This is a genomic window from Actinocorallia herbida (assembly GCF_003751225.1).
GTDB classification, from domain to species: domain Bacteria; phylum Actinomycetota; class Actinomycetes; order Streptosporangiales; family Streptosporangiaceae; genus Actinocorallia; species Actinocorallia herbida.
In genome coordinates this window covers 1,634,011-1,747,704 of the sequence record NZ_RJKE01000001.1, presented here as the reverse complement: position 1 = coordinate 1,747,704, position 113,694 = coordinate 1,634,011, and the positions used below count along the sequence as shown (strand labels likewise).

103 protein-coding genes, 2 tRNA genes and 3 rRNA genes (1 of these 108 only partly in view) are annotated in these 113,694 nt (G+C 71.5%); 38 read left to right on the top strand and 70 right to left on the bottom strand.

Annotated elements, in window-relative coordinates; genetic code table 11:
* From EDD29_RS08270 to EDD29_RS08235, 8 genes are all read right to left on the bottom strand, one after another.
* Nucleotides 1–592: the 5' portion of a universal stress protein gene (locus EDD29_RS08270; protein ID WP_123663820.1), read on the bottom strand. Its footprint begins 317 nt before the window's first position; 592 of the gene's 909 nt are visible here — the first part of the coding sequence; it begins with the start codon at nt 590–592; its stop codon lies beyond the left edge, outside the window.
* Nucleotides 592–2,022, bottom strand: a complete 1,431-nt coding sequence (locus tag EDD29_RS08265; protein WP_246052601.1) for an amino acid permease — start codon at nt 2,020–2,022, stop codon at nt 592–594. Before EDD29_RS08265 ends, EDD29_RS08270 begins: the two co-directional genes overlap by 1 nt.
* A gap of 85 nt (nt 2,023–2,107) precedes the next feature.
* Nucleotides 2,108–3,043 carry a carbamate kinase gene (gene arcC / locus EDD29_RS08260; RefSeq protein ID WP_123670347.1) on the bottom strand — a complete coding sequence of 312 codons (936 nt, stop codon included), beginning with the start codon at nt 3,041–3,043 and terminating at the stop codon, nt 2,108–2,110.
* A 2-nt stretch (nt 3,044–3,045) separates the two neighbouring features.
* Nucleotides 3,046–4,050, bottom strand: coding sequence for an ornithine carbamoyltransferase (gene argF, locus EDD29_RS08255; RefSeq protein WP_123663819.1), 1,005 nt, complete (start codon nt 4,048–4,050; stop codon nt 3,046–3,048).
* Between the two features lie 43 nt (nt 4,051–4,093).
* Entirely contained in the window at nt 4,094–5,338 is a 1,245-nt protein-coding gene (locus EDD29_RS08250) for an arginine deiminase (RefSeq protein ID WP_123663818.1), read from the bottom strand.
* Nucleotides 5,339–5,351: 13 nt separating this feature from the next.
* Complete coding sequence (locus EDD29_RS08245; RefSeq protein ID WP_123663817.1) at nt 5,352–6,785, bottom strand: amino acid permease; 1,434 nt, start codon at nt 6,783–6,785, stop codon at nt 5,352–5,354.
* A 219-nt stretch (nt 6,786–7,004) separates the two neighbouring features.
* Nucleotides 7,005–7,301, bottom strand: a complete 297-nt coding sequence (locus EDD29_RS08240; protein WP_123663816.1) for a hypothetical protein — start codon at nt 7,299–7,301, stop codon at nt 7,005–7,007.
* Between the two features lie 171 nt (nt 7,302–7,472).
* A complete protein-coding gene (locus tag EDD29_RS08235) occupies nt 7,473–8,381 on the bottom strand; it encodes a F0F1 ATP synthase subunit gamma (protein ID WP_123663815.1) in 909 nt (302 codons plus the stop codon).
* Between the two features lie 137 nt (nt 8,382–8,518).
* Between EDD29_RS08235 and EDD29_RS08230 the strand changes: the two genes are divergently transcribed.
* From EDD29_RS08230 to EDD29_RS08215, 4 genes are read left to right on the top strand one after another with little or no spacing between them, the layout of a single operon-like run.
* Nucleotides 8,519–9,433: an ABC transporter ATP-binding protein gene (locus tag EDD29_RS08230; protein ID WP_123663814.1), complete on the top strand. Its 915-nt coding sequence runs from the start codon at nt 8,519–8,521 to the stop codon at nt 9,431–9,433.
* Nucleotides 9,430–10,197, top strand: coding sequence for an ABC transporter permease (locus tag EDD29_RS08225; RefSeq protein ID WP_123663813.1), 768 nt, complete (start codon nt 9,430–9,432; stop codon nt 10,195–10,197). Before EDD29_RS08230 ends, EDD29_RS08225 begins: the two co-directional genes overlap by 4 nt.
* Entirely contained in the window at nt 10,194–11,093 is a 900-nt protein-coding gene (locus EDD29_RS08220; protein ID WP_246052599.1) for an EamA family transporter, read from the top strand. Before EDD29_RS08225 ends, EDD29_RS08220 begins: the two co-directional genes overlap by 4 nt.
* Before the next feature lie 41 nt (nt 11,094–11,134).
* Nucleotides 11,135–12,151, top strand: coding sequence for a COX15/CtaA family protein (locus EDD29_RS08215; RefSeq protein WP_246052596.1), 1,017 nt, complete (start codon nt 11,135–11,137; stop codon nt 12,149–12,151).
* A gap of 9 nt (nt 12,152–12,160) precedes the next feature.
* Here EDD29_RS08215 and EDD29_RS08210 read toward each other — a convergent pair whose 3' ends face one another.
* The gene (locus EDD29_RS08210) at nt 12,161–13,372 is read right to left on the bottom strand and encodes a PrsW family intramembrane metalloprotease (protein WP_123663811.1); all 1,212 of its coding nucleotides are present in this window, start codon (nt 13,370–13,372) and stop codon (nt 12,161–12,163) included.
* 64 nt (nt 13,373–13,436) lie between these two features.
* The gene (locus EDD29_RS08205) at nt 13,437–14,441 is read right to left on the bottom strand and encodes a heme o synthase (RefSeq protein ID WP_281280864.1); all 1,005 of its coding nucleotides are present in this window, start codon (nt 14,439–14,441) and stop codon (nt 13,437–13,439) included.
* A 406-nt stretch (nt 14,442–14,847) separates the two neighbouring features.
* On the opposite strand from EDD29_RS08205, the gene tkt reads away from it, so the two are divergent.
* From tkt to pgl, 6 genes are all read left to right on the top strand, one after another.
* A complete protein-coding gene (gene tkt, locus EDD29_RS08200; protein WP_246053382.1) occupies nt 14,848–16,863 on the top strand; it encodes a transketolase in 2,016 nt (671 codons plus the stop codon).
* Between the two features lie 4 nt (nt 16,864–16,867).
* The gene (gene tal, locus EDD29_RS08195) at nt 16,868–17,965 is read left to right on the top strand and encodes a transaldolase (RefSeq protein ID WP_123663809.1); all 1,098 of its coding nucleotides are present in this window, start codon (nt 16,868–16,870) and stop codon (nt 17,963–17,965) included.
* On the top strand, nt 17,962–19,623 hold the full coding sequence (locus EDD29_RS08190) for a glucose-6-phosphate isomerase (RefSeq protein ID WP_123663808.1): 1,662 nt from the start codon (nt 17,962–17,964) through the stop codon (nt 19,621–19,623). Before tal ends, EDD29_RS08190 begins: the two co-directional genes overlap by 4 nt.
* A 121-nt stretch (nt 19,624–19,744) precedes the next feature.
* A complete protein-coding gene (zwf, locus tag EDD29_RS08185; RefSeq protein WP_123663807.1) occupies nt 19,745–21,295 on the top strand; it encodes a glucose-6-phosphate dehydrogenase in 1,551 nt (516 codons plus the stop codon).
* Nucleotide 21,296: 1 nt separating this feature from the next.
* Nucleotides 21,297–22,328 (top strand): glucose-6-phosphate dehydrogenase assembly protein OpcA, encoded by a 1,032-nt coding sequence (locus EDD29_RS08180; protein WP_123663806.1) that lies wholly within the window; start codon nt 21,297–21,299, stop codon nt 22,326–22,328.
* Nucleotides 22,325–23,086 (top strand): 6-phosphogluconolactonase, encoded by a 762-nt coding sequence (gene pgl, locus EDD29_RS08175; protein WP_123663805.1) that lies wholly within the window; start codon nt 22,325–22,327, stop codon nt 23,084–23,086. Before EDD29_RS08180 ends, pgl begins: the two co-directional genes overlap by 4 nt.
* A 28-nt stretch (nt 23,087–23,114) precedes the next feature.
* On the opposite strand, the gene EDD29_RS08170 is transcribed toward pgl, so the two are convergent.
* Genes EDD29_RS08170 through EDD29_RS08160 form a run of 3 tightly spaced genes read right to left on the bottom strand, consistent with a single transcriptional unit; the run spans nt 23,115 to nt 24,778 of the window.
* Nucleotides 23,115–23,384, bottom strand: a complete 270-nt coding sequence (locus EDD29_RS08170) for a hypothetical protein (protein ID WP_148085901.1) — start codon at nt 23,382–23,384, stop codon at nt 23,115–23,117.
* Between the two features lie 41 nt (nt 23,385–23,425).
* On the bottom strand, nt 23,426–24,220 hold the full coding sequence (locus EDD29_RS08165) for a class I SAM-dependent methyltransferase (RefSeq protein WP_123663803.1): 795 nt from the start codon (nt 24,218–24,220) through the stop codon (nt 23,426–23,428).
* Nucleotides 24,221–24,250: 30 nt separating this feature from the next.
* The gene (locus EDD29_RS08160) at nt 24,251–24,778 is read right to left on the bottom strand and encodes a GNAT family N-acetyltransferase (protein ID WP_123663802.1); all 528 of its coding nucleotides are present in this window, start codon (nt 24,776–24,778) and stop codon (nt 24,251–24,253) included.
* A 197-nt stretch (nt 24,779–24,975) separates the two neighbouring features.
* Between EDD29_RS08160 and EDD29_RS08155 the strand changes: the two genes are divergently transcribed.
* Both EDD29_RS08155 and EDD29_RS08150 read left to right on the top strand, forming a co-directional pair.
* Nucleotides 24,976–26,361, top strand: a complete 1,386-nt coding sequence (locus tag EDD29_RS08155) for an NAD(P)/FAD-dependent oxidoreductase (RefSeq protein WP_123663801.1) — start codon at nt 24,976–24,978, stop codon at nt 26,359–26,361.
* A gap of 55 nt (nt 26,362–26,416) precedes the next feature.
* Nucleotides 26,417–27,055 (top strand): histidine phosphatase family protein, encoded by a 639-nt coding sequence (locus tag EDD29_RS08150; RefSeq protein WP_123663800.1) that lies wholly within the window; start codon nt 26,417–26,419, stop codon nt 27,053–27,055.
* 7 nt (nt 27,056–27,062) lie between these two features.
* Here EDD29_RS08150 and EDD29_RS08145 read toward each other — a convergent pair whose 3' ends face one another.
* Both EDD29_RS08145 and EDD29_RS08140 read right to left on the bottom strand, forming a co-directional pair.
* The gene (locus EDD29_RS08145; RefSeq protein ID WP_123663799.1) at nt 27,063–27,341 is read right to left on the bottom strand and encodes a DUF6295 family protein; all 279 of its coding nucleotides are present in this window, start codon (nt 27,339–27,341) and stop codon (nt 27,063–27,065) included.
* A 67-nt stretch (nt 27,342–27,408) separates the two neighbouring features.
* A complete protein-coding gene (locus EDD29_RS08140; protein ID WP_123663798.1) occupies nt 27,409–28,173 on the bottom strand; it encodes a dienelactone hydrolase family protein in 765 nt (254 codons plus the stop codon).
* Nucleotides 28,174–28,299: 126 nt separating this feature from the next.
* On the opposite strand from EDD29_RS08140, the gene EDD29_RS08135 reads away from it, so the two are divergent.
* A complete protein-coding gene (locus EDD29_RS08135) occupies nt 28,300–28,758 on the top strand; it encodes a MaoC family dehydratase (RefSeq protein WP_123663797.1) in 459 nt (152 codons plus the stop codon).
* Here EDD29_RS08135 and EDD29_RS08130 read toward each other — a convergent pair.
* From EDD29_RS08130 to EDD29_RS08055, 16 genes are all read right to left on the bottom strand, one after another.
* Nucleotides 28,755–29,561: a hypothetical protein gene (locus EDD29_RS08130; RefSeq protein WP_148085900.1), complete on the bottom strand. Its 807-nt coding sequence runs from the start codon at nt 29,559–29,561 to the stop codon at nt 28,755–28,757. The two genes, EDD29_RS08135 and EDD29_RS08130, sit on opposite strands and share 4 nt — an antisense overlap.
* A 10-nt stretch (nt 29,562–29,571) precedes the next feature.
* Nucleotides 29,572–30,546: a GlxA family transcriptional regulator gene (locus EDD29_RS08125; RefSeq protein ID WP_123663795.1), complete on the bottom strand. Its 975-nt coding sequence runs from the start codon at nt 30,544–30,546 to the stop codon at nt 29,572–29,574.
* Between the two features lie 7 nt (nt 30,547–30,553).
* Nucleotides 30,554–31,135, bottom strand: coding sequence for a cysteine hydrolase family protein (locus EDD29_RS08120; protein WP_123663794.1), 582 nt, complete (start codon nt 31,133–31,135; stop codon nt 30,554–30,556).
* Nucleotides 31,136–31,205: 70 nt separating this feature from the next.
* Entirely contained in the window at nt 31,206–32,546 is a 1,341-nt protein-coding gene (locus EDD29_RS08115) for a dihydrolipoyl dehydrogenase family protein (protein WP_123663793.1), read from the bottom strand.
* Nucleotides 32,547–32,653: 107 nt separating this feature from the next.
* A complete protein-coding gene (locus EDD29_RS08110; protein WP_123663792.1) occupies nt 32,654–33,004 on the bottom strand; it encodes a VOC family protein in 351 nt (116 codons plus the stop codon).
* A 107-nt stretch (nt 33,005–33,111) separates the two neighbouring features.
* Complete coding sequence (locus EDD29_RS08105) at nt 33,112–33,486, bottom strand: RNA polymerase-binding protein RbpA (RefSeq protein WP_123663791.1); 375 nt, start codon at nt 33,484–33,486, stop codon at nt 33,112–33,114.
* A gap of 88 nt (nt 33,487–33,574) precedes the next feature.
* Nucleotides 33,575–33,814, bottom strand: a complete 240-nt coding sequence (secG, locus tag EDD29_RS08100) for a preprotein translocase subunit SecG (RefSeq protein ID WP_123663790.1) — start codon at nt 33,812–33,814, stop codon at nt 33,575–33,577.
* A gap of 154 nt (nt 33,815–33,968) precedes the next feature.
* The gene (gene tpiA / locus EDD29_RS08095; RefSeq protein ID WP_123663789.1) at nt 33,969–34,754 is read right to left on the bottom strand and encodes a triose-phosphate isomerase; all 786 of its coding nucleotides are present in this window, start codon (nt 34,752–34,754) and stop codon (nt 33,969–33,971) included.
* 5 nt (nt 34,755–34,759) lie between these two features.
* A complete protein-coding gene (locus EDD29_RS08090) occupies nt 34,760–35,947 on the bottom strand; it encodes a phosphoglycerate kinase (protein ID WP_123663788.1) in 1,188 nt (395 codons plus the stop codon).
* Nucleotides 35,948–36,035: 88 nt separating this feature from the next.
* Nucleotides 36,036–37,040, bottom strand: a complete 1,005-nt coding sequence (gene gap / locus EDD29_RS08085) for a type I glyceraldehyde-3-phosphate dehydrogenase (RefSeq protein ID WP_123663787.1) — start codon at nt 37,038–37,040, stop codon at nt 36,036–36,038.
* 265 nt (nt 37,041–37,305) lie between these two features.
* Nucleotides 37,306–38,286: a DNA-binding protein WhiA gene (gene whiA / locus EDD29_RS08080; protein ID WP_123663786.1), complete on the bottom strand. Its 981-nt coding sequence runs from the start codon at nt 38,284–38,286 to the stop codon at nt 37,306–37,308.
* Nucleotides 38,287–38,372: 86 nt separating this feature from the next.
* Nucleotides 38,373–39,305, bottom strand: coding sequence for a gluconeogenesis factor YvcK family protein (locus EDD29_RS08075; RefSeq protein WP_123670344.1), 933 nt, complete (start codon nt 39,303–39,305; stop codon nt 38,373–38,375).
* 15 nt (nt 39,306–39,320) lie between these two features.
* Nucleotides 39,321–40,193, bottom strand: coding sequence for an RNase adapter RapZ (gene rapZ, locus EDD29_RS08070; RefSeq protein WP_123663785.1), 873 nt, complete (start codon nt 40,191–40,193; stop codon nt 39,321–39,323).
* Nucleotides 40,190–42,166: an excinuclease ABC subunit UvrC gene (gene uvrC, locus EDD29_RS08065; protein ID WP_123663784.1), complete on the bottom strand. Its 1,977-nt coding sequence runs from the start codon at nt 42,164–42,166 to the stop codon at nt 40,190–40,192. The genes rapZ and uvrC overlap by 4 nt, the downstream gene beginning before the upstream one ends.
* A gap of 159 nt (nt 42,167–42,325) precedes the next feature.
* A complete protein-coding gene (locus tag EDD29_RS08060; protein ID WP_211359600.1) occupies nt 42,326–42,730 on the bottom strand; it encodes a Rieske (2Fe-2S) protein in 405 nt (134 codons plus the stop codon).
* 67 nt (nt 42,731–42,797) lie between these two features.
* On the bottom strand, nt 42,798–43,367 hold the full coding sequence (locus EDD29_RS08055; RefSeq protein WP_123663782.1) for a hypothetical protein: 570 nt from the start codon (nt 43,365–43,367) through the stop codon (nt 42,798–42,800).
* A gap of 70 nt (nt 43,368–43,437) precedes the next feature.
* On the opposite strand from EDD29_RS08055, the gene EDD29_RS08050 reads away from it, so the two are divergent.
* Nucleotides 43,438–44,004: a TetR/AcrR family transcriptional regulator gene (locus EDD29_RS08050; protein WP_123663781.1), complete on the top strand. Its 567-nt coding sequence runs from the start codon at nt 43,438–43,440 to the stop codon at nt 44,002–44,004.
* A gap of 37 nt (nt 44,005–44,041) precedes the next feature.
* On the opposite strand, the gene EDD29_RS08045 is transcribed toward EDD29_RS08050, so the two are convergent.
* Nucleotides 44,042–45,628, bottom strand: a complete 1,587-nt coding sequence (locus EDD29_RS08045; protein WP_211359599.1) for a cation:proton antiporter — start codon at nt 45,626–45,628, stop codon at nt 44,042–44,044.
* Nucleotides 45,629–45,823: 195 nt separating this feature from the next.
* Here EDD29_RS08045 and uvrA point away from each other — a divergent pair, with 195 nt between their 5' ends.
* Nucleotides 45,824–48,661 carry an excinuclease ABC subunit UvrA gene (gene uvrA / locus EDD29_RS08040; protein WP_123663779.1) on the top strand — a complete coding sequence of 946 codons (2,838 nt, stop codon included), beginning with the start codon at nt 45,824–45,826 and terminating at the stop codon, nt 48,659–48,661.
* Nucleotides 48,662–48,773: 112 nt separating this feature from the next.
* A complete protein-coding gene (locus EDD29_RS08035) occupies nt 48,774–50,288 on the top strand; it encodes a M28 family peptidase (protein ID WP_123663778.1) in 1,515 nt (504 codons plus the stop codon).
* Nucleotides 50,289–50,304: 16 nt separating this feature from the next.
* Here the strand turns inward: EDD29_RS08035 and EDD29_RS08030 are convergent, their stop codons facing one another.
* Nucleotides 50,305–50,817 carry a methylated-DNA--[protein]-cysteine S-methyltransferase gene (locus tag EDD29_RS08030; RefSeq protein WP_123663777.1) on the bottom strand — a complete coding sequence of 171 codons (513 nt, stop codon included), beginning with the start codon at nt 50,815–50,817 and terminating at the stop codon, nt 50,305–50,307.
* 171 nt (nt 50,818–50,988) lie between these two features.
* Between EDD29_RS08030 and EDD29_RS08025 the strand changes: the two genes are divergently transcribed.
* The 10 genes from EDD29_RS08025 (at nt 50,989) to EDD29_RS07980 (ending at nt 57,764) form a co-directional block, all read left to right on the top strand.
* Nucleotides 50,989–51,696, top strand: a complete 708-nt coding sequence (locus EDD29_RS08025; protein ID WP_170201319.1) for a maleylpyruvate isomerase family mycothiol-dependent enzyme — start codon at nt 50,989–50,991, stop codon at nt 51,694–51,696.
* Nucleotides 51,693–52,349 (top strand): MBL fold metallo-hydrolase, encoded by a 657-nt coding sequence (locus tag EDD29_RS08020; RefSeq protein WP_123663775.1) that lies wholly within the window; start codon nt 51,693–51,695, stop codon nt 52,347–52,349. The genes EDD29_RS08025 and EDD29_RS08020 overlap by 4 nt, the downstream gene beginning before the upstream one ends.
* Nucleotides 52,350–52,466: 117 nt before the next feature.
* On the top strand, nt 52,467–53,042 hold the full coding sequence (locus EDD29_RS08015; protein WP_123663774.1) for an AAA family ATPase: 576 nt from the start codon (nt 52,467–52,469) through the stop codon (nt 53,040–53,042).
* A 21-nt stretch (nt 53,043–53,063) separates the two neighbouring features.
* Nucleotides 53,064–53,573, top strand: coding sequence for a GNAT family N-acetyltransferase (locus EDD29_RS08010; RefSeq protein WP_170201318.1), 510 nt, complete (start codon nt 53,064–53,066; stop codon nt 53,571–53,573).
* 221 nt (nt 53,574–53,794) lie between these two features.
* Nucleotides 53,795–54,388, top strand: a complete 594-nt coding sequence (locus tag EDD29_RS08005) for a hypothetical protein (protein ID WP_123663772.1) — start codon at nt 53,795–53,797, stop codon at nt 54,386–54,388.
* Between the two features lie 323 nt (nt 54,389–54,711).
* The gene (locus EDD29_RS08000; RefSeq protein ID WP_148085899.1) at nt 54,712–55,191 is read left to right on the top strand and encodes a hypothetical protein; all 480 of its coding nucleotides are present in this window, start codon (nt 54,712–54,714) and stop codon (nt 55,189–55,191) included.
* A 221-nt stretch (nt 55,192–55,412) separates the two neighbouring features.
* Entirely contained in the window at nt 55,413–55,748 is a 336-nt protein-coding gene (locus EDD29_RS07995; RefSeq protein WP_123663770.1) for a PadR family transcriptional regulator, read from the top strand.
* A gap of 40 nt (nt 55,749–55,788) precedes the next feature.
* Nucleotides 55,789–56,652 (top strand): hypothetical protein, encoded by an 864-nt coding sequence (locus tag EDD29_RS07990; protein WP_123663769.1) that lies wholly within the window; start codon nt 55,789–55,791, stop codon nt 56,650–56,652.
* Nucleotides 56,653–56,819: 167 nt separating this feature from the next.
* On the top strand, nt 56,820–57,158 hold the full coding sequence (locus tag EDD29_RS07985) for an SPW repeat protein (RefSeq protein ID WP_123663768.1): 339 nt from the start codon (nt 56,820–56,822) through the stop codon (nt 57,156–57,158).
* Nucleotides 57,159–57,224: 66 nt separating this feature from the next.
* Nucleotides 57,225–57,764, top strand: coding sequence for a TetR/AcrR family transcriptional regulator (locus EDD29_RS07980; RefSeq protein WP_246052593.1), 540 nt, complete (start codon nt 57,225–57,227; stop codon nt 57,762–57,764).
* Between the two features lie 19 nt (nt 57,765–57,783).
* On the opposite strand, the gene EDD29_RS07975 is transcribed toward EDD29_RS07980, so the two are convergent.
* The 14 genes from EDD29_RS07975 to EDD29_RS07910 form a co-directional block, all read right to left on the bottom strand.
* The gene (locus tag EDD29_RS07975) at nt 57,784–58,239 is read right to left on the bottom strand and encodes a hypothetical protein (protein WP_123663766.1); all 456 of its coding nucleotides are present in this window, start codon (nt 58,237–58,239) and stop codon (nt 57,784–57,786) included.
* 98 nt (nt 58,240–58,337) lie between these two features.
* A complete protein-coding gene (locus EDD29_RS07970) occupies nt 58,338–59,705 on the bottom strand; it encodes a vWA domain-containing protein (RefSeq protein ID WP_123663765.1) in 1,368 nt (455 codons plus the stop codon).
* Nucleotides 59,702–60,559, bottom strand: a complete 858-nt coding sequence (locus EDD29_RS07965; protein WP_123663764.1) for an AAA family ATPase — start codon at nt 60,557–60,559, stop codon at nt 59,702–59,704. Before EDD29_RS07965 ends, EDD29_RS07970 begins: the two co-directional genes overlap by 4 nt.
* Nucleotides 60,556–61,077 (bottom strand): hypothetical protein, encoded by a 522-nt coding sequence (locus EDD29_RS07960; RefSeq protein ID WP_246052591.1) that lies wholly within the window; start codon nt 61,075–61,077, stop codon nt 60,556–60,558. The genes EDD29_RS07965 and EDD29_RS07960 overlap by 4 nt, the downstream gene beginning before the upstream one ends.
* 112 nt (nt 61,078–61,189) lie before the next feature.
* Entirely contained in the window at nt 61,190–63,370 is a 2,181-nt protein-coding gene (locus EDD29_RS07955) for an acyl-CoA dehydrogenase family protein (RefSeq protein WP_123663762.1), read from the bottom strand.
* Between the two features lie 118 nt (nt 63,371–63,488).
* On the bottom strand, nt 63,489–64,619 hold the full coding sequence (locus EDD29_RS07950; protein ID WP_246052589.1) for a glycosyltransferase: 1,131 nt from the start codon (nt 64,617–64,619) through the stop codon (nt 63,489–63,491).
* Nucleotides 64,620–64,828: 209 nt separating this feature from the next.
* Nucleotides 64,829–66,406, bottom strand: a complete 1,578-nt coding sequence (gene murJ, locus EDD29_RS07945) for a murein biosynthesis integral membrane protein MurJ (protein WP_123663758.1) — start codon at nt 66,404–66,406, stop codon at nt 64,829–64,831.
* A complete protein-coding gene (locus EDD29_RS48065) occupies nt 66,403–67,746 on the bottom strand; it encodes a ribosomal eL19 family protein (RefSeq protein ID WP_425454955.1) in 1,344 nt (447 codons plus the stop codon). The genes murJ and EDD29_RS48065 overlap by 4 nt, the downstream gene beginning before the upstream one ends.
* Nucleotides 67,743–68,714: a copper transporter gene (locus EDD29_RS07935; protein ID WP_123663756.1), complete on the bottom strand. Its 972-nt coding sequence runs from the start codon at nt 68,712–68,714 to the stop codon at nt 67,743–67,745. The genes EDD29_RS48065 and EDD29_RS07935 overlap by 4 nt, the downstream gene beginning before the upstream one ends.
* Nucleotides 68,711–69,952: a putative cytokinetic ring protein SteA gene (gene steA, locus EDD29_RS07930; RefSeq protein WP_123663754.1), complete on the bottom strand. Its 1,242-nt coding sequence runs from the start codon at nt 69,950–69,952 to the stop codon at nt 68,711–68,713. The genes EDD29_RS07935 and steA overlap by 4 nt, the downstream gene beginning before the upstream one ends.
* Before the next feature lie 53 nt (nt 69,953–70,005).
* On the bottom strand, nt 70,006–71,742 hold the full coding sequence (gene recN, locus EDD29_RS07925; RefSeq protein WP_246052588.1) for a DNA repair protein RecN: 1,737 nt from the start codon (nt 71,740–71,742) through the stop codon (nt 70,006–70,008).
* 45 nt (nt 71,743–71,787) lie between these two features.
* Entirely contained in the window at nt 71,788–72,684 is an 897-nt protein-coding gene (locus tag EDD29_RS07920; protein WP_123663752.1) for an NAD kinase, read from the bottom strand.
* The gene (locus EDD29_RS07915; RefSeq protein ID WP_281281020.1) at nt 72,681–73,478 is read right to left on the bottom strand and encodes a TlyA family RNA methyltransferase; all 798 of its coding nucleotides are present in this window, start codon (nt 73,476–73,478) and stop codon (nt 72,681–72,683) included. Before EDD29_RS07915 ends, EDD29_RS07920 begins: the two co-directional genes overlap by 4 nt.
* A gap of 5 nt (nt 73,479–73,483) precedes the next feature.
* Nucleotides 73,484–73,684: a hypothetical protein gene (locus EDD29_RS07910; RefSeq protein ID WP_148085898.1), complete on the bottom strand. Its 201-nt coding sequence runs from the start codon at nt 73,682–73,684 to the stop codon at nt 73,484–73,486.
* A gap of 133 nt (nt 73,685–73,817) precedes the next feature.
* On the opposite strand from EDD29_RS07910, the gene EDD29_RS07905 reads away from it, so the two are divergent.
* Nucleotides 73,818–74,159: an SCP2 sterol-binding domain-containing protein gene (locus EDD29_RS07905; RefSeq protein ID WP_123663746.1), complete on the top strand. Its 342-nt coding sequence runs from the start codon at nt 73,818–73,820 to the stop codon at nt 74,157–74,159.
* Between the two features lie 19 nt (nt 74,160–74,178).
* Here EDD29_RS07905 and EDD29_RS07900 read toward each other — a convergent pair whose 3' ends face one another.
* Nucleotides 74,179–75,165, bottom strand: coding sequence for an HAD-IIA family hydrolase (locus EDD29_RS07900; RefSeq protein ID WP_123663744.1), 987 nt, complete (start codon nt 75,163–75,165; stop codon nt 74,179–74,181).
* Between the two features lie 7 nt (nt 75,166–75,172).
* On the bottom strand, nt 75,173–75,598 hold the full coding sequence (locus EDD29_RS07895) for a tetratricopeptide repeat protein (RefSeq protein ID WP_246052586.1): 426 nt from the start codon (nt 75,596–75,598) through the stop codon (nt 75,173–75,175).
* 43 nt (nt 75,599–75,641) lie between these two features.
* Here EDD29_RS07895 and EDD29_RS07890 point away from each other — a divergent pair, with 43 nt between their 5' ends.
* Nucleotides 75,642–76,889 carry a DUF1015 domain-containing protein gene (locus EDD29_RS07890; protein ID WP_123663740.1) on the top strand — a complete coding sequence of 416 codons (1,248 nt, stop codon included), beginning with the start codon at nt 75,642–75,644 and terminating at the stop codon, nt 76,887–76,889.
* Nucleotides 76,890–76,939: 50 nt separating this feature from the next.
* Nucleotides 76,940–77,857 carry an MBL fold metallo-hydrolase gene (locus tag EDD29_RS07885; protein WP_123663738.1) on the top strand — a complete coding sequence of 306 codons (918 nt, stop codon included), beginning with the start codon at nt 76,940–76,942 and terminating at the stop codon, nt 77,855–77,857.
* On the opposite strand, the gene EDD29_RS07880 is transcribed toward EDD29_RS07885, so the two are convergent.
* Both EDD29_RS07880 and EDD29_RS46725 read right to left on the bottom strand, forming a co-directional pair.
* Nucleotides 77,847–79,016: an alkaline phosphatase PhoX gene (locus EDD29_RS07880; protein WP_211359598.1), complete on the bottom strand. Its 1,170-nt coding sequence runs from the start codon at nt 79,014–79,016 to the stop codon at nt 77,847–77,849. The genes EDD29_RS07885 and EDD29_RS07880 overlap by 11 nt on opposite strands.
* A gap of 1,584 nt (nt 79,017–80,600) precedes the next feature.
* Nucleotides 80,601–81,545, bottom strand: a complete 945-nt coding sequence (locus tag EDD29_RS46725) for a hypothetical protein (RefSeq protein ID WP_246053755.1) — start codon at nt 81,543–81,545, stop codon at nt 80,601–80,603.
* On the opposite strand from EDD29_RS46725, the gene EDD29_RS45305 reads away from it, so the two are divergent.
* Nucleotides 81,534–83,717: a hypothetical protein gene (locus EDD29_RS45305; protein ID WP_170201218.1), complete on the top strand. Its 2,184-nt coding sequence runs from the start codon at nt 81,534–81,536 to the stop codon at nt 83,715–83,717. The two genes, EDD29_RS46725 and EDD29_RS45305, sit on opposite strands and share 12 nt — an antisense overlap.
* Here the strand turns inward: EDD29_RS45305 and EDD29_RS07870 are convergent.
* The 6 genes from EDD29_RS07870 to EDD29_RS07845 form a co-directional block, all read right to left on the bottom strand.
* Entirely contained in the window at nt 83,684–84,439 is a 756-nt protein-coding gene (locus tag EDD29_RS07870) for an MBL fold metallo-hydrolase (protein ID WP_123663736.1), read from the bottom strand. The two genes, EDD29_RS45305 and EDD29_RS07870, sit on opposite strands and share 34 nt — an antisense overlap.
* Before the next feature lie 148 nt (nt 84,440–84,587).
* A 5S ribosomal RNA gene (gene rrf, locus EDD29_RS07865) occupies nt 84,588–84,704 on the bottom strand.
* A 130-nt stretch (nt 84,705–84,834) separates the two neighbouring features.
* Nucleotides 84,835–87,943, bottom strand: a 23S ribosomal RNA gene (locus EDD29_RS07860).
* Between the two features lie 405 nt (nt 87,944–88,348).
* Nucleotides 88,349–89,859, bottom strand: a 16S ribosomal RNA gene (locus EDD29_RS07855).
* Together the 16S, 23S and 5S rRNA genes form the textbook arrangement of a ribosomal RNA operon.
* Before the next feature lie 568 nt (nt 89,860–90,427).
* Nucleotides 90,428–91,690: a tyrosine--tRNA ligase gene (tyrS, locus tag EDD29_RS07850; RefSeq protein WP_123663734.1), complete on the bottom strand. Its 1,263-nt coding sequence runs from the start codon at nt 91,688–91,690 to the stop codon at nt 90,428–90,430.
* 78 nt (nt 91,691–91,768) lie between these two features.
* Complete coding sequence (locus EDD29_RS07845) at nt 91,769–92,398, bottom strand: DNA-3-methyladenine glycosylase (RefSeq protein WP_123663732.1); 630 nt, start codon at nt 92,396–92,398, stop codon at nt 91,769–91,771.
* 247 nt (nt 92,399–92,645) lie between these two features.
* Between EDD29_RS07845 and EDD29_RS07840 the strand changes: the two genes are divergently transcribed.
* From EDD29_RS07840 to EDD29_RS07820, 5 genes are all read left to right on the top strand, one after another.
* A tRNA-Leu gene (locus EDD29_RS07840) sits at nt 92,646–92,719 on the top strand.
* A gap of 22 nt (nt 92,720–92,741) precedes the next feature.
* Nucleotides 92,742–92,817, top strand: a tRNA-Leu gene (locus EDD29_RS07835).
* Nucleotides 92,818–93,138: 321 nt separating this feature from the next.
* The gene (locus EDD29_RS07830) at nt 93,139–94,368 is read left to right on the top strand and encodes a PP2C family protein-serine/threonine phosphatase (RefSeq protein WP_123663730.1); all 1,230 of its coding nucleotides are present in this window, start codon (nt 93,139–93,141) and stop codon (nt 94,366–94,368) included.
* A complete protein-coding gene (locus EDD29_RS07825; RefSeq protein ID WP_123663728.1) occupies nt 94,365–95,996 on the top strand; it encodes a sensor histidine kinase in 1,632 nt (543 codons plus the stop codon). The genes EDD29_RS07830 and EDD29_RS07825 overlap by 4 nt, the downstream gene beginning before the upstream one ends.
* Entirely contained in the window at nt 95,993–96,454 is a 462-nt protein-coding gene (locus EDD29_RS07820; protein WP_123663726.1) for a response regulator, read from the top strand. Before EDD29_RS07825 ends, EDD29_RS07820 begins: the two co-directional genes overlap by 4 nt.
* 45 nt (nt 96,455–96,499) lie before the next feature.
* Here the strand turns inward: EDD29_RS07820 and EDD29_RS07815 are convergent, their stop codons facing one another.
* Complete coding sequence (locus tag EDD29_RS07815; RefSeq protein WP_123663724.1) at nt 96,500–97,102, bottom strand: hypothetical protein; 603 nt, start codon at nt 97,100–97,102, stop codon at nt 96,500–96,502.
* A gap of 147 nt (nt 97,103–97,249) precedes the next feature.
* On the opposite strand from EDD29_RS07815, the gene EDD29_RS07810 reads away from it, so the two are divergent.
* Entirely contained in the window at nt 97,250–97,972 is a 723-nt protein-coding gene (locus tag EDD29_RS07810; RefSeq protein WP_123663722.1) for a DedA family protein, read from the top strand.
* Here EDD29_RS07810 and EDD29_RS07805 read toward each other — a convergent pair.
* The 9 genes from EDD29_RS07805 to argC all read right to left on the bottom strand — a co-directional run bounded on the left by EDD29_RS07805 (nt 97,929) and on the right by argC (nt 106,908).
* Nucleotides 97,929–98,219, bottom strand: a complete 291-nt coding sequence (locus tag EDD29_RS07805) for a hypothetical protein (protein ID WP_123663720.1) — start codon at nt 98,217–98,219, stop codon at nt 97,929–97,931. The two genes, EDD29_RS07810 and EDD29_RS07805, sit on opposite strands and share 44 nt — an antisense overlap.
* 187 nt (nt 98,220–98,406) lie before the next feature.
* Nucleotides 98,407–99,819, bottom strand: coding sequence for an argininosuccinate lyase (argH, locus tag EDD29_RS07800; RefSeq protein ID WP_123663718.1), 1,413 nt, complete (start codon nt 99,817–99,819; stop codon nt 98,407–98,409).
* 156 nt (nt 99,820–99,975) lie between these two features.
* A complete protein-coding gene (locus EDD29_RS07795) occupies nt 99,976–101,175 on the bottom strand; it encodes an argininosuccinate synthase (RefSeq protein ID WP_123663716.1) in 1,200 nt (399 codons plus the stop codon).
* A 21-nt stretch (nt 101,176–101,196) separates the two neighbouring features.
* Nucleotides 101,197–101,742 carry an arginine repressor gene (locus tag EDD29_RS07790; RefSeq protein WP_281280861.1) on the bottom strand — a complete coding sequence of 182 codons (546 nt, stop codon included), beginning with the start codon at nt 101,740–101,742 and terminating at the stop codon, nt 101,197–101,199.
* Between the two features lie 2 nt (nt 101,743–101,744).
* Nucleotides 101,745–102,656 (bottom strand): ornithine carbamoyltransferase, encoded by a 912-nt coding sequence (argF, locus tag EDD29_RS07785; protein ID WP_123663714.1) that lies wholly within the window; start codon nt 102,654–102,656, stop codon nt 101,745–101,747.
* Entirely contained in the window at nt 102,653–103,825 is a 1,173-nt protein-coding gene (locus EDD29_RS07780) for an acetylornithine transaminase (RefSeq protein WP_123663712.1), read from the bottom strand. The genes argF (EDD29_RS07785) and EDD29_RS07780 overlap by 4 nt, the downstream gene beginning before the upstream one ends.
* Nucleotides 103,822–104,697 (bottom strand): acetylglutamate kinase, encoded by an 876-nt coding sequence (gene argB, locus EDD29_RS07775; RefSeq protein ID WP_123663711.1) that lies wholly within the window; start codon nt 104,695–104,697, stop codon nt 103,822–103,824. Before argB ends, EDD29_RS07780 begins: the two co-directional genes overlap by 4 nt.
* The gene (gene argJ, locus EDD29_RS07770; RefSeq protein ID WP_123663709.1) at nt 104,694–105,848 is read right to left on the bottom strand and encodes a bifunctional glutamate N-acetyltransferase/amino-acid acetyltransferase ArgJ; all 1,155 of its coding nucleotides are present in this window, start codon (nt 105,846–105,848) and stop codon (nt 104,694–104,696) included. The genes argB and argJ overlap by 4 nt, the downstream gene beginning before the upstream one ends.
* A gap of 31 nt (nt 105,849–105,879) precedes the next feature.
* Nucleotides 105,880–106,908, bottom strand: coding sequence for an N-acetyl-gamma-glutamyl-phosphate reductase (argC, locus tag EDD29_RS07765; RefSeq protein ID WP_123663707.1), 1,029 nt, complete (start codon nt 106,906–106,908; stop codon nt 105,880–105,882).
* 171 nt (nt 106,909–107,079) lie between these two features.
* Here argC and EDD29_RS07760 point away from each other — a divergent pair, with 171 nt between their 5' ends.
* Both EDD29_RS07760 and EDD29_RS07755 read left to right on the top strand, forming a co-directional pair.
* A complete protein-coding gene (locus EDD29_RS07760) occupies nt 107,080–107,610 on the top strand; it encodes a SigE family RNA polymerase sigma factor (RefSeq protein WP_123663706.1) in 531 nt (176 codons plus the stop codon).
* On the top strand, nt 107,597–108,802 hold the full coding sequence (locus EDD29_RS07755) for a hypothetical protein (protein WP_123663704.1): 1,206 nt from the start codon (nt 107,597–107,599) through the stop codon (nt 108,800–108,802). Before EDD29_RS07760 ends, EDD29_RS07755 begins: the two co-directional genes overlap by 14 nt.
* Before the next feature lie 82 nt (nt 108,803–108,884).
* On the opposite strand, the gene pheT is transcribed toward EDD29_RS07755, so the two are convergent.
* The 3 genes from pheT to EDD29_RS07740 all read right to left on the bottom strand — a co-directional run bounded on the left by pheT (nt 108,885) and on the right by EDD29_RS07740 (nt 113,694).
* A complete protein-coding gene (pheT, locus tag EDD29_RS07750; protein WP_123663702.1) occupies nt 108,885–111,332 on the bottom strand; it encodes a phenylalanine--tRNA ligase subunit beta in 2,448 nt (815 codons plus the stop codon).
* The gene (gene pheS, locus EDD29_RS07745; protein WP_123663699.1) at nt 111,332–112,441 is read right to left on the bottom strand and encodes a phenylalanine--tRNA ligase subunit alpha; all 1,110 of its coding nucleotides are present in this window, start codon (nt 112,439–112,441) and stop codon (nt 111,332–111,334) included. Before pheS ends, pheT begins: the two co-directional genes overlap by 1 nt.
* 209 nt (nt 112,442–112,650) lie before the next feature.
* Nucleotides 112,651–113,694: a sensor histidine kinase gene (locus tag EDD29_RS07740; protein WP_246052582.1), complete on the bottom strand. Its 1,044-nt coding sequence runs from the start codon at nt 113,692–113,694 to the stop codon at nt 112,651–112,653.

The following is a 113,694-nucleotide window of genomic DNA, read 5'->3' as shown; positions in this document are numbered from 1 at the left end:
GCACCGGCGAGTCGACGGCGAAGGTGAGCAGCCGCAGCGGGATCTTGCGCCGCGCGGCGATCGCGGCGGCCGCGGCGACGGCCGGGGTCGATTCGGGGACCCGCAGGTAGGCGCAGGTGACGCGGTCGAAGGTCCGGACGCCCCGGTCGGCGAACCCCTTCGGCGCGATCATCACCGGCACGGACGAACCGTGCAGGAGCTGGTCGGCGGTGCTGCCGAGGGAGATGCCCGTGCGCGGCCCGCCCGGCGCGGAGCCGATGACGACGACCCGGGCCTTCACCTTCCCGGCGAGGGCGGCGAGGCCCCGTCCGCTGCCGCGCCGGGTGAAGACGCGCTGCTCGGCGGGTTCGACCCCGCACTCCTCGGCGCGCCGGGCGCCGTGCGCGAGGACCTCCCGGGCCTGGTCGTCGAGGAACCGCTCCCATTCGGCGTCGACGTTCCCGGGTCCGGGCACGTCCGGCCACGCGTCGATCCGGATGTGCCCGAGCACGAGTTCGGTGCCGGGTTCGCTCGCCGCGCAGGCGGCGAGGGCGACGGCGTCGGCGCCCCGCCGGTCGTCGACGTAGCCGACGAGGACTCTTTCAGCGGGCATCAGCGCATCTCCCTCTGGGCGCGGAGCAGGCGCGAGTGCCTGCGGCTGTAGCCGAAGTAGAAGACGAGCCCTGCGAGGGTCCACAGGGCGAAGACGAGCCAGGTGACGGGGCGGAGCCCCTGCATGACGTACAGGCAGAAGAAGACGCCGAGGAGCGGGGTGAGCGGGTAGAGCGGTGTCTTGAAGCTGCGCGGCAGGTGCGGCTTGGTCCGCCGGAGCACGATGACGCCGAGGTTGACCAGCGCGAACGCGAAGAGCGTGCCGATGCTCGTCGCGTCGGTGAGATGGTCGAGCGGGACGAGCGCGGCGAGGAGCGAGACGAACCCGCCGACGACGAGGGTGTTGGCGACCGGGACCGAGGTCCGCCGGTTGATCTTCTGGAACAGCGGCGGCACGAGCCCGTCGCGGGACATCGCGAACAGGATGCGGGTCTGCCCGTACAGCACGGTCAGGACGACGCTGGTGATGGCGATGACGGCGCCCGCCGACAGCAGCAGCGCGGGCCAGGTGGCGCCGGTGACGTCGGTGAGGATCGCGGACAGGGACGCCTCGGTGTCGCTGTCGAGCTCGGTCCAGGGCAGCGCGCCGACGGCGACGAGCGCGACGAGCACGTAGACGATCGTGACGATCGCGAGCGACAGGATGATGGCCAGCGGCAGGTCCCGTTTGGGGTTCTTGGCCTCCTCGCCCGCGGTGGAGGCGGCGTCGAAGCCGATGTAGGAGAAGAACACCTGGGACGCCGCGGCGCTGACCCCGGCGAACCCGAGCGGCATGAACGGGCTGAGGTTGCCGGAGTTGAAGCCGGTGAACCCGACGACGATGAAGAAGATGAGCAGGCCGAGCTTGAAGAACACCATCGCGGTGTTGACCTTGGCGCTCTCGGAGGCGCCCCGCATGAGCAGGAACGTCATCGCGGCGACGATGAGGACCGCGGTGATGTTGATGACGCCGCCCTTGTCGGGCGCCTGCGACCACGCGTCGGGGATCTTGACGCCGAAGGCCTTGTCGAGGAAGTCGTTGAGGTACTGCGCCCACCCGACGGCGACGGCCGACACCGACACGCCGTATTCGAGGATCAGGCACCAGCCGCAGACCCAGGCGACGAGCTCGCCCATGGTGGCGTACGTGTAGGAGTACGACGATCCGGACACCGGGATGGTCCCGGCGAGTTCCGCGTAGGACAGCGCGGAGAACAGCGCGGTGATCGCCGAGAGCAGGAACGCCAGGACTACCGCGGGCCCGGCCAGCGGGGTCGCCTCGCCCATGACGACGAAGATCCCGGTGCCGAGGGTGGCGCCGACGCTGAAGAACGTCAGCTGGATGAGCGTCATCGAGCGCTTGAGCTCGCCGCCCTCGCCGCCGCCGCCCTCGCGCACGATCTCGTCGACGGGTTTGGTGCGCCACAGGCTGCGCCAGAAGGACGTCTCCACGCGGTCTCCCAGGGAAGAGAGGGAAGGGATGTGGCCGATGGGAGCGCGCGCAGAGCACGTCGCGCCCCCACCGGCGGCTCCGGCGTCAAAGCGTGCTGGCGAGCGGCCAGGTGGCGTTGGGCGTGATGATCGTGCCCCGGGCGCCGGCCAGGATCTCCATGCACTGGTCGAGGCTGCCGATCGCGGCCATGTCGCCGGTGCGCTCGACGAACCCGCACGCGGCCTCGACCTTGGGCCCCATCGAGCCCGCGGGGAACTCCTCGGCCCGCAGCTCGTGCGGGGTGGTGTGCCGGATCGCCTCCTGGCCGGGCGTGCCGTAGTGCCGCAGCACCTCGGGCACGTCGGTGAGGATGAGGAAGGCGTCGGCTTCCAGCGCCTCGGCGAGCAGGGAGCCGGTGAGGTCCTTGTCGATGACCGCCTCGACTCCCTCGAGCTGGCCCTTCTCGTTGCGGACGACGGGCACGCCGCCGCCTCCGGCGCAGATGACGATGACGCCCTGGCGCACGAGCCCTCGGATGAGCCTGGTCTCCACGACGCGCTGCGGCACCGGTGACGGGACGACCCGCCGGTAGTGCTCGCCGTCGGGTTTGACGGTCCACCCGTTGGCCTGCGCCAGTTTCTCCGCCTCGTCCCTGGTGTAGACCTCGCCGACGAACTTCGTCGGGTTCTGGAACGCCGGATCGGTGACCGACACGAGCGTCTGGTTGACCATCGAGACGATCTGCCGGCCGGGCAGCGCGTTCTGGAGCGCCTGGAGCATCCAGTAGCCGATCATGCCCTCGGTCATCGCGCCGAGCGTGTCGAACGGGTACGGCCTGGTGAGGTTGGGGTCGCTGGCGCTCTCCAGCGCCAGGACGCCGACCTGGGGGCCGTTGCCGTGGGTGATGATCAGCTCGTGCTCGGCGGCCAGCGGCGAGAGCGACCGGACGGCCGTCATCACGTTGTCCCGCTGGATGTCGGCGTCGGGTTTCTGGCCCCGCTTCAGCAGGGCGTTGCCTCCGAGGGCGACGACGACGCGCATCGTCACTGCCCCAGGGTGGCGACCATGACGGCCTTGATCGTGTGCATCCGGTTCTCCGCCTCGTCGAAGACGATCGAGGCGTCGGACTCGAAGACCTCCTCGGTGACTTCGAGGCCGTCCATCCCGGTCTTGGCGAAGATGTCCTCGCCGACCGTGGTCTCCCGGTTGTGGAAGGCCGGGAGGCAGTGCATGAACTTCACCATCGGGTTCCCGGTCTTCTTCATCACCGCGGCGTTGACCTGGTAGGGCCGCAGCATCTTCACGCGGTCCTTCCAGACCTCCTTGGGCTCGCCCATGGAGACCCACACGTCGGTGATGACGAAGTCGGCGCCCTTGACGCCCTCGTCCACCTTCTCGGTGATCTTGATGTCGGCGCCGGTCTTCGCGGCGACCTCCTTGGCCGGTTTGACCACGAAGTCCTTGTCGGGCCACAGCTCCTTGGGCGCGACGATCCGGCAGTTCATCCCGGTGACCGCCGCCGCCGCGATGTAGGAGTTCGCCATGTTGAACCTGGCGTCGCCGAGGTAGGCGAAGGTGATCTCGCGGAGCGGCTTGTCGCAGTGCTCCATCATGGTGAGCTGGTCGGCGAGCATCTGGGTCGGGTGCCACTCGTCGGTGAGCCCGTTGTAGACGGGCACCCCCGCGTACTCGGCGAGCTCCTCCACCAGCATCTGCTTGCTGCCGCGATACTCGATCGCGTCGAACATCCGGCCGAGGACGCGCGCGGTGTCCTTCATCGACTCCTTGTGCCCGATCTGCGAGCCCGTCGGGTCGAGGTAGGTGGTGTGCGCGCCCTCGTCGTGCGCGGCGACCTCGAACGCGCAGCGGGTGCGGGTCGAGGTCTTCTCGAAGATCAGGGCGATGTTCTTGCCCCGGAGCCTGCGCTGCTCGGACCCGCTGTACTTGGCGGCCTTCAGATCGGCCGACAGGTCGAGCAGGAACCGCCATTCCTTCGGCGTGAAGTCCAGCTCCCGCAGGAAGGAGCGGCCTTTCAGGTTGAACCCCATGGTGTGTCTCCCCCGAGATCTCGTACGGCGAGCTCCCCTCGCCCTAGTTCGCTTCGCGCTCCATCGGGCAGGACATGCACCGCGGGCCGCCCCGGCCGCGGCCCAGCTCGCTGCCCTTGATGGTGAGGACCTCCACGCCGTTACGGCGCAGGAAGTTGTTGGTGGTGGTGTTGCGCTCGTAGGCGACGACCACGCCGGGCTCCAGGGTGAGCACGTTGCACCCGTCGTCCCACTGCTCGCGCTCGGCCGCCATGACGTCCTGGGTGGCGGTGAGCATCTTGACCTCGTCCATGCCGATGGCCCGGCCGATGGCCTTGTGCATGTCCTCCGGAGCGTGGTCGGTGACCTTGAGCTCCTTGTCGGTGTCGCCCGGCTCGATCGTGTAGGACGCGAGCATCCCCATGCCCGCGTACTTGGTGAACACGCCGGGGCTGACGTTCGTCATCACCGTGTCCAGGTGCATGAACGCGCGGGCCTTCGGCATGTTCAGCGCGACGATCTTCTTGGCGGACCCGTGCTTGAACAGGTTCCTGGCGAGCATCTCCACCGACTGCGGCTGGGATCGCTCGCTCATCCCGATGAGCACCGCGCCCTCGCCGATGACGAGCACGTCGCCGCCCTCCAGGGTGGCGGGCGCGGACACCGAGCCGTGGTTCCAGATGTGGTACCCGTCGGCCTCGGGACGGTCGTACCCGGCGGCGAACATCGGGTGGAAGCGGTAGATGGCCTCCATGTTCGTGGTCTCGCGCATGCGCGCCTTCTTGCGCATCGCGTTGATGGACACGCCGTCGTACACCCAGCACGAGGTGTCGCGGGTGAACAGGTGGTTGGGCAGCGGCGGGAGCACGAACCCGTCCATGTCCATCGAGTGGAACGCGATGGACTTCGGCTCCGACATCCGCTGGAGCATCTCGCGCTTGGTGATGCCGCCCGTCAGGGTCCGGCCGAGGAACACGTCGTCCATCGCGTCGAGGGTGTTGCGGATCCCGTCGGTGGCCAGCGGGCCGAAGAAGCGGTCGTCGATGATGTGGTCGAGGATGTACTTCTTGGCCTCGGGGATGCCGATGGTCTCGCGCAGCAGGTCGGCGAGCATGTGGACCCGGATGCCGCGGCTCTCCAGGAGGCCGCGGAACTCGTCGTGCTCCTCCTTGGCGCGCTCCACCCAGAGCACGTCGTCGAAGAGCAGCTCGTCCTTGTTGGACGGGGTCAGCCGCTGGAGCGCCAGCTCGGGCTTGTGCAGCAGGACCTGCTTGAGCCGGCCGACCTCGGAATCGACGTGGAAAGTCATGGGGTTCCCTCCCTTAGACGGTCTCGTTGCGGGCGGCGACGCCGCGGCGCTCGTTCGGCCCGTACTCGCCGCGCTTGGCCTTGACCCAGATGTAGACGGGGACGCCGACCAGCATCATGAGCATCCCCAGGAGGGCGGCGTCCGCGCCCGCGCCGTAGACGATCCACGCGCCGAACAGCAGGGCGAGGCAGGTGATGGCGAGGTCGCGCACGAGCCTGCCCCGGTTGACGTCGCGGCCTCCGGTGACCAGCCAGTACAGCTGGGCCGCCGCGGAGAAGAAGTACGGCAGCGCGGTGGTGAACGACGCGAGCAGCAGGATCGTGTCGAAGCCCTGCTCGGAGCCCAGGTAGGCGTACACCAGCATGATCGAGGTGAGGATCGTGCCGAGGAGGATGCCGAACACCGGGGCGCCGCGCCGCGAGAGCCGGGCGAACGGGGTCGGGAACATCCGGTCCTGGGCGGCGGCCATCGGCATCTCGGCGACCAGCATCGTCCAGCCGTTCAGGGCGCCGATGCCGGAGACGACGGCGCACGCGGCCATCACCTTGCCCCAGATGCCGCCGCCGAACATGTTGTTGATGGCGTCGGCGAACGGGGCGGTGGAGTTCGTCAGCTGGCCCGCGGGCACGGTGCCGAAGATGGCGATGGTGGCGAGCAGGTACATCGCGGCGCAGGCGAGCACGCCGTAGATGCTGGCCTTGCCGATGTTGCGGACCGGGTCCTTGAGCCGCTCGGCGACGATCGTCACGCTCTCCATGCCGGAGTAGGCGAAGAGGATGAGGCCCGCGGCGAGCGCGATGGCCGCCCACAGGGAGCCGCCGCTGGCGTTCCAGGCGGGGAAGTTGGCGCCGTTGACGAAGAACAGGCCGACGAGGCCGACGAAGAGCAGCGGCGCGAACTTCAGGATCGTGGTGACCATCTGGAACAGGCCGATGTTCTTCACGCCGCTGAGGTTGACGAACGCCGGGATCCACAGGCCGACGAGGCCGATGGCGATGTTCTGGAGCGGGTTGTCGGCGCGCCAGCCGAAGAGGGAGTTGACGTAGCCGACCCAGGCGAACGCGATGCCGGCGTTGCCGATCCAGGCCGTCAGCCAGAACGACCAGGCGACCCAGAAGCCCGCGAACTCGCCGAACGCGTCGCGGGCGTAGGCGTAGGGGCCACCGCCTGCCGGGATCCGGCTGCCGAGCCTGCCGAAGACGATCGCCAGGGCGATCGCGCCGATCGTGACCAGCAGCAGGACGAGGATGCTCACCGACCCGATGGCCGCCAGCGAGGTCGGCAGCAGGAAGATCCCGGTGCCGACGATGTTTCCGATGACCAGCGCGATCGCGCCCGGCAGTCCGAGTCTCCCGCCCGCGGAGACGTCTCCGCCGACGGTGTCCTCGGGACCCAGCGCCGTCGCTCCGGACGTGGGCGCTCCCGTGTGACCACGCGGGTCCCCCATGTCGCCCCCCGAACTACCAGAGCCCCTATCAAGTCCCCCGAAAACGGGTTCCGGTGGACAAGATTCCCGACAAGACTCTGCCTCCCCGGAGGGTTCGGAACCGAAACTCTTTCCGAAATCCGACAAAGAGGATGAAGATCTGGGAGTAATACCCGAATTGCTGGTCTTTTTATGCTGCCGGGGAGCCCCGTTGACCCGGGGCCGCGCCCTGGCGACCCGCTACTTCAGATGAAGGGAGTTCATCGTCCCCGGCACGGGGGTCTCGTCGGCCGAGACCGTCATGCCGAAGAGCGCGCCGATCGCGATCAGCGCCGCGACCAGGGCCGCGGGCACCGCGGTCCAGCGCGACGGCAGGCCGAGCGGGCTGGTCTCGTAGCCGCCGAGGGTGTCGAGCCGCCGGGCGAGCTCGGGGTCGTCGGACGCGAACCGGCGCGCCAGCGCGGCCGCCGCCGCGCTCTCCGCAGCGCTGAGGGACGTCTCCTCGTGCGCCTTCTCCGGCGCGCGCTCCTGGTCCATCGCTGTTCCCCCGCATAGTCCCGAACGGCTCGCGCCGCACCGCGAACCGGGAGACGCCCGACCGGTTTACCCGAAGCTGGGGAACTTTTCCAAACGCTTGAAGGCTCCTCCGGCAAAGCGGTGACCGGGCGTTTCCAGTCCCGGCGCCTCCGCGCGGAAGGCCGTGCCCGGTCAGTCTTCGGCCCGCTGGTCGGTGAGGGCGTTGGCGCCGCTGACGATGTCGATCAGCTCATTGGTGACCTCGGCCTGACGGGCCTCGTTGGCACGGCGGGTCAGCTTGAAGATCAGGTCGTTGGCGTTGTCGGTGGCCGACATCATCGCCTGGCGGCGGGCGGCGTGCTCGGACGCCGCGGACTCCAGGAGCATGTTCCACATCCTGCCGCGCACGTACTGCTGGATGACGACGTCGAGGACGTCCCCGACCGTCGGCTCGAAGTCGTAGGTGGCGGACGGGCCCTCGCCGGGCTCCCCCTCGACGTCCTCGACCGCCAGCGGCAGGATGCGCCGGACCGTCATCTCCTGGTTGATCATCGAGACGAACCGGGTGTAGATGACGTGCACCTCGCCCACGCCGCCCTCGACCGTCGGGGTGTCGAACCGTTCGACGAGGGTCCGCCCGATGTCGGCCGCGGTGGCGTAGGACGGCTCGCCGGACTGCCCCAGCCAGGACTTCTCGATCGGCCGGTGGTTGTACCGGAAGTTGTCGACGCCCTTGGTGCCGCAGAGGTAGAACACGACCTCCTTGCCCTGGCCGCGCAGCAGCTTCTCCAGGGCGTTGCCGTGCCGCAGGACGTTGGCGTTGTAGGCGCCGCAGAACCCCCGGTCCCCGGTGATCATGAGGATCGCGACCCGGGAGGTGTCCGGCGCGCGGTTCAGCAGCGCGTGGTCCTCGGTCACGTTGTGCGTCAGCAGCGCGCTGACCGCCCGTGTGATCTGTCTCGCGTAGGGCCGTGACGCCGCCTGCCGGGCCTGCGCCCGCGAGATGCGCGACGCCGCGATCAGCTCCTGCGCGCGAGTGATCTTCGCGGTCGCGCTGATCGACCGGATCCGCCCCCGCAGCTTCCTCAGTTCAGCCCCCATACTCCGACCGTGCCAGACCGGACGTCCCCCGGAACCGCCCCCACCGCGGAATTGGCCGTGTCCAGCACCCCTCCGACGTTCTTCTTTACCCGTGGCCCGTGCCGGAGCCCGCAAAGCCCGCATCTAGACTTCCCTGCATGGCAGCACCCCCCGCACTGGAGATCACCGGCCTGGTCAAGCGCTATGGGCGGGCCACCGCGGTGGCGGACCTGTCGTTCACGGCCCGCCGCGGTGAGGTGACCGCGCTGCTCGGACCCAACGGGGCGGGCAAGACGAGCACCTTGGAGATCTGCGAGGGGTACCGGGCGCACGACGGCGGGACCGTCCGCGTCCTCGGCCTCGAGCCCGGCGACCGGGCGCTGCGCGCCCGGGTCGGGGTGATGCCGCAGACGGGCGGGGTGCCGGGCACGGCCAAGGCCGGGGAGTTCCTGCGCCTCATGGCCTCCTTCCACACCCACCCGCTCGATCCCGCCGCGCTGATGGACCGGCTCGGCCTCACCGAGCACGCCCGCACGCCCTACCGGCGGCTGTCCGGCGGCCAGCAGCAGCGGCTTTCGCTGGCCGCGGCGATCGTCGGCAGGCCCGAGCTGGTGTTCCTCGACGAGCCGACCGCGGGCCTCGACCCTCAGGCGCGCCGCGCCACCTGGGAGCTCATCGCCGACCTGCGCGCCGCCGGGGTCTCGGTGCTGCTCACCACCCACTTCATGGACGAGGCCGAGCAGCTGTCCGACCAGATCGTCATCATCGACCGGGGCAGGGTCGTCGCCGAGGGCGCGCCCGCCGCGCTGACCGGCGCCGAGCACCAGCTCAGGTTCCGCGCCCGCGCCGGACTCGGCCTCGACGAACTGCTCAACGCGCTCCCCGCGGGCAGCGCCGCCAAGGAGTCCCCCGCCGGCCACTACCTCATCGAGGGCGAGGTCGGCCCCGAACTCCTGGCCACCGTCACCGCCTGGTGCGCCTCCCACGGCGTCCTCGCCGAAGACCTGCGGATCGAACGCCGCACCCTGGAAGACGTCTTCCTGGAACTGACCGGCAGGGAGCTTCGCGGATGACCGTTCTGGATTTCAGTCCTCGGCCGGTGGCCGCGTCGTTGCCCCGGATGGTGGGGGCGCAGGCCGCGTACGAGTTGAAGGCGGTGCTGCGGAACGGCGAGCAGCTGCTGCTGACGCTGATCATTCCGGTGCTGCTGCTCGTGGTGTTCAGCCTCACTTCGCTGCTCGACCTCGGGGAGGGCGAGCGGGTGGACTTCCTCACGCCCGGCGTGCTGGCCCTGGCCGTCATGTCGACGGCGTTCACCGGGCAGGCGATCGGGACGGGCTTCGAGCGCCGGTACGGGGTGCTCAAGCGGCTCGGCGCGACGCCGCTGCCGCGTTCCGGGCTGATCCTCGCCAAGACGCTGACGGTCGTGCTGGTCGAGCTGATCCAGGCCGTCGTGATCATCGCGGTGGCGCTGGCGCTCGGCTGGAGCCCCGCGGGCAACCCCGCCGCGGCGGTCCTGGCCGTCCTGCTGGGCACCGCGGCGTTCAGCGGGTTCGGCCTGCTCATGGCCGGGACCCTGCGGGCCGAGGCCACCCTCGCCGCGGCCAACCTCGTCTACCTGCTGCTGCTCGTTCTCGGCGGCGTGGTCTTCCCGCTGGACAAGTTCCCCGCGGGCTTCGCCTCCGTGCTGGAGCTGCTGCCGATCTCGGCGCTGTCCGGCGCCCTGCGCGCGATCCTCGCCGACGGCACCGCCCTGCCTGGCGCCCAGCTGCTGATCCTCGCCGGCTGGGCGGTCGCCGGCCTCGCGCTCGCCGCCCGCTTCTTCCGTTGGGAGTGAGCGCGGCGCAGGCCGACGAGGCCAGGGCCGGGGGGATTCCCGGGCTCGGGTCCGTGCCGCCGTCGGTCCTCGTGCTGTTCGGGATCCTGTCGGTGCAGCTCGGGGCGGGCCTGGCCAAGGGGATGTTCGACCGGCTGCCGCCGTCGTGGATCGTGGTGCTGCGGCTGGTGACCTCGGCGGTCGTGGTCGGGTTCATGGTGCGCAAGCGGCTGTGGCGGGTGCTGCGCGGGGCGTCCCGGCGGGACCTGGGCGCGGCGGCCGCGCTCGGCGGGTCACTCGCGCTGATGAACTTCTCGATCTACCAGTCGCTCCAGCACATCCCGCTCGGCATCGCGGTGACCATCGAGTTCCTCGGGCCGCTGTGCGTGGCGGTCCTGGCGTCGCGGCGGCCGCTGGACCTGCTGTGGGCCGCGCTGGCCTTCGGCGGGGTCGTCGCCCTCGCCAGGGACGGCGGCGACGTCAACGTGCCCGGCGTCCTGTGGGCGCTGCTGGCGGGCCTCGGCTGGGCCCTGTACATCTTCGCCGCGGCGGCCGCGGGACGGCGCCTTCCGGGCGCCACGGGCCTCGCGCTGGCCAGTGTGGTGGCGACGGTCCTCGTCCTCCCGCCCGGGATGGCCGCCCTGGCCGACGCCGGCTGGTCGGTGCTCACCCCCGAACTGGTCGCGCTGGGCGTCGGGGTCGGGCTGCTGTCGTCCGTGGTGCCCTACACGCTGGAGCTCGAGGCGCTGCGGCGCATCCCCCAGGGCGTCTTCGGCATCCTCATGAGCCTGGAGCCCGCCGTCGCCGCGCTCGTCGGGGTGCTGCTGCTCGGCGAGCACCTGTCGCCGGTCCAGTGGGCGGCGATCCTCGCGGTCATGCTGGCCTGCGCCGGAGCGACCCGGAACGCCAGAACCTGACCCGGGTCGGGCCACTGCGGAGGCCGTCCTACGATGAGGCCGTGGCTGTGACGACCGTTGACAAGAGCAAGAATCCGCTGGCCAGGGCGCGCGACGCGGTCTGGAACCCCTCCACCGCATCGCTGCGCCTGCTGGCGCTCGCGGCCGTCGTGGTGAACGCCGGGATCATCCTCACCGGCGGGGTGGTCCGGCTCACCTCCTCCGGCCTCGGCTGCCCGACCTGGCCGAAGTGCACCGGAGAGAGCCTCGTGCCCTCCGCGCACCCCTCGCACTCGCTGTTCAACATGCTCATCGAGTTCGGCAACCGGATGCTCACCTTCCTGGTGCTCGCGGTCGCGGTCTCCGTCTTCGTCGCGGCCCGGCGGCTGCGCCCGCAGCGCCGCGAGCTCGTCGTACTGGCCCTGCTCCAGCCGCTCGGGGTGCTGCTCCAGGCCGGGATCGGCGGCATCACCGTGCTCACGAAGCTGAACCCGTCGACGGTCTCCATCCACTACCTGTGCTCCTCGGCCCTGATCTTCGCCGCGTTCCTGCTGTACGTCCGGGTCGGCGAGGGCGACGGCCCCGTCCGCGTCCTCGTCGCGCCGCCCGTCAGGGGGGCGACCCGGCTGCTGACCGCGACCGTGGTGGCCGTGCTGATCGTCGGCACCCTCGTCACCGGCACCGGGCCGCACGCGGGCGACTCCGCGGCCGACCGCCTCACCTTCATGCACCTGCACGACATCACCCGGATCCACTCGTTCCTGGCCTGGGCGACGGTCGTGCTGGCCGTCGTGCTGCTGGTGCTGATGGCCAGGACCGGGGCTCCGGCGCGCACCCGCAGGGCCGTCCATCTCTTCCTCGGCGCGGTGCTGCTGCAGGGCGTGATCGGCTACGCCCAGTTCTTCCTGCTGGAGAGCTTCGACGGGAACACCGACCTGTCGACCACCGCCGTCGACGTCCAGACCGCCCTGGTCGGCGTCCATCTGTTCGGCTCCGCGATCCTGTGGATCGCCGCCCTGCACGTCCTGTTCAGCCAGCGGGTGCGGGCCGAGGTGCCGGCCGCGCCCGTCGCGGGCTGATCCGCGCCGCTAGGGCCGCTGCCGCGGAGGCTGCGGCGGCGGCCCTGCCAGACCTGATGGTCCCCAGGGTGGGGTGACGGGTTGCCGGCCGGGTCTGCTGAGGAGTAGTGCTTGGCGGGCGACGGCCATGAGGTTGAGCAGTTGGGTGCGGCGGGTGGTGAAGAAGTCGGTTTCGATGACTCCGGCGTCCAGGCGTTTGTGGAGCAGGACGAGTTCGGTGGCGCCCAGTTGGTAGTCCGACATGGCGCGGGCTGCGCCTTTGCCGCCGACTTTTCTGGCCCAGCGGCGGGCGTCGCGGCGGCGCTGGATGTGGCCGAGCATGACGATGTCCTGTGGTGAGACCAGGCCGGTCGGGACGTAGGCGGGCAGGTGCCTGCCGATCTGGTGCACCAGCGCGCGGCGTTCGAAGAAGACCAGTGTCAGCAGTACCAGCAGCAGGCAGAAGTCCAGCACGTACACGACCGCGAGGCCCCTGACCCCGTAGGCCGCCGCGCCGTTCCACAGCGCGTGCAGCAGGATCGCTCCCGCCAGCCCCGCCATGACGGCCGGGATCCGCCCGCGCCGGTGGTTGGCCGCCCACGCCACGCCCAGGCCCGTCATCGCGGTGAACAGGGGGTGGCCGAGGGGGGAGATCAGCCCCCGGAGGATGAACACGGCCTCCAGACGGCCCTGGCCCCCGGCGTCGATGGCCTGCATGTAGTAGGAGATGTTCTCCATCATCGCGAAGCCGAGCGCGACCATCGCGGCGTAGACGATCCCGTCGGTGATCCCATCGATCTCGTTGCGCCGGAACCACAGCAGCACGAACAGGACCGCGCCCTTCAACGACTCCTCGATGACCGGAGCGCCCACCGTCGCGGTCCACACCAGGCCCTTGTCGTCGCCGAAGAACGGCGCGGTGACATACTTGTAGCCCAGGGTGTTGAGGATCAGCGCCCCGACGACGGCCACGCCCGCGCCCCACAGGAACGCGAACACCAGGTCCCTGACGGGTTCGGGCTCCAGCCTGTCGAGCAGCAGGACCGCCGACAGCAGGATCGGCACCGGCAGCAGGGCCAGCGCGAGCCCGACGAAGAAGGTGCCTCCATCACCGAGGAAGGCGAAGACCGCGAGGGTGGCCAGGGCGCAGGTCGAGGTGACGACCATCCCGACGATCAATTTCAGCGAAGGACGGCCGGGGGTCCGGCCGTCCAGGATCGCCTGGGGATCGAGCGTCGTCATGTCGCGAGAGTAGTCGACCGTCGGCCTGCCCGTTAAGGGGCGGAACCCCGGGCAGACCTGCGGGTCACTGGAAGAGGAAGTCGATCGCGACGGCGGTGAACAGCAGCGCGAGGTAGGTGTTCGACAGGTGGAAGAACCGCATCGGCCGCAGCAGCGCGCCGGTGAGGCCCCGGTTCACCCGGATCAGCAGCCGGTGCGCCTCGATGATGAAGATCGCGCCGAGCACGAGCGCCACGACGCCGTAGACCGGGGTGAGGTCGGCCGCGGGCCACAGGGCCAGCGAGCAGGCCACCGTCGCCCAGGTGTAGATCACGCACTCGGTGACCACGCGCTTGGGGGTGGCGACGACCGGGAGCATCGGCACGCCCGCCAGCGCGTAGTCCTCCTTGTAGCGCATCGCCAGCGTCCAGGTGTGCGGCGGGGTCCACAGGAAGACGACGCCGAACAGGATGAACGGGGTGGCCGCGAGCGACCCGGTGACCGCGGCCCAGCCGATGAGGACGGGCATGCACCCGGCGATGCCGCCCCACACGATGTTCTGCTTCGTGCGGCGCTTCAGCACCATCGAGTAGACGAAGACGTAGTAGAGGATCGCGAAGACCGACAGCGCGGCGGCCAGGGCGTTCACCGTCAGCAGGAAGCCGACGGTGGAGATCACGCCGAGGGAGGCGCCGAAGATCAGCGCGCCGACGGGGCTCACCTGGTGGCGGGCCAGCGGGCGGCGGCGGGTCCTGCGCATCTTGGCGTCGATGTCGCGGTCGATGTAGCAGTTGATCGAGTTGGCGCTGCCCGCCGACATGAAGCCCCAGACCAGGGTGGCCAGGACGAGGCCGAGGTCGGGCAGCCCCTTGGCGGCCAGGAACATCACGGGTAGCGTGGTGATCAGCAGAAGTTCGATGACCCGCGGCTTGGTGAGCGCGACATAGGCGCCCACCTTCGCGCCGAGCGTGAGCGGCGCCTCCTGGGCGACCGCCTGCGCGGAGGCGGCCTCGACCGCCTCGACCTCTACCGTCTCGACATCGCTGCGGGCGCCGGAGACGCGGTCGGCCCGGTTACTGAGCACCGTCACAACTGGAAAGCCTTCTGCTCAACTAGCCACTCGACTGGATCACGGTCGCCCCTAGCGGCCGCGTGCTCACTGTAGTGCCGCCCTCCGCGGGGTCCATCATCGGGTGCGGTGTTTCACCTCCGCTCTCCCCCGCACCGGTGACCCGTGCCGGGTGTCGGACACGGAATGATCGGGCATGTGCTCGGTGTTCCCGACTTATGGGGTCGATTGGTTTAGACCAATCACTGCGACGGCCATAATGAGTAGGCTCGTAGAGATCAGCGCCTCGGGCACGGGCGTGGTCGACCCGATCAAATTCCAGTAGAACTTGTGGAAGGACCGACGTTCTCCGGTGACTACCGACAATCTCACTCTTGACTGGTCCGAGCTTGACGACCGAGCCGTGGACACCGTCCGGGCGCTGGCCATGGACGCCGTCGAGAAGGTGGGCTCAGGGCACCCGGGCACCGCGATGAGCCTGGCTCCGGCCGCCTACCTGCTGTTCAACAAGGTGCTCAAGCACGACCCGTCCGACCCGAACTGGGCCGGGCGCGACCGCTTCGTGCTGTCCTGCGGCCACTCCAGCCTGACGCTGTACATCCAGCTCTACCTGTCCGGCTACGGCCTGGAGCTCGATGACCTCAAGGCGCTGCGCACCTGGAACAGCCTGACGCCCGCCCACCCCGAGCACGGCCACACCGCCGGCGTGGAGACCACCACCGGCCCGCTCGGCCAGGGCATCGCCAACGCGGTCGGCATGGCGATGGCCGCCCGCCGCGAGCGCGGCCTGTTCGACCCGGACGCCCCCGCGGGCGAGTCCCCCTTCGACCACAACATCTGGGCGTTCTGCTCCGACGGCGACGTCCAGGAGGGCATCAGCCACGAGGCCAGCGCGATCGCGGGCCACCAGCGGCTGGGCAACCTCACGGTCGTCTGGGACGACAACCGGATCTCGATCGAGGACGACACCCAGATCGCGATGTCCGAGGACGTCCTGGCCCGCTACGCCGCCTACGGCTGGGAGACCGTCCGGGTCGACTGGCTGAAGACCGGCGAGTACGTCGAGGACGTGCGGCGCCTGTACGAGGTGCTGGAGGCCGCCAAGCTCGACTCCAACCGGCCCACCTTCGTCGCGCTGCGGACCGTCATCGGCTGGCCCGCGCCGAACAAGAAGGACACCGGCAAGATCCACGGCTCGGCGCTCGGCGCCGCCGAGGTCGCCGCCACCAAGGAGATCCTCGGGTTCGACCCGGCCAAGGACTTCTATGTGGCGCCCGAGGTGCTGGAGCACGCGCGCAAGGTCGCCGACCGCGGCCTCGCCGAGCGCAAGGCCTGGGACGAGAAGTACCAGGCGTGGCGCGCGGCGAACCCGCAGCGCGCGGCCGAGTACGACCGGATCGCCGAGCGCCGCCTGCCCGAGGGCTGGACCGCCAAGCTCCCGACGTTCCCCGCGGGCAAGGACCTCGCCACCCGCGCCGCGTCCGGCGAGGTGCTGTCGGCGATCGGCCCGGTGCTGCCGGAGCTGTGGGGCGGGTCGGCCGACCTCGCGGAGTCCAACAACACCACGATGAAGGGCGAGCCGTCCTTCATCCCCGCCGAGTTCCAGACCGACGAGTGGCAGGGCGGCCCCTACGGCCGCACCCTGCACTTCGGCATCCGTGAGCACGCCATGGGCGCGATCCTCAACGGCATCGCCCTGCACGGCGGCACCCGCCCCTACGGCGGCACGTTCCTGGTCTTCTCCGACTACATGCGCCCGTCGGTCCGCCTCGCGGCGCTGATGAAGCTGCCGGTCACCTACGTGTGGACGCACGACTCCATCGGCCTCGGCGAGGACGGCCCGACCCACCAGCCCGTCGAGCACCTGTGGTCGCTCCGCGCGATCCCCGGCCTCGACGTGGTCCGCCCGGCCGACGCCAACGAGACCGCCGTCGTCTGGCGCACCATCCTCGAGCACACCGACCGCCCGGCCGGCCTCGCGCTGACCCGCCAGAAGGTGCCGGTCTTCGACCGCGACGTCCTGGCCTCCGCCGAGGGCGCGGCCAAGGGCGGCTACGTCCTGGCCGAGGCCGACGGCGGCACGCCCGAGGTGATCATCATCGCGACGGGCTCCGAGGTCGAGCTCGCCCTCGCCGCCCGCGAGTCCCTCCAGGCCGAAGGCACCGCCACCCGCGTGGTGTCGATGCCGTGCGTGGAGTGGTTCGACGCGCAGGACGCCGCCTACCGCGCCGAGGTGCTGCCGCCCGCGGTGCGCGCCCGGGTCTCGGTCGAGGCCGGGATCGCGCTCGGCTGGCACCGCTACGTCGGCGAGGACGGCGCCTCGATCAGCCTGGAGCACTTCGGCGGATCGGCCGACTACAAGACCCTCTACCAGCAGTTCGGCATCACCCCCGAAGCGGTGGTGGCCGCCGCCCGCGAAAGCCTCACCAAGGCCAAGGGATAAGCAGATGAGTGACAACCTGAAGAACCTCTCCGCCGCAGGCGTGTCGATCTGGCTCGACGACGTGAGCCGTGAGCGCCTGCGCTCGGGCAACCTCGCCGACCTGGTCAAGAACTCCAGCGTCGTCGGCGTGACCTCGAACCCGACCATCTTCGCCAACGCCCTGTCCAAGGGCGACGCCTACGACGCCCAGCTCCGCGAGCTGGCCGTGCGCGGCGTGAGCGTCGAGGAGGCCTCCCGGGCCATCCCCGCCTACGACATCCGCTGGGCCTGCGACGTGCTGCGGCCGGTCTTCGACCGGACCGACGGCGTCGACGGCCGGGTGTCGATCGAGGTGGACCCGCGGCTGGCCCGCGCGACCGAGCCGACCATCGCCGAGGCCAAGGCCCTGTGGTGGCAGGTCGACCGGCCCAACCTGATGATCAAGATCCCGGCGACCCGCGAGGGCCTGCCCGCGATCACCGCGGTGCTGGCCGAGGGCATCAGCGTCAACGTCACGCTGATCTTCTCGCTGGAGCGCTACGGCGAGGTCATCGACGCCTACTTCGCCGGTCTCGAGCAGGCCCGCGCGAACGGCCACGACATCAACGGGATCGAGTCGGTCGCGTCGTTCTTCGTGTCCCGGGTGGACACCGAGATCGACAAGCGGCTGGAGAAGCTCGGCAAGCCGGAGCTCAAGAGCAAGGCGGGCGTCGCCAACGCCCAGCTCGCCTACGAGCTCTACGAGCAGAAGTTCTCCTCCGACCGCTGGCAGGCCCTGGCCGACGCCGGGGCGCGGCCGCAGCGTCCGCTGTGGGCGTCCACCGGCGTCAAGGACCCGGCGCTGCCGCCGACCCTGTACGTGACCGAGCTGGTCGCGCCCGGCGTCGTCAACACGATGCCGGAGGCGACCCTCAAGGCGACGGCGGAGCAGGCGCAGATCACCGGCGACACCGTCACCGGCTCCTACGCCGCGGCCCACGCGGTGTTCGCCGAGCTCAAGGACGCCGGCGTCGATTACGACGACGTCGTCCGCGTCCTCGAGGACGAGGGCGTCGACAAGTTCGAGGTCTCCTGGAACCAGTTGCTGGACATCCTGAAGACCGAGCTGGAGGCCAAGGCGTGACCTCTGTCGTCACGGCGGCGGCGGGTGTCTCGGTCACCGTGCGCGGTGACGCCGTGGAGGAGACCGAGAGCATTCTCGATCGGCTCGCCTCCGACGGCGTCCCCGCGGCGCTCGCCGCGCGGAGCCCCCAGTTGTGGGGGCCCGACGCGGTGGCCGAGGCGGGCCGGCGGCTCGGGTGGCTCGATCTGCCCGAGACGTCGCGCGCGCTGGTCGAGCCGCTCACGCGGCTCGCCGAGGAGTACCGGGCCGAGGGCCTGGACCGCTTCGTGCTCGCGGGCATGGGCGGCTCCTCGCTGGCCGCGGAGGTGATCACCCGGACCGCCGGAGTGGAGTTGACCGTCCTGGACGGCACCGACCCCCTCCAGGTCGCCCGGGTGATCGCCGACCGGCCGGAGCGCACCGTCGTCGTCGTGGCGTCCAAGAGCGGCGGCACCCTGGAGACCGACGGCCACCGGCGGGTCTTCGAGGCGGCCTTCGCCGAGGCGGGGATCACCTGCGACGCGCTGCGCCGCAGGTTCCTCGTGATCACCGACCCGGGGTCGCCGCTGGAGCACAGCGCGCGCCGGGCCGGGTACCACGTGGTCCTCTCCGACCCGGACGTCGGCGGCCGCTTCAGCGCGCTGTCGGCGTTCGGGCTCGTGCCCGCCGCGCTGGCCGGGGCCGACATCGGGGCGCTGCTGGACGAGGCGGCGGCGCTCGCGCCGACGCTGCGCCAGCCGTACGACAACCCGGCGCTCGCGCTCGGCGCGGCGCTCGGCGTCGCGGCCGCCGCGGGCCGCGACAAACTGCTCATCGCCGACAACGGCTCGGGCCTCACCGGGTTCGGCGCGTGGGCCGAGCAGCTCCTCGCCGAGTCCACCGGCAAGGACGGCAAGGGCGTCCTGCCCGTCCTCGTCGAGGGCGTCGGCGCCCCGGGCTTCGCGCCCTCGCCGGACGTCCGCGGCCTGGTCCTCGGCGACTTCGAGTCCGCGGCCCTCACCGTGAAGGGCCCGCTCGGCGCGCAGTTCCTGCTGTGGGAGTACGCGACCGCGATCGCCGGGCGGGTGCTCGGGATCAACCCGTTCGACCAGCCGAACGTGCAGGAGTCCAAGGACAACACCGCGGCGCTCCTCGACGCGTTCGCGACCGAGGGCGAGGCCGCGCTGGACGACGGCGCGCCCTACCTGGTCGACGGCGCCGTCGAGGTGCACACCGGGGGCACCCTGGGCGGGCACTCCCTGGAGGGGGGCCTCACCGAGGCGCTGGACGCCCTGCTGGAGTCCGTTCCCGCCCGCGGGTACCTCGCCGTCATGGCCTACCTCGACCGCACCGGCGACGACGCCGAGGCGGCCGGGCTGCGGGCGCTGCTCACGCTGCGCGCCGAACGGCTGGGGCTGGCTCCCGCGCCCGTCACCTTCGGGTGGGGGCCGCGGTTCCTGCACTCCACCGGCCAGTACCACAAGGGCGGCCCGCAGAACGGGGTCTTCCTCCAGATCACCGGCGCCGCTCCCCTGGACGTCCCGGTGCCGGGGCTCCCGTACACCTTCGGAACGCTCCAGTTCGCCCAGGCCATCGGCGATCTGCGCGCGCTGCGCTCGCGCGGCCGCCCGGTCGTGCGACTGCACCTCCGTGATCGCGCCGAGGGACTGGCGCAACTGCTCGACGCACTGAAAAACTGAACTCCGGCGGACGAGGACGGACCCGGGCGGCAGCCCGGAACGGTCCCGCGGCCGCCGTGGCAAGACCGGTCGATCCCCTCCTTGACCGCCATCTCTGATCGAACGCAGGAAAGGGACGGGCATGCCTTCGCCCGCAGAACTGATCGGGATCGACGGGAATCCGCTCCGCGATCCCCGCGACAAGAGACTTCCCCGCGTCGCCGGGCCCAGCGTGCTGGTGCTGTTCGGCGTCACCGGCGACCTCTCGCGCAAGAAGCTGCTCCCGGCCATCTACGACCTGGCCAACCGCGGACTGCTGCCCCCGGGCTTCTCCCTCGTGGGGTTCGCCCGGCGCGACTGGGAGAACCAGGACTTCCGGCAGGTCGCCTACGAGGCGGTCAAGCAGCACGCGCGCACGCCGTTCCGGGAGGACGTCTGGCGGCACCTGTCGGAGGGCATGCACTTCGTCCCCGGCGAGTTCAACGACCCCGGCGCGTTCGACACGCTGGCCCTCGCCGTCAAGGAGCTCGACGAGACGCGCGGGACGGGCGGGAACTACGCCTTCTACCTGTCGATACCCCCGAAGTTCTTCGACGTCGTGGTGGAGCAGCTCCAGCGCAGCGGCCTTGCGGAACGTTCCGAGGACAGCTTCCGCCGCGTCGTCATCGAGAAGCCCTTCGGGCACGACCTCAAGAGCGCCCGCGAGCTGAACAACATCGTGCACCGGGTCTTCCCCGAGGAGTCGATCTTCCGGATCGACCACTACCTCGGCAAGGAGACCGTCCAGAACATCCTGGCGCTGCGCTTCGCCAACACCATGTTCGAGCCGATCTGGAACCGGTCGTACGTCGACCACGTGCAGATCACCATGGCCGAGGACATCGGGATCGGCGGCCGGGCCGGGTACTACGACGGGATCGGCGCGGCCCGGGACGTCATCCAGAACCACCTGCTCCAGCTGCTCGCGCTGACCGCGATGGAGGAGCCGACCTCGTTCAGCGCCGAGGCGGTGCGGGCCGAGAAGGCCAAGGTGCTGTCCTCGGTGCGGCTGCCCGACGGCGACCTCGGCCGCTCCAGCGCGCGCGGCCAGTACGCCGCGGGCTGGCAGGGCGGCGTGGACGTCAAGGGCTACCTGGACGAGGACGGCATCCCGTCCGACTCCACCACCGAGACCTACGCCGCGATCAAGCTGGAGATCGACTCGCGCCGCTGGGCGGGCGTCCCGTGGTACCTGCGCACGGGCAAGCGCCTGTCGCGCCGCGCCACCGAGGTCGCGATGATGTTCCAGCGGGCGCCGCACCTGCCGTTCTCGCACACCGAGACCGAGGAGCTCGGCCAGAACTCCCTGGTCTTCCGGATCCAGCCCGACGAGGGCATCACCATGCGGTTCGGCTCCAAGGTGCCCGGCACCGCGATGGAGGTCCGGGACGTCAACATGGACTTCGCCTACGGGGAGTCCTTCACCGAGTCCTCGCCCGAGGCGTACGAGCGGCTGATCCTGGACGTTCTCATCGGCGACCCGCCGCTGTTCCCCCGCCAGGAGGAGGTCGAGCTGTCCTGGCAGATCCTCGACCCGGTCGAGGAGTACTGGTCCGCGCACGGCCGCCCCGACCAGTACAAGTCCGGCGGATACGGTCCGAAGTCGTCGGACCTGATGATGAAGCGCGACGGCCGCGCGTGGCGGAGGATCTGACGTGAACATCGACCTCACCGCGACCACGACCCGGCGGATCCAGGAGGCGCTCACCCAGGCCAGGCACCAGATGGGCGGCCCGGCCGTCGGCATGGTGCTGACCCTGGTGATCGTCACCGACGAGTCCGCGCAGTACGACTCGCTGCGCGCGGCCACCGAGGCGGCGCGCGAGCACCCCTGCCGGGTCCTCACGGTCATCTCGCGGGACGCCCGCGGGAACTCCTCCCGGCTGGACGCCGAGATCAGGATCGGCGAGACCGGCCCCGGCGAGACCGTCCTGCTGCGCATGTACGGGCCGCTCGCCGAGCACGCCGACTCGGTCGTGCTGCCGCTGGTGGTGCCGGACGCGCCCGTCGTCACCTGGTGGCCGGGGCAGGCGCCCGCGCACCCGTCGGACGACCCGCTGGGCGCGCTCGCGCAGCGCCGCGTCACCGACTCCTACGCCGGCATGGACCGGCTCGGCACGCTCATCCAGCTCGACAAGTCCTACGTGCCGGGAGACACCGACTTCTCCTGGACCCGGCTCACCCCGTGGCGCACGCTGCTGGCGTCGGCGCTGGACCAGAAGACTCCGCCGATCATCGCGGCGGAGGTGCAGGCCGAACCCGACAGCCCGAGCGCGGAGCTGCTGGCGTCCTGGCTGGGCGGGCGGCTCGACGTGCCCGCGACCCGGACCACGTCCAACGGTCCCGGCATCACCGCGGTCGTCCTCCAGACCGAGGAGGGGCCGATCTCGGTGACCAGGCCCGACGGCCGCGTCGCCACGCTGGCCCGGCCCGGCCAGCCCGACCGACAGGTCGCGCTGCACCGCAGGCCGATGTCGGAGCTGCTGGCCGAGGAGCTGCGGCGGCTCGACCCGGACGAGGTCTACCACGACGCCGTCTCGCGGTTCGACCGCACCTACACCTCCCCGGCGCCCGCGCCCGAGCCCGCGGCCGCCGCCAAGGACGACGCCGGGGCCGAGGCCGCCGGGGACGCCCCTGCGGGCGGACCCGCCAAGCCGCGCGCCACCCGCAGGAAGGCCGGATCATGAGCGCACCGAAGATCATCGTCCACGCGGACGCGGACCTGCTCGCGCGGGCCGTCGCGGCCCGGCTGATCACCCGGATCGTCGACGTCCAGGCCGAACGGGGCGAGGCCTCGATCGTGCTGACGGGCGGGACCGTCGGGATCGCGCTGCTCGCCGAGGTCGCCGCCTCGCCCGCGCGCGACGCCGTCGACTGGGCCAAGGTCGACGTGTGGTGGGGCGACGAGCGGTTCGTGCCCGAGGGCGACGCCGACCGCAACGCCCTCCAGGCCAGGGAGGCGCTGCTCGACGCGGTGCCGCTGGACCCCGCCCGGGTCCACCCGATGCCCGCCTCCGACGGCCCGGACGGCGACGACGTGGAGGCCGCGGCCGTCCGGCACGCCGCCGAACTGCGGGCCGCCGCCAAGCCGGAGGACCCGGTGGAGGCGCCGTCGTTCGACGTGCTCATGCTCGGGGTCGGCCCGGACGCGCACATCGCGTCGCTGTTCCCCGGCCTGCCCGGCGTGCTGGAGGACAAGCGGACCGTCATCGGGGTGCACGACTCCCCCAAGCCGCCGCCGACCCGGGTGTCCCTGACCGTCCCGGTGATCCAGGCGGCCCGTGAGGTCTGGGTCGTCGCCGCGGGCGAGGGCAAGGCGGAGGCCATCCGCCTCGGCCTGGCAACCGGCACGTCCCCTTCGGAGGCCCCCGTGTCCACGGCGCGGGGCCGCACGGAGACGCTCTACCTGCTCGACCGCGCCGCCGCGTCCCGCCTTCCGGGCTGACCTCGGCGCGCGCTACGGCGCCCCTCGCTCAAGGAGTGAGGGGCGCCGCCGCGTTCACGTCCACCTCGTCCGCCGCGTCCGACGGCACGATCCAGAACTCGCGGCCGTTCGTGTACCCCATCAGCGGCCGCCCGAGCGCCGCCGACGTCCGGCCGGTGATCTCACGGAACACCGCCTGGAGCTCCTCGGTCCACGCGCTGATCCGGAACCGCCCGCTCTCGGCGAGGTGCTGCGCCACGACGGGCACCATGGTCACGATGAAGCGTTCGGCCTCCGCCGCGGTCATGGGTTCAGACATATCGAGCAAGATACCCGCACGGGCCCGGCAGCCGTGCCCGTCTACAGCCTGCGCAAGACGCTGATCAGGCGCCAGGCCGCCGGGTCGGCGGGCGGGACGTCGGTGAAGTCGCCGTACTGAGCGACGATCTCCAGGGCCGTCTCCGGGTGTTCCAGGGCGGCGACGCGGACGGCGGCCTGGAGCTCGGTGGCGGTCCAGAAGCGGAAGGGGACGACGCCCTCGGCGGTGCGGACGCGGGTGGGGCCGCCCGGCCGGGCGGGCGGCTCGGTGACGCGGATGACGACGTGGTCGTCGACCATCTGGGTGAGGGGGTCGAGGGGGTCGTCGAGGGAGCCCCAGGTGACGTCGGCGGTGGTCCCGTCGCGCTCGGCGGTCCAGGAGGTGGTGGTGGAGGAGTCGCGGCCGAGCCGGTCGGCCGGGTGGCTCATCTCCAGGATGTAGACGCCGCCGGTGGCGAGGTGGGCGGCGGCGCGGTCGAAGTGGGCGGCGAACGCGTCGAGGGTGTGCAGGTGCGCGGTGCTGTCCAGCATCGTGATCACCAGATCGAACCGCTCGGCGAGGGCGAAGTCCGTCATGTCGGCCTGGACGACGGTGAGCCGGGGCTCCTTGGCCTTGGCGTAGGCGCACATCGCGGCGTTCAGGTCGAGCGCGGTGCACGCGAGGCCCCGGCGGGCCAGCTCCCTGACGTGCTCGGCGGGGCCCGCCGCCAGCTCCAGGACGGTCCGGGGCTCCCTGCCGTGCCGGGCCGCCCAGGTCAGCAGCGCGTCGGCCTCGGCGGGGACGTCGCGGAAGGCGCAGGCGAGTTCATAGGCTTCGGGATCGTCGTAGATGGCCACCCGGCCATCGTCTCAAGAGTGGAGCGTTCCTTACGCAGCGGCGGCTTCGGCCCCGCGCAGGTCCAGCACGATCTCCAGGACCGCGGGGTCCTCGGTCCGCCGGGTCCGGCCGCCGAGCGCGGTGAGGAGCTTGCGCATCCTGGCGTTCTCGCTGAACACGCTCGCGCGCAGCTCCGCGAGCCCCTCGGCGCGGCCCAGTTCGACCAGCAGCTCGGTCAGCCGGCGGCCGATCCCCCGGTTCTGCCACGCGTCCTCGACGAGGAAGGCCAGCTCCGCCGCCCCCGAGGCGCCGTCGTACATCATGTGGCCGAGCGCGATGACCCGCCCCGACTCGTCGTCGACGGCCAGGGACAGCCCCCGGGACCTGTCGCAGAACACGTCGAACAGGCGCTGCGGCAGCTTCGGCTTCGCGCTGAAGTAGCGAAGCCGGCGGCTCGCCATGGAGCACCGCTCGTGCATCGCCACCACCTCGGCCTGGTCCCCCGGACCCAGCGGACGTGTGGTGAGCCCGGACGCCCCGGGCCGGATCACGGCGGGCGCCGCGGCTGTGGAAATCATCGGAATCCCCCTTCTTTCTCGATTCAGTAAGACTCTCCGATCAGTGTTACGAGTTCGTGTGAACTCGGTTTCCCGGGCCGGAAAACCGGCGTGACGTTGGTCTCCCCCGTCCACCCGTCGAGACCCGGGGCCGGGGCGCCCGATCACCCGGGCGGCGCAGGAGCGACAAAGGAGCGGAGATCAAGCACTATGTCGGCATGGCTTTCGTGAACGGCGCGGTGTCCCACTGGTTCAGCGAGACGGGACTGCCCTCCCCCGCGCCACGGCTGCCCGGCTCGATCCAGGCCGATGTCTGCCTGGTCGGCGCGGGGTACACGGGCCTGTGGACCGCCTACTACCTCAAGAAGGCGCGGCCGGATCTGCGGATCGTCGTCCTGGAGAAGGAGTTCGCGGGGTTCGGGGCGTCCGGGCGCAACGGCGGCTGGGTCGTCGGCGAGCTGGCCGGGTCGGGCGCCGCGTACGCCGAGCGGTTCGGGCGGGACTCCGTCATCCGGCTCCAGCACGCGATGTTCGACGCGGTCGCCGAGGTCGTGCGGGTCGCGGCGAAGGAGGGCGTCGACGCCGACCTCGTCCAGGACGGCCTGGTGACGGTCGCGCGCAACCGGGCGCAGCGCTGGCGGATGCGGCAGGAGATCGCGCACGCGCGGGCCTGGGGCTGGGGCGGGGACGACCTCCGCCTGATCGAGCCGGGCGAGCGGATCCGGGTCGCCGGGGCCGTCGACGCCATGTACACCCCGCACTGCGCCCGGGTGCAGCCCGCCAAGCTGGTGCGCGGGCTCGCCAGGATCGTCCAGAACCTCGGCGTGGAGCTGTACGAGGGCACCGAGGTCACCGCGCTGCGGCCCAGGACCATCACCTCCTCGGCCGCCGCGCTCACCCCGTACGGACGGGTGACCGCCGAGTACGTCATCCGGGCCACCGAGGGGTTCACCGCGGCGTTCCGGCCGCTGCACCGCGACTGGCTGCCGATGAACAGCTCGATGATCGTCACCGAGCCGCTGCCCCCGGACGTCCTGGCCGAGACGGGGTGGCGGGGCGCGGAACTGCTCGGCGACATGGCGCACTACTACATGTACGCGCAGCGCACGGCGGACGGCAGGATCGCCTTCGGCGGCCGCGGCAAGCCCTACCGGTACGGCTCGCGCATCGACGACGCGGGCCGCACCCACGAGCGCACGATCCGCCAGCTGCACGCCATGCTCGCCGACTTCTTCCCCGCGGCCGCGCGCGTGCCCGTCGCACACGCCTGGTCGGGGGTGCTCGCGGTGCCGCGCGACTGGTGCTCGACCGCCGCGCTGGACCGGCGCAGCGGCCTCGGCCACGCCGGCGGGTACACCGGCCACGGCGTCGCCACCACCAACCTCGCCGGCCGCACCCTGCGCGACCTCGTGCTGGACGAGCGGACCGAGCTCACCGACCTGCCCTGGGTCGGCTGGCACGTGCGGCCCTGGGAGCCGGAGCCGCTCCGCTGGCTCGGCGTCCACCTCATGTACGGCCTCTACAAGCGCGCCGACGCGCGCGAGCGCGGCCTGCGCAGGACGTCGAAGATCGCCAAGGTCGCCGACCTGATCTCCGGCCGCTGACGGACCCGGCGCGCGGTCCCGCTCGATCGGGCCGGGGACTGGGTAGGAGGGCGGCATGGAGCTGACGCTGATCCGGCACGGGCAGAGCACGGGCAACGTCGCACGCGAGGCGGCGATCCTCGCGGGCGCCGACGCCCTGGGCCTCGGCGAGCGCGACTCCGACATCCCGCTCACCCCGCTGGGCGAGCGGCAGGCCGCCGCGGTCGGCGGGTACCTCGCCGGGCGCCCGCCGCCGACGCTCGTGCTGTCCTCGCCGTACGTGCGCGCCCTGGAGACCGCGCGGATCGCGCTCGCCACCGCGGGGTTCCCCCCGGACCTGCGGATCGACGAGCGGCTGCGCGACCGCGACCTCGGCGCGTTCGCCGGGCTCACCCCCTCGGGGATCCGGCTCGGCCACCCCGAGGAGCACGCCAGGCAGGCGTTCCTCGGCAAGTTCTACCACCGGCCGCCCGGCGGGGAGTCCTGGACCGACGTGGCCCTGCGGCTGCGCTCGCTGCTCGCCGAGCTCCCCTCCGACGGCAGGGTCCTCATCGCCACGCACGACGCGGTGATCGTGCTCTTCCGGTACATCGTCGAGGGCCTGACGGAGGCCGAGGTGATGGAGATCGAGAAGGAGACGATCGGCAACGCCTCGGTCTCGCACTGGCGCGAAGGGACCCGCGTCCTCTACAACGACGCGTCCTTTCTCGACTGAGGCGCGCTCAGGACTTCGCGGGGCTCGCCGCGAGGCCGGGGGGCGCGGCGGCGAGCGCCGCCTCGATCGCCGCGACGAGGGCGCGCGCGGACTCCTCGGTCAGCTCCACCGCCACCCGGGCGGCCGGCCCGAGCTCGGGCGCGGTGAAGTCGATGTTCACCGAGTGGTCCAGCGGCGCGTGGTACGGGTGGTCGACGTAGACGGCGGCGCGGGTGACGGAGAACCATCCGTCCTTGCCCTTGGCGCTGCCCTCCAGTTCGGCGAACTCGGTGTGATAGGTGCACATGGCGTCCTAGCCTGCCATGGCGCCGGACGGCGGCGGCCGCGCGCCGCCCGTCCGGGCCGCGGGGCGGCTACCGGGTGTGCAGGTGCCGCCCGTAGAAGTCGAACACGCGCGCCCAGCCCGACACCGCGGCCTCCGGGCGGTAGGCCGGACGGTTCACCGAGAAGAACGCGTGGCCCGCGCCCTCGTAGGTGTGGAACTCGAACTCCTTGCCCAGCTCGGTGAGGACCGCGGACAGCTCGGCGGTCTCGCTCGGCGCGGGGAACTTGTCGTCGGCGCCGAACAGGCCGAGCAGCGGGCACGCCAGGTCCTTCGCCAGCCCCACGACGGGCGGGACGACGACGGGGTAGCCGTCGGGCGAGTGGGCGGTGACGAACGCGCCGTAGCAGTCCACCGCGGCGTCCAGATCGAGGGAGCAGGCCGCGAGGAACGCCTGGCGGCCGCCCGAGCAGTAGCCGATGACGCCGACCCTGCCGTTGGCGTTCGGCAGGCCCCGCAGGCGGGCGGCGGCGCCCGCGGCGTCCCCGACGAGCCGCTCGTCCGGGACGCCCCCGTTCGCCCGGCTGGCCGCCGCGGCGTCGTCCGGGTCGGCGCCCGGCGCGTCCCGGTAGTGCAGGTTCGGCATGATCGCGTTGTAGCCGCGCGCGGCGAACCTGCGCACGATCTCCTTGCTTCCCTCGTCGTACCCGGGCATGTGGTGCAGCACGATCACGCCGCCGCGCGGCGCGGCCGCCAGGGGACGGGCCAGGTAGGCCTCGATCTCGTCGCCCTGATGGCCGGGGATCGGGATCGTGCCCGAGGTGAACGCGTCTGCGGAGTCGATGGTCTGGTTCATCGGGTCCGGATATCAGAGATCACCGGGGCCCGTCCAACCGGCCCGCCGACCAGGGGGCCGGTTCGCACTGACCGGCGGGTCGTGCTGGAATATCCCAATCCGACCGACCCCCGAGGAGTTGCCCCCATGCGCACGTTCACCGATCTTGCGGAGTTCGCCGCGGCCGTCGGCGAGGAACTCGGCCACAGCGAGTGGCAGGAGATCACCCAGGAGCAGGTGAACACCTTCGCCGACGCCACGGGTGACCACCAGTGGATCCACATCGACCCCGAGCGGGCCGCGACCGAGAGCCCGTTCGGCACCACCATCGCGCACGGCTACCTGACCCTGAGCCTCGTCACCTCCCACGTCGCGCAGACCTTCGCCGTCGAGTCCCTGACGATGGTGGTGAACTTCGGCCTGAACAAGGTCCGCTTCCACACCCCCGTCCCCGTCGGCGCCAAGGTCCGCGCCAGGGCCGTCCTCATGGACCTCAAGAACTCCCCCGCCGGCAAGCTCGGCACCCTCAAGGTCACCATGGAGATCGACGGCCAGCGCCGCCCCGCCTGCGTCGCCGAAGTTCTGGCCCTCTACCGCGACAACTAGCGCTCCGGGCCGCGCTCCGGGTCCGCGTCCGCCGTGCCTTCGGCGCCGGAGCGGGCCCCCTCGTCCCGGGGCTCCGCCGCTGCCGCACGGGGGCCTTCCACCGGCCCGTCGGAGGCGTTCCGGGAGGCGCGGGCGGCGGCCTCTCGGGCGGCGAACTTGCGGCGGTTCTTGCGGATCTCGCGAACGGCGATGGCGACGGCCAGGAGGATCGGGCCGAGGAGCTTGCCCGCGTCGAGAAGCGGCTGGAGCCATTGCGGGGGCGTGAGGTCCGGGAGGTCGAGGTCCGGGCGCAGGTCGGGGAGGTCCGGCCAGGGGACGGACGGCAGGTCGAGGTGCGGCAGGTCGGGCCAGTCGACGCGGGGGACGAGCAGGCGGAGCAGGGCGCTGAGGCCCAGCAGGGGGATCAGGACCTGGGCGGTGGCGATGAGGACGTGGCGGGAGGCGTAGCGGAGCGGGCGTTCGCGTTCCCAGCGCTCCAGCTTGGCGAGGTGTGAGCCCTCGGGCGGGATGAAGTGCACCTCACGGCCCGCGAACCTGGCCTTGATCTTCTTCGGGCGGCGACGGAAGTCGACTTTGACCTCGATCGCCAGGTCGCCGTCGGCGAGCTTGAGCGACTCCAGCTCCTTGACCGTCTCGGCCCGCTCCTCGCCGTCCACCAGCAGCCGCGCCCGGACGCCCAGCGCCCCCGACTTCGCGCACACCAGCTCGTAGCGGCGCCCGTCGAGCGCCAGCGTGTACACCTCGACCCGGGTGTCCAGTTCACCGGGTTCTGCCAATCGCCGTCCGGTATCGCCCGCTGTCATGCACTTCAGACTAGGGAACGGGGAATCCCGTTCCCCTCCTCCGGAATGCCGATCCTGACGCGCCCGGCTCCTCCTCCAGACGGGTGTCCGCCCCGCCCCCGCGGGCGCGCAGCCGGCGGAGCATGCGGGCGTCCTGGAAGCCCACGGCATGGGCCGCCGCCTCGACCGTGCCGCCCCGGGCGATCAGCCGCTCGGCGTGCTCGGCGCGCAGGAGCTGCTGGTAGCGCAGCGGGGTGAGGCCGGTCGCGGCGGTGAAGCGGCGGGTCAGGGTGCGCGGGCTGACCCCGGCGTGCGCGGCGAGGCCGGCGAGCGTCAGCGGCTCGGCGAAGCGTGCGTCGATGAGGTCCTGCACCCGGTGGACGGCGTCGGACAGGTGCGCGCGGTGCGCGAGCATGACGCTGGCCTGCGGCTCGTCACCGTTGCGGCGCACGTAGACGACCATCGATCGGGCCACCCGCGCCGCCGCGGCGGGCCCGTGCCTCTCGGCCAGGAGGTGCAGCGCGAGGTCGGTGCCGCTGGCGATCCCCGCCGACGTCACCACCCGGTCGTCGGCGACGTAGAGGATGTCCCGGACGACCGTGGCCTTCGGATACCGCCGGGCCAGGGCGTCCTGGAGCGCGTGGTGGGTGGTGCAGCGGCGGCCGTCGAGCAGGCCCGCCCTGCCCAGCGCGTCGGCCCCGGCGCAGACGCTCGCGACGGTCCCGCCGCCCGCGTGGTGCGCCGCGAGACGGCGGGCCGCGTCCGCCCCGACGGGGCTCGTGCCGTGCCAGCCGGGGACCAGCACCAGGTCGTCGGGACCGAGATCGGGCCAGCTGGTCCCGGCGGCCAGCGGGAGCCCCTGGTGCGAGGGCACCCGCGGCCGCTCGGCGACGTAGTGCAGGTCGTAGCCGAAGCCGAGTTCGGACGCCGAGGAGAAGACCTGCGCGGGTCCCGCGAGGTCCAGCAGATGGATGCCCGGCAGCAGCAGGAACACGACCTTCGACATGATCTGGTCAGCCTATGGCGTCCGCGATGGTGGCGATCCGCGCGAACCTTCCGGACAGGGCGTACTCGGTCCTGCGGATGACCTCCGCGGCCGGGAGCGTCCGGGGGTCGGCCAGCAGGTCGGCCGCGGAGGCGTCGGGCGGGGTGCCGGGGGCGCCCAGCGGATGGGTGGCGGTCGCCTCGGTGACGAACAGCACGGCGAAGCCGAGGTCGGACGCGACCCGCGCGGTGGTCTCCACGCACTGCTCGGTGCGGATGCCGCTGACCGAGACCTCGGTGATCCCCCGCTCGGTGAGCAGCTTGTGCAGGCCGGTGGTGGTGAAGGCGTTGTGCGCGGTCTTGGTGAGGACGGGCTCGTCCGGCAGCGGCGCCAGCTCGTCCAGCGGGCGGACGAGGCCGAGGGCCGGGTCGAAGGCGGTGCCCGAGCCGGCCGCGGCGTGCAGGATCCAGACGACGAGGTCGCCCCTCTCCCTGGCGCCCGCGACGAGTTCGCCGACCCGGTCGGCGATCTTGGGCTCGGAGATCACCTCCCAGGACGGCAGCGCGCGGAAGGACTCCTGGACGTCGATGACGAGGTGTGCTCGGGTCATGCCCCCGATACTGCCCGGCCCCGGCCGCCCCCGGACAGACACGGCCTGGCCCGGGGGCGGAACGATCCGGTCAGAGCTCGGCGACCGTCGCCTCGATCGCCCGGTGGAACGTCGGGTAGGCGTAGATCATGTGCTTGAGGGTCTCCACCGGGACCCGGGCCTGGACGGCGAGGGCCAGGAAGCCCAGGATCTCGCCGCCGTACGGGCCGGCGACGGCGGCGCCGACGAGGTGGTCGCCGTCGGCCACGAGCTTGACGAACCCCTCGGCCTCGTGGATCCAGCCCCGGGTGGACGCGCCGATGTCGGTGGTCGCGGTGCGCACCTCGATCCCCGCCTCCCGCGCCCTGGCCTCGGTCAGCCCGACCCCGCCGATCTCCGGATCGGTGAAGGTGACGTGCGGGAGCGCGTGGTAGTCGGCCTCGGGGCCGTCCTGGCCGAGGATGTCGCGGACCGCGATCGCCGACTGGTACATCGACACGTGCGTGAACGCGCCCTTGCCCGTGGCGTCGCCGATGGCCCACAGGCCGTCTCCGGCCCTCATCCGGCCGTCGACGGGGATGGAGCGCGCTTTGGGATCGAGCCCCACGGCGGCGACCCCGAGGCGCTCCAGGTCGGTCTTACGGCCCGTGGCGACCAGCAGGCGCTCGGCCCGGACGGTCCGGCCGCCGAGCTCCAGGGTGAACTCCGCGCCGTCGTGGCCCACCCGCGACGCCCGGGCGCCGGTGTGCACGGTGATCCCCTCGGCCTCGAAGACCTTGCGCAGCAGGTCCCCCGCCTCCGGCTCCAAGGGGGCGACGAGCCTTTCCGAGCCTTCGACGACGGTCACCTTCGTGCCGAACCTCGCGAAGACCTGCGCCAGCTCGACGCCGATCGCGCCGCCGCCCAGCACGATCAGCGACACCGGGGCCTCGGTGGCCTTGACGGCGTCGCGGTTGGTCCAGAAGGGGGTGCCAGCGAGCCCGTCGATGGGCGGGACGAGCGGCGCCGTGCCCGGGTTCACCAGGACGCCCTTGCGGCCCCGGATCACCCGGTCGCCGACGGTGACCTCGCGAGGCCCCGTCAGCACGCCGTACCCGCGCACCAGGGTGACGCCCTTTCCGGTGAGGCGGTCGGCCGCGACCTTGTCGTTCCAGTCGTCGGTGGCCTGCTCCCTGACCCGCTTCGCGGCGACCCCGAAGTCGGCGGTGACCTCGGCCCGTCCGGCGAAGTGCGGGACCCGGCGCGCCTCGCCCAGCGCGTCCGCGGCCCGGACCATCATCTTCGTCGGCACGCACCCGTAGTACGGGCACTCGCCGCCGACCAGCCCGGCCTCCACCGCCGTCACCGAGAGCCCCGCCTCCGCGAGCAGCCCCGCCGCGTTCTCCCCACCGGGCCCCAGCCCGACGACCACGACATCCGCCTCTTCAGCCATGTCCCCGCTCCTCCGCCATCGTCCCCGATGATCGATATCGCCGTTGATGATCAGTCATCTTTCACCGTAGATCCCAGCGTGCCCGACGGCATCACACGAACACGGGATCATCCGCCGGAAGACTCCTCCGAGACACAGAACCGGTTGCCGTCGGGATCGGCCAGGACCGTCCAGGTGAGGTCCCCGAAGGTGTGCGTGCCGACCTCGACGGCGCCGAGCGCGATGAGCCGGGCTACCTCCGCCGTCCGGTCGGCGGCCCCGAAGTCCACATGGATCCGGTTCTTGCCCGGTGTCGGCGCCGGGACCTTCTGGAAGCTGAGCACTCCCCCGGCCCCGGCCACCGCCACGTAGACCTCGTAGTCCGCGACGATCTCCCCGCCCAGCGCGTCGGCCCACCACCGCGCCAGGCTCCTCGGCTCCGCGCAGTCCACGGTCACCGCCGCCAGCTTCAGTCCCATGCGCCCACGGTAGCCCGGCGATCACCCGGAGATCACCCCGGGCGCGCAGAAGGCCCGGTTCCCCCGCGCGGGGGAACCGGGCCTTCTGCGCGCTTGTGCCGGGAGCCCTAGTTGCGGGCCGCGGCCGCCATGGCGGCCTGGACGAGACGGCGGCGCTCACGGAGCTTGCCGAGGGCCTCGTCGAGGATGGCCTGGCCGTCGGCGTCGGAGCGGCGCTCCTTCACGTAGGCGAGGTGGGTCTTGTAGGGCTCGTTCTTGGGGGCCGCGGGCGGGTTCGCGGAGTCCGTGCCGGCGGGCAGGCCGCACCGCGGGCAGTCCCAGGTCTCGGGGACCTGGCAGTCGCTGGCGAAGCTGGGCCGGGTCTCGTGCTTGTTGGCACAGTAGAAGCTGATGATGACGCGAGGGGCGGCCTCGCCGCGCTCCGCCTCGCCCATCGGGCCGGCGCCTACCCTGCTGCCGCGAATGGCACTGCCACTAGCCACGGACACTCCTCAAAGTGAATCATGCGCGCCGGGAGCCAGGCTCCCGGCGCGTTCGAAAGGTTTGTTGCAGCCGCTGCTGCGCTCAGATCTACAGGCCCTTGGCCTTGTACAGAAAGCCGAGTACCACGATGGCGGCGAACCAGATCACTCCGGTGGCGATCGTGAGACGGTCCAGGTTGCGCTCGACGACCGATGATCCGCCGAGCGAGGAGGAGATGCCGCCGCCGAACATGTCCGACAGGCCTCCGCCCTTGCCCTTGTGCAGCAGCACGAGCACGATCAAGAGCAGGCTCGTGATGATCAGCACGATCGAGGTTGCAAGAATCACGGTTAGCGCCTTCTGAGCCGCCCCGCGGCTGCGGGGCTCGTTTGAATGTATAGGACGTCCGGCACGGACGAACGGTTTACCCAACGCTATGAAGGGTACGACGAACGAGCCGGTGGTTCAGCTGAACCTACCCCACGGGCGTTGAAGTTTGGCGTCAGCTCACTGCCGAATGGTCCCGGTATCGGCAGATCTTGACGAATTCATCCGCGTCGAGCGCCGCGCCGCCGATGAGGCCTCCGTCCACGTCCGGCTTGGCCATGATGCCCGCCACGTTCGAGGACTTCATCGAGCCGCCGTACAGGACGCGCACGGACTCGGCCACGTCGGTGTCGTAGAGCTTGGCCAGCCGGCCCCGGATCGCGCCGCAGACCTCCTGGGCGTCCTCGGGGGTCGCGACCTCGCCGGTGCCGATCGCCCAGACGGGCTCGTAGGCGATGACGACGGTCTTGGCCTGCTCGGCGGTCAGGCCCTCCAGGGCCCCGTCGACCTGCGCGAGGGTGTAGGGCACCTGCTCGCCCGCCTTGCGGACGTCCAGGCCCTCGCCGACGCAGACGATCGGGGTCAGCCCGTTCTTCAGCGCGGCCTTGGTCTTGGCGTTGACCAGGGCGTCGTCCTCACCGTGGTACTGGCGGCGCTCGGAGTGCCCGATGGTGGCGAAGGTGCAGCCGAGCTTGGCCAGCATCGAGCCGGAGATCTCGCCGGTGTAGGCGCCCTTGTCGTGCGCCGAGATGTCCTGCGAGCCGTAGACCAGCTTGAGCTTGTCGGCGTCGACGACGGTCTGCACCGAGCGGATGTCGGTGAACGGGGGCAGGACGGCGACCTCGACCGCCTCGTGGTCCTTGTCCTTGAGCCCGAAGGAGATCTTCTGCACGAGCAGGATCGCCTCGAGGTGGTTGTTGTGCATCTTCCAGTTGCCGGCCATGAGGGGCTTGCGGGCCATAAGGATCAGTCCTCCAGAGCTTCGAGACCGGGCAGGGTCTTGCCTTCGAGGTACTCGAGGCTGGCGCCGCCGCCGGTGGAGATGTGGGAGAAGGCGTTCTCGTCGAACCCGAGGGTGCGCACCGCGGCCGCGGAGTCGCCGCCGCCGACGACGGTGAAGGCGGCCGAGTCCAGCAGGCCCTGCGCGACCGCGCGGGTGCCGTGGGAGTACGGCTCCATCTCGAACACGCCCATCGGGCCGTTCCAGAAGACCGTCTTGGCGTCGGCGAGCCGGGAGGCGAACAGCTTGCCCGACTCGGGGCCGATGTCCAGGCCGAGCCGGTCGGCGGGGATCGCGTCCGCGGCGACGACGGCGTGGTCGGCGTCCGCGGCGAAGGCGGTCGCGGCGACGATGTCGACGGGCAGGACGAACTCGACGCCCTTGGCCTCGGCGCGCGCGAGGTAGTCGAGGACGACCGGGATCTGGTCCTCTTCGAGGAGGGACTTGCCGACCTCGTGGCCCTGGGCCTTGAGGAAGGTGAAGACCATGCCGCCGCCGATGAGGATGCGGTCGGCGGTCTCCAGCAGGTTGTCGATGACGCCGAGCTTGTCGGAGACCTTGGAGCCGCCGAGCACGACCGCATAAGGCCGGGCGACGTCCTTGGTGAGCTTCTTCAGCACGCCGACCTCGGTGGCGATGAGGCCGCCGGCCGCGTGCGGGAGGCGGCGGGGCACGTCGTAGACCGAGGCGTGCTTGCGGTGCACCGCGCCGAAGCCGTCGCCGACGTAGACGTCCGCGAGAGCGGCGAGCCTGTCGGCGAACGCGCCGCGCTCGGCGTCGTCCTTGCTGGTCTCGCCCGCGTTGAACCGCAGGTTCTCCAGCAGCGCGACCTCGCCGTCGCCCAGCGCCGCCACGACGGCCTTGGCCGACTCTCCGACGGTGTCGGAGGCGAACGCCACGCCCTGGCCGAGCAGCTCGGCGAGGCGCCCGGCGACCGGGCCGAGGGAGAACTCGGGCTTCGGCTCGCCCTTGGGGCGGCCCAGGTGCGCCACGACGACGACCCGCGCGCCCTTCTCCACGAGCTGCCGGATCGTGGGCAGGCTCGCCCGGATCCGCCCGTCATCGGTGATCTTCGCGCCGTCGAGCGGCACGTTCAGGTCCGTCCGGACCAGCACCTTCTTACCGCGCACGTCGAGCTCGTCGACAGTCTTCATGGAACCCCTCACACCCGGAGTGAAAAGCGGACGGCAACGGAAGCGGGGCCTTTCACCCAGGTGAAAAGCCCCGTTCCGTGCGCACTACTTACAGGCTCGAACCGACGAGCTTGACGAGGTCGACGAGGCGGTTGGAGTAGCCCCACTCGTTGTCGTACCAGCCGACGACCTTCACCTGGTTGCCGATGACCTTGGTCAGGCCGGCGTCGAAGATGCAGGAGGAGGGGTCGGTCACGATGTCGGAGGAGACGATCGGGTCCTCGGTGTAGGTGAGGAAGCCCTTGAAGGGGCCCTCGGCGGCGGCCTTGAACGCGGCGTTGACCTCGTCCACGGTGGTCTCGCGCGCCAGCTCGACGGTGAGGTCGGTGGCCGAGCCCGTGGGGATCGGGACGCGCAGCGCGTAGCCGTCGAGCTTGCCCTTGAGCTCGGGCAGGACCAGGCCGATCGCCTTGGCGGCGCCGGTGGAGGTGGGGACGATGTTCAGCGCGGCGGCGCGGGCGCGGCGCAGGTCGCTGTGCGGCGCGTCCTGGAGGTTCTGGTCCTGGGTGTAGGCGTGGATCGTGGTCATCAGGCCCTTCTCGACCCCGAAGGTGTCGTTGAGGACCTTGGCCAGCGGCGCCAGGCAGTTGGTGGTGCAGGACGCGTTGGAGATGACGGTGTGCTGCGCCGGGTCGTACAGCTCGTGGTTGGCGCCCATCACGATCGTGATGTCCTCGTTCTTGGCGGGCGCGGAGATGATGACCTTCTTGGCGCCGTTGTCGGCGTGCACCTTGGCCTTGGTGGCGTCGGTGAAGAAGCCGGTCGACTCCACCACGATGTCGACGCCGACCTCGCCCCAGGGCAGGTTGGCCGGGTCGCGGTCCGCGAAGACCTTGATCGCCTTGCCGCCGACGATGATCTCGCCCGCGCCCGCCTTCACTTCCTCGGGGAAGCGGCCGAGGATGCTGTCGTACTTGAGCAGGTGGGCAAGGGTCGCGGTGTCGGTCAGGTCGTTGACGGCGACGATCTCGATGTCGGCGCCGCCGGCCTTGACGGCGCGGTAGAAGTTGCGGCCGATCCGGCCAAAGCCGTTGATGCCTACTCGGATGGTCACGACTCTCCTCATGCGTTGCTTCTTCAACCAGGACCGGGGTACATCCGCCCTGTTTCCACGCCGACCCTACCGAACGGGTCGCGCAAGATCGGTACTGGTACGGGCTGAACGGCGGGGTGAACGCACCTCCCCGGACCTGGGGTGACGCCTTCACCCTGACCGCGTTCCCGGAGGTCTAGACCGAATTGGTATAGATGTCTGGTTTAGACCAGGGGCGTGAGCAGCGTGCCTGTGCCCCGGTGCCGTCCGGGCCCGGCGGAGCGGGTCAGGGGACCAGCATGTCCGGCGTGAGATTCGCCTCGGTCCCCGGAAGTCCGAGATCGGACGCCCGCTTGTCGGCCATCGCCAGCAGCCGCCGGATCCGTCCCGCGATGGCGTCCTTGGTCAGCGGCGGCGAGGCGAGCTGGCCCAGCTCCTCCAGGGAAGCCTGCTTGTGCTCCAACCGGAGCCTACCGGCGGCGATCAGGTGGTCCGGAGCCTCTTCGCCGAGTATCTCCATCGCCCTGGCGACCCTTGCCCCGGCCGCCACCGCGGCCCGCGCCGACCGGCGCAGGTTGGCGTCGTCGAAGTTGGCCAGCCGGTTGGCGGTCGCCCGCACCTCGCGGCGCATCCGCCGTTCCTCCCAGGCCAGCACGCTGTCGTGCGCGCCGAGCCGGGTCAGCAGCGCCGAGATCGCGTCGCCGTCGCGGACCACGACCCGGTCCACCCCGCGCACCTCGCGGGTCTTGGCGTTGATCTTCAGCCGCCGGGCCGCGCCGACGAGCGCGAGCGCCGCCTCCGGGCCCGGACAGGTGATCTCCATCGACATCGAGCGGCCCGGCTCCGTCAGCGAGCCGTGCGCGAGGAACGCGCCGCGCCAGGCCGACTCGGCGTCGCAGGCGGCCCCCGCCACCACGTGCCGCGGCAGGCCGCGCACCGGACGGCCGTTGTTGTCGATCAGGCCGGTCTGCCGGGCCAGGGACTCACCGTCCCGGATCACCCGCACCACGTACCGGTTGCCCTTGCGCAGCCCGCTCGGCGCCAGCACGATCACGTCCGACGTGTGCCCGAAGACCTCGTTGATGTCCTTGCGCAGTCGGCGCGCGGCGGCCCCGGTGTCGAGCTCCGCCTCGATCACGATCCTGCCGCTCACCAGATGCAACCCGCCCGCGAAGCGCAGGATCGTCGACACCTCGGCCTTCCGGCAGCAGGGCTTCATGATGGGCAGCCGGCTCAGTTCGTCCTTCACCACGCCGGTCATCGCCATGCGCTACCTCTTCTCCCCCCGCCAGCACAAGACGGCTGACCCCGCGCGTCGGAATGTCCGCACCAGTCTCCCGGATTCCCGCGGGATCATGCGCCACTAGCGAAGATCTGTACGAAAGCTTGGGCCAGCAGGGCGGGATCGTGCCGCGGGGAGCCGTCCCGCATGGCCACGTCGGCGAGCAGCAGCTCGCCGCCGAGCCGCTGCGCGGACTTGCCGAGCGCCTCGTGGTCCTCGACCACCCCTGCGTCGGCGAGGACCACGTCCACCCGCAGGTCGGGGGCGTGCGCGTGCAGGACGTCGAGGTGGGCCTGCTGGGAGAAGTCGTCGGTCTCCCCCGGCTGGGGGGCGAGGTTGAGCGCGACGACGCGGCGGGCGCGGGTCTCCACCAGCGCGCGGTGCAGCTCGGGCACCTTCAGGTGCGGCAGGACGCTGGTGAACCAGGAGCCGGGGCCGAACACCACCCAGTCGGCCTCGTAGACGGCCTCCACCGCCTCCGGGCTGGCCGGGGGGCCCTCCGGCACGAGGGAGACGCTCTGCACCTTGCCCGAGGTGCTCGCGCACTCGACCTGGCCGCGCACCCGGGTGATCTCCAGCGGCCGGTCGGGGTCGACGCCCAGCACGTCGGCGACGATGTCGAGCGGGACCGTGGACATGGGCAGCACCCTGCCCTGCGCGCCGAGCAGCCGCCCGACCCAGTCCAGCCCCTCGACGGTGTCACCGAGCAGTTCCCACAGCGCCACGATGAGGAGGTTGCCGACCGCGTGCTCGTGCAGGTCGCCCTGGCTGCGGAACCTGTGCTGGACCACCTCGCTCCAGGTGCGGCCCCACTGGTCGTCGCCGCAGAGCGCGGCGAGCGCCATCCGGAGGTCGCCGGGCGGGAGGACGCCGAGCTCGCGGCGGAGCCTGCCGGAGGAGCCGCCGTCGTCGGCGACGGTGACGACGGCGGTCAGCCTGTCGGTGACCCTGCGCAGGGCGGACAGCGACGCGTAAAGACCGTGGCCGCCCCCGAGGGCGACCACACCGGGGTTCTTCACTTACTCCCTGCCGAGGTCTCGGTGGGCCACCTGGACGTCCACTCCCTCGTCTCTGAGTCTTTGGCCGAACTGCTCGGCCATCGCCACGCTGCGGTGCTTCCCCCCGGTGCACCCCACTGCGAGCGTGACGTAGTGCTTGCCTTCGCGCTCGTACCCCTCGATCAGCAGCCGCAGCACGTCGGTGTAGGAGTCGAGGAACTCCTTGGCGCCGCGCTGGCCGAGGACGTAGTCGCGCACCGCCTCGTCCCGCCCGTTCTGCGGGCGCAGCTCCGGCACCCAGTGCGGGTTGGGCAGGAACCGGCAGTCGACCACGAGGTCGGCGTCGACGGGCAGGCCGTACTTGTAGCCGAAGGAGACGACCGTCGCGCGCAGGCTGGACTCGCCGCCGGTGTCGCCGAACGCGTCGACGACCTTGGCGCGCAGCTGGTGCACGTTCAGGTTCGTGGTGTCGATGACGAGGTCGGCCGCGGCGCGGATCTCCAGGAGCTGGGCGCGCTCGCGGGCGATGCCGTCGGGGATCCGGCCGTCGGCCTGGAGCGGGTGCGGGCGGCGGACGCTCTCGAACCTGCGCACCAGGGCGTCGTCGCTCGCCTCCAGGAAGACCACGCGCGGATGGGTGCCGCGCGCCTCCAGCTCCCCGATGGCCGAGTGCAGGTCGGAGGTGAACGCGCGGCTGCGCACGTCGACCACGACGGCGATGCGCGGGACGGCGTCCTGGACGCGTCCGCCGAGGTCGGCCATGGTCGCCAGCAGACCGGGCGGGAGGTTGTCGACCACGAACCAGTCGAGGTCCTCCAGCGCCTTGGCCGCGGTGCTGCGCCCGGCGCCCGACATGCCGGTCACGATCACGATGTCGGGGACGTGCTGTGTCATGTGGTGGTTCCCCCCTGGAGTGCCGCCGCGATGGACTGTGCCGTGCTCAACCCGATGCCGGGGACTTCCGCGATCTGCTCGGGCGTCGCCTTCTTCAGCCGCTGGACCGAGCCGAAGTGCTTGAGCAGCGCGGTGCGGCGGGCCGGGCCGAGGCCCGGGACGCCGTCCAGCTCGCTCGCCGTCATGGCCTTGGACCGCTTGGCCCGGTGGAAGTTGATGGCGAACCTGTGCGCCTCGTCGCGGACCCGCTGGAGCAGGTAGAGGCCCTCGCTCGTGCGCGGGAGGATCACCGGGTCGGGATCGGAGGGGAGCCAGACCTCCTCCAGCCGCTTGGCGAGGCCGCAGACCGCGATGTCGTCGATGCCCAGCTCGTCGAGCGCGCGCTGGGCGGCGGCCACCTGGGGCGGGCCGCCGTCGATCACCAGCAGGTTCGGCGGGTAGGCGAACTTGCGGGGGCGGCCCGTCTCGGGATCCAGCGGGCGGCGGGCGCCCTCGTCGTCGCCGCCGAACCCGTAGGACGACAGCAGGCCCTCGGCGTCCTCCCCCGCGATGCCCTCCGGCGACAGCTCCCCGGCCTTCTGGCTCTCGGCGAGGTACCGCTTGAACCTGCGTGTGATGACCTCGTGGATCGAGCGCACGTCGTCCTGGCCCTGCACGGTCTTGATGGTGAACCTGCGGTACTCGGACTTGCGCGGCAGGCCGTCCTCGAACACCACCATCGAGGCGACGACGTTGGTGCCCTGGAGGTTGGAGACGTCGAAGCACTCGATGCGCAGCGGGGCCTGGTCCAGCTCCAGGGTGTCCTGGAGCTCCTGGAGGGCGCGGCTGCGCGCGGTGAGGTCGCCCGCCCGGCGGGTCTTGTGCTGCTTGAGCGCCTCGTGCGCGTTGCGCGCGACGGTGCCGAGCAGGTCCTTCTTGTCGCCGCGCTTGGGCACCCGGACCCGGACCTGGGCGCCGCGCGCCTCGCTGAGCAGCTCGTTCATCGCCTCTTCGTCCGGCGGGGCCTCGGGCACCAGGACCTCGCGCGGCACCGAGTCGCCGTCGCCATAGGCCTGGATGAGGAAGTCCTCGACCAGCTCGCCGGTGGTGCGCTCCTCCACGAGGTCGACGACCCAGCCGCGCTGGCCGCGGATCCGGCCGCCGCGCACGTAGAAGACCTGGACGGCGGCCTCGAGCTCGTCGCGGGCGAAGGCGATCACGTCGCAGTCGGTGCTGTCGGACAGCACGACCGCCTGCTTCTCCAGCGCCCGCTCCAGCGCGCGGATGTCGTCGCGGCGGCGGGCCGCGGTCTCGTACTCCTCGGCGTCGGCGGCGGCGAGCATCTCGCGCTCCAGCCGCTTCATGAACCGGCCGGTGTCGCCGGCCATGAAGGCGCTGAAGTCCTCGGCGAGCGCGCGGTGCTCCTCCTCGTCGACCCGGCCGACGCACGGCGCCGAGCACTTGCCGATGTAGCCCAGCAGGCAGGGGCGGCCGATCTGGCCGTGCCTCTTGAAGACCCCGGCGCTGCACGTGCGCACCGGGAAGACGCGCAGCAGGAGGTCGACGGTCTCGCGGATCGCCCAGGCGTGGGAGTAGGGGCCGAAGTAGCGGACGCCCTTGCGCTTGGCCCCCCGCATGACCATGACGCGCGGGTAGTCCTCGTTCATGGTCAGCGCGAGGTACGGGTAGGACTTGTCGTCGCGGTACCTGACGTTGAAGCGCGGGTCGTACTCCTTGATCCAGGAGTACTCCAGCTGGAGCGCCTCGACCTCGGTGCCGACGACCGTCCAGGTGACGGACGCCGCCGTGGTGACCATGCCCTGGGTGCGCGGATGCAGCCCGGCGTGGTCGGCGAAGTAGGAGCTCAGCCGGGACCGGAGGTTCTTGGCCTTGCCCACGTAGATGACCCGGCCGTGCTCATCACGGAACCGGTAGACCCCCGGCGATTCCGGAATCGCGCCGGGGGCGGGCCTGTAGGACGCGGGATCTGCCACACCGCCAGACTAATCCTCCGCGCTCCTTCGTCGCGCGGTGATCGGGCGCTTGGGATCCCGGGACCGCGCCTCCGGCCCCCGGGGCCCACGGGGCGGACCCGGGGCGCCCGATCACGTGCGGGGCCGCGCCCGGCGGCGCCCTGCGGAAATGCGGGGCGGTCAGACGGCGACGATGCCGCCGTTCTTGACCTCTACGGCGTACTCGCGGAGGGCGGCCTTGGCCGGGGGGTGGGTGACGGCTCCGGTGAAGGCGTCGAACTCGCTGCCGTGGCACGGGCAGGAGACCTTGCCGTCGCGCGGCGCGCCCACCCCGCAGCCCTGGTGGGTGCACACCGAGCTGAACGCCTTGAAGACGCCCTCGGTGGGCTGGACGACGAAGACCTTGTACTCGCCGACGATCTTGCCACCGCCCACGGGGACGTCGGCGGCCTTCGCCAGTTCCTTGCCGACGAGGTTCGGGGGCGTGTCGCGGCCGGCGGACTCCGCTCCGCAGGCGGTGATGCCCGCCAGTCCTGCCGCACCGAAGGTGCCGAGCGCTGCCCGGCGGCTGAGTTTCTCGGACATGGGGACCATCATGGGTGACGTTCCGGGATGGTCGCGCCCTACCCCGGCGTAGGGCGGGCGTCGCAGGTCAGGCCGTCTCCTGCGGCGTCCTGCCCGGCGCGCCCTCGGGCTCGGGCCTCGGCGAGAAGGTGTAGCTGAGCGAGACGAAGGCGTCGATCACCAGGACGACCGTCCAGACCGTGGCGAGGTGCAGGAGCGGGCCGGTGCGGTCGGCGTCGCCGACGTACCGGACGGCGGCCATGAGCAGGCCGCTGCCGACGGCCCACGCCAGCACGTGTCGGGCGAACTGGCGGCGCTCGTAGGCGGCGTGCGGCCTTCCGTGCTTGGGCTTGCGCGCCGGGGCGGGGGCGCCGTCCCAGCGGTGGGCGGCCCAGGCGTCCATCCGGCCGATGATCTGGTGGCCGAAGCCGACCGACACGCCGAGGTAGATCGCGGCGAGGCCGTGCGCGCCGGTGGCCTGCCCGCCCCGCTCGAGGTCGAGCGCGGTGATCGTGAGCAGGGCGAGGTCGACGAGCGGGGTGCCGAGGAGCAGGGCGCCGCCCAGCCGGCGCCTGCGCAGGCCGTAGCGGACGAGCAGGCCGAGCCCGAGCAGGACCCAGAAGGCGATCTCGGCGCCGATGACCAGGGCGACCAGCATGATCCCTCGCTTTTTTCATACGGGTGTGTGAGATCCCCACGATACAACACGACTGTGTTATAAAAAAGGGGTGCCGAAAATCGTCGACCACGTCGCCCGCCGCAGGCAGCTCACCGAAGCGCTCTGGCGCGTCGTCTCGCGCGACGGCGTGGACGCCGTCTCCGTCCGGAACGTCGCCGCCGAGGCGGGGTGCTCCCCCGGGGCGCTGCGGCACTACTTCCCCGACCAGTCCGACCTCGTCGCCTCCGCGCTCGCCCTGGTCGGCGACAGGTTCGCGGCGCGCATCGCCACCCTCGACGTCCCGGGCACCCCGGTCGAGATCGTGCAGGCCTACTGCGAGCAGATGATCCCCCTCGACGAGGCCCGCCGCATCGAGGCCGAGGTCTGGTTCGGCTTCGTCATCCGCGCCCGCCTCGACCCCGCCCTGGACGCCCTCACCCACCGCGTCCAGCGGGACCTCCGCGGCTTCCTCGCCCAGCTCCTCCCCTACATCGGCGCGCCCTCCGCCGAAGTGGACCGCCTCCACGCCCTCATCGACGGCTTCACGCTCCACCTCCTCCTCTATCCCGACCAGCTGTCCACCGACACCGTCCGCGAAAGACTCCGCGCCCACCTGGAATCCATCGCGTCCGTCTGAGACACCCGGGGACCGGCCGGGACGAAGGACACCCGGCCTACAGGAGGTGGGCGCTCTTCAGGTCGAGCCGGCGCAGCACCTGATCGGCGGCCTCGGGGTCCACGCCGGGTTCGGTGCGGGCGAGGAGCACCTCGGCGCGGGAGGCCTCGAGCATCTGGGCCTCCACGCGGTTGCGGATCTCGCGGTGCATCCTGCGCTGCTCGAAGCCCTCCTGGAGGTCTTCGGGGACGACGTCGCACAGTTCGGCGACGAGTTGGCGCTGGGTGTAGCGGAGCCGCTGGACGACCTCGGTAGGCAAGTCCTCGTCCGAGTCGAGCTGGCGGAGGCGTCGGAGGGCGGCCCGGGAGGCGCGGTAGGCGAGGTCCTGGATCGCCTCCTCCTCCACCTCCGCCTCCTTGCGCACGCCGAGGGCCTTGACGATCCAGGGCATCACCAGGCCGGGCACGACGAGCGTCACCAGGATCACCATGAAGGCGACGAAGAGGAGTTCGGCGCGGTGGGGGGTCGTCGCGGGGAGGGCGAGGGCCAGGGCCAGCGTGGCCAGTCCCCGGAACCCGCAGAAGGCGAGGATGAAGTCGTCGCGCCAGTCCCTGGCCACGTCGTCCTGATAGCCCTCGCGGTACCCGTAGGTGCCGAACCTGCGCATGAAGGCGCCGACGGACATCATCCAGGCGAAGCGCAGCGCGATGACGACCGCGCAGATGATCGCCGCGTGCAGCGCGTAGGCCGGGAGCCTGTCCGCGCCGGGCCACACCTCGCGCAGTTCCAGCCCGATGAGGCCGAAGGCGAGGCCGGTGATCAGCATCTCCAGGGTGTCCCAGAAGGCGTTCGTGGTGAGCCTGTCGTTGACGCCCGCCTCGTCGGCGCCGGTCTGCCCGATGTAGAGGCTGACGGCGACGACGGCGAGCACGCCCGAGGCGTGGAAGGCGTCGGCCGTCAGGTAGGTGGCGAAGGGGAAGACCAGGGTGAGGGCGCTGCGGGCCGTCACGTTGTCCAGGCGGTTCTGCAGCCAGGTCGCGATCCAGCCGAGGCCGAACCCGATGCCGATGGCCGCGATGACCTCCCAGGCGAACAACAGGACCGCGGAAGGCAGCGAGTACTGGCCGGTCTCCACCGCCGAGATCGCCACGCCGAACACCACGAAGGCCGTGGCGTCGTTGCACAGGCCCTCGGTCTGGAGCACGGTGATCACCCGGCGCGGAAGGTCCAGCGGCCCGGCGACGGCCTCGGCCGCGACCGGGTCGGGCGGCGCGACCGCCGCGCCGAGCGCGACCGCGGCGGCGATGCTGACGCCGCCGATCGCCCAGTACGTCGTGGCCGCCGACGCCGCCACGGTGAGCAGGACGAGCACCCCGGCGAGCCAGAAGATCGTGCGGCGCCGGGAGATCAGCAGCCGCCAGGACGTGCGCTGCGCGGTGGCGTAGATCAGCGGCGGGAGGAAGAGCGGGAGGATCAGGTCGGGCGGGATCTGGAGGGTGGGCAGGGGGGTGAAGGCGACGGCCAGCCCGATGACGCTCACGAGGACGGGATAAGGCCGCCGTATCCGGTCCCCGATGCCGACGGCCACGACCGTCGCCAGCATGAAGATCACGATCACCGCGAGCATCGCCACTCCGTCGTCCACCGCGCCATTGTGCCGCCGGAAGCGACCTTGCGGGGACACGAACATGCGCGGTTCGGTGGCGACCGCGGTTCGAACACGTGTACGGTGACGGGTGGCGCACCGCCCGCGGGGACGAAAATGTCACTCCCCGTGGTTAGCCTGAATCGGGCCACTTCGTTCGGCGCCCGCACCACCGATGATCTGGGGAAACACACCGTGCATGATCGACTCGTCGTATCCGGCGCGCGCGAGCACAACCTCAAGGACGTCTCGCTGGACCTTCCGCGCGACGCCATGATCGTGTTCACCGGCCTGTCCGGCTCGGGCAAGTCGAGCCTGGCGTTCGACACGATCTTCGCCGAGGGCCAGCGCCGGTACGTGGAGTCCCTGTCGGCTTACGCGCGCCAGTTCCTGGGCCAGATGGACAAGCCGAACGTGGACTTCATCGAGGGCCTGTCCCCGGCCGTCTCGATCGACCAGAAGTCCACCTCGAAGAACCCGCGCTCGACCGTCGGCACGATCACCGAGGTCTACGACTACCTGCGCCTGCTGTACGCGCGGATCGGCAAGCCGCACTGCCCCGAGTGCGCGCGCCCGATCGCCCGGCAGAGCCCGCAGCAGATCGTGGACCGCGTGCTGGAGCTGCCCGAGGGCACCCGCTTCCAGGTGCTGGCGCCGGTGATCCGCGGCCGCAAGGGCGAATACCTGGAGCTGTTCAAGGAGCTCCAGGCCAAGGGCTTCTCTCGCGCGCTGGTCGACGGCACGGCGATCCGGCTGGACGACCCGCCGACGCTCAAGAAGCAGGAGAAGCACGACATCTCCGTCATCGTCGACCGGCTCTCGGTCAAGGAGTCCGCGCGCCGCCGGCTCGCCGACTCCGTCGAGACCGGCCTCGCGCTGGCGGGCGGCACCCTCGTGCTGGACTTCGTCGACCTCCCCGAGGACGACCCGGGCCGCGAGCGCATGTACTCCGAGCACCTGTACTGCCCGTACGACGACCTGTCCTTCGAGGAGCTGGAGCCGCGCTCCTTCTCGTTCAACTCCCCCTACGGCGCCTGCCCGGACTGCGCGGGCCTGGGCACCCGGATGGAGGTCGACCCCGAGCTGATCGTCCCGGACGAGGACAAGTCACTCGAAGAGGGCGCCCTGTCCCCCTGGTCGGCGGGCCACGCCAGCGAATACTTCCTGCGCCTGCTCGACGGCCTCGGCGCCGCCCTGGAGTTCTCCCTCGACGAGCCGTGGAAGCGGATCCCGGCCAAGGCCCGCAAGGCGATCCTGTTCGGGCATGCCACCCAGGTGCACGTCTCCTACAGCAACCGGTACGGCCGCAAGCGCTCCTACTACACCGAGTACGAGGGCGTCATCCCCTGGGTACAGCGGCGGCACGCCGAGGCCGAGAGCGACACCAGCCGCGAGCGGTTCGAGGGCTACATGCGGGAGATCCCGTGCCCCTCGTGCCAGGGCGCCCGGCTGAAGCCGCTGATCCTCGCCGTCAAGGTCGCCGGCCGCTCGATCGCCGAGGTCGCCGCGCTGCCCATCTCCAACGCCGCGGCGTTCCTGCGCGCCATGGAGCTGGACCAGCGCGACGCGCAGATCGCCGAGCAGGTGCTCAAGGAGGTCAACTCCCGGCTGGGCTTCCTGCTGGACGTCGGCCTCGACTACCTCAGCCTGGACCGCCCGTCGGCCACCCTCGCGGGCGGCGAGGCGCAGCGGATCAGGCTGGCCACCCAGATCGGCTCCGGCCTGGTCGGCGTGCTGTACGTGCTGGACGAGCCGTCGATCGGCCTGCACCAGCGCGACAACGCCCGGCTGCTGGAGACCCTGCTGCGGCTGCGCGACATCGGCAACACCCTCATCGTCGTCGAGCACGACGAGGACACCATCCAGGCCGCCGACTGGGTCGTCGACATCGGTCCGGGCGCGGGCGAGCACGGCGGCAACGTCGTGGTGTCCGGCACGGTCCAGGACCTCCTGGAGTCCGAGGAGTCCCTGACGGGCCAGTACGTCTCCGGCAGGCGCTCGATCGAGGTCCCGGCGCTCCGCCGGCCCCGGACCAAGGGCCGCGAGATCTCCGTCAAGGGCGCCACCGCCAACAACCTCCAGAACGTGGACGTCGCGTTCCCGCTCGGGGTGTTCACCGCGGTCACCGGCGTGTCCGGCTCGGGCAAGTCCACCCTGGTCAACGACATCCTGTACAACGCCCTGGCCAGGGACCTGCACAACGCCAAGACGGTGCCGGGCAAGCACAAGCGCGTCACCGGCCTCGACCAGCTCGACAAGGTCGTGCACGTCGACCAGTCGCCGATCGGCCGGACCCCGCGGTCCAACCCGGCGACCTACACCGGCGTGTTCGACCACGTGCGCAAGCTGTTCGCCTCGACCACCGAGGCCAAGGTGCGCGGATACCAGCCGGGCAGGTTCTCCTTCAACATCAAGGGCGGCCGCTGCGAGAACTGCGCGGGCGACGGCACCATCAAGATCGAGATGAACTTCCTGCCGGACGTCTACGTGCCGTGCGAGGTCTGCCACGGGGCCCGGTACAACCGGGAGACCCTGGAGGTCCACTACAAGGGCAAGACCATCGCCGACGTGCTGGACATGCCGATCGAGGAGGCGGTCGAGTTCTTCGAGCCGATCACCGCGATCCACCGGCACATGAAGACCCTGAACGACGTGGGCCTGGGATACGTGCGGCTCGGCCAGCCCGCGCCGACCCTCTCGGGCGGCGAGGCCCAGCGCGTCAAGCTCGCCTCGGAGCTCCAGCGGCGCTCCACCGGGCGCACGATCTACGTCCTGGACGAGCCGACCACCGGCCTGCACTTCGAGGACATCCGCAAGCTCCTCGGCGTGCTCAACAGCCTGGTCGACAAGGGCAACACGGTCCTGGTGATCGAGCACAACCTCGATGTCATCAAGACCGCGGACTGGATCGTCGACATGGGTCCCGAGGGCGGTTCGCGCGGCGGCACCGTGGTCGCCACCGGCACGCCGGAGGATGTCGCGGCGGTTGACGGCAGCCACACCGGGCAGTACCTGGCGAAGATCCTCGGTTGACGGCCCGGCCGCCGCGCGCGGCCTGCGCCACCCGGCCAGGGCGGGTCCACGGGGGAGTCCGCCCACCGGTGCGGCGTGTCCACCGGCCGGGGAGGGACGCGAGGAGTCTCAGATGCAGTTGCCCCGACGCCGCCGGGCGCTGGCCGCCGCCGCCGTCGCCGTGACTCTCTCCGCGGCGCCTTCCGCGGCGTGCGCGCAGCGCGGCGACCCGGTGCTCTCCGCCGCGGGGGCGGTCCGGGTGGACACGGTGCGGGCGCATCTGAAGGCGCTCGCCCGGATCGCCGACGCCCACGGCGGCACCCGCGCGGCGGGCACGCCCGGATACGCCGCCTCCCGCGACTACCTCATCGAGCAGCTCCGCGAGGCCGGGTACCGGCCGGTCGTGCAGGAGTTCGACGTCCCGTACTTCCGCGAGGACAAGCCCGCCGAGTTGATCCGGACCGGCCCCGCCGAGCTGACCTACACCCCGACCGGCACGGACGCCGCGGTCGCCGGGGATTTCACGACGATGACGTACTCGGGTTCCGGCGACGTGACCGCCCCGGTGCGGGCCGTCGACGCCGAGGCGCCCGCCGCAGGCAAGGCGAGCACCTCGGGCTGCGAGACCGCCGACTTCGCAGGGTTCGGCCGCGGCGAGATCGCGCTGCTGCGGCGCGGCACCTGCCCGTTCCACACCAAGGCGAAGCACGCCCAGGACGCGGGCGCGGCGGCCGTGGTGATCTTCAACGACGGCGGCGCGAAGCACACCGACGCCGTCTCCGGCACCCTCGGCGAGCCCGGGAAGGTCACCGTCCCGGTCCTCGGCGCGTCCGCGGCCGTCGGCGGGGACCTCGCGGCGCCGGGCACTACCGCCCGGATCGTCACCGCGACGACGAGCAGCCGGCGGACCACCTGGAACGTGCTGGCCGAGACCGACCAGGGCGCCGCCGACCGCGTCGTCATGGTGGGCGCGCACTTCGACAGCGTGCCCGAGGGTCCCGGCATCAACGACAACGGCTCGGGCGCGGCCGCGCTCCTCGAGGTGGCCAGGTACGCGCGGGAGCAGCCGGCCCGCAACCGGCTGCGGTTCGCCTGGTGGGGCGCGGAGGAGCTCGGCCTGCTCGGCTCCGCGCACTATGTGGACGCGCTGAGCGCCGCGGAGCGCGCGAAGATCCGGGTCTACCTCAACCACGACATGATCGCCTCGCCCAACCACGTCTACGGCATCTACGACGGCGACGACTCCGACCGCACGGGCGAGGGCCCGGGGCCGGAGGGCTCGGGCCGCATCGAGCAGGTCTACGCCGACTACTTCGACACCGCGGGCCTGCCGCACCAGGGCAGCGACTTCACCGGACGGTCCGACTACGGCCCGTTCATCGCCCGGGGCATCCCGTCGGGCGGCCTGTTCACCGGCGCCGAGGGCCGCAAGACCGAGGCCGAGGCCGCCAGGTTCGGCGGTACCGCGGGACAGCCCTACGACGCCTGCTACCACCGCGCCTGCGACACCCTGGACAACCTCAACACCACGGCTCTGGGCGTCAACCTGCGGGCGATGGCCCACACCGCCCTCGCCTTCGCCGCGGCCGCGGACCTGCCCGCGCGGGCGCCCAAGGTCGTCGAACGCTCCGCCGCGACGACGCCCTGACCGGCGGGCCCCGACGTCAGAAGAGGGGCGCCGGCAGGGAGCCTTCCAGGGAGAGGAGTGCCTCCTTGGTGGCGCGGCCGCCGCCGAAGCCGCCCAGGCCGCCGCCGCCGACGACGCGGTGGCAGGGGACGACGACGGGCAGCGGATTGGCGCCCATGGCGGCGCCGACGGCACGGGCCGCGTCGGGCGAGCCCGCGCGCTCGGCGAGGTCGCCGTAGGAGATCACCTGGCCGTACGGGACCGAGGCGTCCAGCTCGCGCAGGACGTGCCGGGAGAAGCCGGTGACGAGCCGCCAGTCCAGCGGCAGGCCGAACTCGGTGAGGTCCTCGGCGAAATAGGCGGAGAGCTGCGCGGACGCCTCCCGTGCGCCGCCGCGCGCCGGCGCGCGGCCGAGGCGTTCGGCGAGGACCGCGACCTCCCGCGCCGGGTCGTGCGCGTGGAAGCGCACGGCGACGAGTCCCGTCTCGGTCTCCGCGAGCAGAAGCGGACCGATCGGCGTCTGGAGCAGGGTCCACCCGAAAGACTGCACACCCCAAGGCTAGGCCGGGCCACTGACAGTCTCCGGCGGTCTTCGGACATCGACCTCGAAAAGGGCGGATCGTCTGGCCTGCGGATCGTCTGGCCTGCGGGTCTTCGCACGGCCACCGCTCCGGCCCCTCCTGGTGTCCGGGACGTCACCGCGGTGCGCGAGGATATGGGCATGCACGACTGGCGCGCCGTGCTCGGGGAGGTCGTCGCCTCCCAGGAGCGGCTGGAACGGACCCTGGCAGGACTCGACGAGCCCGCGCTGCGCGCGCCGTCACCGCTGGAGGGCTGGACGCGCGGCCATGTCGCGCGGCACGTGGCGCGCAACGCCGACTCCTACTCCCGGCTGCTGGAGTGGGCGGCCACCGGCGTCGTCACCCCGCAGTACCCGAGCGCCGAGGCCCGCGAGACGGAGATCGAGGCGGGCGCGCACCTGCCGCACGCGGTGCTCGTCGCCGACGTGCGGGAGTCCGCGGCGCGGCTGCACGCGCTGGCCCGCGCGCTGCCCGACGACCGCTGGGACGCCCCCGTGGCGGCTCTGGGGGGCTGGTCGCATCCGGCCTGGTACACGCTGTACCGGCGCTGGCGCGAGGTCGAGGTCCACCATGTCGACCTCGCCGCGGGCTACACCGTAGAAGACTGGCCGCGGTCCTATCTGCGCTGGGAGCTGACGGAGTCCCTGCCGATGCTGCGCGGCGCCGTGCCGTACTCCCGGATCACCGCCACGGACCCCGACCTCGCCGTGGAGCTGGGCGGGCCGGGTCCCGGGCTGCGCGCTCCGGCGTCAGAACTGCTGGGCTGGGTGACGGGCAGGAGTCCTTCGCCGCACGCCCCCGTACCACCCTGGCCGTATCCGGCCGCCACCGATGGGAGCAAGGCATGAGCTACACCGGAGACGTCGCCGTCGGCGGTCCCGCCGACATCCGGGAGCTGCTGCCCGGCCTGACCGTGGCGAAGCTCGCCGTCGGCCCGTACGACAACAACGCCTACCTGCTGCGGGACACCGCCTCTGGCGAGCAGCTGCTCATCGACGCCGCGGCGGAGGCCGACCGGCTGCTCGAGCTGATCGGCGACCGGCCGCTGAACCGGATCGTCACCACCCACCGCCACCAGGACCACTGGCAGGCGCTCGCGGAGGTCGCCCGCGCCACCAGCGCCGCGGTGACCGCGCACCCGCACGACGCCGAGCCGCTGCCCGTCCCGGTCACCGAGCCGGTCGAGCACGGCGACACGATCACGCTGGGCGAGCACGCCCTCGAGGTCATCCACCTGCGCGGCCACACTCCGGGCTCGATCGCCCTGCTGCTGCGAGCCCCCGCGCGGCCGCACCTGTTCACCGGAGACAGCCTGTTCCCCGGCGGCGTCGGGAACACCTGGGGCGACGCCAAGCTCTTCGACCGGCTCCTCACCGACGTCACCGAACGGGTGTTCGAGGTACTGCCGGACGAGACCTGGTTCTATCCGGGCCACGGCAAGGACTCCACGCTCGGCCGCGAGCGCCCGTCCGTCCCGCACTGGCGCGAACGCGGCTGGTGACGCGGCGCCCCTGATCTTCGCCATGTCTTCGGCGGGGAACGGCGTGGGGGCTCCGGGAGTTGGACCTGTGTGCGGCATGATGGGATTTCGTCACAGTCTGAACCGGGATCGAGGCGTATGCCAGAGGAACGGCGGGAGCTGGTGTTCCCGCGGGGATCGCTGGTCCTGGTGGCCGGGCTGCCCGGCGCGGGCAAGAGCACGCTGCTGCGCCGGATCTACGGGCTCACCGACGACGAGCGCACGCCGGTCGAGGCGGACGGCGCCCTCGTGATCGACTCGCGCCAGGCGCGGAACACGTGCGCGCCGTACCTCCGGCCGGTTCCGGCGCGGGCGCGCATCCCCTTCGTCTACGCGCTGCACGTGTGGCGGATCGGCCGGGCCGTCCTGGCCGGGCGGGCGGTGGTCGCGCACACCCGCGGCACCTGGCCGCTGCTGACCCGCGCCTTCGCCCGGCTCGCCGCCCGCGCCGGGCACGAGACCCATGTGATCCTCCTGGACGTCCCGCCGGAGATCGCCCTCGAAGGGCAGCACAAGCGGGGCAGGACCGTGACCCCGGTCACGTTCGCGCGGCAGGTGCGGCGCTGGCGCGAGGTGCTGGAGCGGGCCCGGCACGGGCGGCTCACCGTCGCCGCGTCGGCCATGGTGCTGGACCGGGCCGAGGCCGACCGGGTGGAGCGCATCAGGTTCCGCTGAGGGATTTGATTGACTGGGCAGGTGAACGAGCAGAACACCACGGCCCCCGTCGTCTCCCTTCGCGGTCTGCGTCCCGGCGACCTCGGCTGGGTCACCTGGCGGCACGCCGTGTACTACCACGCCGCCCTGGGCTGGGACACGACGTACGAGACCCTCATCGCAAGGATCACCGCGGCCTACGGCGAGCGGCACGACCCCGTACGGGAGCGCGCTTGGATCGCCGAGGTGGACGGGGAGCCCGTCGGCAGCGTCTTCTGCGTCAAGGCCGACCGGCCGGGCGAGGTCGCCCAACTGCGCCTGCTCCTGCTGGAGGAGAAGGCGCGCGGCCTCGGGATCGGGGGGCGGCTCGTCGACGCCTGCCTGGACTTCGCCCGCGCGGCCGGATACCGGGAGATGGTCCTGTGGACGGTCGCGGGCCTGGACGCGTCCCGCCACCTGTACGTCAAGGCGGGATTCCAGATCGAGTCGGAGGGTCCCGAGCGGCTGTTCGGCGATGACGTGATCGCCCAGTGGTGGCACCTCGACCTGTGAGCCGTCGGTCACCAGAAGTGCCGGTCCGATTTCAACGGACCGGCATTTTTGTTTTCCGGTGACAAGACCACGAAGATCCGTGCTCCCTGTCACACAAACAATTAACGGCGTGTTACCCGTGTCACAATCCGGCCAATATGCCGTTTGACACATCCATTGACCGGCCCCGCAGCGGCTCCTTTAATCCTCAGTGACATCACAACGAGAAAAGGAGATGTCAAATGGCAAGGATCCAGAAGGCCGTCGGCCTCATGGGAGCCGCGGCCCTCGCGGCCGCGGTGGTGTCCACCCCGGCGCACGCGGTCGGCACGGTCATCAACTGGGACACCGGCACGGCCTACTCGGGCACCGCCAAGGCCGCGCTCAGCGGCAGCCTCGTCATCTCCGGCGGCGGCACCACCACCTGCACCAGCTCCACCCTGGGCGGCACCGTGACGAGCGCCGGCGCGCTGACGATCAGCTCGGCGAGCGTGACGGGCTGTTCCGGCACCGCCTCGGCCATCACCCCGCTGGGTCTCAACTGGACCGGAGCGGTCAACTACACCGGGACGCCGACCGACGGCACCGTCACGCTGAACGGCTTCTCGATGCGGGCGACCGTCCTCGGCGTGAACTGCACCTACGGTGCGAACATCACCGCGCCGGCGAGCAACCCCGTCGGCGCCGGCCAGGCGAAGGTCACCCTCTCGGGGATCACCATCCCGAAGACCGCGGGCATCTTCCTGTGCCCGTCGAGCGCCACGATCACCACCGGCGTGTACGACCTGACCGGTCTGAGCGGCAGCACCGTGGTCCGCCTCGGCATGACGCCGTGATCCGGCGGGCATAAGGGCGACCGGGTCCGTCTCCGCCCATTCGAGCTGGGCGGAGGCGGGCCCTTTTTCATGCTTCCCGGCGAACCGCCATTCTGGAAGCCCGCCGACGGATGCCGGACAGAATCCTTTTTTCATATATCAGTGCGGAACCGTCATCCCGCACCGATCGCCCGGCCGGATCGGACCACCGAAGGGATCCCAGCAGTCACATGAGCCCTTCACCCCCCTTGAACATCATGGGAAACACCCGACCTGGGATTTCGTGAAAGTTATCACTTACCAGGGAAGGCGAATCCGGCAAGTACTCACTTATGCTGTCGCCGATGACGGTCTCGGCCGTCCTCGCGGGCACGACCACCTGCACGGCGGTCACACTCAGCGGCACGGTCACCTCCGCGGGCGCGCTCAGCATGACCGGGCCGTCGGTCGGCGGCCGTTCCGGCCTCGCCTCGTCGATCGCCCCGCAGGGCCTGCCGTGGGCCGGCGCCGTGACCTACGGCGGCGCCCCGCCCGCGACCGGCACCATCAGCCTGACCGGGTTCTCCATCAAGGCGACCGTGTTCGGGGTGAGCCGCACCCACGGCATCACCGGCACCCTGTCGGCGCCCGGCTACAACCCCGACAACACGAGCCGCCCGAACGCCGCGGCCCAGGCCCAGGTCGACCTGACCGGCAAGGTCCTGCCCAAGACCGCGGGCAGCTTCGTGTGCCCGGGCAACGCCACCGTCACCAGCGGTGTCTTCGCCCTGAACGGCGCGGCCTCCGGCGGCGCCATGACCCGGGTCCTCGGCGTCACCCCGTAACCGCTCCCACCGCCTCACCTGAGACGAGGGTCCTTCTCCGCCCATTCGAGCTGGGCGGAGCGGGGCCCTCCCCCGTCTCCGGGCGCTGGACGGGCCTCCGCTCATTCGAGCTGAGCGGAGGCCCGCGCGAACCAGCCTAGACGGTCCATGTTTCAGCGCCGAGCGCGCGTTCTCCCGAAAACCCCCCATACTTCGTTGCTCGATGTATAGAGTGCCGAAGTATGAGACCAGCGCCCCTGAGCGAGCCGACATACCACGTCCTGGCCGCCCTCCAGGACGGCCCCCTGCACGGCTACGCCATCATCAAACGCGCCGAGACCGACTCCGGCGGCCGGGTCCGCCTCGCCGTCGGCACCCTGTACGGCGCGCTCGACCGGCTCGCCGACCGCGGCCTGATCGCCCTCGACCGCGAGGAGACCGTCAGCGGCCGCCCCCGCCGCTATTTCCGGCTCACCGGCGAGGGCACGGCCGCCCTGCACGCCGAGGCCGCCCGCCTGGAGGCCGCCGCCCGCGTCGTCCTCCGCCGCGGTCCCGCGCCCTTCACCTCCCCCGCCTGACCTCCCGCGTTCCGCCCCCGAGCAAAGGACCCCCACTCCCGTGTCCCCGATCTACCGCCACCTCCTGCGCTGCTATCCCCGCGCCTACCGCGCCCAGCACGGCCCCGAACTCCTCGCCACCCTCGCCGAGACCGGCGGCCGCTTCTCCTCTCGCGAGGCCCTCGCCCTCACCACCGCGGGCCTCCGCACCAGGCTGTCCGGCAGGTCCGGCCTTTCCCCGTGGATCGACGGCCTCCACCTCGGCCTCCTGTTGTACCTGCTGCTCGACCGGATGGCCTCCGTACCGCGGCTGGTGTTCGTGCTGAACCACCCGGCCTCCTATCTGGCGGTCGCCGCATGGGCCGTCCTCGTCGTCGCGCTCCTGCGGGGCAAGGCCGTCGTCGCCCTGGCGTCCGGCGTCGCGACCTGCGCGGGCGAACTCCTGGTCACCCATCTGGCCGACGGGCCGCTCGACTCCCGGCTGCTCCCGGCGAGCGCCGGACGCTGGGCCGTCCTCTTCGTTCTCCTCGCGGTCCTCGCCGCAGCGCGCAAGCGAGGGATCCCCACTCGCGGATGGCCGTGGGCACTGCTGGTGCTGCCGCTTCTCCAGCTCGCAGTGGCGGTCCTGCCGGCCTTCGTCCCGAACGCCTCCGGCCTGGCTCGGCTCGGCTTCCTCATGCCCTCGGTCCTCGTCTTCGCCGCACTGCTCGGCGCGGGTCTCCTCACCCGGTCCGTCCGCTGGCCCCTCGCCGCGACCGTCCACCTCGCCCTCACCGCTACCGGGGTCCTCATCATCAGCCGAGGCGAGTCCTTCATCCTGATCGGCTCCTCCGAGGTGCCCTACCTCCCCCTGCTTCTGGGTTCCCTCGCCGTCGTGGTGGGCTTCGCCGTCGGCTACGGCCGGGCGCGCGACGGCCTGCGGTGAGCCCCGACGGGGCCTAGCAGGCCGGCGCGGTGATCGTCCAGCGGAGTAAGGCCGACCTCACCTCGGCGCCAGGGCTTCGTCGCCCCGAAGGCTGATTGACCGGACGGTCAATCGGAGGATTCTCAGGGGTGGACGAGGAAGTCCGGAATACCCCTGGAGGTTGTGGAATGTCGGTGAAGTTCTCCTACCAGGCCGCGGTGGCCCTCGTGGCCGGACTCGCGGCGGTGCTCGCGCCGGACCTGTGGTCCGACGGCGCGGGACGCGAACCCCTCATCGTGCTCGGCGCGCTGCTGGCGCTCACCGGGCTGTTCGGCCTGCTCGGCAGGGCGGGCCCCAGCGAGTGGACCGTGACGGCGTTCGCGGTACTGCTCTTCGTCGCGCCCTGGGCGTGGCAGTTCACAGGTGACGACGGTGCCGCCTGGACGGCATGGATCGCCGGAGCCGTCACGGTTATCGTCGGGCTGTACGCCACGTACGCGGCGCCGGCGCGGGCCGCCGCGAGCTGAACCGAGCGACACCACGTGGTCCCCGGCGCCCGCCGGGGACCACGTCCTTGCGACCTGGGGGCGGTCTTGAGCGACTCACGCACACGGATCCTCGACGCGGCCGAGGAGCTGTTCGCCGAGACCGGCTACGACGGCACCTCCACCGCGCGGATAGCGGAGGTCGCCGCGGTGCCCAAGGGCCTGGTCTTCCACTACTTCCCGCAGAAGATGGACGTGCTGGTCACCCTCGTCGACGAGCGGACCGCCATCGAGGACGCCTACGCCCCCGACTCCGAGGCCGCCGACCCGGCCGGGGCGCTGCGCCGCGTCGCCGCCCGCCTGCCGCTGCGCGCCTCGCCCCGGATGCGCCGCATCCTGTTCCGGGAGGCCGACACCCACCGCAGCGTCCGCGACCGGCTCGGGGGGCTCAACCGCGAACTCGTCAGCCTGGCCCGCCGCGCGCTGGAGGCCGCGCTGCCCGGCGCGCGGGGCGACACCGCCCGGCTGGAGATCGCCGCCGCGACCTTCGCCACGATCCTGCTCTACCACGAGAACCTCTACCACCTCACCGGCGACCGCATCGACCCCGACGCCGTCGCCGATCTCCTGTCCCGCGCCCTCTCCTGACCCGCGGGGGCGGCGCGGCTCAGACCGTCGCGACGACGCCCGCGCGCAACAGCGCGCGGAGCACCGCGCGGGCCGACCCCGGGTCGGCCGGGACGCAGGGCACGAGCGGCACCGCCTCGTCCAGGTCGAGGGCCGCGCGGAGAGCGTCGTGCGGGAAGCCGTCGGCGACCGCGACGGCGACGGCCACGCCGGCGTCCTCGCAGGCGTCGAGGACCGTCCGGGCGGGACCCGGCCACCGGGGGTCGGCCAGCACGACCGCGCCGAGCGCCCCGGCCAGGTCCGGCGCCGACGGCACCGCGTGCCGCGCCGCGCACAGGTCCAGGACGACCCCCTGGCCCTGCCGGACGCCCGCCCCGCCGACGGCCGCGACGAACGCGGCGCGGTCGGCCGCCCGGCCGCCGGCTACGACGATCCGGGCCGTGAGGACGCCGAGGGCGGCGGGCGCAAGGGGGACGAGCAGGGCGGATGCGGTCATGTGCGCGACGGTAGGCACACGGTGTTACACCGGTGTTGCCCTGCGGTGTGTCCGCCGTACGGGTAGTCTCACACCCCCGATTCGGCGTGGTGAGGACGTCAGGCGAGCAGTTCGACGAACTCCGCGAGCTGGGTGAGGTTGCGGCACTCGTGCATCTCGATCACGTCGCCGTAGGTGCTCGCCGCCGAGTCGCCGGTGTCCCAGTCGCGGGGCCGCTCGGGGTTCAGCCAGTAGGCGTGCCGGGCGGTCTCGGCCATCCGCCGCACGATCGGCAGCGCCAGCGGGCCGTAGTTCGAGCGGGCGTCCCCGAGGATGAGCAGGGACGTCCGCGACGTGACGGCGTCCCGGTACTTGTCGTCGAAGGTCTTGAAGGCGTGCCCGTAGTTGCTGCGCCCGGTCAGCCACACCAGGTCGGCCTCGCGCGTCATCCGCCGCATCGCCTCGACGACGTCGGAACCCGGCGCGAAGTACTTGGTGATCTCGTCGGTGGAGTCGATGAAGGCGAACGCGCGGACCTTGGTGAACTGCTCGCGCAGCGCGAAGGTGAGCAGCAGCGTGAAGTGCGCGAAGGACTGGCAGGAGTCGCTGGCGTCGCACAGGATGACGAGTTCGGGCTTGTGCGGCCGCTTCGGCTTGAAATGCGTGGTGAGCGGGACGCCGCCGGTGGCCAGCGAGGCCCTGACCGTCCTGCGGAAGTCCAGGCGGCCGCGGTCGCCGAGCCGGTTGCGCTGGGCGAGCCGGGACGCCAGCCGACGGGCCAGCGGGTGCACCTGGCGGCGCAGTTCGGCGAGGTCGGTGCGGGTCGCCCGGTTGAAGTCGAGCTGCTCCAGCGGCGGTTTGACGGTGGCGCGGCCGGTCCGCTCGACCCCGGTGTCCTCGGCGATGCGGCGCCGCACCTCGGTGCCGACGGCCTGCTCGAACGCGCCCATCCGGTTCCGGAACATCCGCCGCGCGGCGGCCTCCTCCACCCCGCCGCGCTCGCTGAGCACGGCCTGGAGCAGCGAGGCCATGAGGGTGTCCGCCGACATGGCGCGCAGCACCCCGGAGGAGAACCAGCTCTGCCCGTTGGGGCTGCGGCCGTACCTGGCGACGGCCATCCGGGCGAACGCGCGCATCGCCTCCTCGTCGCCGGACAGCAGCAGCTCGAACAGTTCGCCGCGCATCGCCTGGACCTCGGGGTCGAGCGCGGGCGGCTTGCCGGAGCGGTGCGCGGGGTCGCGGTCGGCGTTGCCCTCGCCCGCGCCGAGCGCGGCGGGGAACCACAGGTCGAAGAGCAGGTCGAACTGCGGCCGGTGGGTGGGCCGCTTGACGAGCGTCGCGGCGTAGGCCGTGCGCAGCCCTTCGCGGTCGATGAGGTCGAGGTGCCCTAGCGCGCGGACGGCGTCGAGCCCTTCGGCGACGGAGACCGGCAGTCCGGCCTCGCGCAGCGCGTGCACGAAACCGGAGTGCCGGTCGAGGAGGCTCATCCCAGGTTCAGTTCGGTGACGGCCCGCCGCTGGTCGGCGACGTGCTTGAGGACGACCCCGAGCGTGTCCTTGACGGCCTGGGCGTCGAGCGTGTCCAGGCCGAGGGCCAGGAGGGTGCGCGCCCAGTCGATGGTCTCGGCGATCGACGGGGCCTTCTTGACCTCCAGGCCGCGCAGCGCCCCGATCGTCTTGACGATCTGCTCCGCGAGCCCCTCCTCGATCCCGGGCACCCGCGACAGCACGATGTCGCGTTCGCGCTCCATCGGCGGGTACTCCAGGTGGAGGTAGAGGCAGCGCCGCTTGAGCGCCTCCGACAGCTCGCGGGCCGCGTTGGAGGTGAGGACGACGAACGGGCGCCGCTTCGCGGTGATCGTGCCGAGCTCCGGGATCGTCACCTGGAAGTCCGACAGGACCTCCAGCAGCAGGCCCTCGACCTCGACGTCGGCCTTGTCGGTCTCGTCGATGAGCAGGACCGTCGGGTCCTCCCGCCGGATCGCGGCCAGCAGGGGGCGCTCCAGCAGGAACTCGTCGGTGAAGATGTCGTCGTGGGTGTCGTCCCACGCCCGGTCCCCGGCGGCCTGGATGCGCAGGAGCTGCTTCTTGTAGTTCCACTCGTACAGCGCGCGGGCCTCGTCCAGTCCTTCGTAGCACTGGAGCCGGATCAGCTCGGCGCCGGTGGCCGCGGCGACCGCCTTGGCCAGCTCGGTCTTGCCGACCCCGGCGGGGCCCTCGATGAGCAGGGGCTTGCCGAGCGCGTCCGCGAGGAACACGGTGGTGGCGATCTCGGGTCCGGGCAGGTAGCCGACGCCCGCGAGGGCCTCGGCCACCTGGGCCGGCGAGTCGAACAGGGTCATTGTTCCTCGGGCTTGTCGGTCTTGTCGGTCTTCGGCTTGGCGACCTTGGTGTAGTCCTGGTCGGTGGCGGCGAAGGTGAAGGCCTTGCCGCCGTCCTTCAGCACCACCTGCCAGTAGGTGGCGCCGGGGTCGGTGCCCTCCCACGACAGGCGGAAGGTGTTCTTGCCCGCGGGGATGACCGTGCCCGTCCACAGGGTCTTGTCCTGGGCGATGAGCATGCCGTCGCCCTTGGCGGTGAAGACGAAGTACTCCTTGACCGGGCCGTCGCCCTGCCAGGTGCCGACGAGCGCCTTGACCTGGTTCGGCTGGGGCTTCGGCGCGGGCTTGCCGGTCTCGGAAGGCTCGATCAGCGGAACCCCGGACTTCTCCGACGGCACCGGCACCCCGGAGTCCGACGGCGCGGCGGCCGCGCCGGCCGAGGTCTCCGGCTGCGTGCCCTCCTCCTCGCTCCCTCCGCCACCGCAGGCGGAGACGGACAGGGTGAGCAGCGCGGCGAGGGTGAGGGCGAGGGGTTTCACGGAGTCCTCCGGGGTCAGCGCGTGGGGGGCGATCGGGGGCAGGAAGCCGACGCAGTGTACCGGGCGGTAGGGGCGACGGACTTACCGTTCACCCCTACTGCCCGGAATTGCGCTACTTGCCCGGCTCGGGATCGCGCGGGAGGCCCAGCAGCCGCTCGCCGATGATGTTGAGCTGCACCTCGGTGGTGCCGCCGTAGATCGTCATCGCCCGGCTGAACAGCATCGCGCGCGCCACGATGCCGGTGGCCGCCATCGGCTCCTCCAGCGCCGCCAGCTCGCCCTGGCTCGCGAAGCAGTAGTCCGCGACGTCCTGGTTGAACTGCACGCCCAGCAGCTTGCGGACCGACGCCTCGGCGCCCGGGTTCACCCCGGACAGCTGCTTGAGGGTGGTGCGCAGGCCCAGGAGGTCGATCGACTGGCCCTGCGCGATCAGGCGGCCGACCTCGGCCTTCGCGATCGTGCCGAGCTCCTTGCCCTTGAACCAGCCGAGCAGCTCCGGCACGCCCATGCCCATGCCGCCGCCGGTCGACAGCGACACGCGCTCGTTCGACAGGGTGTTGCGGGCGACCTGCCAGCCCTTGTCGACTTCGCCGACGACGCAGTCGTCCGGCACGAAGACCTCGTCGAGGAAGACCTCGTTGAACAGGGCCTCACCGGTCATCTCGCGCAGCGGCCGGACGTCCACGCCCGGGGACTTCATGTTCACCAGGAAGTAGGTGATGCCCGCGTGCTTGGGCGCCTCGGGGTTGGTGCGGGCGATGCAGAAGCCCCACTCGGCGATGTGCGCGACCGAGGTCCAGATCTTCTGGCCGGTCAGCTTGAAGCCGCCCTCGACCTTCTCGGCCTTCATCGACAGCGCGGCGAGGTCGGAGCCGGCGCCGGGCTCGGAGAAGAGCTGGCACCAGATGATCTGGCCGCGCAGCGTCGGGCGCAGGAAGCGCTCCTTCTGCTCCTCGGTGCCGTAGGCGACCAGGGACGGCACCAGCCACGCGCCGATCACCAGGTTCGGCGCCTTGACCTTGGCGGCCCGCAGCTCCTGCTGGATGAGGATCTGCTCGATCGGGTCGGCGCCCCTGCCCCACGGCTGGGGGAAGTGCGGGACGGTCCAGCCCTCGTCGCCCATCTTGGTGTTGAGCTCGGCCTTGTCGGTGATCGCGGCGAGCTCGGCGACCTCGGCACGGATCCGCTCGCGGACCGGCGCGGTGTCGTCGTCCAGCTCCAGCTCCACCTCGCGGCGGCCGCCGGCCAGGGCGAGGTCGGCGACCTCGGCGGCGGCGTCGGACGCGGAGGCCGACAGGGCCTTGAGGGTGAGGGCGCGGCGCAGGTAGATGTGCGCGTCGTGCTCCCAGGTGAAGCCGATGCCGCCGAGGATCTGCACCGCGTCACGGGCGATCTGGGCGATCGCGGCGGGCGCGATGACCGCGGCGACGGAGGCGGCGAAGTGCGCGTCGGCCGCACCGTCGCCGACGGCGCGGGCGGCGTCCCAGACGGCGGCGCGCGACTGCTCCAGGCTGATCAGCATCCGGGCGGCCTTGTGCTTGACGCCCTGGAACTGGCCGATCGGGCGGCCGAACTGCTCGCGGACCTTGGCGTACTCCGAGGCGGTGGTGACCGCCCACTGGCCGACGCCCGCGGCCTCGGCGCCGAACAGCACCGCGGCGAGGTCCGACACGGCCTGGCCGGTGACGCCGTCGAGCACCCGCTCGGCGCTCACCCGGACGCCGGCCGCCTCGACCCTGCCCGAGCGGCGGACGCGGTCCAGCGACGGACGGGCGGTGACCGTCAGCTCGGCCGCCTCGACGACGACCCACTCGCCGCCCGCGTCCAGCACGATCAGGTCGGCGAGGCCGGCGCCGAGGACCGTCTCCGCGACGCCGTCGACGACGACCGTGTCGCCGTCACGGGTGCCGGTGAAGCCGCCGCCGAGGACCACGGCCGCGGTGACCGAGCCGTCGGCCAGGCCCGGCAGCAGCGCGTGCGCCTTGGCGTTGGACGACGCGGCGATGACGGAGCTGGCCAGCACCGTCGGCACGAAGGGGCCGGGAGCAGCGGCGCGGCCCAGCTCCTCGGTGACCACGGCGAGTTCCAGCAGGCCGAAGCCCTGGCCGCCGTGCTCCTCCGCCAGGTGCAGGCCGAGCAGGCCCTGCTCGGCGAGGTGCCGCCAGAACGCCGGACGGGTCTCCTCGTCGGCGTCCAGCGCGGCGCGGAGGACGGCCTGCGTCACATGGCGCTCGGCCAGCCCTCGTACGGACTCCGCCAGGTCCTCGTGCTCCTCGGTCAGCCCGATGGCCATTGCACACCTCTCGATTGGAAGTCAGGCCGCGTCTCCGCCCAGGGGTGCGAAGACCGGTATTCGAGTTTCATTCTAGAACGCGATTCGTCTCCCGTCGGCAAGTGACTCTACTCACTACTCAACCCGGGAGGAACCCCCGGTAGCGGGCGGCCAGCTGGTCGACCGCGTCGTCGTCCGTCGGCAGGGCGGTCGCGCGCTGCGCGGCGGCCGCGCCGAGCCGCACCGCGCGGCCCGGATCGGACAGGATCCCCTGCAACGCGGCGGCCAGCGCGGCCGCGTCACCCGCCGGGACCAGCACCGCGGCGTCTCCGACGAGGCGCGGCACCCCGCCCGTCGCGGTGGCGACGAGCGGCCGGCCCGCCCGCAGCGCCTCTTGGACGAACAGGGGCTGCCCCTCCCACATGCTCGGCACCGCCACGATGTCGCACGCGGCGAGGAGCTCGGCCACGTCGTTCCGGCGGCCGAGGAGGCGCACCGGCAGGTCGGCCGTGGCGATCCGCTCGCGCAGCTCGCCGTCGAGGGGGCCGTCCCCGGCGATGAGGAACAGCGGCGCCGCGGGCCCCATCCGGGAGACCGCTTCGAGCAGCACCGGCAGGCCCTTCTGCGGTGCGAGCCGCGCCACGGTGAGCACCACCTGCGCGTCGCCCGCGCCCAGCTCCTCGCGCAGCCGCTCGCGCGCCCCCGGCGCGGCCGCGCCGAGCGGGGGGGCGGGGACGATCGCGTGCCCGACGTCGCGCGCGCCCAGCGCCCGCATCCGCTCCTCCAGGTCCGGCGAGACGCCGAGCACGCCCGTCGCGCCGCGCGCCACGATCCGCTCCAGCACCGCGTACGCCGCCCCGGCCATCCCCCCGGACGGCGCCTCGTTGTGCAGCGTCACCAGCACCGGCGGCCCGGCCTCCACCCGCAGCCCGGTCCCGCCGGACGCGAGCCTGCCGCGCGCCATGACCGCCATGGCCCCCGCCCGGACCCCGTGCGCGTGCACGATGTCGGCCCCGCGCAGCAGCCCCCGCAGCTTCCGCACCGCCGCCAGGTCCCCCGCGGGCCGCGGCCGGTCGGCGATGTCCACCTCGGCGAACCGCACCCCGGCCCCGCTGAACCCGTACGTCCGCTCGGTCTCCCCCGGCCCGCACACCGCGACCCGGGCCCCTCTCTCGGCGAGCCCCTCGGCCACCGCCTTCACATGCCGTCCCAGCCCCCCGGACGCGAGGCCCAGAACCAGCGCCACCCGCATCCCCTGAACATCATCCATGCCCCCACCTTGCCGCATCCCACCCCCACGACACGCCACCCTCCCCCGATTAACGCGCCCCGCCCCCACCCGGTCGTTGTTCCGGGCGCGTGGGCCCGGAACACGACCGGGTGGGACCGGGGGCGCGTGCTCTGGCGCGGCGGTCGAGCGGCGGGCGGACGCGCTGAGGGCGCGGGGCCCCGGCCGGGGGCCGGGAGGGGCCGCGGGCGTCAGCGGCGGGCGAGCGCCTTGAGGTCGCGGCGGGAGGCGACTCCGGCGATGGCGGCGAAGACGGCGACGGCCAGGAGGCCCGAGGCCGCGCCGGAGGCGACGCTCTGGCCCAGTCCGCCCGTGCCGAGCGCCCGGGCCAGCGCGTATCCGGCGGTGCCCGCCGCGCAGGCCGCGACCACGCCCACGGCGAGGGTCCGGCCCAGCCCGGCCAGCGCCGCCCGGCCCCGGACCCGGACCAGCGCGGCGGCCAGGAGCACGCCCGCGACGGTCATGCCGAGGGTGTTGCCGAGGGCGAACCCGGCGGCGACCCAGTCGTCCGGGAGGGCGAACGCCAGGATCACGTCGGCGACCAGCACGACGCCCCAGCCCGCCACCGTCGCCCAGGCCGACGCGCGGCCCTTGCCGCACGCGTAGAGCGCGCGGCCGAGATGCGCGACGAGCCCGTAACCCAGCAGCCCGGGGGCGAAGCAGACGAGCGCGCGCGCGAGCACCACCGCGCCCTCGGGATTGTCGAGGTTGAAGACCACCCCGACGGGCCGCGCGATCGCCGCGATGCCCGCCGCGCCCAGGCAGGACGCGAACACGACCGCCCGGGTCGTCGAGGCCGCCGTCCGGTCGAACTCCGCGGCGTCGTCCGCGCGCGCCGACAGCGCCTGGAACGCGCTCGTCGCGATCGGGACGGCGAGGATCGCCCACGGCAGCAGGTACACCGCCCAGGCGAAGTTGTACTGGCTGAGCGTTTTCGCCGACCCCTGGTTGGCGAGCACGAGGATCGCCAGCATCGCCACCTGCTGGGCGACGACCGTCGCCAGGCCCGCGAGCGCCAGTCCGCGCACTCGCGCGCCCACCCCCTCGGGAAAGCGCAGCGCGGGCCGCCACCCCAGCCGCAGCCGCAGCGCGGCCAGCCCGGCGACGACCACGAGCGCGGACACCCCGAGGGTCGTGCCCACGGACAGCACGAGCTCGGCGGTCCGCGGCACCGACGTGAGATCGTCGGGGTCGTTCCCGGCCATCGCGGGCACGTAGGCCAGGTAGGCGCCGATCACCACGAGGCTCGACACCAGCGGGGCGATCGCCGGTCCGGTGAACCGCCGGTGCGCCTGGAGCACCCCGTAGAGCACCACGGCGAGCCCGTAGCAGACGATCTGCGGCGCGAACACGACGAGCATCCGCGTGCCCAGCGCCCGGAACGCCTCGGCGTCGCACTCGACCTGCCCGAGACTGAGCAGGTCCATGATCGGCCCGGCCGCCAGCGCGACGACCAGGGCCAGCGGCACCAGCGCGAGCAGCACCCAGGTGAGCAGCGCCGAGGCCGTCCGCCGGACGGTGTCGGCGTCGCCGCGCTCGACGGGTGCCGCGAGGACCGGTACGACCATGCTGGCCAGCGCGCCGCCCGCGACGATCTCGAACATGATGTTCGGGATCTGGTTGGCGGCGAAGTACACGTCGCTCAGGCAGGAGGCCCCGACGGTCTGGGAGAACACGAAGGTCCGCCCGAACCCCGCGATCCGGGCCAGCACCGTGAGGACCGCGATGAGGGCGGCGGCCCCGGCGATCCCGCCAAGCCCCCGCCTCACGAACCCGACTGCTCCCGCGGCCCCGCCACGCCGTCGCCGGGCTCGCCCGCCTCAGCGACGGACTCCTCCTCCGGCTCCCCGGACGCCGTCTCGCCCCGCCCCGGCCTCGTGCCCACCCCGGCGGAAACGGTCTCCGCGTCGGGAGAGACCGTCTCCAGCCCAGCGGAAACGGTCTCCGCATCCGGGGAAACCGTTTCCGCTTCAGCGGAGGACGTGTCCGCGGGCGCGGCACCCGGCCCGGTCTCGGGAGACGGGGCCGCCCGGTCGGCGGACACCGTTGCGGCTCCCGGGGAGACCGGCTCCGCCCCGGCGGAAACGGCTTCCGCGTCGGGGGAGACCGTTTCCACGTCGCGGGCGGTCTTCGCCGCCTCGTCGGGGACCGTTTCCCTGGGCGCGGCGCCCGGCCCGGCCGGGGTCTCTCCGGTTCCGGACCGGGGGGAGACCGTGGCCGTGGCGGGGGAAACGGTCTCGGGTTCCGCGGGCTCGGGGGCGGGCGGGGGCTCGACCGGGCGGCGGCCGAGCATGTCGAGGCGGTCGAGCAGCGGGTTCTCGCGGATGACCTTGGTGAAGCTGACGTACTCACTGGCGCCGTTGAGGGCGACGAGGCCGCCCAGGACGGCGACGCGGGCGGGGAGGCCCAGCCGGGTCGCGGCGAGGCCGAGGAGGGCGCCGAAGGAGTTGGCGCCGGCGTCGCCGAGCATCGCGCGTTCGCCGAGGTCTTCGGGCAGGAGGGCGAAGGCGGCGCCCAGGGGGGCGGCGACGACGGCCGAGCCCGCGCCGAGCGCGAGCGGGGCGCCGGTCAGCACGCCGACCTTGATCGCGCGGCCGGGCCGCAGGTCGAACAGGTTCATCAGGTTCGCGGCCGAGGCGACGATCGCGCCGTTCAGCAGCGTGTCCAGCGTGCGCCGCAGCGGCGTGGCGGCGGGCGATCCGGCGAGCGCCGCGGCGGCGAGGCCGCTCGCGCCGATCCCGAGGATCTTCACCGCGCCGGTGGTGACCTCGCCGCGCGCCAGGGCGGTCAGATGGCCCTTGAACCCGCGGGACGACGCCGAGCCCGCCAGGTCGTCGTAGGCGCCGAACGCGCCGGAACCCGCGCCCGCCACCAGCGCGGCGGCGCGCAGCCTGCCGGGCGTGCCGGGCAGCACCAGCGCGGCGGCGGCGCTGCCGAGCGCGAACGCCGGGCCCTCCAGCAGGGTCACCGCCTCGCCCCGGTGGTTCGTGCGCCCCCACACCTCCGCGCCCTCGCGCCCGCCCGCGCCGGGCGGCCTGCGCGTCAGCGCGACATAGGCGGTGCGGGCGGCGGCCGCGCCGAGCACGGCGCCCATCAGAAGTCGTTTCACGGCCTGGCTCCGGTGTCGGCGGGAACGGGCGGGAGGGGGTCGGGCAGGAAGCCGCTGACCCCTGAGCCCGTACCGTACTCGCCGGACTCCCCGTTCATCTCGACGTTCAGCGCGAGCACGCCGACGATCTGCCCGGTGGCGGTGTCCGCGGTGTCCACCGACGACACGCGCTCGCCGATCTCGGCGGAGCGCAGCGCCGACAGCAGCCCGCCCGACTCGGCCGAGGCGGTGTTGCCCGCGACGACCGTGCCCTGTCCCGCCCCGTCCAGCGAGCCGGCCAGCGCGACGAGCGCGTTGTTGTCGGTCTCCGCGCCGTCGCCGGCGTACGGGGTGCCCGGCGCGACCAGCAGCGCCAGCGTGGCGCGGGCCGCGGGGTTCCCGCTGGTGGTGAGCAGCCCGGCCTGCTTGAACGCCTCCAGCACCGCGCCCGAGGCGACGTCCTCGTGCCCTGCCTTCTCGGTGTCCTTGGTGACCAGGACGTGCGCGAGCAGCGCCGCCGCCTTGGCGTAGGCGTTGGCGTCCTCGGGGTAGGTCAGGCCGGTCGGCTTGAGCTGCTCGGCGAGCTGGTCGACCACCTCGGCCTCGCCGTCGGCGAGGTAGGCGTCGGTCAGCGACACCCAGCCCGACACCGTGCCGCCCGCGGACTTCACCGCGGCGTCCAGGCCGGTGCGGGTCTGCTCGCTGGCGCCCGGCGCGAGCACGAACACCACCGAGGAGTCCTTCAGCCGGTCGGCGAGCACGGTCGGCCCGGTGACCTGGGCGTACTGCTCCTGGCCCGCGAGCTGCTCGTCCTGCGCGGTGACCTGCGCGCGCAGCTCGTCGTTGTTCTTCTGGATGTACTGCAGGCTCTTGTCCGCGACGGTCTGGGAGACCTCCTGGACCGCGCTGGTCGAGCCGAGCAGCAGTCCTGTCGCCAGTGCCAGGAACACGGCGACGATCGAGACGAGGTGGTAGCGGAAATCGATCACGTGAAGAGTCCGGTCAGCCAGAAGAGGAAGGAGTGCCACCGCTCGACCAGGCTCGACAGCACCAGCGGGCCCACGGGGGTGACGGCGAGCGCGGCGACCATGGTGACGAGCGCGGCGGCCACCAGGACGAGCAGCGCGGAGGAGGAGATCCGGCTGCGGTAGAGCAGGCTCACGCCTTTGGCGTCGACCAGCTTGCTGCCCACCCGGAGCCGGGTGAGGAACGTGCTGGACATGCCGGCGCGGCCCTTGTCGAAGAACTCGACCATGTTCATGTGGGTGCCGACCGCGACGATGAGCTGGGCGCCCTTGTCGTCGGCGAGCAGCATCGCGCAGTCCTCGCTGGTCGCGGCCGCGGGGAAGGTGACGGCGTCGGTGACGCCGAGGTCCTCGACCCTCTGGAGGCCCGGCGCCCGGCCGTCCCGGTAGGCGTGCACGACGATCTCGGCGCCGCTGGTCAGCGCCTCGTCCGACACCGAGTCCATGTCCCCGACGATCATGTCGGGCTTGTATCCGGCCTTGAGCAGGGCGTCCGCGCCGCCGTCGACGCCGATGAGGACGGGCTTGTACTCGCGGATGTAGGGCCGCAGCGTGGCGATGTCCTCGCGGTAGTGGTACCCGCGGACGACGATCAGCGCGTGCCTGCCCTCGAAGGAGGTTGTGACGTCCGGGACGCCGACCCCGTCGATGAGGAGGTCCTGCTCCTTCTTGACGTACTCCATCGTGTTGGCGACGAAGGACTCGAGCTGGACCGACAGGTTGCCCTTGGCCTCCTCGACGGCCTCGGTGACGGTCTCGGCGGTGTGCCGGATGCCCTTGGTGAGCAGCTCCCCGTCCAGGAGGACCCGGCCGCCGTCGATCTGGAGGGTCTCGCCCTCGTGGACCTTCTCGAAGATGTCGGGGCCCACGTCGTCGACCAGCGCGATCCCGGCCTCGACCAGGATCTCCGGGCCGAGGTTGGGGTAGCGGCCGGAGATGCTCGGCGCGACGTTCACCACGGCGGCCGCGCCCGCGGACACCAGCGACTCGGCGGCGACGCGGTCGAGGTCGACGTGGTCGATCACCGCGATCTCACCGGGCTGGAGCCGCTTGGCGAGGTCCTTGGTGCGCTTGTCGACCCGCGCGGTGCCGACGATCCCGTCGGCCTCGGGCGCGCCGCGGCGGCGGCGCAGCCTCAGCAGGCGCGCGGGCACCGGCCAACGGCGCGTGCGCGTATCCGATCCGTCCCCCGGTCCGCTCATTGCCTTCTCATCCTGCCAGAGCCCGCGACCGCCCGAGTCGGGCGCGCGGGTGCTCAGGCGTGTCCGTCCTTGTCCCGTGCGGCTATCGCCAGCAGCTCTTCGGCGTGGGCGCGTCCCAGCTCGCTGTCGGCCATGCCCGCCAGCATCCGGGACAATTCCCGGATTCTGGACTCGGTGTCCAAGGCTGTCACACCGCTGCTGATGACCGTGCCGTCATCGGACTTTTCGACCAGCAGATGCTGGTCGGCGAACGCCGCGACCTGCGGCAGGTGCGTGACCACGATCACCTGCGACGTGCGGGCGAGCCGGGCCAGCCGGCGCCCGATCTCCACCGCGGCCTTGCCGCCCACCCCCGCGTCGACCTCGTCGAACACGAAGGTCGGGACGGGGTCGGAGCCCGCGAAGACGACCTCGATCGCCAGCATCACCCGGGACAGCTCGCCGCCCGAGGCGCCCCGGTTCAGCGGCAGCGCGGGCGCGCCGGGGTGCGAGGCGAGGCGCAGCTCGACCTCGTCCTGCCCGTGCGAGGCGAAGGCGGTGGCCCGGCTGAGCGCGGCCACCACGCACGCGTGCGGCATCGCCAGCGCGGTCAGCTCGGCGGTCACCGCGGCGCCGAACCTGTCGGCGGCCTCGGTGCGGACGTCGGTGACGGCGTCGGCCAGCTCCTGGAGGCGCACGCCGAGCTCGGCCTCCTCCGCCGCCAGCTCCGCGATCCGCTCGTCGTCGCCGTCCAGCTCGGTGAGGCGCGCGGCGGCCTCGGCCGACCAGGCGATCGCCTCGTCCACGCTGCCGCCGTACTTGCGGGCGATCATCGACAGGTCGGCGCGGCGCTCCTGCACCGCCGCGAGCCGGGCCGGATCGGCCTCGACGGACTCGGCATAGGCCGCGAGTTCGCCTCCGATGTCGGACACCAGGTACCCGGCCTCGGCCAGCCGGTCCGCCAAGGCGCCCAGCGCGGGGTCGTGGTCGCGGGCGGCGTCCAGCGCCGAGCGCGCGGTGCCGAGCAGGCTCGCCACGTCGGCGAGCGCGTCCATCCGGGACATGTCTCCCAGCAGGGCGTCGTGGGCGGTGCTGGAGGCGTGCCGGAGCGCGTCGGCGTTGGCCAGCCGCTCGTCTTCGGCGGCCAGCTCCAGGTCCTCACCGGCCTGCGGGGCGACCTTCTCGATCTCCTCGAGGCCGAACCTGAGGCGGTCGGCCTCGTCCGCGCGCTGGCGGGCCTGGGTCGTCAGCTCCTCGAGCAGGGCGCTGACCTTGCGATGGCGCTGGTAGGCCTCGGAGTAGACGCGCAGCGGGCCGACCAGGGCCTCCCCCGCGTACCTGTCGAGCGCCGCGCGCTGGCGGCCCGGCTGGAGCAGCCGCTGCTGGTCGGACTGGCCGTGCACGGCCACGAGGTCGTCGGCCAGGGTGAGCAGCGTGCTCACCGGCACCGACCGCCCGCCCAGATGGGCGCGGGAGCGGCCCTCGGCCGACACCGACCGGCTGACGATCAGGGTGTCCTCGTCGAGTTCGCCGCCGGCCTCCTCGACCCGGGTGACGGCCCGGCCCTTGGGGTCGAGGGTGATCCGCCCCTCGACCGTGGCCCGTTCCGCGCCGGGCCGGACCCGCTGCGGGTCGGCCCTGCCGCCGAACAGCAGGTTCAGGCTCGTGACGACCATGGTCTTGCCCGCGCCGGTCTCACCGGTGACGACGTTGAAGCCCTCGGACAGCTCGAGCACGGCCTCGTCGATGACTCCGAGGCCGGAGATCCGGACCTCTTCGACCCTCGGCCGCAATTCCGGGCTTGGTCTCAATTCCGGACACCTCATCCGCTCATGCCGCATCCGTCCGGGGACAGATTATCGCTCCTGTGTGCGAACGCGCCCCCGCCAGCCGGCCACCGGAAGACCGAACTTCGTCACCAGCCGGTCGGTGAACGGCGTCAGGTGCAGCCGCGCCAGGCGTACGGGCACGTCACTGCGCCGCACCTCGACGCGGGAACCCGGCGGCAGATCGACGGTCCTTCGGCCGTCGCACCACAGGACCGCGCCCTCGTTCTCGTGCGTCACCTCCACCGCCACCGTCGACGACGGGGAGACCACCAGCGGCCGGGCGAACAGGGCGTGCGCGCTGATCGGCACGACGAGCATCGCCTCCACCTCCGGCCACACCACGGGGCCGCCCGCGGAGAACGCGTAGGCGGTCGAGCCCGTCGGGGTCGCGCAGACCACCCCGTCGGCGCCCCAGTGGGACAGCGGACGGCCGTCGATCCCGACGACGAGCTGGAGCAGCTTCTCGCGCGCCAGCTTCTCCACCGACGCCTCGTTCAGCGCCCACGTCTTGTGCTCGCTGCCGTCCACCCGCACGGTGACGTCGATCGCCATCCGCTCCTCGACCTCGTACTCCCGGCTGACGGCACGGCTCGCCACCACCGCGAGGTCCGCCCGCTCGGCCTCGGCGAGGAAGCCGACGTGCCCGAGGTTCACGCCGAGCACCGGCGTGCCCGTGTGCCGGGTCAGCTCCGCCGCGCGCAGCAGGGTGCCGTCGCCGCCGAGCACGATGACCAGCTCGGCGCCCGCGGTCGCGGCGGGCTCGGCGGGGAACTCCTCGACCCCGGAGCAGCCGATGTCCTTGGCCTCGCCCTCCAGCACCCGGACGTTGATCCCCGCGTCGGCGAGCCGCCGGATGAGCAGCTGCGCGCTGGTCACCGCGCCGGGGCGGCCGGTATGGGCCATGATCAGTACCGAGCGGGTCATGCGGGTCCCTCCGCGACGGCCCGGGCGAGGTCCTCTTCGGCGAGCGGGGGCGCCCCCGCCTTCAGCCACAGGAAGTACTCGACGTTGCCCGCGGGACCGGGCAGCGGGCTCGCCACGACGCCCGAGACGCCGAGGCCGAGGGTCGCGGCGTAGGCGGCCACTTCCCGGACGGCGTCCTTGCGGACCTCGGGATCGCGCACCACACCTCCCTGGCCCACCCGGGCCTTGCCCACCTCGAACTGCGGCTTCACCATCATCACGTAGTCGGCGTCCGGCGCGGCGCACGCCTGGATCGGCGCGAGCACCTTCGTCAGGGAGATGAACGACAGGTCGCCGACGATCAGGCTCGGCGGCTCCCCCACGTGCTCGGGCGTCATGTCGCGGATGTTCAGCCGCTCCACGACCGTCACCCGCTCGTCCGTGCGCAGCGACCAGGCGATCTGCCCGTACCCGACGTCCACCGCGACCACGTGGGCGGCGCCCGCGCGCAGCAGCACGTCGGTGAAGCCGCCCGTGGAGGCGCCCGCGTCCAGCGCCCTGCGCCCCGTCACGTCCAGGCCGGGCAGGCCCGCGAGGGCGCCCGCGAGCTTGTGCCCGCCGCGCGAGACGTACTCGGGGCCCTCCTCGGACTCCTCGACCACGAGCGCCGCCGAGGGCTCCACCTGCGTCGCGGCCTTCGTCGCCACCTGGCCGGCCACCTTGACCCGGCCCGCGGTGATCAGCTGCCCCGCGTGCTCGCGCGACCTGGCGAGCTTGCGCCGCACCAGCTCGGCGTCGAGCCTGCGGCGGGCCACGGGGCTCATCGCGCCTCCCGCGTCTCGTCCGAGGCCGCCAGGATCTCCTGGAGGCCCGCGTGGACCCGTTCGAAGACCGCGACGTGCCCGCCGACGGGCAGCGCGTCCAGCCCGTCGAGCCCGGCCAGCACCGCGGTGACCCCGGCCTCGCCCCGGTCCTCCCGGGGGGCCGTACCCTGCATCTCCCCGCCCATCCCAGCGCCCATCCACTCAAGTCGGCAGGTCGGGCCGTGTGCGACCCGATCGTCTTCCGGCGTGCCGCGGTTCGCGCGGACCACATGAGGAACGCTACCGTCCTGTGACGACACAGACGTCGACGGAAGCGGGGAATCGTCAGTCATGGCCACGGAGCAGGAGTGCGTGGACGCGCTGGACGTACTGGCCCGGAAGCTCGGCGAGGTCGACCCCGCCAAGTGGGCCGAGCACGCGGTGAACCGCTCGGTGAGCTGCCAGGTCAGCGACCTCGGCCTGTCGTACGCCACCCGCATAACCCCGACCGGGCTCGCGCCGTTCGAACCGACCGGGGACCCGCGCGCCGCCCAGGTCAGGCTGACGATGAAGTCCGCCGACCTGCTCGATCTCGCCGCCGACAAGGTCAGCCCCGCCAAGGCGTGGGCCACCGGCCGCCTCAAGATCGAGGCGAGCGTCCTCGACCTGATCCGCCTGCGCAAGATCCTCTGACCCGCCGGCCCGCCCGGCCCTAGGCGAGGCCCAGTACGTCCAGCGCGCCGCGCACCGCCTCGGGGGCGGCGGGCTCCGGCGCGCGCCACGCCGCGGCCGCGAGCGCGCGCAGACCGTGCCACGGATCACCCTCCCCCGACAGCGCGACGGCCCCGCCGTCCCAGGCCGCCGTCCACCCCGCGCACGCGTAGCGGCCGCCGTCCTCGACGACCCCGGGGTGGTCGACGAGCAGGCCGGTGAGATCCGGGGCCAGGTACGTCGCCCGGTGGCGGGGCTCCGCGGTGAGCGCCATGAGCGGGTCGGTCACGCCGGTGAAGACGAGCAGGCTGTCCGCGCCGCCGTTGACGGCGCCTTCTATGTCGGTGTCCAGGCGGTCGCCCACGACGAGGGGCCTTTCGGCACCCGTCCGCAGGATGCTCTCGCGGTGCAGGGAGATCTCCGGCTTCCCGGTGACGATCGGGGCGACGCCCGTCGCGTTCTCGATCACCTTGACGAGGGAGCCGTTGCCCGGCCGGTTCGGGCCATAAGGCGCGGAGATCGTCAGGTCCCCGTTGGAGGCGACGAACAGGGCCCCGTCCAGGACGGCCTGGGCTCCCTGCGCGATGAGCCCGTAAGACAGGTCCGGGGTGAAGCCCTGCACCACGGCCTCGGGCTTCTCGGCGAAGGTGGAGACCGGCCTCAGCCCGTACGCGTAGAGCGCGTGACGCAGCGCCGTACCGCCGACCACCAGCACCTTCGCCCCCGGGGACAGCCTTTCCGACAGAAGGCGCGCCGCCGCCTGCGACGAGGTCACCACGTCCGCCTCCCGGGTCGGGATGCCCAGGCCCGTCAGCAGCTCCGCCACCGCGCTCGGCGTGCGCGAGGCGTTGTTCGTCACATAGGCGAGCCGCATCCCTTGCGCCCGCGCCTTCGCCAGGGAGTCCGCGGCGTTCTCGATCGGGTGGTGGCCCCGGTAGACGACCCCGTCGAGGTCGAGCAGGGCGACGTCATAAGAGTCGATCAGCATGCGGGGGTCATCTCCGGGAGTCGAGGGTCGCGCGGACATGCCGCAGGGCTGAGGCGTAGTCCTTGTTCTCCGGCCGCATGGCGACGGCCAGCGCCAGATGCTCGGCCGCGGCGTGGAACAGGCCCATCCGGCTCAGCGACAGGCCGAGGCCGAAGAGGGCGAAGTCCTCCGCCGGATTCTCCTCGATGATCGAGCGGAAGCAGTCGGCGGCCTCCTCGTAGTGCCGGGCGCCGAACAGGGCCCGGCCCAGGGCTTCGCGGATGCTGGGAGACTGCGGCTCGGCTTCCGCCGCACGGGAGAGCAGCTGCACCGCAGCGGCGGGGCTGCCCGAGGAGAGCAGCTTCAGTCCCCGCGAGTACAGGTCGTAGACGTCCTCCCCGCCTCCCTCTTGCGTCCGGCGGGAATCCCTGTTCTCTCCTGAACTTTGAACCAACGTGTGCACCTCCGATACGCGTCTCTCCGTACCATGCCCCAGCATGGACGGATTCGACCTTCGCCAGGGCCTCGTCCTGGCCCCGATCCACGGTGTGCGGTACACCCCGCCCGAGGGCGGGAGCCTTGCGGCCGTCACCTGTCCACCGTACGACCTCATCGACGACGAGGAGCTCTCCCGGCTCCGGGCCGCCGACTCGCGGAACATCGTCCGGCTCACGCTTCCCGACGGGGACTACGCGGGCGCGGAACGCCTCCTCGCGGAGTGGCTTTCGACGGGCGTCCTGTCGGTCGACCCTTCGCCCGCCCTGTACGTCTACGAACGCGACGGCGACGGTGAGCTGCAACGCGGCCTCATCGGCGCGGTCGGGCTGCGGGACGAGTCCGAGGGCGTGATCCTGCCGCACGAGGACGTCTATCCGGGCCCCGTCCAGGACAGGCTCGCGCTCATGGAGGCCACCCGGGCCCACCTGGAGCCGATCCTCCTCACCTACGAGGGGGGCGGGCCCGCCAGTGAGGCCGTCGACGAGACCGCGGACACCGCCGAGCCCGTCCTGGACATCGTCTCCCCGTCGGGGACGCGGTACCGGCTGTGGCGGCTGGAGGACACCGCGCGGGTCGCGGCGGACCTGCGCGACCGCCGCGCGCTCATCGCCGACGGCCACCACAGGTACGCCGCCTACCGGGCCTACCAGGAGCGCCGCGAGGGCGCCGGGCCGTGGGACTTCGGGCTCGCCCTGCTGGTGGACTCCCTGCGCTACCCGCCCCGGCTCGGCGCGATCCACCGGGTCCTGCCGGGGCTCGACCCCCTGGAGGCCGCCGAGACGGCCCGTGCGGCCTTCACCGTCGCCGAGGCGGGCGGAGACCTCCGCGAGGCGCTCGTGGCGCTGGAGCGGGCCGCTGACGGCCTCCTGCTGGCCGGCGCCGACCGGTTCTGGCTGCTGACCGACCCGGACCCCGTCCGGTTGGCGGAGGCGTTCCCCGCCGGGCACTCGGCGCGCTGGAAGGCCCTGAACACGGCGGTCCTCGACGGCCTGCTCATCCGCGGGCTCTGGAAGATCGCCCCCGACGAGCACACCGTCCAGGTCGTGCACGACGACGCCGCGCACGCCGTCGCCAGGGCCGCGCAGCTCGGCGGGACCGCGGTCGTCCTGAAGCCGCTGACCGTGCCCGCGGTGATGGCGCTGGCCGCGGGGGGCGAGCGGGTGCCGCGCAAGTCGACCTCGTTCGGGCCGAAGCCGCGCACGGGCCTGGTGATGCGCCTCCTGGGCTCCCCCGCCGAGGCGGGGTGAGGGCGTGCCTTTACATTGTAGATCACAGGCTCGCCGGGTTACCGTGGGCCATGGCCAACCTGATCACCCCGCTCGGGAACGACGTCTACGAGATCGACACCCAGATGGCCGGGCACACCGGGATCACCGCCGGGTACCTCGTCCTCGGCGACCGGCCCTGCCTCATCGAGCCCGGCACGTCGGGGTCCGCCCCGGTCGTCCGGGACGCGCTCGACGCGCTCGGCGTCGCCGCGGCCGACCTCGCCTCCGTCGTCGTCACCCACATCCACCTCGACCACGCGGGCGGCGTAGGGGACATCGCCGAGATGTACCCGCAGGCCGAGGTCGTCGTGCACGAGAAGGGCGCCCGCCACCTCGCCTCCCCCGAACGGCTCGTCCGGAGCGCCCGCATGGTGTTCGGCGAAGCCTTCGACCGGCTCTTCGGCGGCCTCAAGCCGACGGAGGCGTCCCGGATAAGGACCGTCGACGAGACGGGCGTCGTGGACCTCGGCGGAGGGCGGCGCCTGGAGAGCCACTACTCACCGGGCCACGCGAAGCACCACGTCGGCCTATTGGACTCCCTCACCGGCGACCTCTACGTCGGCGACGCGGCGGGCATCTACATCCCCGAGACCGCCGAGATCAGGCCCGCCACCCCGCCGCCGGACTTCGACCTCGACACCGCGCTCGCCTCCCTCGGCCGCTTCCGCGCCCTCCAGCCGACCCGCCTGCTGTTCGCCCACTACGGGCCCGTGACGGACGTCCCCCTCACCCTCGACAGGTCCGAGGAGGAACTCCGGCTCTGGGTCGAGACCGTGCGGCTGGCCAAGGACGCCGACCTCGATCTCGACCACGCCGTCGCGATGGTCGTCGAACGCACCGCCGGGCGCTACAAGGCGCTCGACGACCCCGCCCTGCGCGAGAAGCACGCGGTCCTCAACGACGTCCGCTCGAACGTCGCCGGGATCATGCACTCGCTCAGCTCCTGAACGGCCCCGTCACCTCGAACGTCACGCCGCCCGTGCCGAGGACGACCCCGGTCGTGCCGCGCTGGGACGAGAAGTACAGGCGCGACCCGTCCGGGGAGAACGCCGGGCCGGTGATCTCCGAGCCCGTGTGCCCCTCCAGCTGGAGGAACGGCGTGACGACGCCCTCGCGGGTGATCACGTTGATCTGGAGGTCGCCGCCGTCCTCGGCGACGTACAGGTCGCCGCCGGACGTCCCGGTGATGTTGTCGACGCCGGTGAGGGGCGCGGTGCCCGTCGTGACCAGGTCGTCGTCGTAGGCGATCTCCAGCACCGACGTAGCCGCGTCGTAAGCCCAGACACGGTTGTCGCCCTTGGTGGTGAAGTAGCAGACGTCTCCGGCGTAGTGGCAGCCCTCGCCGCCGGTGAACCGCAGCGCGCCGGCCACCTGGTTCCGGGTCGGCGTCAGCCACAGCTGCGGGTTCGGCACCTTCTGCCACGTGACGGGGCCGGGACCGGTGCCGACCAGGACCTCGAGGGTGCCCTTGGACAGGTCCCCCCAGGTCGTCGGAAGGAAGCGGTAGAAGCAGCCGTCGGTCTGGTCCTCCGTCAGGTAGACGACCTTCCGGACGGGATCGGCCGCCGCCGCCTCGTGCTTGAACCTCCCCATCGCGGGCCGCGACTTCGCCGCGTTCACCCCCTTCGGGTCGGTCTCGTAGACCATCCCGAGGTCGTACTCCTCACACGACAGCCAGGTCCCCCAGGGCGTCGCGCCGCCCGCGCAGTTGACCTGGGTCAGGTTCAGGATCCGGTACGCGCCCGTGATGGACCCGTCCGCGGCGAACCTCACCGCGGACGCGCCGCCGACGACCGGCACCTCGGAGTTGCTGACGTAGATCCAGCCCTCCCCGTCCGGGAAGCACGCCCCGCCGTCCGGCGCCGCGTGCCACACGTACCCCGTGCCCCCCACCGCCTGCATCGACCGGGCCACCACCCGGCTCGTGAACCCGGCGGGCAACCGCACCCCGTTCGCGTCCGCGCCCGCCGGCCCCCCGTACGGCCCGGCCCCCGGCTGCGCGGGCACCGCCCCCGCCGCCGCCTGCCACAATCCCCCGCTGACCGCGACGGCCCCGCCCCCGACCACCGCCCCGCGCAGAAACCCGCGCCGCCCGATCCCGCCCATCAGAACCGCCTCCACTCCTCGAAGTAACCCCGCACACCCGACCATCGACAATCCACCGCAAACCACAACGGCCCCATGAACATCACCCCAACTCCCCGCCCGGTCAACCCCCACCCCTGACCACAACCCGCCACAAACCCACAGGACCCCTCGGCCCCTCCCACCCGAGCACGCCCTACCTGCGACTCGGCACCCGAGAAGCGCGCCCGGTCCCCGCGTCGCACGAGCCCCGCTCCGCTCCGCAGGCCCCGGCCCGCTCCCACGCCTGGACGGAACGCACCCGGTCCGTCGCCCGCGGAGCAGGATTCGCGGTGACGCCAGGGCCCGTCCGCATGGGCGGACCCTCCGTCCCGCCGAGCACTCCCTCGGCTCGAGCGCCCGCTGCCACGAGCGTGTCGTTGGCGCGAGCCGCACCCGCGTCACTTTGCCGCGCACCGGGCCCGTATCCCAACGAACGGTCGTTCCGCCCGTTGCGACCGGAACAGGCTTCCTGCGTGGCGTCCGGGCCCCCTGTACGAGGTGAGCCCTCCGTCCCTCGGGTCGAGCGACCGCCCCTACGAGCGTGTCGGTGGTGCGAGCCACGCCCGCGACGTCCCGCCGAGCGCCGGCCCCGCATCCGGACGAACGGTCGTTCGCCCATTGCGACCGGAGCGGGCTTCCCCGGTGGCGTCCGAGCCGCCTGTACGAGGTGAGCCCTCCGTCCCTCGGGTCGAGCGACCGCTCCTATGAGCGTGTCGGTTCGAGCCGCGCCCGCGACGTCCCGCCGGGCCCGTATCCGGACGAACGGCCGTTCGCCCGTTGCGGGTGGAGCGGGGTTCCCGGGTGGCGTCCGGGTCGTCCTCATGGGGGGCGGTCGTTCGCCTGTGCGTCGTCCTGGGCGGAGAGTCCACTCCCACGGGTGCTTCGCGCGTTCCGAGCGGTACCGGGAGCGCGCTTGTCCTGCGCCGCCTACCGTTCCCGTATTCGCGTCTCGGAAGAGGTGGGGCCGGGCCGTTGCGGCCTGGGCAGGATTTCGAGGGGGCCGGGCTGCTCGCATTGGTGGGCACGTAGTCCCCGCGCGGTGGTGCCGTGCGAGCCTTGTGCGTGCCGGGCCGCATGTCCCGGGGCTGGAGCCCTCGCTCTCGGCGAAGGGGTACGGGCCGTTGGGGGCGGGCGGGGCCTCTTGGTCACGGGAGGATCGCTCGCCCGGGTGAGCAGGTCGTCCCGGCGGTGCCCGTGCCGCTTCGCGCAGGCCCAGGAGTGCCGGGGCGGGCCCGTTCCGTGCTTCTCGTCGCGCCCGGACTCGGAGAAGGCGGGGGCTGTGGGGTCGACGGGGATTTCGACGGCCTCGCGGACCCCGCGCCCGGACGGGTCCGGGCCCGGGTCGTCGGGGGACTGCGTCTCGCGGGCGCGGTCCGGGCACCCCGGACCGCGGGAGTGCGCCTTCTTCGCGCGTTCTCCGGGTCGGAAGCACCTGTGGCCGTCGGGATCACCCCCACCGGGCTTCTCGCCGGTTGTGGTGGAGCGGGGTTGTTCCTGGGGGTTCGGGGGGCTTCGCGGGTGGGAGTGAAGAAGCCCGGCGCGGGAGCGCCGGGCTTCTCGGGGTCACTCGGAGTCGCGGGGCGGGGTGGCGGCTCCGTCGGAGGCGGGCGGGGCGGGGGCCTCGGCGGCCTCGTCCTCCTCCTCGTCCGGGAGCTCGTCCTCGTCCTCGTCGTCCTCGTCTTCTAGATCGTCGTCCTCGTCCTCGTCCTCGTCCTCGTCGAATTCGTCGTCCTCGTCTTCTTCGAGGTCTTCGTCGTCTTCTTCGAGGTCGTCCTCGGCGTCGAGGTCTTCATCCTCGTCGTCGTAGTCCTCTTCGTCGTCTTCGTCCTCTTCGTCCTCGGCGAGCGGGGCGGAGGGGGCCGCCTGGAAGGACGGAATGAAGGGGGAGGATTCGGTGGTGTCGGACGGCTCGTCGTTGTCGCCGGTGTCGATGATGTGGAGGCCGTCGAGTTCCGCGTAACGCTCGGCGGCGTCGGTCTCCTCGTCGCGGTCGGCGGCGGCGGCGCGCAGGAACCAGTCCTTGGCGTCGTCGGCGCGGTCGGCGGCGACGAGCGCGTCGGCGTAGGCGTAGAACAGCCGGGCCGACCACGGGCGCAGCCTGCGGTCCTTCAGCTCGGGGATCTGGAGCGCGATCACCGCGGCGTCGACGTCGCCGAGGTCGCGGCGCGCGCCGGACTCGACGATGTGCAGCTCGATCCGCTCCTCGCGCGGAAGCGACGAGGCCTCCTTGGACCTGGCGATCTCCAGCGCCTTCTCCGGACGGCCGAGGCCGCGCTCGCAGTCGGCGAGGACCGGCAGGTAGAGGTCCTCACGGCCGGGCAGGCGGCGGGCCGCCCTCAGCTCCGACAGCGCCTCGGACCACTCGCCCGCGTGGTAGGCGGCCAGGCCGCATGCCTCGCGGACCACGCCGACCCGGCTCGCCAGGCGGCGCGCGGTCTTGGCGTGCCGGTAGGCGGCCTCCGGGTCCTCGTCCACGAGGGTGCCGGCCGCCACCAGGTGCCGGGCCACGAGCTTCGCCAGATCCTTGGGCAGCGTCCTGAGCTCCTCGCGGGCCAGGTCGTCGAGTTCGTCGCCGGTGATCTCCTCGGGGAGTTCCGGGTCGTCGTAGGAGGTGCGGCCGGGCTCGCGGTCCTCGCGGGCGCCGTAGCCGCCGCGCGCCTGCCGCTCCTCGCGCCGATCGGTGAACCGCTCTTCGGAGGTGCGCTCGTCATCGGGGCGGAAACCGCCGCGCCGAGCGTCCTTGCCGGTGAAGGGACGGCGTTCGCCACCCTGCCCACGGTCCTCGCGCGGCCGGAACTCACGCCGCTCACCGCGGTCGTCACGGCGGAACCCGCCACCCTGGGGACGGTCCTCACGGGGACGGAACTCGCGGCGCTCACCGCGGTCGTCCTTACGGAAGCCACCGCCCTGGGGACGGTCGTCCCGACGGAACCCGCCACCCTGCGGACGGTCATCGCGGGGGCGGAAGCCCCCGCCACCCTGACCACGGTCGTCCTTACGGAAACCGCCACCCTGAGGACGGTCCTCACGGGGACGGAACTCACGGCGCTCACCGCGATCGTCCTTACGGAAGCCACCGCCCTGCGGCCGGTCCTCACGCGGGCGGAAACCGCCGCCACCCTGGGGACGGTCCTCACGCGGGCGGAACTCACGGCGCTCACCACGGTCGTCCCGACGGAACCCGCCACCCTGCGGACGGTCCTCACGCGGGCGGAAACCGCCACCGCCCTGACCACGATCGTCACGGGGACGGAACTCACGGCGCTCACCGCGGTCGTCCTTACGGAAGCCACCGCCCTGCGGCCGGTCCTCGCGCGGACGGAAACCTTCGCCGCCCTGGCCCCTGTCGTCCTTACGGAAACCGCCGCCCTGGGGGCGGTCGTCCCGCTTGAAGTCACGTCGCTCGCCGCCCTGGGGACGGTCGTCACGGGGACGGAACTCGCGGCGCTCGCCACGGTCGTCCCGACGGAACCCGCCACCCTGAGGACGGTCGTCCCGACGGAACCCGCCGCCCTGAGGACGGTCCTCACGGGGACGGAAACCCCCGCCACCCTGACCACGGTCGTCCTTACGGAAACCGCCACCCTGGGGACGGTCCTCGCGCGGGCGGAAACCGCCGCCACCCTGACCACGATCGTCACGGGGACGGAACTCGCGGCGCTCACCGCGGTCGTCCTTACGGAAGCCACCGCCCTGGGGACGGTCGTCCCGACGGAAACCGCCACCCTGCGGACGGTCCTCACGCGGACGGAACTCACGTCGCTCGCCACGGTCGTCCCGGGGGCGGAACTCACGCGAGCCGCGCTCGTCGTCGCGGCGGAAGCCGCCGCCCTGGCCGCGGTCATCGCGGGGACGGAAGCCGCCGCCGCCCTGACCACGGTCGTCCTTACGGAACCCGCCACCCTGCGGACGGTCCTCACGACGGAAACCACCGCCCTGCGGACGGTCCTCACGGGGACGGAAACCCCCGCCGCCCTGACCACGGTCGTCCTTACGGAAGCCGCCGCCCTGGGGACGGTCGTCACGGGGACGGAACTCGCGGCGCTCACCGCGGTCGTCCTTACGGAAGCCACCGCCCTGAGGTCGGTCGTCGCGGCGGAAACCGCCGCCGCCCTGGCCCCTGTCGTCCTTACGGAAACCGCCACCCTGGGGGCGGTCGTCACGCGCGCCGAACGGCCGTCCCGCGGGCGGCTTGCCGCCTCCCCGGCCCTGCCCGGCTCCACCCTTCCCCTGCCGCGGCGCGCCGGCCTTGCCGCCCGGCTTCACCGACTTGCGAGATGCGCCCGGCTTGCGCCCGGCCTGACCGCCCTTGCGGTCGCCGTTCGCACCCTGACCCTGACGTCCCTCGCGGTTGTCGCCGCGACCATCCTCTTCCTTCACCACTACATGGTAGACGGAACACGACACGCCCCAGACGCCGAACGCCCCACCCCGAAACCCGCACCAAGGCAAACCCGTGTCAAAGTCCGCCCCATCGGAGCGCCTTCCTCCTCCTTTTTCGCGATCTTTATCCGCCCCCAGCAACTCCCCCTTATCCGGCTATTTGCCGCCACCTCACCTCATTTCTCAATAATGATCATCCGTCATCGGCTCACCGCACAGGTCGATGCGGCCCTCCCGCACCGCCTGGGGCCGCCACAGGCCCCTCAGACGTCGAACACCGTCCCCGGCGCCGCATAGGCCACCGGGCCTTCGAAACGGCCGGCCGCCCGCACCACGGCGTCCTCAGGATCGACGAACCGGCTCACATGCGTGACGACCAGCCGACCCGCCCCCGCCGCGTGAGCGGTCTCACCCGCTTCCTCCGGGGTGTGGTGCACCGCACGCTCCCCCTCGGCGGGAGGGCGCGCGCTGTCCGCCTCGCAGAGCAGCAGGTCGCAGCCCGCGGCGAACCGCGACAGCGCCGCGCACGGCGCGGAGTCCCCCGAATAGACCAGGCTCCGGCCCGCCTCCTCGACCCGCAGCGCGAACGCCGGCATCCCGTGCTCGACCGTCCCGCTCCCCAGCGTCAGCCCGCCGAGCTCCACCCGATGCCCGTCCACCAGCTCCGTGACGGCGAAGGCCCGCTCGACGGGACTTCGCACCGGCCCGTTCGTAAGAAAACCGGCCAACCGGTCGGCGACCCCCGGCGGCCCGAACAACGGAACCGGCGCCGCCAACCGCACATCGGCATAGAGCAGCCCGTAGTAGGCGGTCAGCAGATCCGCACAATGATCGGCGTGCAGATGGGACACCCACACCGCATCGACCTCGTCCAACCGCGCCTGCCGCTGCAACGCCCCCAACGTCCCCGTCCCGGCGTCCACCCACACCCGGACGCCTCCGCCTTCCACCAGATACCCCGAGCACGGATTCTCCGCCGTGGGATAAGGCGTCGCACTTCCCAGAACCGTCAGGCGCATACACGTATTCTGCCCCGGCTCGGCCGAGCGGCGATTCAGCAAGCGCCCGCTCCGACACCCGGATGGAGACCGACGGGGCCGGAAGGGGCCGGCTCCGAAAATGCGGAAAGGCCCCGAACCTGTGGTTCGGGGCCTTTCCTCACAACAATTGCGGCGGTGTCCTACTCTCCCACACAGTCTCCCGTGCAGTACCATCGGCGCTGGAGGGCTTAACTTCCGGGTTCGAGATGGGACCGGGTGTTTCCCCTCCGCCATAACCGCCGCAAGCCTCAGCTCGCGGACACAAACGGTCAGCGAAAGTATTCTCTTATTTGTGTTGCGGTTCGGCCGGCTGTTTTCCGGGAACCGCACAGGGACGCGAGCACACATGTTACGTCTTGCAGCATGGATGTGTTGTAGGCAAGTCACTCGGCCTATTAGTACCGGTCGACTCCACACCTTGCAGTGCTTCCATCTCCGGCCTATCAACCCAATAGTCTGTTGGGGGCCTTACCCACCGTAAGGTGGAGGGAGTCCTCATCTAGAGGCAGGTTTCCCGCTTAGATGCTTTCAGCGGTTATCCCTTCCGAACGTAGCCAACCAGCCGTGCCCTTGGCAGAACAACTGGCACACCAGAGGTCCGTCCGTCCCGGTCCTCTCGTACTAGGGACAGATCCTCGCAAGACTCCTACGCGCGCAGCGGATAGGGACCGAACTGTCTCGCGACGTTCTAAACCCAGCTCGCGTGCCGCTTTAATGGGCGAACAGCCCAACCCTTGGGACCTACTCCAGCCCCAGGATGCGACGAGCCGACATCGAGGTGCCAAACCATCCCGTCGATATGGACTCTTGGGGAAGATCAGCCTGTTATCCCCGGGGTACCTTTTAGCCGTTGAGCGACACCACTTCCACACGTAGGTGCCGGATCACTAGGCCCAGCTTTCGCTCCTGCTCGACCCGTCGGTCTCACAGTCAAGCTCCCTTGTGCCCTTGCACTCGCCACCTGATTACCAACCAGGCTGAGGGAACCTTTGGGCGCCTCCGTTACTCTTTGGGAGGCAACCGCCCCAGTTAAACTACCCACCAGGCACTGTCCCCCACCCCGATAAGGGGCGCGGGTTAGACATTCGAAACAACCAGAGTGGTATTTCACCAATGACTCCACCCGAACTAGCGTCCGGACTTCACAGTCTCCCACCTATCCTACACAAGCCATTCCAAACACCAATGCCAAGCTATAGTGAAGGTCCCGGGGTCTTTCCGTCCTGCTGCGCGTAACGAGCATCTTTACTCGTAGTGCAATTTCGCCGGGCCTGTGGTTGAGACAGCGGGGAAGTCGTTACGCCATTCGTGCAGGTCGGAACTTACCCGACAAGGAATTTCGCTACCTTAGGATGGTTATAGTTACCACCGCCGTTTACCGGCGCTTAGATTCTCAGCTTCGACCCTCACGGGTCTAACCGGTCCTCTTAACGTTCCGGCACCGGGCAGGCGTCAGTCCGTATACAGCGTCTTACGACTTCGCACGGACCTGTGTTTTTAGTAAACAGTCGCTTCCCCCTGGTATCTGCGACCCCGAACAGCTCAAGGAGCAAGTCCCATCACCATTCAAGGCCCCCCTTCTCCCAAAGTTACGGGGGCAATTTGCCGAGTTCCTTAACCACAGTTCACCCGATCGCCTTGGTATTCTCTACCTGACCACCTGAGTCGGTTTGGGGTACGGGCCGCCGGTACACTCACTAGAGGCTTTTCTCGGCAGCATGGGATCACTCACTTCGCCTAAAACGGCTCGGCATCAGATCTCAGGCACATGAGAGACGGATTTGCCTATCCCTCGCCCTACATCCTTACCCCGGGACAACCATCGCCCGGGCTGAGCTACCCTCCTGCGTCACCCCATCGCTCACCTACTACAGAATCGGATCCCAGACTCCCCGACACCAACTTCACCCGAAGGATCCGCTGGGCGGCTTGCGTGGTTAGCATCAACTGGTTCAGCGTTGGCGCGTACCAGCGGGTACGGGAATATCAACCCGTTGTCCATCGATTACGCCTGTCGGCCTCACCTTAGGTCCCGACTTACCCTGGGCGGATTAGCCTGCCCCAGGAACCCTTGGTCATCCGGCGGAGCAGTTTCTCACTGCTCATTCGCTACTCATGCCTGCATTCTCACTCGTACAGCCTCCACCACTAGCTCACGCTGCGGCTTCACCGGCTGCACGACGCTCCCCTACCCAACCAGCCATAAGACTGATTGCCACGACTTCGGCGGTGTGCTTGAGCCCCGCTACATTGTCGGCGCGGAATCACTTGACCAGTGAGCTATTACGCACTCTTTCAAGGGTGGCTGCTTCTAAGCCAACCTCCTGGTTGTCATCGCAACTCCACATCCTTTCCCACTTAGCACACGCTTAGGGGCCTTAGTCGATGATCTGGGCTGTTTCCCTCTCGACTACGAACCTTATCGCCCGCAGTCTCACTGCCGTACTCTCACTCACCGGCATTCGGAGTTTGGCTGACGTCAGTAACCTTGTAGGGCCCATCGGCCATCCAGTAGCTCTACCTCCGGCGAGAAACATACGACGCTGCACCTAAATGCATTTCGGGGAGAACCAGCTATCACGGAGTTTGATTGGCCTTTCACCCCTAACCACAGGTCATCCCCCAGGTTTTCAACCCTGGTGGGTTCGGTCCTCCACACCGTCTTACCGGCGCTTCAACCTGCCCATGGCTAGATCACTCCGCTTCGGGTCTACAGCATGCGACTAAAGTTCGCCCTATTCAGACTCGCTTTCGCTACGGCTCCCCCACACGGGTTAACCTCGCCACACACCATAACTCGCAGGCTCATTCTTCAAAAGGCACGCCATCACGGACAGCAGCAAAAGCCACTGGAGACGCTCTGACGGCTTGTAGGCACACGGTTTCAGGTACTATTTCACGACCCCTCACCGGGGCACTTTTCATCTTTCCCTCACGGTACTTGTCCGCTATCGGTCATCAGGGAGTATTCAGCCTTACCACGTGGTCGTGGCAGATTCACACGGAATTTCACGGGCTCCGTGCTACTCGGGAACACACCCAAGAGACCTCGCAATTTCGTCTACCGGACTCTCACCGTCTACGGTCGGCCTTCCCATGCCGTTCGACTACCACGAGATTTTGTAACTCTTTGCTACCCCAGCGGAGGCAACGGGATGGTCCCACAACCCCGACCGTGCAACGCCCGCCGGCTATCACACACGATCGGTTTAGGCTCTTCCGCTTTCGCTCACCACTACTCACGGAATCACTATTGTTTTCTCTTCCTGCGGGTACTGAGATGTTTCACTTCCCCGCGTTCCCACCAACCTGCCTATACATTCAGCAGGCGGCGACACCCCATGAAAGGTGCCAGGTTTCCCCATTCGGAAATCCCCGGATCAAAGTCTGGTTGCCGACTCCCCGAGGCATATCGCAGGCTCCCACGTCCTTCATCGGCTCCTGATGCCAAGACATCCACCGTATGCCCTTAAAAACTTGACCAAACACAATTGGCCCATACCAAGACATAGATGTGAACTGAAAAACTCTGCAGACGCCGAACCCCAACGGGTCCGGCAACAGATATTTCAGGCTCTTAATTGCTTAAGATGCTCGCGTCCACTGTGCAGTTCTCAAAAAACAGACGGCTACCAGGCATCCGAAGAGAAACACTCTCTTCATCGGCCTGGCCCGTGTGATACCGAAGAAAACGGTCGCCCGTTTCTTCAGGACCCAACAGCGTGCTCGACCAGTCCAGACCCTCAGAACACCCCGTTCCACTCCCCGAGGGGAAGTACTTGTTGTGTGACGACCTGGTCTGGCCGAATAGTCAGTGCTCCACGAACTAACGAGCAGCTCTATCTGCCGGACCTTGTGGCCCGGTCTGTTTGAGCTCGTGCTCCTTAGAAAGGAGGTGATCCAGCCGCACCTTCCGGTACGGCTACCTTGTTACGACTTCGTCCCAATCGCCGGCCCCACCTTCGACCGCTCCCTCCCTTGCGGGTTGGGCCACGGGCTTCGGGTGTTGCTGACTTTCGTGACGTGACGGGCGGTGTGTACAAGGCCCGGGAACGTATTCACCGCAGCGTTGCTGATCTGCGATTACTAGCGACTCCGACTTCATGGGGTCGAGTTGCAGACCCCAATCCGAACTGAGACCGGCTTTAAGGGATTCGCTCCACCTTGCGGTATCGCAGCCCTCTGTACCGGCCATTGTAGCATGTTTGCAGCCCAAGACATAAGGGGCATGATGACTTGACGTCATCCCCACCTTCCTCCGAGTTGACCCCGGCAGTCTCCCATGAGTCCCCACCATTACGTGCTGGCAACATGGAACGAGGGTTGCGCTCGTTGCGGGACTTAACCCAACATCTCACGACACGAGCTGACGACAGCCATGCACCACCTGTCACCGGCCCAAAAGGACCCCGCATCTCTGCGAGTTTTCCGGCGATGTCAAGCCTTGGTAAGGTTCTTCGCGTTGCGTCGAATTAAGCAACATGCTCCGCCGCTTGTGCGGGCCCCCGTCAATTCCTTTGAGTTTTAGCCTTGCGGCCGTACTCCCCAGGCGGGGCGCTTAATGCGTTAGCTGCGGCGCGGAAACCGTGGAAGGTCCCCACACCTAGCGCCCAACGTTTACGGCGTGGACTACCAGGGTATCTAATCCTGTTCGCTCCCCACGCTTTCGCTCCTCAGCGTCAGTACAGGCCCAGAGAACCGCCTTCGCCACCGGTGTTCCTCCCGATATCTGCGCATTTCACCGCTACACCGGGAATTCCGTTCTCCCCTACCTGCCTCTAGCCTGCCCGTATCGGATGCAGACCCACGGTTAAGCCGTGGGCTTTCACACCCGACGCGACAAGCCGCCTACGAGCTCTTTACGCCCAATAATTCCGGACAACGCTTGCGCCCTACGTATTACCGCGGCTGCTGGCACGTAGTTAGCCGGCGCTTCTTCTGCAGGTACCGTCTTGATTCGTCCCTGCTGAAAGCGGTTTACAACCCGAAGGCCGTCATCCCGCACGCGGCGTCGCTGCATCAGGGTTTCCCCCATTGTGCAATATTCCCCACTGCTGCCTCCCGTAGGAGTCTGGGCCGTGTCTCAGTCCCAGTGTGGCCGGTCGCCCTCTCAGGCCGGCTACCCGTCGTCGCCTTGGTGGGCCACTACCCCACCAACAAGCTGATAGGCCGCGAGCCCATCCCCAACCGAAAAACTTTCCACACCAACCCATGCGAATCGGTGTCGTATCCGGTATTAGACCCAGTTTCCCGGGCTTATCCCAGAGTCGGGGGCAGGTTGCTCACGTGTTACTCACCCGTTCGCCGCTCGAGTACCCCGAAGGGCCTTTCCGCTCGACTTGCATGTGTTAAGCACGCCGCCAGCGTTCGTCCTGAGCCAGGATCAAACTCTCCATTAAGGTCAAAACGACCCCCACCGAAGCAGGAGCCAAACCTTGTGGTGTTGAAACTGGCAAGAACAAGGTCTTGGCTGACCTTGTCGATTGCCTCAAAGAAATCCTCAGACGAGGATGACCAGAACCGAAGTCCTGGCCTAATTTGGCACTGACTTTTAGCACGCTGTTGAGTTCTCAAGAAACGGACCCGCTCCGACGTTCACCCTTTCGGGCTTCTTTCTCGGCGGTTTCTCTAGCTTAGCAGGCCCTCGGAGTGCTTCGTTCGTCTCCGGGTGAACCGTGAAGTTCGAGAGGTTTCGTCCCCGGGGCCGGCCGCTTTCGCGTCCCGCTCCCCTCGGGGCAGGTAGAACATTACGGCGAGCCCTCGACAACGTCAAATCGACGTTACATCCGGGCGAAACGCCTGCTCATGTGCGTGTTCGTACGCGTCGACCTGCCCGAGACGCCTCCCGTACAAACCGGATGTGACCGGCATCTCCCATTCCTTGACGCAAGCATGGGAAAGGCCCGTACCTCACGGATGTGCGGTACGGGCCTTTCCCATGTCGTACAGATCTGGCGAAATCGCAGGTCAGCCCACGATGACGCTGCCGAGCGTGCGCTTGCCGCGGCGCAGCACGAGGAACCTGCCGTGCAGCAGATCCGCGGTCTCGGGGACCGCCTCCTCGCCCGCCACCTTCACGTTGTTCAGGTACGCCCCGCCCTGCTTGATCGCACGCCGGGCCTCGGACTTGCTCGCGCAGAGCCCCGAGGCGACGAGGAGGTCCGCCACCGAAGGCAGCTCTCCCGCCGGCACCTCGGCCTTCGGCGTCTCGGCCAGGGCCGCCGTGAGGGTCGCCTCATCCAGCTCTTCGAGCCCGCCCTGCCCGAACAGGGCCGCCGACGCGGCGATGACCTTCGCGGTCTCCTCCGCGCCGTGCACCAGGGTCGTCAGCTCCTCGGCCAGGGCGCGCTGCCCGATCCGGGCGGCCGGCCTGTCCGCGGACTGCTTCTCCAGCTCCTCGATCTCCGCACGGGAGCGGAAGCTGAACGTGCGCAGCAGCTTGCCCACCTCGCCGTCCTCGACGTTCACCCAGTACTGGAAGAACGCGTACGGGGACGTCAGCTCGGGGTCGAGCCAGATGGCCCCGCCGGCGGTCTTGCCGTACTTGGTGCCGTCCGGCTTGGTCAGCAGCGGGGTGGAGATCGCGTGCACATGGTGCCCGGTCGACCTGCGGATGAGATCCGCGCCCGCCGTGAGATTCCCCCACTGGTCGCTGCCTCCGCTCTGCAGGACGCAGCCGTAGCGCCGGTGCAGCTCCAGGAAGTCCATGCTCTGCAGGAGCTGGTAGGAGAACTCGGTGTAGGACAGTCCGCTCTCCAGCCGGGAGGCGACGACCTCTCTCGCGAGCATCTTGTTCACCGGGAAGTGCTTGCCGACGTCCCGCAGGAAGTCGATCACGGTCATGCCGCCGGTCCAGTCGAGGTTGTTGACCATCCGCGCGCCGTTCTCGCCCTCGAAGGACAGGAACCGCGACACCTGGCCCTTGATCCGCTCGACCCAGCCCGCGACGACGTCCTGGGAGTTGAGCTGCCGCTCCGCCGAGCGCCCGCTGGGGTCGCCGATGAGGCCGGTGGCCCCGCCGACGAGCGCGAGCGGCTTGTGGCCCGCGTCCTGGATCCTGCGCATGGTGAGCAACTGGACGAGGTTGCCGACGTGCAGGCTCGGCGCCGTGGGGTCGAAGCCGCAGTAATACGTGACGGGCCCGGCCGAGAGGGCTTGGCGCAGCTCCTCGAGGTCGGTGGTCTGGGCCAGGAGGCCTCGCCACTGCAGCTCGTCCACGATGTCGGTCAACGGTCTTCCATTCTCTGTTCGAACCGGTCCCTTGCGGGTCCAGGGTGCCCGATGAAGGCTCCTCGGTGGTAATCCTTATCAGCGCGCGCGGGTCCGCGGAGTGTGGCGCCGGTAGATCGAGACGCTCGGCTCCCCTTCGAGCCAGAACCTCCAGGGCGTGTCGTGGGCGGAAGACACCCCCACGCGGGGCCCCGACCTTACGGAGCCCCCGCCGCCACCGCCCTCACCCGCGCTGATCTCCAGCTCTCCGGGAACGCAGACGTCGAGCCCGTTCTGCGCCCTGTCTATCGCGAGCGCCCGGCAGAGCCGGGCAGGACCGCGAGCGAGGTCTCGAACGGACGACTTCGGCCGCCGCCGCAAGGCGAGCTCCTGCCCTTCGACGACCTCCCCCGCCCGCAGCAGCACCGCGGAAGCCGTCCCCTCCGGCCCGCACACGAGGTTCATGCAGAAGTGCATCCCGTAGGTGAAGTACACGTAGCAGTGCCCCGGTTCCCCCCACATGACCGCGTTCCTCGGCGTCCTGCCTCGATACGAGTGCGACGCCGGGTCCTCGCCCCCCGCGTACGCCTCGACCTCCGTGAGCCTGACGGCGACGGCTCCTTCCTCCGTCGTCCGCGTGAGCACACACCCGAGGAGGCCCCGCGCCACCTCGGTGACCTCCCGGTCGAAGAACCCGCGCGCCAGCGGAATCCGCCCCAACACCCTCATCCCTTCACTCGCCCGTCCCGACTCTATGCCGCGCCGGAAAACCTGTTGTCGGCCTCCGGACCGGTGATCTACCTTCGAGGCACGGCGAGGCCGAGGGGCCCGCCGACCACGCGGAGAGGAGCCGATGTGTCCGCACTGCCGACCTTGATCAAGGCCCTTCCGCTGCTGCTTTCCGCTGCCCTGGCCTGACGCCTTCGCGGCGTCCCCTTTCGGCACGCTCTCCGGCGTCGGCACGGCCGATCGCCGCGCGTCCGTACCCCAACAGGCAGAGGGACCACGTTGAGGACGTGGATGTTGCCGGTTCGACTCCGGCCGGACGCACTCGGCGGGTCTCCCGCCCCACGCTGCTCTAGCCCAACGGCAGAGGCGCCGCGCTCAGAACGCGGAGGTTCCGGGTTCGAATCCCGGGAGCAGCACCACCCTTCCTTCGGACGGACGTCCTCCCGCCGTCCGTGCAGAGCCGACGCGACGACATCGAGCGACGGATGCGCGCGTGGGCATGGCGAATCGGGACATCGCCCCCCGAAGGTCAATGCCGACCAAGAAGCACGTGAGGGAGAAGAGCGCCCCCGACCGGTCCCTGCGCGGCGCCCTCCGCGCCGCCTCCAGTGGTCTCTCCGCGGGCCGGTCGAGGGGTGGGGATCCCGTAAGCTCGGGCGGAGTCGCCTTCGAAGGGTTGTTCGGCTGGTGGGCCGGGTGGGCGGCGCGGAGAGGTATTGGGCCTGGAGGAAGGACGGCCGATGTCCCCCGAACACGGCTCGGTGTCCGTGGGTGCGCCGCGGAGCGAGGCGGTGCCTGATCTGCTGGAGCCCGCGGGCTCGGTGGACGTGCTGCTGGTGGAGGACGACCCCGGGGACGCGGTCCTGGTCGAAGGGCTGCTCGAAGAGTCCGGGCTGGACGCGCGGCTCACGTGGGTGCGGTCGCTGGCGGAGGCGCGCGAGCGGCTGGCCAAGCCGGACGAGCCCGACTGCGTGCTGCTCGATCTTCATCTGGGCGACGCCCAGGGGGTGAGCGCGGTCGCCCGGCTGCTGGAGGTCGCGCCGGGGGCGGCGGTGGTGGTGCTGACCGGGCTGTCGGAGGCGCGGGCCGGGCTCGCCGCGGTCGCCGCGGGCGCCCAGGACTATGTGGCCAAGGGCCAGGTCGACCCTGACGGGCTGGGCCGGATCATCCGGTACGCGGTGCAGCGGCGCCAGGTCCAGCGGGCCGCGGCCCAGTTGCAGGCGCAGCGGATCCGGGCCGAGGAGAACTCGCGGCTGGAGCGGGGGCTGCTGCCGCGGCCGCTGGTGACGGACCCGCTGGTCGAGGTCGTCAGCCGGTATAGGCCGGGACGTGCCTATTCGCTACTCGGCGGCGACTTCTTCGACGTCGTAGAGGCCGACGACGGTGTGCACGCCATCATCGGCGACGTGTCCGGGCACGGCCCGGCCGAGGCCGCCTTGGGGGTGTGCCTTCGCGTCGCGTGGCGTTCGCTGATCCTCTCCGGAGTGCGCGGGACGCGCCTGCTCGGTCTGCTGGAGGAACTGCTCGACGCCGAGAGGGCCGAGCTCGAGACGTTCGTCACGGCGACGACCGTGACGCTGCCCGCGGGCGAGTCCGCCGCGCGGGTGGCGCGCGCGGGCCACCACGGCCTGCTGCTGCACGCGCCGGGAAAGGTCACCTGGTACGAGCCGGAAGGCGGGCTCGCCCTCGGCATGGTCCCCGGCCTGGAGACGTGGACGGAGCACACCGTCCCGCTCGACGACCGGACGGGCGTCGCGCTCTTCACCGACGGCCTGTTCGAGGGCCGTGTCTCCGACGAAGGGCACAGGCTCGACATCTCCGGCCTCCTGGACCTCGCCCGGACCCATGCCGGGCTCGAGAGCGCCGCCTTCGTGGACGCCCTGATCGCGGGCGGCGAGGAGGCGTCCGCGCCCTACGGCGGCCTCGCCGACGACGTCGCGGTCCTCTACCTGAGACGGAGCCCTTCGTGAGTCCCCGCAACCGCGCCCCCAGGGAACGCCCTCGCGGCCTGACGGTGCCGGGTTCGTTCGGCCTGGCGCTGGCCCTGCTCGGCGTGCTCGTGGTGGTCGCCGCCTTCTTCGTCCAGTCGATGCTGGAGCGGACGACGACGGTGAGCAACCACCTGTCCGACCGGATCATGCCCGCGCACATCGAGGCGGCCCGCCTGGAGTCGGCGCTGCTCAACCAGGAGACGGGCATCCGGGGCTACGCGCTGACGGGCGACGAAAGGTTCCTCGAGCCCTACGACTCGGGCCAGGACCTGGAGCAGAAGGCGACCGCCGAGCTGCGCCGCCTCCTCAGCGACGAGCCGGCGCTCATGTCCGACATGGAGGCGGTCGTGCAGGCCGCGAACGTGTGGCGGCAGACCTATGCCGAGCCGCTCCTCGCGCGCATCCACGCCGGGACCGAGCCGTCCCGCGGTCAGGACAGCGCGAAGGGCAAGGCGGCCTTCGACGCCGTCCGGCAGGCCTGGATCGCCCAGGGGGCCCATCTGGAGCGGGCCCGCACCGAGGCGCGCGCGGACCTCGAGGACTCCCGGATGGTGCGGGACGCGGCCCTGCTGGCCGCGGTCTTCATCATCGTGCTCGTCGGGGTGATGCTGGCGCTGCTGATCCAGCTCACGGTGGTCCGGCCGCTCGGCAAGCTGCGGCTGGCCTCCCGGCGCGCGGCCGAGGGCGACTTCAGCAGCCCGATCCCCTGCCACGGCCCGGCCGACGTGCGGGAGGTCGGCCAGACCGTCGAGGCGATGCGGGCGCGCATCGTCCAGGAGCTCGACGCCGCGAAGGACCGGGAGAAACTGCTGGTCCAGCAGGCGATCGACCTGGATTCCCAGGCGGTCGAGCTGCGCCGCTCCAACGCCGAGCTCGAGCAGTTCGCCTACGTGGCGAGCCACGACCTCCAGGAGCCGCTGCGCAAGGTCGCGTCGTTCTGCCAGATGCTGGAGCGCCGCTACCACGACCAGCTCGACGACCGGGGCCGCCAGTACATCGAGTTCGCCACCGACGGCGCGAAGCGGATGCAGGTGCTGATCAGCGACCTGCTGACGTTCTCGCGGGTCGGCCGGATGAACAGCCACCGCAGGGTGCTCGGGCTCGACGAGGCGCTGGACCGGGCGGTGGCCAACCTCGGCGGCGCGATCGCCGACGCCGGAGCCGAGATCGACCGGCCCGCGAAGCTGCCCGAGCTGACCGGCGACCCGACCCTGCTGTCGATGCTGTGGCAGAACCTCATCGGCAACGCGCTCAAGTTCCGCAGGCCCGACGAGGCCCCGTGCGTCCGGATAGAGTGCGCGGAGCAGGGTCCGGGCCTGTGGCGGTGCACCGTGACCGACAACGGCATCGGCATCCCCGCCGAGTACGCCGAGAAGGTCTTCGTGATCTTCCAGCGGCTGCACACCCGCGACGCCTACGAGGGCACGGGCATCGGCCTCGCCCTGTGCAAGAAGATCGTCGAGTACCACGGCGGCGAGATCTGGCTGGACACCGAGTACACCGACGGCAGCCGGGTGCACTTCACCCTCGCCGACAGCCCGGTCCCGGCCCCGGCGCTCGCGCCGGACGACGACCGCACCGAGACCGTCAAGGAGACGACCCCGTGATCACCCCCGCCGTCGAGCCCATCGAGGTCCTGCTCGTCGAGGACGACCCCGGCGACGAGCTGATGACCCGGGAGGCGTTCGAGACCAACAAGATCGGCAACCGGCTGCACGTCGTGCGGGACGGGGCCGAGGCACTGGACTTCCTGTTCCGGCAGGGCGACCACGCCGGCGCCGTCCGCCCCGACCTGATCCTCCTCGACCTCAACCTGCCCAAGCGCGACGGGCGGGAGGTGCTGGAGCAGATCAAGACGAATCCGGACCTCGCCGCGATCCCCGTCGTCGTCCTCACGACCTCCTCGGCCGAGGAGGACATCCTGCGCAGCTACCACCTGCACGCCAACGCCTATGTCACCAAGCCGGTCGACTTCGACCAGTTCATCGCCGCGATCCACAAGATCGACGAGTTCTTCGTGACCGTCGTCAAGCTCCCCCGGAACGCCCGCGCCGACGAGTTGTGACCGGGGCCCCGCCCGCGCGGGGCCCCGGTGCGCGCGGAGACGGCGTCAGCGGCGCTTGTAGGTGAGGCGGAAGGTGCCCCCGAAAGCGCCGAACTCGTTCTCACCGCTGGAGGTCAGGGTGAACTTCAGCGCGGTCTTGGTGCAGGTGTAGGAGTACCCGAAGGGCAGCACGGTCTCCGTGCCGCCGTCGCGGATCATCTTGACCACGTTGTAGGAGCCCCACTCCTTGCGCTTCGGCTTCAGCTGGACGACCTTCGCCTTGGCGGTGCCCTTGGCCGTCTTGGGGTAGACGGTGAGCTTGCCCTTGGCCGATCCGGTGATCTTCACCTTGGCGGTCAGGGTGCCTCTGTAGGTGTTGCGGTAGGTCTCCGGCTTGGCTCCGGTGTAGACCGTGTTCTCGGGCGCGGCCTTGGCGAAGTCGAACGTCACCCGGTCGCCCTTGACGGTCAGGCGCTGGCCGGCCAGTCCGCTCGTCCGCCCCTTGAACGCGCCGGTCTCGGCGGCGCCGTAGAACTCGTTCTTCTCCGCGGTGAGCCGCCAGGACCCCGCCGCGCACTTGGCCGCCGCCGACGCCGGAGCCGCGGCGACGACGGTGCCGGAGACCGCCAGCGCGATCACGGCGGCGCCTCCCATGAACCTGTGGAACATCGACCATCCATCTGTGGGAGCAATGAAAACCGGCGAAAAATAGCAGGAAAGATCACCCCCTCGATAGGGGTTGAAGACTGAGATATCAAAGTTTGAGAGTGCCGCCGATAGGGTCGGTGGGTATCCGGCGGAGCTACGGGGGGCGCGGTGGAATGGGTCACACGGGCCGTCGAGGGGCTCGGCGGGCTGCCGTTCCCCGCGGTGGCGGGGGTGGCCGGGCTGATGGCGTTCGCCGAGTCCGGGCTGGGGGTCGGGACGGTCGTCCCCGGGGAGACCGGGGTGCTGCTGCTGGGGGCCTCGGCGACCGGGGCGGGGCGGTTCGCCGGAATGCTGCTCGTCGTGGCGCTGGGGGTGACGGCGGGCGACCACGTCGGTTATCTGCTCGGCCGCAGGTACGGGCCGCGGATGCGCGATCTGGCCGTGGTGCGGCGGCTCGGCGTGCGGCACTGGGACCGCGCCGTCGCGATCCTGCGCCGGTACGGCGCGGCCGCGGTGTTCACGACCCGGCTCGTCCCCGTGGTGCGCACGGTCACCCCGGCCGCCGCGGGCGCCGCCCGGGTGCGGTACCGGCACTTCCTGCCCGCCTCGTTCGCGGGGGCGCTGCTGTGGGCCGCGTTCTACGTGGGCGTCGGGGCGTTCGCGGGGGCCTCGGCCACCCGGCTGGAGCAGCGGCTGGGGCAGGTCTCGTGGATCCTGCTCGGCGGCGCGGTCGTGCTGTTCGCGGCGGTCCGGCTGATCCGGCGGCGCCGGGCGAAGGCGGCCCCGCCCGACGCCGCGGAGATCGCCGGGAACGAGCCCTCAGGCCCGCGGGAGGAGCCCCTGGACGTCAGGGGGACCAGGGCAGCGGGATGTGGCGGCCCTCGGGTGTGAGGACGGCGTAGGCGCCCACGGGGGTCCCCGGGGTCTCGGCGGCCTGTGAGGCGGCCGTCAGGAGGATGTCGGAGTCGGGGCCGGCCAGGAAGAAGACATGGGTGTCCGGCCGTTCCTCAGGGTCGGCGTTGAGTTCTATCTCGCCGGTCTCTTCAAGGTCGCCCAGGAAGGCCTCGATGTCCTCGAGGTACTCGGAGGAGTCCCCGGTGTAGACCGGGATGTGGAGTTCCACGACGATGCGCGCCATGCCCGCATTCTCCCCCCGAGCGGGGCCGGAGGCGGCGCGCCGCACCGGTGCGGCGGCGGGAAGGTACGGGGCGCGGGCGGGCGGAAGGTCCGTCCGCGCCCCGAACCGGTGGTGGGCTCCCCGGCGAAGCCGGGCCCCTAGGAGGCCCCCGAGCGCCTGCCACCGGGCCCAGCGAGTACGGACCGGGTCAGGAGGCGGACGCCCAGGCGGCGGCGTCGTCGGCGAAGGCCCGTAGTGAGGCTATCTGCTCGACCACGCGGTCGGGCGCGGTACCGCCGTGCGCCTTGCGGGACGCGATCGCGCCCGGGACGTTCAGCACCTCGCGGACGTCCGGGGTGAGGTGCGGGGAGACCTTGGCCAGCTCCTCGTCGGTGAGGTCGCCGAAGTCCTTGTCGTTGACCTGGCACCACACCACGAGGTGGCCGACGACCTCGTGCGCGTCACGGAAGACGACGCCGCGGCGGACCAGCAGCTCCGCGAGGTCGGTGGCGAGCGCGAAGCCCTGCGGGGCCAGCTCCTCCAGCCGCTCGGTGTTGACGCGCATGGTGGCGATGAGGCCGGACATGGCCGGCAGCACCAGCAGGAGGGTCTCGACGGCGTCGAAGGCGCCCTCCTTGTCTTCCTGGAGGTCGCGGTTGTAGGTGAGCGGCAGGCCCTTGAGGGTCGTCAGCAGCCCGACGAGGTGCCCGATGAGGCGGCCCGCCTTGCCGCGCGCGAGCTCGGCGACGTCCGGGTTCTTCTTCTGCGGCATGATCGACGACCCGGTGGCGTAGGTGTCGTCCATCTCGATCCAGCGGAACTCCTGGGAGGCCCACAGGCAGACCTCTTCGCCGAGGCGCGAGAGGTGCACGCCGGCCAGCGCCGCCGCGAAGAGGAACTCGGCGACGAAGTCGCGGTCGCTGACGGCGTCCATGGAGTTGGCCGAGGCGGAGTCGAAGCCGAGTTCGGCGGCGACGGCCTGCGGGTCGAGCGGCAGCGAGGACCCGGCGAGGGCGCCGGAGCCGAGCGGGGAGACCGCGGCGCGCTTGTCCCAGTCGCGCAGCCGGTCGATGTCGCGGCCGATCGCGTGGACGTGCGCGAGGAGCTGGTGGGAGAACAGCACGGGCTGGGCGTGCTGGAGGTGGGTCATGCCGGGGGCGGCGACGCCGAGGTTGGCCTCGGCCTGGCCGATCAGCGAGGTCTGCAGCTCCACCAGGCGCGAGACGACGCGGCGGGCGTGGTCGCGCAGGTACAGGCGCAGGTCGGTGGCGACCTGGTCGTTGCGGGAGCGGCCGGCCCGGAGCTTGCCGCCGAGCGAGCCGAGCCGCTCCAGCAGGCCGCGCTCCAGCGCGGTGTGCACGTCCTCGTCGGCGACGGTCGGGCGGAACTCGCCGGAGGCGCAGGCGCGGTCCAGGTCGTCGAGCGCGCCGAGCATGCGCACCAGCTCGTCGTCGTCGAGCAGGCCCGCGCGGTTGAGCACGCGGGCGTGGGCGCGCGACCCCATCAGGTCGTACGGCGCGAGCCGCCAGTCGAACTGGACGCTCACGGACAGGCGTGCCAGCGCGTCGGACGGCCCGCCTTCGAACCGTCCGCCCCAAAGCCGGGTCGGTGCCTTGCTCACTGTGATCTCTCCGAATGTCGTGGGTGCGTGGCCCGCCGCCGGAACGGCGGGCGCTCAGACACAGTTGTACCGCTCCGGGGCACTGCCCCGGAGCGGCCCCTGTGGATAACCTCGGGAAAGTCCGGCCGGAGGCCGGTCCCGCACGGCCGGACCCGCTCAGGCGTCCTTGCGGTCGCGGACCGCGGCGATCTTGCTGGGCAGGCCCCAGAGCTCGACGAACCCCTTGGCCAGGCTCTGGTCGAAGGTGTCGCCGGTGTCGTAGGTCGCCAGGTCGTAGTCGTACAGCGACGAGCCGCTGCGCCGGCCGGTGACGACCGCGCGGCCGCCGTGCAGGTTGAGCCGGATCTCGCCGTTGACGTGCGCCTGCGCCTCGGCGATGAACGCCTCGAGCGCGTCCTTGAGCGGCGAGAACCACAGGCCGTCGTAGACCAGCTCGCCCCAGCGCTGGTCGACCGAGCGCTTGAAGCGGGCGAGGTCGCGCTCGACCGTGACGTTCTCCAGCTCCTGGTGCGCGGCGAGCAGCGCGATCGCCGCAGGGGCCTCGTAGACCTCGCGGGACTTGATGCCGACGAGCCGGTCCTCGACCATGTCGAGGCGGCCGACGCCCTGGGCGCCCGCGCGCTTGTTCAGCTCGTCGATGATCTGGAACGGGGTCAGCTTGCGACCGTCGATCGCGACCGGGACGCCGTCGGCGAAGGTGAGGACGAGCTCGTCGGCCTCGCGCGGCACCGAGGGGTCGGACGTGTAGGAGTACAGGTCCTCGATCGGGGCGTTCCAGATGTCCTCCAGGAAGCCGGTCTCGACGGCGCGGCCCCACAGGTTCTGGTCGATCGAGTACGGGTTCTTGTCCGACACCTCGATGGGCAGGCCCTTCTCCTCGGCGAAGGCGATGGCCTTGTCGCGGGTCCAGGCGTAGTCGCGGGCGGGCGCGACGCACTTGAGCTCGGGGTTGAGGGCGGCGAGGCCGGCCTCGAAGCGGACCTGGTCGTTGCCCTTGCCGGTGCAGCCGTGCGCGACGTGCGTGCCCTTGAACTCCGACGCGGCGGCGGCCAGGTGCTTGACGATCAGCGGCCGGGACAGCGCGGAGACCAGCGGGTACCGGTCCATGTAGAGGGCGTTGGCGCGGATCGCGGGGAAGCAGAAGTCCTTGGCGAACTCCTCCCTGGCGTCGACGACGACGGCCTCGACGGCGCCGCAGTCCAGCGCCCGCTGGCGGATGGCGTCCATGTCCTCGCCGCCCTGGCCGCAGTCGACGGCCACGGCGACGACTTCGGCGCCCATCTTGTCGGCGAGGAAGGGGATCGCGACGGACGTGTCGAGGCCCCCGGAGTACGCCAGTACGACGCGCTCAGTCATTGGTCTTTCTCCTCCGGTAGTTCATGAAAGGTCTTCGCGGGGGCGGGGGTCTTCCGACCCCTGGCTTCGTCGTTCGGTCATCGCGAGGAGGCGGGCCGCCACGGCCTCGCCGCCCAGCGGGTCGCGGGAGATGACGAGGATCGAGTCGTCTCCCGCGACCGTGCCGAGGATCGAAGGCCATTCGGCGTGATCGATCGCCGATGCCAGGTACTGCGCCGCACCCGGCGGTGTCCGCACGATCACGAGGTTGGCCGAGGCCTGCGCGGAGACCAGGAGTTCCTGGGCCAGCCGTGCGAGCCGGGACGCGAAGGTCTCGGCGTTTCCCGTGCGGGCGAGCTTGATGCGGTCGCCGCCCTCCCCGGGGACGGCGTAGATGAGGCTGCCGTCGTCGGCGCGCAGCCGGACCGCCCCGATCTCGACGAGGTCGCGCGAGACGGTGGCCTGGGTGACCTCCAAGCCGTCGTCGGCGAGCAGCTTGGCGAGTTCGCCCTGCGAGTGGACCTTGTGCCGGGTCAGCAACTCCAGGACGCGGGCCTGCCGCGCCGCCTTCGTCATCGGGGTGGTCACCGCTACCGCTCCAGCAGCCAGGCGAGCAGGGCCTTCTGGGCGTGCAGACGGTTCTCCGCCTCGTCCCAGACTACGCTGTTCGGCCCGTCGAGGACGGTGGAAGCGATCTCCTTGTCCCGGTACGCCGGAAGGCAGTGCAGGACGGCCACCTCAGGGCCCGCGAGGGAGACGAGCTCCTCGGTGAGGGCGTAAGGCTCGTACTTGGAGATGTCCTTGCCTTCCTGGCCCATCGACACCCATGTGTCGGTGGCCAGGACGTCGGAGCCGGTGGCCGCGGCGCGGGCGTCGGTGGTGATCTCCACAGAGCCGCCGGTCGCCTTGGCGATCTCCTCGGCGCGCCGCCATATGTCGGGGTCGGGGAGGTGGCCCTCCGGCCCCGCGACGCGGACGTGCATGCCCGCGGTGGCCCCGCCCAGCAGGTAGGAGTGGGCCATGTTGTTGGCGCCGTCGCCCAGGTAGGTGAGGGTCAGCCCTGCGAGCCCGCCCTTGTGCTCCTTGACCGTGAGCAGGTCGGCGAGGATCTGGCAGGGGTGGAACTCGTCGGTGAGGGCGTTGACGACGGGGACGGCCGAGGCGTGCGCCATCTCCTCGATCCGCTCCTGGCCGAAGGTCCGCCAGACGATCGCGGCGCAGATCCGGTCCAGCACGCGGGCGGTGTCGGCGATGGTCTCGCCGCGGCCGAGCTGGCTGGTGCCCGCGTCGATCACCAGGGGGTTGCCGCCGAGTTCGGCGATGCCCGCGGCGAACGACAGCCGGGTCCTGGTGGAGGCCTTGTCGAACAGGACGGCCACCGACTTCGGGCCCGCGAGGGGCTTGCTGCCGTACCTGTCGGCCTTCATCGCGATCGCGAGGTCGAGGACCTCGGCCTGCTCGGCGGGGCTGAGGTCGTCGTCCCGCAGGAAGTGCCTGGTCATGCCGTCACCCCGTCCAGGATCGCCGGAAGCGCGTCGATGAAGGACCGCGCCTCCTCGGCGGTCAGGGTGAGCGGGGGCGCCAGCCGGATCGCGTCCGCCTGGACGTTGTTGACCAGGAAGCCGGCCCGCTGCGCGGACTCGCGGACCTGCGCGGCGACGGGTTCGGTGAGCATCAGGCCGAGCCAGAGGCCCGAGCCGCGCACGCCGGCGAGCAGCGGGTGGTCCACGCCGGCGATCCCGGCGGACAGCAGGTCGCCGATCTTCACCGCGTGGGCGAGCAGCCCGTCGCGCTCGATGGTGTCCAGGACGGCCAGGGCGGCCGAGGCGGCGACGGGGTTGCCGCCGAAGGTGCCGCCGTGGTCTCCGGGGGCGAAGATGTCCCCGGCCGGGCCGAAGCCGATGACCAGGCCGATCGGGATGCCGCCGCCGAGCCCTTTGGCGAGGGTGAGGATGTCGGGGATGACGCCCTCGTGCTGGTGCGCGAACCAGGTACCTGTCCTGCCGATGCCGCTCTGGATCTCGTCGAGGACCAGGAGGGCGCCGACGGCGTCGCAGGCCTGCCGGGCCGCGGTCAGGTAGCCCGCGGGGGCGGGGATGACGCCCGCCTCGCCCTGGGTGGTCTCCAGGATGACGGCCGCGCACCCGTCGGTCACGGCGGCCTTGAGCGCCTCGGCGTCACCGTAGGGGACGAACCGAACGTCCACCCCGTACGGCCCGAAGGGCTCCCGGATCGCCTTCTTGCCGGTCATCGCCAGCGCGCCCATGGTCCGGCCGTGGAAGCCGTTCTCCATGGCCACGATGTACTTGTCCGGCCCCGCGTGCTTGCGGATCAGTTTGAAGGCCGCGTCGTTGGCCTCGGTGCCGGAGTTGCAGAAGAAGACCTTGCCGGGCACGCCGATCAGCTCGATCAGCCGCTGGGCGAGCCGGATCTCCGGCTCGCTGGTCAGCAGCGGCCCGACGTGCGCGATCCTGCCGACCTGCGCGGTGACCGCCGCGACGAGCGCCGGGTGGGCGTGGCCGAGCGAGGAGACCGCGATGCCCGCGAAGAGGTCGAGGTAGGCGTTGCCCTCGCTGTCCCAGACCGTGCTGCCCTCACCGTGCGTGAGCAGCACCGGGGGCACGGGACGGTTGGGCATGAAGGAGGCCTTGAAGTCGTCCTGCCACGTCATGACGGCACCACCATCGTTCCGACTCCTTCATCGGTGAAGACTTCCAGCAGAAGCGAGTGCGGGACGCGGCCGTCGAGGACGTGCGCCTGGGGCACGCCATTGGACACCGCGTGCAGGCACGCGCCCATCTTGGGGACCATGCCGGAGGACAGGCCCGGCAGCAGTTCCTCGAGTTCGGCCGCGGTCAGCGACCGGATCACCTCGTCGCTGTTCGGCCAGTCGGCGTACAGGCCCTCGACGTCGGTGAGCACGATCAGCTTGGTCGCGCCCAGCGCCGCGGCCAGCGCGGCGGCCGCGGTGTCGGCGTTGACGTTGTAGATCTGGCCGTCGACGCCGCGGGCGACCGAGGAGATCACCGGGATGCGGCCGTCGTTCAGCAGGCTCTGCACCGCGCCCGGGTCGACCTTGACGATCTCGCCGACCTGCCCGATGTCGACGGGCTCCCCGTCGACGATCGCGTGCAGCTTCTCGGCGGTGAACAGGTGCGCGTCCTCGCCCGACATGCCGACGGCGTAGGGGCCGTGCGCGTTGACCAGGCCGACGACCTCGCGGTTGACCTGGCCGGTGAGGACCATCCGCACCACGTCCATCGCCTCGGGCGTGGTGACCCGCAGCCCCGCGGTGAAGTGCGAGGCGATGCCGAACCTGTCGAGCGCGGCGTTGATCTGCGGGCCGCCGCCGTGCACGACGACCGGGCGCAGGCCCGCGAGGCGCAGGAAGACGATGTCGCTGGCGAACGACTCGCGCAGGGCGTCGTCGGTCATGGCGTTGCCGCCGTACTTGACCACGACGGTCTTGCCGTGGAACCGCTCGAGCCACGGCAGGGCCTCGATCAGGACGCCGGCCTTGGTCATCGCCTCTTTGCGGTTCATGAGCTGTACGCCGAGTTCTCGTGGACGTACTCCTCGGTGAGGTCCGTCGTCCAGACCGTCGCGGAGTGCTTGCCCGCCGAGAGGTCGACGGTGATGGCGACGTCCCGCGGACGCAGGTCCACCTTGTCACGGTCCTCGCCGACCGAGCCGCTCCGGCACACCCAGACGCCGTTGATGGCGACGTTCAGCCGGTCGGGCTCGAAGACGGCGTCGGTGGTGCCGACGGCCGACAGGACCCGGCCCCAGTTGGGGTCCTCGCCCTTGATCGCGCACTTGAGCAGGTTGTTGCGGGCGATCGAGCGGCCCACGGTGACGGCGTCGGCGACGGTGTCGGCCCCGACGACCTCGATCGCGATGGCCTTGGAGGCGCCCTCGGCGTCCACCAGGAGCTGGCGGGTCAGGTCGAGGCAGACCTCGGTGAGCTTCGCGGTGAACTCGGCCTCGCCCGGCACGACGCCGGTGGCGCCGCTGGCCATGAGCAGGACCGTGTCGTTGGTGGACAGGCAGCCGTCGGCGTCGAGCCGGTCGAAACTGTGCGACGTGGCGGCGCGCAGGCAGCGGTCCAGTGCGTCGGCCGGGAGGTCGGCGTCGGTGGTGAGCACGACGAGCATGGTGGCCAGGGAGGGGGCGAGCATGCCCGCGCCCTTGGCCATCCCGCCGATCATGTAGCCGCCCTCGCCGCGCCGGAAGGAGATCTTGGCGACGGTGTCGGTGGTGCGGATGGCGTCGGCGGCGTTCAGGCCGCCGTCACGGGTGAGGTCGGCGGCGGCGGCGTCGACGCCGGCGAGCAGCGCGTCCATCGGCAGGCGGATGCCGATGAGGCCGGTGGAGCAGACGGCGATCTCGCCCGCGGAGTCGGCGAGGACGTCGCCGGCCTTCTCGGCGGTGGTGTGGGTGTCCTGGAAGCCGGGCGCGCCGGTGCAGGCGTTGGCGCCGCCGGAGTTCAGCACGACGGCGCGGACGCGGCCGCCGGAGACGACCTGGCGGCTCCACAGGACGGGCGCGGCCTGGACGCGGTTGGCGGTGAAGACGGCGGCGGCGGCGCGGGAAGGCCCGTCGTTGACGACGAGGGCGAGGTCGCGGGTGCCGTTGTTCTTGATGCCCGCGGCGACGCCCGAGGCCCGGAAGCCCAATGGTGCGGTGACGCTCATGCGCCCTCTCTCTGCTGTCGAGGTGGGGGTTTCAGGGTGCGACGGCGAAGGTGGTCAGCCCGGTCTCCTCGGGGATGCCGAGGGCGAGGTTGGCCGACTGCACGGCGCCTCCCGCGGTTCCCTTGGCGAGGTTGTCGATCGCGGCGACCACCACGATTCGTCGGGACCGCTCGTCCAGGGCGACCTGCATGAGCGCGGTGTTCGCGCCCAGGGTCATCGCCGTGGACGGCCACTGGCCCTCGGGCAGAAGATCGACGAAAGGCTCGGCGTCATACGCGGCGGCGTACGCCTCGCGCAGGGCCGCGTAGGTGACGCCCGGCTTGGCCTTGGCGGTGCAGGTGGCGAGGATGCCGCGGCTCATGGGGGCGAGCGTCGGGGTGAACGACACCATGACGTCCTCGCCCGCGGCCTTGGAGAGGTTCTGGATGATCTCGGGGGTGTGCCGGTGGACGCCGCCGACGCCGTAGGCCGACACCGCGCCCATCACCTCACTGCCCAGCAGGTTGGTCTTGGGCGCCTTGCCCGCGCCGGAGGTCCCCGAGGCGGCGACGACCACGACGTCCGGCTCTGCGAGGCCCGCGGTGAAGGCGGGCACCAGGGCGAGCGACGAGACGGTCGGGTAGCAGCCGGGGACGGCGATCCGCTTGGTCCCGGCGAGGACCGCGCGCTGGCCGGGCAGCTCGGGAAGGCCGTAGGGCCAGGTGCCGGCGTGGGGCGAGCCGTAGAAGTGCTCCCACTCCCCCGCGTCTTCGAGCCGGAAGTCCGCGCCGCAGTCGACGACCAGGACGTCCTCGCCGAGCTGGGCCGCCAGGGGGCCGGAGGCGCCGTGCGGGAGGGCCAGGAAGACGACGTCGTGGCCCGCGAGGGTCTCGGGGGTGGTCTCCTCCAGGATCCGGCCCGCGAGGGACCGCAGGTGCGGCTGGAGCGCGCCGAGCGGCTGCCCCGCGTTACCGCCCGCGGTGAGGGCGCCGATCTCGAACTCGGGGTGCGCCGCGAGGAAGCGCAGCAGCTCACCGCCCGCGTAACCGCTCGCGCCCGCTACCGCAGCCCGGTACCCCATGATCCCGCCCCTCAGTCTGTGATGGGAAAAGTATGCACGGGTCCGGATGACTATTCAAGCTGGATCAAGGAACCTCTCACCATGTGGACATGGGAGGATTTGGCACGACCCGCACGGTTCCCATGCAACCCTTTGGAACCCTCGGGTGTCTTTGAGTAGGAAGGGACATTCATGCGGAGCGGGGACCCGGAGCGTCAGTTCGACGCGTTCGTCGCCCACCGTTTCCCGGCGCTCTACCGCTACGCGTATGTCCTCACCGGCAACCAGCACGACGCCGAGGACCTCGTCCAGGAGGCCCTCACCCGTACCGGCGTCGCCTGGGGCAGGATTCGGCGCAAAGACGACCCGGAGGGCTACGTGCGCACGACCATGGCGCGCATCATGGCCAACCGATGGCGGCGGCCCAAGCTGGAGCACCTCGTCCCCGGGGTGCCCGAGATCGCCGCCGACGACCCCGGGCTCAACCGGGTGCACGAGGTCGACGGGCTCGACGCGGCGCTCCAGGCGCTGCCGCCGCGGATGCGGGCCGTCCTCGTCCTGCGGTACTTCGAGCAGCTCAGCGAAGAGGAGACCGCGCGAGCCCTCGGCTGCTCGCGCGGGACGGTGAAGAGCCAGGCCTCCCGGGCCCTGGCCAAACTGCGCGCCGGGATGCTGGACGACCCTGAGCGGGCACTCATGGAGGACCGACGTGGAAGATCTTGAGCAGCTCGTCGCGAGCCGGCTCCAGGCCCTGGACGGCGCCGAGCCCTCCGCGGAGGCACGCGACCGCGTCCTCGGCCGGGTGGACCGCCAGGTCGTGGTGCGCCGGCGCCGCCGCCGCGCGGCCGGATCCGTCGCCGGGGCCTCCCTGGTCGTCGCGGGCGGGCTGGCCCTGCCGTCGCTGCTGCCGAACTCCGGCGACGGCGGGGCCACGCCGCCCCCGATCGCGATCGGCACCGTCGAGCCCGGTGAGAAGGGCGGGACGTCCGGCGGGAGCGGCCCCGACCTCGGGCTCGGCGAGTTCCAAGGCGACGGGCCGGGCGCCGAGACCCCGCCGGGGGCCGCGGGCGGCTTCGACCGCAGCCTCCCCACCGGCAAGACCCTCACCGTCTTCGGGATCGGGCCCGACGGCACGGTCCTCGGCATGGGCGTCGGCCCGAACGGGCGCAGCGACCGCACCCTGTGGCGGACCGACCTCAGTGCCCTGCTCAGCGCGCCCGTCCCCATCGCCAAGGCCGACGGCCTGTACTCCGCGACCGGCTCCGCCGAGGTGACGGTCTGGCCGAAGCGCACCGACGACGGCTTCCAGCTCATGTGCCAGGGCGCCCAGGGCGATCCCGTGCAGCTCGGCACGACCGGGGTGGCCCGGCGCGCCAGCGTCGGTTTCCACGTCGACGAGGGCGTCGTGGTGTGGACCGACCGCAGCCCCGGAGGCCGCGTCTGGACCGCGCGCGGCTGCGCCGACGAGCCCAGCCCCCTCACCGAGGGCTACGCGGCGGCCTTCTCCTACCCGTACGTCTACGTCCTCCGGCCCGGCGAGGCCGGGGCGACCGGCCAGGGCGTCCACCGGGTCGACATGGAGACCGGCGCCGCCGAGGACCACGACCTCCCCGGCGCCACCAAGGCGACCCTCTACGCGGCCGCCAAGGACACCTTCGCCGTGGCCGACGAGGGCTCCCTCACCCTCTACGACCCCGAGACGTGGGCGCCCCGCGCCGTCCCCGACCCCCTCCCCGAGGGGGAGGCCACCCTCTCCGCCGGCGACGACGTCATCGCCTACACCACCTCCGACGAGTCCCTCGTCTACGACGCCGCAGACCAGACCGCCACCCCCCGCGAAGGCACCGCCTTCGCCAACGGCCCGTGGCTCCTCACCCGGGAAGGCGACTCCTTCCAGCTCGCCAAGACCTCCTGATCTCCAGACCTCCTGATCTCCCCGGAGACGACGAAGCCCCGTACGGACGAATCCGTACGGGGCTTCGCTCTTACCGCTCGGGCTACCGCAGGGCGGCTCCGGTGCGGTCGGCGGCCTCGGTGACGGCGGCGTCGCGGGCCGCGGAGGCCTCCTCGGCCGTCAGGGTCCGGTCGGCGGCCCGGAAGCGCAGGGCGTAGGCGAGCGACTTGCTGCCTTCGGCCACCTGGTCGCCGGTGTAGACGTCGAAGAGACGGACGGACTCCAGGAGCTCGCCCGCGCCTTCGATCAGGGCCGCCTCCACGGCCGCGGCCGGGGTGTCGGCGGAGACCACGAGGGCGACGTCGCGGGTGGCCACCGGGTAGGCGGACACGTGCGGGGCCTTCGGGGCGGTTCCGCCGAGGAGGCGGTCGAGCTCCAGCTCGGCGGCGGCGGCGCGCGGCGGCAGGCCGTACGCCTGGGCGACGCGCGGGTGCAGCTCGCCCGCGTGGCCGACGAGCACGTCGCCGACATACAGGGCGGCGCAGCGGCCCGGGTGCCAGGGCGCGTGCTGATCGGCGGTGATCCGCAGCTCGACGCCCGCCTCACGGGCGATCAGCCGGGCCGCCTCGATCGCGTCCTGCCAGCCCGCGGGACGGCCCGCGCCCCACCAGCCGGCGGGCTCGGCCGTGCCGGTGAGCACGACCGCGACGCGCTGCGGCTGGTCCGGCAGGGCCGCCTCGATCGCGGCGAGCTGCTCGGCCGTCGGCGCCTTGTCGACGCCGTAGGCCGGCACCTTGCCCGCGCCGTCCTTGGGCCGGTACACCAGGCCCGTCTCGAACAGCGCGAGGTCGGCGTGGCCGCGGCCGAGGTTGCGGGCCGCGGTCCGCATCAGACCGGGCAGCAGCGTCGTGCGCAGCAGCGGCTCGTCCTCCGACAGCGGGTTCGCGAGCCGGAGCGCCTTGCGCCGGGCGTCGTCGGCCGGGAGCTGGAGGTCGTCCCAGTCCTTGGCGGAGGTGAACGGGTAGCTCAGCGCCTCGGTGTGGCCGGTCGCGGCGAGGATCCGGCCGACCCTGCGGCGCAGCCGCTGGCCGGGGGTGAGGCCGCGGCCCGCCGACGGACGGGGCGCCCGCTCGGGGATCGCGTCGTAGCCCTCCAGCCGGATGACCTCTTCGGCGAGGTCGTTCGGGTCGGTGAGGTCGGGCCGCCAGGACGCGGGCGTGACCGTGATCGGGTCGGCGCCCTCGACGGTGCAGCCGACCTCCTCGAGCCGCCGCACGACGGTCTCGCGGGAGTAGTCCACGCCCGCGACGCGCGCCGGGTGGGACACCGGGATGGTGATCGTCACCGGCTCGACCGGGGCCTCGGCGACCGTCGCGCCCGGCAGGACCTCGGCCCCGCCCAGCTCGGCGAGCAGCCGCACCGCGCGCAGCGACGCAGCGAGCGGCAGCTCCCGGTCGACGCCGCGCTCGAACCGGTAGGACGCCTCACTGTGCAGCTTGTGACGCCGGACGGTCCGGGCGACGGAGATCGGGTCGAAGTGGGCCGCCTCGATCACCAGGTCGGTGCTGGTCCCGTCGATCTCGGTGTGCAGGCCGCCCATGGCGCCCGCGATCGAGATGACGCCGGAACCATCGGTGATCATGAGGTCGCCGGGGTCGAGCGTGCGCTTCACGTGGTCGAGGGTCTCCAGGGACTCCCCGGCCTTCGCGCGGCGCACGACGATCTCGCCGGTCAGCTTGGCCGCGTCGAACGCGTGCAGGGGCTGGCCGAGCTCCAGCATCACGTAGTTGGTGACGTCCACCGCGAGCGACACCGGGCGCACGCCCGCGCGGAACAGCCGGGCGCGCAGCCACAGCGGGGACTCCGCGGCCGGGTCGAACCCGCGGACCTGCCGCAGCACGAACCTGTCGCACGCGTCGGCCGCCTCGATCGACGCCGGGTAGGACGGCCCCTCGGCGGGGATCTCGACCGCGGCCGGGTCGGTGAAGGCCACGCCGTAAGCGGTGGCCGCCTCGCGGGCGATGCCGCGGATCGACAGGGCGTAGCCCCGGTCCGGGGTGACCGCGATGTCCAGGACTTCGTCGACGAGGCCGAGCAGCTCGATCGCGTCGCGGCCGACCCCGGTGTCCTCGGGCAGGATCAGGATGCCGTCGTGGTCGTCGCCGATGCCCAGCTCGCGCAGCGAGCAGATCATGCCCTCCGACAGCTTGCCGTAGGTCTTGCGCCTGCCGACCGCGAAACCGCCCGGCAGGACGGCACCGGGCAGCACCACGACCACGGTGTCGCCCGCGGCGAAGTTCCGCGCGCCGCAGATCAGGTTCTGCGGCTCGGCGTTGCCGACGTCGACCTGGCACCAGCGGATCGGCTTCTTGAACTCCGTCAGCTCCTCGATCGCCAGCACCTTGCCGGTGACGATCGGGCCGCTGAGGTCGGCGGTCTCGACCGTCTCGACCTCGAGGCCCGCGGCGATCAGCTTCGCGGCGAGCTCGCGTCCCGTCACCTCGGCGGGCAGGGCCGCGTACTCGCGCAGCCAGGAAAGCGGGGCCCGCATCAGATCTCCATCCCGAACGGAAGGGTGAACCGGACGTCACCCTCGACCATGTCGTGCATGTCGGCCACGCCGTGGCGGAACATCAGGGTCCGCTCGACGCCGAGGCCGAACGCCCAGCCGCTGTAGCGCTCCGGGTCGATGCCCGCGGCGATCAGCACGCGCGGGTTGACCATGCCGCAGCCGCCGATCTCGATCCAGCCCTCGGACGAGCAGGTGCGGCAGGGCTCCTCGGTGTTGCCGACCGACGCCCCGTGGCACACGAAGCACTGCATGTCGACCTCGGCCGACGGCTCGGTGAACGGGAAGAACGACGGGCGCAGCCGCACCGGCAGCGGGTCGCCGAACAGGCCGTTCACGAACGCCGAGATCGCGCCCTTGAGGTCGGCCATGGTCAGGCCCTCGTCGACGGCCAGGCCCTCCAGCTGGTGGAAGACCGGGCTGTGCGTGGCGTCCAGCTCGTCGGTGCGGAACGTGGTGCCCGGGGCGACCACGTACACCGGCAGCTCGCGCTCCAGCAGGGCGCGGATCTGGACGGGCGAGGTGTGCGTGCGCAGGACCATCCCGGAGTCCTCGGACTCGACGAAGAAGGTGTCCTGCATGGCCCGCGCCGGGTGGTCGGGCGGGAAGTTCAGGGCGTCGAAGTTGAACCACTCGGCCTCGATCTCCGGGCCCTCGGCGATCTCGAAGCCCATCGAGACGAACACGTCGGACATCCGCTCGGCCATCGTGGTGAGCGGGTGCCGGGCGCCGCGCGGGGCGCGGTCCCACGGGAGGGTGACGTCGACCGTCTCCTCGACCAGGACGCGGGCGTCCCGCTCGGCCTCCAGCTCCTCCTGGCGGACCTTGAGCGCCTGCCCGACCGCGCCGCGGGCCGCGCCGATGCGCTTGCCCGCGTCGGCCTTGGCGTGCGGCGGCAGCGCGCCGATCTCACGGTTGGCCAGCGCCAGCGGGGAGCGGTCGCCCTGGTGGGCGAGGCGCGCCTCCTTCAGCTCCTCCAGGTCGGCCGCCGCCGCGATCGCGGCCAGCGCGGCGTCCCGGGCGGCGTCCAGGGCCTCGGGGGCCAGCGCCGCGACCTCCACCGGGTCATAAGACTTGTTGGGTGCAGACATGTGGTTTCAACGCTCCTAGCGGGATTCCCGCAAGTTTAGTGGCCTGCTTGCTTGGCGCTCCCACGTCGCGCGGTGATCGGGCGCTTGGAATCCCGGCGGAACCCCTCCGGCCCCTGGGGGCCTACGGGGCGGCGCCGGGGCGCCCGATCACAGGGGAATTCCGTTCAACGATGCGCAGGGAGCCTCGGGGCGCCCACCGGGGACCTCGCTCAGGCGGGGCTGCCGGCGGGCAGGGTAAATCGGAACTCGGCGCCGCCGCCTGGCGCGCGCTGGACGGCGATCGCGCCGCCGTGCGCCTCGACGAGGCCCTTCACGATGTAAAGCCCGAGACCGGTGCCCCGGCGGCGGTTGCCGCGCCAGAACTGCCGGAAGACGCGCTGGGCCGCCTCAGGAGGGATGCCTTCGCCTTCGTCGCGCACCGAGACCACGACCCGCTCCACGGCTGCCCCCTCCCTTCCGGTATCCGGCTCCACCACGATAGTGACAGTACCAGCACCGTGCCGCACGGCGTTTTCGACGAGGTTGCCGAGGATCTGGTGCACCTTGTCCGGATCCAGCCAGAGCTCGGGGAGGGTGCCCCGGGCGTCGAGGCGGAAGCGGTTCGCGTCGTCGCCCGCGGCGACCCTGCGGGTGATCACCTCGCGGGCGGTGCCGACGATGTCGACGACCTGGCGGCGCATCTCCAGCCGTCCCGCCTCGATCCGGGAGACGTCGAGCAGCTCGGTGATCAGCCGGGTGACCCGGTCGGCGTCGGCGTTGACCGTCTCCAGCATGACCAGCTTCTGGTCGTCGTTGAACCTGTGCCACTTGGCCAGCAGGGTCGCGGTGAAGCCCTTGACCGAGGTGAGCGGGGAGCGCAGCTCGTGCGCGACCGTCGAGACGAGGTCGGCCCGGTGCCGCTCCCGCCTGGCGCGCGCGGCGGCGTCGCGCAGGGAGAGGATGAAGCGCTGCGGGCGGCGCAACCTGTCGCGCAGATAGGACGCGGTGACGAGCACCTCGCGCCCGTCCACGAGGTAGAGGCCGCATTCGGGATGCCGGGTGCGGGTCGACAGGCCCCGGTAGGGGTCGATCGCCTTCCACCAGTCGCGGCCCTCGCCGTCGTGCAACGGCAGGACGTCCGTCGCGGCCCGCCCGAGGACGGCGTCGCGGCGGAGCCCGGTGATCGCCTCGGCCCGCCGGTTGAACACCACGACCCTGCCGCGCGCGTCGGCGATGAGCAGTCCGTCGGGCAGCTCGTCCCCGAAGGAGGGCAC

Excerpts from the sequence above, each read along its gene's own strand:
- arcC (WP_123670347.1), bottom strand. The coding sequence starts at position 3,043 with ATGCGCGTCGTCGTCGCCCTCGGAGGCAACGCCCTGCTGAAGCGGGGC.
- argF (WP_123663819.1), bottom strand. The coding sequence starts at position 4,050 with ATGGGGTTCAACCTGAAAGGCCGCTCCTTCCTGCGGGAGCTGGACTTC.
- EDD29_RS08250 (WP_123663818.1), bottom strand. The coding sequence starts at position 5,338 with ATGACTTTCCACGTCGATTCCGAGGTCGGCCGGCTCAAGCAGGTCCTG.
- EDD29_RS08245 (WP_123663817.1), bottom strand. The coding sequence starts at position 6,785 with ATGGGGGACCCGCGTGGTCACACGGGAGCGCCCACGTCCGGAGCGACG.
- EDD29_RS08240 (WP_123663816.1), bottom strand. The coding sequence starts at position 7,301 with ATGGACCAGGAGCGCGCGCCGGAGAAGGCGCACGAGGAGACGTCCCTC.
- EDD29_RS08235 (WP_123663815.1), bottom strand. The coding sequence starts at position 8,381 with ATGGGGGCTGAACTGAGGAAGCTGCGGGGGCGGATCCGGTCGATCAGC.
- EDD29_RS08230 (WP_123663814.1), top strand. The coding sequence starts at position 8,519 with ATGGCAGCACCCCCCGCACTGGAGATCACCGGCCTGGTCAAGCGCTAT.
- EDD29_RS08225 (WP_123663813.1), top strand. The coding sequence starts at position 9,430 with ATGACCGTTCTGGATTTCAGTCCTCGGCCGGTGGCCGCGTCGTTGCCC.
- EDD29_RS08210 (WP_123663811.1), bottom strand. The coding sequence starts at position 13,372 with ATGACGACGCTCGATCCCCAGGCGATCCTGGACGGCCGGACCCCCGGC.
- tkt (WP_246053382.1), top strand. The coding sequence starts at position 14,848 with ATGGACGCCGTCGAGAAGGTGGGCTCAGGGCACCCGGGCACCGCGATG.
- tal (WP_123663809.1), top strand. The coding sequence starts at position 16,868 with ATGAGTGACAACCTGAAGAACCTCTCCGCCGCAGGCGTGTCGATCTGG.
- zwf (WP_123663807.1), top strand. The coding sequence starts at position 19,745 with ATGCCTTCGCCCGCAGAACTGATCGGGATCGACGGGAATCCGCTCCGC.
- pgl (WP_123663805.1), top strand. The coding sequence starts at position 22,325 with ATGAGCGCACCGAAGATCATCGTCCACGCGGACGCGGACCTGCTCGCG.
- EDD29_RS08170 (WP_148085901.1), bottom strand. The coding sequence starts at position 23,384 with ATGTCTGAACCCATGACCGCGGCGGAGGCCGAACGCTTCATCGTGACC.
- EDD29_RS08160 (WP_123663802.1), bottom strand. The coding sequence starts at position 24,778 with ATGATTTCCACAGCCGCGGCGCCCGCCGTGATCCGGCCCGGGGCGTCC.
- EDD29_RS08155 (WP_123663801.1), top strand. The coding sequence starts at position 24,976 with ATGGCTTTCGTGAACGGCGCGGTGTCCCACTGGTTCAGCGAGACGGGA.
- EDD29_RS08150 (WP_123663800.1), top strand. The coding sequence starts at position 26,417 with ATGGAGCTGACGCTGATCCGGCACGGGCAGAGCACGGGCAACGTCGCA.
- EDD29_RS08145 (WP_123663799.1), bottom strand. The coding sequence starts at position 27,341 with ATGTGCACCTATCACACCGAGTTCGCCGAACTGGAGGGCAGCGCCAAG.
- EDD29_RS08140 (WP_123663798.1), bottom strand. The coding sequence starts at position 28,173 with ATGAACCAGACCATCGACTCCGCAGACGCGTTCACCTCGGGCACGATC.
- EDD29_RS08135 (WP_123663797.1), top strand. The coding sequence starts at position 28,300 with ATGCGCACGTTCACCGATCTTGCGGAGTTCGCCGCGGCCGTCGGCGAG.
- EDD29_RS08130 (WP_148085900.1), bottom strand. The coding sequence starts at position 29,561 with ATGACAGCGGGCGATACCGGACGGCGATTGGCAGAACCCGGTGAACTG.
- EDD29_RS08125 (WP_123663795.1), bottom strand. The coding sequence starts at position 30,546 with ATGTCGAAGGTCGTGTTCCTGCTGCTGCCGGGCATCCATCTGCTGGAC.
- EDD29_RS08120 (WP_123663794.1), bottom strand. The coding sequence starts at position 31,135 with ATGACCCGAGCACACCTCGTCATCGACGTCCAGGAGTCCTTCCGCGCG.
- EDD29_RS08115 (WP_123663793.1), bottom strand. The coding sequence starts at position 32,546 with ATGGCTGAAGAGGCGGATGTCGTGGTCGTCGGGCTGGGGCCCGGTGGG.
- EDD29_RS08110 (WP_123663792.1), bottom strand. The coding sequence starts at position 33,004 with ATGGGACTGAAGCTGGCGGCGGTGACCGTGGACTGCGCGGAGCCGAGG.
- tpiA (WP_123663789.1), bottom strand. The coding sequence starts at position 34,754 with ATGGCCCGCAAGCCCCTCATGGCCGGCAACTGGAAGATGCACAACAAC.
- EDD29_RS08090 (WP_123663788.1), bottom strand. The coding sequence starts at position 35,947 with ATGAAGACTGTCGACGAGCTCGACGTGCGCGGTAAGAAGGTGCTGGTC.
- whiA (WP_123663786.1), bottom strand. The coding sequence starts at position 38,286 with ATGGCGATGACCGGCGTGGTGAAGGACGAACTGAGCCGGCTGCCCATC.
- rapZ (WP_123663785.1), bottom strand. The coding sequence starts at position 40,193 with ATGACACAGCACGTCCCCGACATCGTGATCGTGACCGGCATGTCGGGC.
- EDD29_RS08060 (WP_211359600.1), bottom strand. The coding sequence starts at position 42,730 with ATGTCCGAGAAACTCAGCCGCCGGGCAGCGCTCGGCACCTTCGGTGCG.
- EDD29_RS08055 (WP_123663782.1), bottom strand. The coding sequence starts at position 43,367 with ATGCTGGTCGCCCTGGTCATCGGCGCCGAGATCGCCTTCTGGGTCCTG.
- EDD29_RS08035 (WP_123663778.1), top strand. The coding sequence starts at position 48,774 with ATGCAGTTGCCCCGACGCCGCCGGGCGCTGGCCGCCGCCGCCGTCGCC.
- EDD29_RS08025 (WP_170201319.1), top strand. The coding sequence starts at position 50,989 with ATGCACGACTGGCGCGCCGTGCTCGGGGAGGTCGTCGCCTCCCAGGAG.
- EDD29_RS08020 (WP_123663775.1), top strand. The coding sequence starts at position 51,693 with ATGAGCTACACCGGAGACGTCGCCGTCGGCGGTCCCGCCGACATCCGG.
- EDD29_RS08015 (WP_123663774.1), top strand. The coding sequence starts at position 52,467 with ATGCCAGAGGAACGGCGGGAGCTGGTGTTCCCGCGGGGATCGCTGGTC.
- EDD29_RS08005 (WP_123663772.1), top strand. The coding sequence starts at position 53,795 with ATGGCAAGGATCCAGAAGGCCGTCGGCCTCATGGGAGCCGCGGCCCTC.
- EDD29_RS08000 (WP_148085899.1), top strand. The coding sequence starts at position 54,712 with ATGACGGTCTCGGCCGTCCTCGCGGGCACGACCACCTGCACGGCGGTC.
- EDD29_RS07995 (WP_123663770.1), top strand. The coding sequence starts at position 55,413 with ATGAGACCAGCGCCCCTGAGCGAGCCGACATACCACGTCCTGGCCGCC.
- EDD29_RS07985 (WP_123663768.1), top strand. The coding sequence starts at position 56,820 with ATGTCGGTGAAGTTCTCCTACCAGGCCGCGGTGGCCCTCGTGGCCGGA.
- EDD29_RS07975 (WP_123663766.1), bottom strand. The coding sequence starts at position 58,239 with ATGACCGCATCCGCCCTGCTCGTCCCCCTTGCGCCCGCCGCCCTCGGC.
- EDD29_RS07970 (WP_123663765.1), bottom strand. The coding sequence starts at position 59,705 with ATGAGCCTCCTCGACCGGCACTCCGGTTTCGTGCACGCGCTGCGCGAG.
- EDD29_RS07965 (WP_123663764.1), bottom strand. The coding sequence starts at position 60,559 with ATGACCCTGTTCGACTCGCCGGCCCAGGTGGCCGAGGCCCTCGCGGGC.
- EDD29_RS07955 (WP_123663762.1), bottom strand. The coding sequence starts at position 63,370 with ATGGCCATCGGGCTGACCGAGGAGCACGAGGACCTGGCGGAGTCCGTA.
- EDD29_RS07950 (WP_246052589.1), bottom strand. The coding sequence starts at position 64,619 with ATGGATGATGTTCAGGGGATGCGGGTGGCGCTGGTTCTGGGCCTCGCG.
- steA (WP_123663754.1), bottom strand. The coding sequence starts at position 69,952 with ATGAGCGGACCGGGGGACGGATCGGATACGCGCACGCGCCGTTGGCCG.
- EDD29_RS07920 (WP_123663752.1), bottom strand. The coding sequence starts at position 72,684 with ATGACCCGCTCGGTACTGATCATGGCCCATACCGGCCGCCCCGGCGCG.
- EDD29_RS07910 (WP_148085898.1), bottom strand. The coding sequence starts at position 73,684 with ATGGGCGCTGGGATGGGCGGGGAGATGCAGGGTACGGCCCCCCGGGAG.
- EDD29_RS07905 (WP_123663746.1), top strand. The coding sequence starts at position 73,818 with ATGGCCACGGAGCAGGAGTGCGTGGACGCGCTGGACGTACTGGCCCGG.
- EDD29_RS07900 (WP_123663744.1), bottom strand. The coding sequence starts at position 75,165 with ATGCTGATCGACTCTTATGACGTCGCCCTGCTCGACCTCGACGGGGTC.
- EDD29_RS07890 (WP_123663740.1), top strand. The coding sequence starts at position 75,642 with ATGGACGGATTCGACCTTCGCCAGGGCCTCGTCCTGGCCCCGATCCAC.
- EDD29_RS07885 (WP_123663738.1), top strand. The coding sequence starts at position 76,940 with ATGGCCAACCTGATCACCCCGCTCGGGAACGACGTCTACGAGATCGAC.
- EDD29_RS07880 (WP_211359598.1), bottom strand. The coding sequence starts at position 79,016 with ATGGGCGGGATCGGGCGGCGCGGGTTTCTGCGCGGGGCGGTGGTCGGG.
- EDD29_RS07870 (WP_123663736.1), bottom strand. The coding sequence starts at position 84,439 with ATGCGCCTGACGGTTCTGGGAAGTGCGACGCCTTATCCCACGGCGGAG.
- EDD29_RS07845 (WP_123663732.1), bottom strand. The coding sequence starts at position 92,398 with ATGAGGGTGTTGGGGCGGATTCCGCTGGCGCGCGGGTTCTTCGACCGG.
- EDD29_RS07830 (WP_123663730.1), top strand. The coding sequence starts at position 93,139 with ATGTCCCCCGAACACGGCTCGGTGTCCGTGGGTGCGCCGCGGAGCGAG.
- EDD29_RS07815 (WP_123663724.1), bottom strand. The coding sequence starts at position 97,102 with ATGTTCCACAGGTTCATGGGAGGCGCCGCCGTGATCGCGCTGGCGGTC.
- EDD29_RS07805 (WP_123663720.1), bottom strand. The coding sequence starts at position 98,219 with ATGGCGCGCATCGTCGTGGAACTCCACATCCCGGTCTACACCGGGGAC.
- EDD29_RS07795 (WP_123663716.1), bottom strand. The coding sequence starts at position 101,175 with ATGACTGAGCGCGTCGTACTGGCGTACTCCGGGGGCCTCGACACGTCC.
- argF (WP_123663714.1), bottom strand. The coding sequence starts at position 102,656 with ATGACCAGGCACTTCCTGCGGGACGACGACCTCAGCCCCGCCGAGCAG.
- EDD29_RS07780 (WP_123663712.1), bottom strand. The coding sequence starts at position 103,825 with ATGACGTGGCAGGACGACTTCAAGGCCTCCTTCATGCCCAACCGTCCC.
- argB (WP_123663711.1), bottom strand. The coding sequence starts at position 104,697 with ATGAACCGCAAAGAGGCGATGACCAAGGCCGGCGTCCTGATCGAGGCC.
- argJ (WP_123663709.1), bottom strand. The coding sequence starts at position 105,848 with ATGAGCGTCACCGCACCATTGGGCTTCCGGGCCTCGGGCGTCGCCGCG.
- argC (WP_123663707.1), bottom strand. The coding sequence starts at position 106,908 with ATGGGGTACCGGGCTGCGGTAGCGGGCGCGAGCGGTTACGCGGGCGGT.
- EDD29_RS07760 (WP_123663706.1), top strand. The coding sequence starts at position 107,080 with ATGCGGAGCGGGGACCCGGAGCGTCAGTTCGACGCGTTCGTCGCCCAC.
- pheT (WP_123663702.1), bottom strand. The coding sequence starts at position 111,332 with ATGCGGGCCCCGCTTTCCTGGCTGCGCGAGTACGCGGCCCTGCCCGCC.
- pheS (WP_123663699.1), bottom strand. The coding sequence starts at position 112,441 with ATGTCTGCACCCAACAAGTCTTATGACCCGGTGGAGGTCGCGGCGCTG.